The organism is Pseudomonas sp. GW704-F2 (assembly GCF_059423025.1).
Window position 1 is genome coordinate 1 of the sequence record NZ_JBWKXO010000005.1, and the last position, 115,343, is coordinate 115,343.

A 115,343-nucleotide genomic window follows, 5' to 3' on the forward strand; every position below is an offset into this window, starting at 1 on the left:
GCGGTATCGGTTTTGGGGGCGGGGTGGGGAATTACCTCGATTTCTTTATTCTGATTATTGCGCGCTCGTGTTTGCGCCGCTTTTCAATGGCCACCCTTACCTTCCCGCGCATATGGCGAAGTTCTACGCATTTGGCACGCAGTTCCCGGTGACGTTTGCTGCGAAGCAGCAGCAGGCCGAGTACCGGCCAAAAGAAGCATTCCGCGTAAATGAATGGGTTCGGTGAAAAATGAAAACCTGGCACAGCGACCAACAGGCAGGCGATGAAAAAGCCATACATGCCCCAGACCCACTTAGGTCGCCCGTAGGCGATCATGAAATTGCAGTGGGTGATAAACCAGGCCAAGAGCACGCATGCACTTTCAGCAGCAGCGTTCGATAACGATGGTAAATAATAGTTTTCCACCAGCACAACAACAGAAGAACTGCCGAAGATGCCCGCTAAAATTACGCCGATAAACACGGGAAAGTAGCGCAAAAGAAAAGGGCGCACCGGTATGAGAGGTTTCCGTCCGAGAAGTCTCACTCTGATATATCCTCATACAGCCCAACCGCGACGATCCGGATGTTCCCGAACAGTAAGTTGTCGGGAATGAGGCAACGCTCCCAATTAATCAAAGCAAAATCACCTTTTTTGTAGCCTGTCAGCAATTTTCTGTATCCGTTTTCGCCTAAAACGAAGTTCAACAAGCTTCCCACGCATCTCACGATGACGCTTGCTGTTGAGAATCAGCAGACCAAGCAATGGCCAAAACAAACTTTCGGCATAGATGAACAGATGAGGGGAATAACGAATGGCCGGAAGAGCGGTAACCAGGCAGGCTCCAAAATAGACAACCATGACCCACACCCAGTCTCGTCGTCCACGGACAATCATAATGTTGCTAAGACTCAAGGCGCATGCCAGAACGACACATGCCCACCACGCTACTTGTGCCGAAATAGCTAAAGAAATGGCTTTGAGATAGTAATTTTGCACTACCACCACTACGGAAGATCCAGCAAAAATGCTTGAAAAAATCCCCCCGAGAAACACGGGTAAATAACGCTTGAGAAAAGGGCGAAGGGGCAGCAGCAATATCACTCGGTCATCTCCTCATAAATTCCGACCGCGACAGTGCGAATATTCCCAGACATCGAACTGCTAGCAACCCCTAAGGCAGCACCTAGAGCGTCTTGAATCTGCAAAACAGTGCCCTGTTTTACTTCTGCGGGCGTAAAACGCTTTGGCATTTTTCCAGCGAGTTGCTTCAACCTGATCATTTTCCGGGTCATTTCCGGGTGCCGAATACTCAACAACTCCTGGGTCAACTTTGCTCGCTCTTGACGACTCAGTCCTTTCAACACCTGCGGCAAAGTTTTTCCGGTAGATTTTCTTGTCGCATTAACCAGTCGTATAGTTGCCAGTGCCGAGACACTAGCGCCCAGTAGCGAAACAGCGTCCAAACCAATCGTCACAGCCTGATACCATGGCTCGCTATCCAGAGCATCGTTAAGAGCCGGGTCAATAATTTCGTTGCGAGTCCTCTGGCCGCCAACTAAGCACTGAATTGAACTGGCTGTTGCTGATGTAAAGCTTATCGCAGCTACCACCCCAGTAACCCCAAAGCTGAACGGACTGAGCGCCGATCCACTCAGTACCACGATCCAACTGATTACCGCAGAAGTACACGCCAAAGCTGTATTCACCGCCTCAAACGCCACCTGCGACTCTCGCGGCTCATTCGCCAGTTGCCGAGCGAACTCCACCCGCCCGACATAGCTGGGCGCCTCGCGCAAAATCACATTCTTCGGTGCGATACTGCAAATCGGCTGAAATTCACGCAGCACAACCATCCGTAGCTGCGCGTCGATGTACACCACGCCGGCACCGACGATGGCCGGATCAGCATCAATCGCCGCAAATAACTTGCGCAGATCAATACTGCTTTCCAGCCGCTGCCGCGTCATGTAATTGGGACTGAGGAAACTGTCTCTGAATACGCTGGAAGTCATCCCTTTACTCCTGAGGTTCACAAGAGCGCAGAGGGTAAAGACTGCCTATCCCCGAAAAATGTCAGAAGCTTCGCTTTATCCGGACAGGCACTTCCTGATCGTGATGCCGCCCCTTGTAAGCCATATCCCGAATAAGAAAAAGTACGCCCCGCGCCACTACCGGCGCACACCAAAACAGGGAGTGACAATGGCAACTGATATGTTTTTGAAGCTGGGGGACATCAAGGGCGAGTCCAAAGACCAGGCCCATCGCGACGAAATCGAGATCAGCCGATGGGGCTGGGGCATGTCCCAGACCGGTTCGATGCATACCGGCAGCGGCGGCGGTGCCGGCAAGGTCAATATTGAAAACCTGTCTGTCTCCAAGGTCATGGACAAGTCTTCACCCAACCTGATGATGGCCTGCTCCACCGGCAAGCATTACCCGGAGGCACGGTTGGTGGTGCGCAAGGCCGGTGGCAGCAATGCCGTGGAGTATCTGGTGATCACGCTGAAGGAAGTGATGGTCACGTCCTACCAAACCGACGCGGTGACCAGCAGCGATGTGCTGACTGAGGTGATAGCCCTGAACTTCGCCACGGTCGAAGTCAGCTACCAGCCGCAGAAATCCGACGGCGGCAAGGACGGCGGCGCCGTCAAATACGGCTGGAACATTCGCCAGAACATCAAAATCTGAAACCATGTGCCGAGGCTACAGCCCCGCCTTGGCCGCCTCCCGCAACCGCCGCACTTCAACCAACTTCTTGACCATCGACCGATAGCCCTTGCTGTTGATCAGCAACAACCCCAGCAATGGCCAGAACAGGCTTTCACTGTAGATAAACCAGTGCGGCCGATAGAGCAGTGTCGGCAGCACGACCAACAGGCACACCGCAAAAAACGCCACCATCGCCCACACGGCCCAGGCTCGGCCGCGCACCACCAGGAAGTTGCTGTTGGCCACGAACAGTGCGGCGGCTATCACCACGAACCAGGACACAGTGGCATTGGTTGCCATGGGCACGTCGGAAAAATAGGTGCTGGCCGCCAGGGAAATCGCCGCCGAACCGCCGAGGCAACCAGCGAGAATCACGCCGATGAATGCGGGAAAATGCTCCAGCAAAAACGGTTTAAGCGAAGGAACACCACTCATCACTCGGCCTCTTCGTACAAGCCAATCGCGAAGGTCTTGGCCTGTTTGTAGTTATCCGAACGCTTCAAGCCCCAGACGCTCAGCCCCGCACTGAAGGCATCGCCCAATTGGACATAGGTGGCGTGCTTGAGCTGGGTCGGCGTAAAGCGTTTGGGCAACTCGCCGCTCAGTTGCAGCAGCTTGCGCATCTTGTTCGACATTTGCGGGTCGGCCACTTTCAGCAGCTCTTTGGTGAGTTTCTCCCGCTCCTGCCCGTTCAGGCCTTTGAGCACCTGACGCAGGCTTTTACCCGTGGCCGCACGAGTGACGTTGACCAGCTTGACTGTCGTCAGCGCCGAGGCGCCCACGCCGACCAAGGCGGCACCGTCGAGGACTTTGGTCGCCGTCTGGTACCACTCTTCGTTATCCAGGTAATCATTCATCGACGGGTTGACGATTTCGTTGCGCGTGCGGAACCCACCGACCAGGCACGACACGGTGCTCGCCGAGGCGGCGGTATAGCCGATGGCCGTCACGACCGTGCTGGCCCCAGCGGTGAACGGGATAGCGATGGTGCCGCTCAACACCACCAGCCAGCCAATGACCGCGCCGCCGCAGGACAACGTGGTGTTGAAGGCTTCACTCACCAGTCGCGACTCGCGCGGGTTGTTCAGCACTTGGTCGGCGAACTGCGCCGGGGCGATGTATTTCTGCGCCTCGCGCACAATGATGCGCTTGGGTCGAATGCTGCAGATCGGCTTGAACTCGCGCAGGGTCACGACGTTGAAGTCGGCGTCGATATACACCACGCCCGCGCCGACGATGCCGGGGTCGGCGTCGATGATGGCAAACAGCCGAGGCAGGTCGACTTCACTCTCGATGCGCTGGCGCGCCATGAACTGCGAGCGGTTGGAGTCCATGCCGATGTTGAGCAGGGGGTTGCTCATGGGGGTGTTCTTCCTTGAAAAGTTGGGGACTGGACTGACGCCATCGGGGGCAAGCCCCCTCCCACATTTGAAGTGTGAATACATTCAAAATGTGGGAGGGCCGGTGCGACGATTCGGCTTGCTCCCGATAGCGATTTAATGGCCGCCACCTTAACAAACAGACTCCCCACCGGCTAGAAAGCAAAACGCCAGCACGAGGCTGGCGTTTGGCATATTCAGGCAACGATCAACGCGGTACCACCGGCTTGCGGGCTGGCTTGCCACCCTTGCCCTTGGCCGCATCCGCGCGTTCCTTGGCGGCCTGCTTGTTGCGCGCCATGGCCGCGGCCTTGGCTTGCTCGCGCTTGTCCCACGGGTTGCTGCCGTCGCTGCCACGGGGCGGCAGGCCGGTGTGCTGGGTGAGAATCCTGGTGGTGGTTTCCTTGGCGACCTTGTGGCTGCCGGCCGGCGTCGAGTTCTTGCGACGCGCGCTCTGGTAGCTGTCGGTGGCCGGCTGGTGCAACGGGATCAGTTGATCCTTGCCCGGCCCGATCAGGTCGGCGCGGCCCATGCGGGTCAGTGCTTCGCGCAGCATCGGCCAGCCTTTCGGGTCGTGGTAACGCAGGAACGCCTTGTGCAGACGGCGCTGTTCTTCGCTCTTGACGATGGTCACCGCGTCGCTCTTGTAGGTGACCTTGCGCAGCGGGTTCTTGCCCGAGTGGTACATCGCGGTGGCGGTGGCCATCGGCGACGGGTAGAACGCCTGCACCTGGTCGGCGCGGAAACCGTTGCCCTTGAGCCACAGGGCCAGGTTCATCATGTCTTCATCGGTGGTGCCGGGGTGGGCGGCGATGAAGTACGGGATCAGGTACTGCTCCTTGCCCGCTTCCTTGGTGTACTTCTCGAACATGCGCTTGAACTTGTCATAGCTGCCGATGCCCGGTTTCATCATCTGGTTGAGCGGACCTTCCTCGGTGTGTTCCGGGGCGATCTTCAGGTAACCACCGACGTGGTGGGTGACCAGTTCCTTCACATACTCCGGCGACTCAACGGCCAGGTCGTAGCGCAGGCCGGAGGCGATCAGGATCTTCTTCACACCCGGCAACGCACGGGCGCTGCGATACAACTGGATCAGCGACGAGTGGTCGGTGTTCAGGTTCGGGCAGATGCCAGGGAACACGCACGACGGCTTGCGGCACGCGGATTCGATTTCCGGGCTCTTGCAGGCGATGCGGTACATGTTCGCGGTCGGGCCGCCGAGGTCGGAAATCACGCCGGTGAAACCCGGAACCTTGTCGCGGATTTCTTCGATCTCGCGAATGATCGACTCTTCGGAACGGTTCTGGATGATCCGGCCTTCGTGCTCGGTGATCGAGCAGAAGGTACAGCCGCCGAAGCAGCCACGCATGATGTTCACCGAGAAACGGATCATGTCGTAGGCCGGGATTTTTTCCTTGCCATACGCCGGGTGCGGGACACGTGCGTAAGGCATGCCAAACACGTAGTCCATTTCTTCGGTGGTCATCGGAATGGGCGGCGGGTTGAACCACACATCCACTTCGCCGTGTTTCTGCACCAGGGCCCGGGCGTTGCCTGGGTTGGTTTCCAGGTGCAACACGCGGTTGGCGTGGGCATAAAGCACCGCATCACCACGGACTTTTTCCACCGATGGCAGGCGGATCACGGTCTTCTCACGGGTCATGCGCGGGCTGGCCAGGATCTGCACGACCTTGGCTTCCTGCGGATCTTCAACCAGCCCCTTTTCCTGCTCGATGGCGCAGGCCTGGGTGTCCTGGGTATTCACGTATGGGTTGATGATCTTGTCGACCTTGCCCGGACGGTCGATACGGGTGGAGTCCACCTCATACCAGCCTTCGGGCGTATCACGGCGAATGAACGCGGTGCCGCGCACATCGGTGATGTCTTCGATCTTGTGGCCCCACGACAGGCGCTGGGCCACTTCGACGATGGCCCGCTCGGCGTTGCCGTACAGCAGGATGTCGGCGGTGGCGTCGATCAGGATCGAATTGCGCACCCGGTCCTGCCAGTAGTCGTAGTGGGCGATGCGGCGCAGGGACGCTTCGATGCCACCGAGCACGATCGGCACGTTCTTGTAGGCTTCCTTGCACCGCTGGCTGTACACCAGGCTCGCGCGGTCCGGGCGTTTGCCGGCCATGCCGCCAGGGGTGTAGGCGTCGTCGGAGCGGATTTTCTTGTCAGCGGTGTAGCGGTTGATCATCGAGTCCATGTTGCCGGCCGCGACGCCGAAGAACAGGTTCGGCTCGCCGAGCTTCATGAAGTCGTCTTTGGACTGCCAGTTCGGCTGGGCAATGATCCCGACGCGGAAGCCCTGGGACTCCAGCAGCCGGCCGATGATCGCCATGCCGAACGACGGATGGTCAACGTAGGCATCACCGGTGACGATGATGATGTCGCAGGAATCCCAGCCAAGCTGATCCATCTCCTCCCTGCTCATCGGCAGGAATGGCGCAGGACCGAAACATTCGGCCCAGTACTTGGGATAGTCAAATAACGGCTTGGCTGTTTGCATGACGGTGACCGGTGTTGAGATGAAAAATCGCGGGCGCGGAATATAGCACAAATTTTGACCAATTCCGACGATAACAGTAGGAATTGAACAGAAGGATTATTCGTCGTCGTCGAAGTTGTAACTGCCCGGCGCAAGGTTCTCGAAACGCGTGTATTTGCCGATGAACGCCAGGCGGATAAAGCCGATCGGGCCGTTCCGCTGCTTGCCGATGATGATTTCGGCAATGCCTTTGTGCTCGGTCTCCGGGTGATACACCTCGTCACGGTAGACGAACATGATCACGTCGGCATCCTGCTCGATCGCTCCGGATTCACGCAAGTCGGAGTTCACCGGGCGCTTGTTGGGACGTTGTTCCAGGGAACGGTTGAGCTGCGACAGCGCCACCACCGGGCAGTTGAATTCCTTGGCCAGGGCTTTCAAGGACCGGGAGATCTCGGAAATCTCGTTGGTCCGGTTGTCGCCGCTGGAACCCGGGATCTGCATCAGTTGCAGGTAGTCGATCATGATCAGGGCGATATCGCCGTGTTCACGCACCAGGCGGCGGGTACGCGCGCGCATCTCCGACGGGCTGATGCCCGCGGTGTCATCGATGAACAGCTTGCGGTCGTTGAGCAGGTTGACCGCCGAGGTCAGGCGCGGCCAATCGTCGTCTTCCAGGCGACCGGCACGCACTTTGGTCTGGTCGATACGGCCCAGGGACGAGAGCATCCGCATGATCAGCGATTCGCCTGGCATCTCCAGGGAGTACACCAGCACGGTCTTGTCACTGCGCAGCACGGCGTTTTCCACCAGGTTCATCGCAAAGGTGGTTTTACCCATGGATGGACGGCCGGCGACGATGATCAGGTCGGACGGCTGCAGGCCGCTGGTCTTCTCGTCGAGGTCGGTGTAACCGGTGGAGATGCCGGTGATGGCGTTGTCGGTGTTGAACAGCGTATCGATGCGGTCGATGGCCTTGGTCAGCAGGTCGTTGACGCTGACCGGGCCGCCGGTTTTCGGCCGGGCTTCGGCGATCTGGAAGATCTGGCGCTCGGCCTCGTCAAGGATCTCGGCGGCGCTGCGACCTTCGGGGTTGAAGGCGCTGTCGGCGATTTCGGTGCTGATGCCGATCAACTGGCGCAGGGTGGCGCGCTCGCGAACGATCTGGGCATACGCCTTGATGTTGGCGACGGACGGCGTGTTTTTGGCCAACTCACCGAGGTAGCCCAGGCCGCCGACTTGGGAGGTCTGGCCTTCCTTGTCCAGCTGCTCGGCCAGGGTCACCACGTCGATCGGTGAGTTCTGGTCGGCCAGCTTGGCGATGGCACGGAAGATCAGGCGGTGGTCATGACGATAGAAATCACCGTCCGAGACTTGATCCAGCACGCGTTCCCAGGCGTTGTTGTCCAGCATCAAACCACCGAGCACGGCCTGTTCGGCCTCGATGGAATGCGGCGGCACCTTCAGGGCAGCGGTTTGCAGATCGTATTGCTCAGGAGCTGAAATATCGTTCATGGCCACTTGGAATTAGGGGATGTGTAAAAAACAAAAGGCACGACCTGTAAACAGGATCGTGCCCGATGTTAACCGCCTGGCACGCGAGGTGCCAGTCAGTTAGGTGCGACTTAAGCTGCTACCACGACAACGCGTACAGTGGCTTCAACTTCAGCGTGCAGGTGCACGGCTACGTCGAATTCACCTACGTTGCGGATGGTGCCGTTCGGCAGACGAACTTCGCTTTTCGCAACTTCAACGCCAGAGGCGGTCAGTGCGTCAGCGATGTCGTGGGTGCCGATCGAACCGAACAGCTTGCCTTCGTCACCGGCGGTGGCAGTGATAGTCACTTCCAGCTCAGCCAGTTGGGCAGCGCGAGTTTCGGCCGAAGCTTTTTTGTCTGCTGCTGCTTTTTCCAGCTCAGCACGACGCTCTTCAAACGCAGCCAGGTTGGCAGCGGTTGCAGCGGTGGCTTTGCCGTATGGCAGCAGGTAGTTACGACCGTAGCCGGCCTTAACGTTCACTTTGTCGCCCAGGTTGCCCAGGTTGGCGACTTTTTCCAGAAGGATCAGTTGCATGTGAAAATCCTCTAACTTTTAACCTTCACCGTTCGCGTTATCGGCGTCTTTCGGCGCCAGACGACCGCGAAAATCAATCAGGCCGTCGACAATGGCCAAAACCACGAGTAACGGATAGATCAGCTGCATGAACAGCATCAGCGTGACGTACAACCCCACCAGCCAGAACCTGGCCAGGCGCTTCTGCGCCACCAGCCCGTGAATCAGGGCCAGCCCGGAGAACACCAGCGGTACGCTGCAAAACAGCAATAACAAGGCCGCCTCTGGACCGAAGTTCGGTCCGACCACCATGCATGCCAGCAGCAACATCGCCGGGCCCGCGGGGATTCTGATACGGCGAAACTCGCGACCAAAACCACCCGGGTTGTACAACAACGCCTGCCAGTAACGCCCAAGCATCAGGCTCAGCACACTGACAATCTGCAACACCACCGCCATCAGGCCGATCAGGGCCGGTGCTATCAGCGCCGCAAGGCGCGCTCGCTCGTCTACCGACAATTGCTGGTAGAGCTCCCCGAGAGCCAGCGGCAGGACCTTGACGATCTCTTGCGCCAGCGCCTCGATTTGCGGGTGGAAAGCCGCGCCGAGCAACACTGAAAACACCAACCCCAATGCCACGCTGACCAGCAGCGTGCGGACCCAGGACTCACTTGCGCGTAAAACCAACGCAAGGCTCGACGACCCCAGCAGCACCATAAGCACTTTGGGTTCGCCCAATTGCAGCCACCAGATCAAGGCGGCCAGCAACCCCAGGGCCAGGACGCCAACGGCATCCTGCAAACCGCGCCGCAGAAGCACAAGGCATCCCGCGGCAGCACCCAACCAATACAACAACGGCAATGCTGCACATCCAGCCACTACCAGAGTGGCCTGCACGCGACCGCGCATGATGAACTCAGCTAAGGCGCGCATGCATTCAATCCCTTACTACTTGTCGACTGCCCGGTCTCAGCGGCCGTGGCTGTCGGTGTAGGCCAGCAGGGCCAGGAAGCGGGCGCGCTTGATAGCGGTGGCCAGCTGACGCTGATAACGTGCTTTGGTACCGGTGATACGGCTTGGAACGATTTTGCCGGTCTCGGATACGTAGGCTTTCAGAGTGTTGAGATCTTTGTAATCGATCTCTTTCACGTCTTCAGCGGTGAAGCGGCAGAATTTACGACGACGGAAGAAACGTGCCATTTGATAGGCTCCTTAAAAGGTCCGTGGATTACTCGTCAGCGTTATCGCTGTTGTCGCTGTCATCACTATCAGCGCTTTCAGCGCCTTCGTGCTCAGGACGGTCGCGACGCTCACGGCGCTCACTGCGGTTTTCTTCAGCCTTGAGCATCTCGGATTGGCCGGTAACGGCTTCTTCGCGACGGATGACCAGGTTACGGATCACAGCATCGTTGTAGCGGAAGTTGTCTTCCAGCTCGGCCAGGGCCTTGCCAGTGCATTCAACGTTCAGCATCACGTAGTGAGCCTTGTGAACATTGTTGATTGCGTAGGCCAGTTGACGACGGCCCCAATCTTCCAGACGGTGGATTTTGCCGCCGTCTTCTTCGATCAGCTTGGTGTAACGCTCTACCATGCCGCCGACTTGCTCGCTTTGATCCGGGTGGACCAAAAAGATGATTTCGTAATGACGCATGAATGCTCCTTACGGGTTGTAGCCTGCCGCTCAAAAACGGTCAGACAAGGAGTGAATGACACTTATGGATCTTGCCGCAGGGAGGCACATCGGTGCCTGCCAGGAAGGCAAGGGGCGCAATTGTAGAGAAGGGGGAGGAAGGGCGCAAGGTGATTGGTGATTATTTGAACAATCTTCCAGGCACCACAAAACAAAAGTGGGAGAGGGCTTGCTCCCGATTGCGGTGAGGCAGTCACATTATAGGTAACTGATCTACCGCAATCGGGAGCAAGCCCCCTCCCACATTTTGCATCTATGCCAGGCCCGACATTACTTCTTGGTCTTGGCCTTCGCACCGCGCTGGCGCTGGGCTTCGAACAGGCACACGCCGGTAGCGACCGACACGTTGAGACTGCTGACGCTGCCAGCCATCGGCAGATGAACCAGATAATCGCAATGCTCGCGAGTCAGGCGACGCATACCCTTGCCTTCGGCGCCCATGATCAGGATGGTCGGGCCGGTGAGGTCCTGGTCATAAATGCTGACCTCGGCCTCCCCCGCCGTGCCCACGACCCACAGGCCGCGCTGCTGGAGTTTCTCCAGGGTGCGCGCGAGGTTGGTCACGGCCACCAACGGAATCACTTCCGCCGCGCCGCATGCGACTTTACGCACAACCGGCGTCAACGTGGCCGACTTGTCCTTGGGCACGATCACCGCCAGCGCACCGGCAGCATCCGCAGAACGCAGGCAGGCGCCGAGGTTATGCGGGTCGGTCACGCCGTCCAGCACCAGCAACAGCGGTGCGCCTTCGGTTCGGTCGAGCAGTTCGTCGAGCATGGCCTCGCCCCACACCTGGCTCGGGCTGACATCCGCGACGACGCCCTGGTGGACGCCTTCAACCCACACGTCCATTTCGCGACGCTCGGCCTGGCCGATCGCCACGCGGTTTTCGTTGGCCAGCTCGACCAGCGCCTGCACGCGCGGCTCGCTGCGACCTTCCGCCAGCCAAACCTGTTTGACGCGCTTAGGGTGATGACGCAGCAGTGCTTCTACGGCGTGGACGCCGTAGATTTTTTCCAGACTCATGACTTGGCCTTAGGTTTACGCGACCCGCCGCTTTTCGCGGGGGCCGAACCCGCTTTTGGCGGGCCTTTACGGTGTTTACTGGGCTTGCTCGACGGCTTTTCCGCCGTGTGGGGCTTTCCCCCAGACGCCGCTTTACCACCGCTTTTGGCTTCGTTGAGCAACTGCTGCTTCAACTCACGGCTTCTGCGCAGTTCGGCGTTTTTCGCCGCTGCGTCGCTTGGGCGGTAGGCCTCGGGAACCTTGTCCTTGGCCGCCGGACGACGACCGGCCTTGGCCGGCGCAGGCTCGGCAACCGCGGCCTTCGCAGGAGCGCCCTTGCCTTGGGTGGCCGGCGCGGCGGTTTCGCTGCCACGTTTTTTACGGCCGATCGGCGCGGCGATGGTTTTTTCGGCCATCTCGAAGTCGATCTTGCGTTCGTCCAGGTCGACGCGCATGACGCGCACTTCGACCGTGTCGCCCAGGCGGAAACTGCGACCGGTACGCTCGCCCGCCAGGCGGTGATGCACAGGATCGAAGTGATAGTAGTCACCCGGCAAGGCGGTGACATGCACCAGGCCCTCGACGTAGATATCGGTCAGTTCGACAAACAGACCAAAGCCGGTCACGGCCGTGATCACGCCAGGGAACGACTCGCCCACGCGGTCCTTCATGAACTCGCACTTGAGCCAGTTCACGACGTCGCGGGTGGCTTCGTCGGCACGGCGCTCGCTCATGGAGCACTGCTCGCCGAGCTGTTCCAGGGCCGCTTCGTCGTAAGGATAGATCCGCGCCTTCGGAATGGTCATGGCACCGGCGCGCTTGACGTGCGGGGTGTCCTGCTTGGAGTGGATCACGCTGCGGATCGCGCGGTGCGTGAGCAAATCCGGGTAACGACGGATCGGCGAGGTGAAGTGGGTGTACGCCTCGTAATTCAGGCCGAAGTGGCCCTGATTGTCGGCGCTGTACACCGCCTGGCTCAGCGAACGCAGCATCACGGTCTGGATCAGGTGGAAATCCGGACGGTCCTTGATGCTGGCCAGCAGTGCCTGGTAATCCTTCGGCGACGGGCCGTCCTTGCCTTTATGCAGGGACAGGCCGAGCTCGCCGAGGAAGGCGCGCAGTTTTTCCAGACGCTCCGGCGGCGGGCCGTCGTGTACCCGGTACAACGCAGGAATTTCGTGCTTCTTCAGGAATTCAGCGGTGGCCACGTTGGCCGCCAGCATGCATTCCTCGATCAGCTTGTGCGCGTCGTTGCGGGTGGTCGGGGTGATCTCGGCGATCTTGCGCTCGGAACCGAAGATGATCCGGGTTTCCTGGGTTTCAAAATCGATCGCGCCACGCACATGACGTGCGCCCAGCAGTACCTTGTACAGCGCATACAGCTGCTTGAGATGCGGCACCACACCGGCGTATTCGGTACGCAGGGCCTTGGCTTCGCTGGTCTTCGGCGTTTCCAGGATGGTGCTGACCTTGTTGTAGGTCAGGCGCGCCTGAGAGTGGATCACCGCTTCGTAGAATTGGTAGTCGGTCATTTCGCCGGTTTTCGAGAGGGTCATCTCGCACACCATGGCCAAACGGTCGACTTTCGGGTTCAGCGAGCACAGGCCGTTGGACAGCTGCTCAGGCAGCATCGGGATCACGCGCTCAGGGAAATACACGGAGTTGCCGCGCACCTGGGCTTCGTTATCCAGCGCCGAACCGATCTTCACGTAGCTGGAGACGTCGGCAATCGCCACGTACAACTTCCAGCCGCCGGAGAACAGGCGCAACTTGCCAGGCTTGGCTTCGCAATACACCGCATCGTCGAAGTCGCGGGCGTCTTCGCCGTCGATGGTGACGAACGGCAGATGGCGCAGGTCGATGCGCTTTTCCTTGTCCTTCTCTTCGACTTCCGGCTTGAGCTTGGCGGCTTCCTTGAGCACGGCTTCGGGCCAGACGTGAGGAATATCGTAGGTGCGCAGCGCGACGTCGATTTCCATGCCCGGCGCCATGTAGTTGCCGACCACTTCGATGATATCGCCCTGAGGCTGGAAGCGCGGGGTCGGCCAGTGGGTGATTTTCACCTCCACGAACTGACCGACCTTGGCCGCGCCATTGCGGCCCGGGGTCACCAGCACTTCCTGCTGGACCTTCGGGTTGTCCGGAATGACGAAGCCGATGCCGCCTTCTTCGAAGTAACGCCCGACGATGGACTCATGGGCACGGGACACCACTTCGACGATCACGCCTTCACGGCGGCCGCGACGGTCCAGGCCCGACACGCGCGCCAGCGCACGGTCGCCATCGAACACCAGGCGCATTTGCGCCGGGCTCATGAACAGGTCGTCGCTGCCGTCATCCGGGATCAGGAAGCCAAAGCCGTCACGGTGGCCGGCAATGCGACCCAGGATCAGGTCGAGCTTGTCCACGGGCGCATAGGTGCCACGGCGGGTGTAGATCAACTGAGCATCGCGCTCCATGGCACGCAGACGGCGGCGCAGGGCTTCGAGCTGGTCTTCGGTGGTCAGACCGAATTCTTCAACCAACTGCTCGCGGCTAGCAGGCGAACCACGATCGGCGAGATGCGCCAGGATCAGTTCGCGGCTAGGAATAGGGTTTTCATATTTTTCCGCTTCACGAGCGGCCTCGGGATCGAGGGACTGCCAATCGGCCATTAGAGAGTTTTCACCTTGTCTATATGCGGGTTAGTTTGGCATACGCGTATTGAAACGGGAAATTTCAGGCGTCAACAAGCGTTTTAAAGCACTTTGTGACCCCCAACACGCACCTTGTACGACCATTGGCGAAATTTTCCAGGCTTTTTTCATGGCAGGGGTTTACAGTTCAAAAGCCACTCCGTATAGTGCGCGCCATCGACGACGGCAACGTTGAAGATACTGCCCAGATGGTGAAATTGGTAGACACGCCAGCTTCAGGTGCTGGTGACCGCAAGGTCGTGGAAGTTCGAGTCTTCTTCTGGGCACCAATTCAAAACTCGAGGTCAGCCTTGAGTTATCCAGAAACCCGCGAAAGCGGGTTTTTGCGTTACAGTCCTTTGATTCTTAACGAAAAACTGATTTATATTTTCGAATCAGGGGTTTACAGATCAAAAAGCGCTCCGTATAGTTCGCTCCATCAACAGCGGCAACGTTGCTTGATAATGCCCAGGTGGTGAAATTGGTAGACACGCCAGCTTCAGGTGCTGGTGATCGCAAGGTCGTGGAAGTTCGAGTCTTCTCCTGGGCACCAAATTCAGATCAAACCCGCGAAAGCGGGTTTTTTCGTTTCCGGGGTGTGAAAACCGCTCCATGGATTTCTCCTTCATCCGCACTTGAGAAGCTTTATCGTTTATCCTTGCAACGATTTGTTGCACTCAAGCGAGGAAACTTCCGGATGATGATCCGTGGCACCCATCTCAAGACATCCCTTCTGCGTGGCCTTAGCCTCACTCTGCTCGGCCTGACCCTGCTCTCGCCCACCGCCTATTGCGCCGACAAGGTTGCCCTGACCCTGTACAACGGCCAACACAAAGAAGTCGGCGATGAACTCGCCAAAGCCTTCGAAGCCAAGACCGGCATTCACGTCAACGTGCGCAAAGGCAGCAGCAACCAGCTGGCCAGCCAGGTCGTCGAAGAAGGCGCGCGCTCCCCGGCCGATGTGATCTACACCGAAGAATCGCCGCCGTTGAACAAACTCGGCGAGCAAGGCCTGCTGGCGAAAATCGACGCCGGCACCCTCGAGGTATTGCCCAAGGATTACATCGGCAGCCAGGGTGACTGGATGGGCGTGACCGCGCGCACCCGCGTCGTGGCCTTCAACCCGAAACTGATTGCCGAGAAAGACCTGCCCAAGTCGGTACTGGATTTCGCCCGCCCCGAATGGCAAGGCAAGGTCGGCTTCGTGCCCACCAGCGGCGCGTTCCAGGAGCAAGCCGTGGCGATCATCAAGCTGCACGGTCGCGAAGCCGCCGAAGAATGGCTGACCGGCCTGCGCGCCTTCGGCAAGGTGTACAGCAACAATATGGTCGCCCTCAAAGCCGTGGAAAACGGCGAAATCGCCAGCGTGCTGGTGAACAACTACTACTGGTTTGCCCTGAAGAAGGAAAAAACCAACCTGGACTCGCAACTGCACTACTTCACCAATGGCGATGCCGGCGGCCTGATCACCGTGTCTTCCGCTGCCGCACTAAAATCCAGCAAGCACCCGCAAGAAGCCCAGCAACTGCTGGCGTTCATGGTCAGCGAAGAAGGCCAGCGCGTGATCACCAACACCTCGGCCGAATACCCGCTGCGCAAGGGCATGGAGTCCAGTCGCGGCCTGAAGCCGTTCAGCGAGCTGCAACCGCCGAAAGTCACCCCCGCCGACCTGGGTAACGCGCAAGAAGCCCTGGACCTGGAACGTGACGTTGGCCTGAACTGATGAACCCATCGCTCCGCGCTCCCGCCCTGCACGGGGGCTACAGCCCGCGACGCAAGCGCCCGTCGATCTGGCTGTTGCTGCCTGTGCTGTTCCTGGTGGGCTTGAGCCTGCTGCCGCTGGCGTATGTTGGGCTCAAGGCCTGGCAAGCCGGCTGGGCGGAGGCCGTGCATCTGCTGTGGCGCCCGTATGTGTTCGGGCTGCTGCGCAACACCCTGGCGCTGATGGTCGGGGTGACGCTGGCGTGCGGCGTGATCGGCCTATCCCTCGCCTGGCTGCTGGAGCGCAGCAACCTGCCGGGGCGCCGTCTCTGGGGCGTGATCCTGTGCCTGCCGTTTGCGGTGCCGGCGTTTGTCAGCGGCTTCACCTGGGTGTCGCTGAGCGCTAACTTCGAAGGGCTCGGCGGGGCGATCCTGGTGATGACCCTGTCGAAATACCCGCTGGTGTTTCTGCCGGTGGCGGCGACCCTGCGCAATCTCGACCCCTCCCTCGAAGAGTCCGCGCGCACCCTGGGGCTGAATCGCTGGGGCGTGTTCCGGCGCATCACCCTGCCCTTGCTGTGGCCGTCGCTGTTGGCCGGGGCATTGTTGATCGCGCTGCATATGCTGGTGGAATTCGGCGCGCTGTCGATCATCGGCCTGCAGACCTTTACTACGGCGATCTATCAGCAATTCGAACTGGAATTCAGCAACGCCAATGCAGCGATGCTGTCGGCGGTGTTGCTGGCAATGTGCTTGACGCTGCTGTGGCTGGAACTGCGCGTGCGCGGCAAGGGTCGACATGTGCGGATCGGCCAGGGCGCGGCGCGGCATGCGGAACAGGTCCGACTGGGCAAGTGGGCGCCATTGGGGCAGCTGTATTGCCTGGCGCTGGCGATCATCGGCAGCGGCATTCCGCTGGGGATGCTCGGCTATTGGCTGGCGGTGGGCTCGTCGGCCGCGTTCCCGGTGGCCGAGATTGGTGAGGCGCTGCTGTCCTCCCTGGCGCTGTCGCTGGGCGGCGCGGCACTGTGCCTGGCACTCGCGGTGCCGGTGGGGTTGCTGGTGGTGCGCTACAAAGGCCCGCTGGCGCTCTGGGCCGAGCGCCTGCCGTACTTGCTGCACGCCCTGCCCGGCCTGGTGATTGCGCTGACGCTGGTGTACTTCGCCTTGCACTACGTGCCGGCGCTGTACCAGACGTCGGCACTGCTGCTGATTGCCTATGCGCTGCTGTTTCTGCCGCTGGCCCAGGCGCCGATCCGGACAGCCTTGAACAAGGCGGCACCGCAGTTGGAAGAGGCTGCACGCACGTTGGGTGCGTCGTCGTTCAGTGCCTTTTGCCGAGTGACCCTGCCGATTATTTTCCCGGCTTTGGGGGCGGCATTCGCGCTGGTGTTTCTCGATGCAATGAAGGAATTGACCGCGACATTGCTGCTCAGCCCAACCGGGCTGAATACCCTGGCGACGGCGGTGTGGGCGCATACCTCGAATATCGAATTCGCGGCGGCGGCGCCGTATGCGGCGTTGTTGATTCTGGTGTCGGGGTTGCCGGTTTATTTGCTCACGACGCGGATGTATCTGAGTCGCTGAAACCGCTATCGGGGGCAAGCCCCCTCCCACAGTTGACTGGGTTCCAGCTTTGGAATGCAGTCGAATGTGGGAGGGAGCTTGCTCCCGATAGCGACGGCACAGACCACACTAAGCCCGGAACTGCCCCAGGCTCGCCTTCAACTGCGCCGCCAAGCCATCCAGCACCTTGCCGCTGGCCGTGGTTTCCACCACAGCCTGTGCGGCACGCTCGGCCTGGGCATGGATCACCTCGACCCGCCCACGCACCGCATGCGCGCCCTGGGCCTGATGCTCGGCCGCACGAGTGGCCAGGCCAATCGCCGCATGCACCTGCTCCACCGAGGCCTGCACCGTCTGCTGCAAGCGCACACTGTCGCGCAGCACCAGCAAGCCTTCGTTGGCCTGGCGCCCGGCCTTGCCAATGGTTTCGACGGCCTCGCGCGCGCCCTGCTGCAACGCCACGATATGTGCCTGGATATCGCCGGTGGAGCTTTGGGTTTTACTCGCCAGCGCACGCACCTCGTCCGCCACCACCGCAAAGCCACGCCCGGTCTCACCGGCACGCGCCGCTTCGATGGCCGCGTTGAGCGCCAGCAGGTTGGTCTGCTCGGCGATGCCATGGATCACCGTCAATACCACTTCGATCTGCTCGCTTTGCGCGGCGAGGCGCTCGATGACCTTGGAACCGGCCTGCACCTGGCCCGCCAGCGCTTCGATCAAGCTGCCGACTTCAGCCGAAGTGCGTGAGTTTTCATCCGTGGCCTGGCGAATATCCACCACCTGCTGCAGAGCGGCTTGCATCGCATGGCTTTCGGCCTGCGCCTCATCCGCCATCTGCGACAGCGCGCGCAGGCTCTCGGCCACTTCGTCGCGCTGCAAACCGGCAGCCGCATCGGCGCCGGCATTGCGCAAGGTCATCGCGCCGATTTCCACACCGGTACGCTGCGCTACATCGCCGGCCTCGCGCACGATGGGCTGCAACTTATCCACAAAGCGATTGACCGCCGACGCCATGTCGCCGATCTCATCTTTGCTGTTGATCTGCACACGCTTGGTCAGGTCGCCCTCGCCCGCCGCCAGATCATCCATGGCCGCGATCAACAGTTTCAGGCGATTGACCACCCGCCGCCCGAGCACCACCGCGATCAACAGCAGCACACCGAAGCCGACCGCCGCGAGCCCCATACCGATGCGCCAGCGCAAGGTGCCCGCCGCGTCCTGCACGGCATTGGTGGTGTTGGCGGTCATCTGGGTGGCGGTCGCCTGCGCCGACTGCAACCTCGCGCCCATGGCGGCCGCGCTATCGGCCGCCGCACCTTTGAGGCTATCGCCCACCAACTGATCGCCGCTGGCGATCAGTGTCGCAAAGCGCTTATCCAGCGCCTGCAGGTTGGCTTCCACCGACGCGGTCGAGACCCCCATGCGAACCTTGCCGATCTCGACACCGTTGGGGCTGATGGACGCTTCGACGTAGTACACGGAAGAGTCCGCCTTGGCGGCGTCCAGCACTTTATCCAGGGCGCGGTCGCCCTTGCCCTTTTCCAGCAGCGCCTGGTTGATCGGGTTTTCCCGGTTCAGATAGCGGGTCAGATGCTCACCGGCGGCGTCGTCGTAGACCACGAACAACACGTTGGGATTGCGCTGGGCCCGCCGGGCGAACTCCGACAGCGTCGGCACATCGTTGTCCCACATGGCGCGAGGCGCCACGGAGGCCAGCAGTTGCGCCATGTCGTTAGCGGAGTCTTGCAAGTCTTTTTCCAGGGTCGCACGCAGTTGCTTCTGCTCTTCCTGCAGGCGCGCGGAAAGCCCAGCGGTCAGACGCTGACGGGTACTGCTGGACAAGCTGTCCAGGCTGGATGTGACTTCTTTGCCGGCCTGGGCCAATTCGCCGGACAGTTTCTGACTGTCGACCCCCAGGCGATTGCCCAAATCAGCTTCCAGCGCCGTGACTGTGCTCCGAGTAAGAGCGACCGCCACCAGCACTTGCACCAAAAGAGCGATACCTAGGGTAACGAACACCGGCCGCAACAGACGACTTTGTAACAATGAGAGAACGGCAGACATCGGGAATCCCTCCACCACGGGTGCCATTAATTTGATAGCACCGCGAAAGAAGGAAATACAGCAAGGGTCGTGCCGTTTGGCGAACTTAAACGAAAAAGGGCTCCCTGAGGAGCCCTTTGCGTTTTACATCAACAGCTTATTAAGCGAACGGGTGACGCAGAACGATGGTCTCGTTGCGGTCCGGGCCCGTCGAAATAATGTCGATCGGTGCGCCGATCAGCTCTTCAACGCGCTTGATGTAAGCACGAGCGTTGGCGGGCAGCTCTTCCAGGGCCTTGGCACCCACGGTCGATTCGATCCAGCCCGGTACTTCTTCGTACACCGGCTGCAGACCTACGTAGCTGTCAGCGTCAGTCGGGGCAACGACCTTACCTTCTGCATCTTTATAACCGACACAGATGTTGATGGTTTCCAGACCGTCGAGTACGTCCAGCTTGGTCAGGCAGATACCCGAGATGCTGTTCACATCGATAGCGCGACGCAGGATAACGGCATCGAACCAGCCACAACGACGAGCACGGCCAGTAGTCGCGCCAAACTCGTGACCTTGTTTAGCCAGGTGCGCGCCCACTTCGTCGAACAGTTCAGTCGGGAATGGACCCGAACCGACCCGCGTGGTGTAAGCCTTGGTGATGCCCAGGATGTAGTCCAGGAACATCGGGCCAACACCCGAACCGGTAGCGACGCCGCCAGCGGTGGTGTTAGAGCTGGTCACGTAGGGGTAGGTACCGTGGTCGATGTCCAGCAACGAACCTTGGGCGCCCTCGAACATGATGTCTTTGCCAGCGCGACGCAGGTCGTGCAGCTCGGCCGTCACGTCCAGCATCAGCGGCTTGAGCAGCTCAGCGTATTCCTTGCATTCGGCCAGGGTCTTGTCGAATTCGATGGCTGGCTCTTTGTAGTAACCCACCAGCATGAAGTTGTGGTAATCCACCAACTCACGCAGTTTGTCTTCAAAGCGCGGCATGTTGAGCAGGTCGCCAACACGCAGGCCACGACGCGCAACCTTGTCTTCATAGGCTGGGCCGATACCGCGACCGGTAGTACCGATCTTCAGCTCGCCACGGGCCTTTTCACGGGCCTGGTCCAGCGCGACGTGGAAGGACAGGATCAGCGGGCAGGCCGGACTGATACGCAGGCGCTCGCGCACCGGTACGCCTTTCTCTTCCAGCTTGGTGATTTCCCGCATCAGGGCGTCGGGTGCAACCACCACGCCGTTGCCGATCAGGCACTGCACGCCTTCGCGCAGGACGCCCGACGGGATCAGGTGCAAGACGGTTTTTTCGCCATCGATGACCAGGGTGTGGCCAGCGTTGTGGCCACCTTGGTAGCGCACTACGGCGGCAGCATGTTCGGTCAGCAGATCAACGATCTTGCCTTTGCCCTCATCACCCCATTGGGTGCCCAGGACTACGACATTCTTACCCATAACACTTGTCCTCATTCGCGCAAACTTGGTGCCGGCGATGGCCGGCAGGAAAACTCAAGAAGCCAGTGGCGATACTTGCCAAAGCCCGTTCTGCAGAATCAATTGCCGGTCGCAGTCCGCTTCACGGGCGGCAGCCAATGGCTGCCCAGGCAACGCCTGGACGACACGCTGACCCTCACCGCGCAACTGACAAACCTGCTGCCAGAGTGCTGCGTCCGTACTGTCGGGCATCCAGATGCCACCAGACGGCAGCTCGACCTCAGCACGCCCCAGGGTCACCAGGGTTTTCAAATCGGTGGAAAAGCCGGTGGCCGGACGCGCACGACCGAAGTCGGCGCCGATATCGTCATAACGACCGCCTTGGGCGATGGCCTGGCCAACACCCGGCACAAACACAGCGAACACCACACCGGTGTGGTAGTGGTAACCGCGCAACTCACCCAGGTCGAAATACAGCGGCAGTTGCGGGAACCGCGCCGACAACTGCGCGGCAATCGCCAGCACGTCATCCAGTGCCGCCAATACCGGCGCCGGCGCATTGGCCAGGCGCTCACGGGCAGCGTCCAGGACTTCGCGGCCGCCGCACAGGTTCACCAGCGCACGCAGCATGTCAGCCAGCTCGGCCGGCACGCCTTCGGTCAAGGCGACGACTTCATCGATTGCCTTGCGCTGCAGGGCATCGAACAGCTGTTGTTCCACTTCACCGGACAAACCGGCCGCACGCGCCAGGCCACGGTAGATACCGACGTGACCCAGATCCATGTGGACATCCGGCACGTCAGCCAGTTGCAGCATGGCCAGCATCAGGCTGATGACTTCCACGTCGCTGCTCGGGCTGGCATCGCCATACAACTCGGCGCCCAACTGGATCGGGCTGCGCGACGACGACAACGCCCGCGGCTTTGCATGCAGCACGCTGCCGGCATAGCACAGGCGGCTCGGGCCTTCGCGACGCAGGGTGTGTGCATCAATGCGCGCCACTTGCGGCGTGATGTCGGCACGGAACCCCATTTGCCGGCCCGATTGCGGGTCAATGACCTTGAACGTGCGCAGATCGAGGTCCTGGCCCGCGCCGGTCAGCAGGGATTCCAGGTACTCGATATGCGGGGTCACGACAAACTCGTAACCCCAGCTCTGGAACAGATCCAACACCTGGCGACGCGCTACTTCAATGCGCGCAGCTTCTGGTGGCAGTACTTCTTCGATGCCATCTGGCAGCAGCCAGCGGTCTACCGTTGCCATTACGCCATTCCCCTATGATCCGGGCGGCCAGCCCTCGGCCGAGCCTTGAGTGAAGCAGAAAATGCCTGCCCCCGGCATAAACCACGCGCAAGAGCGACGTGACGAACGGCCTGCAAACGGCCTCGTCGGGCACTTTCCTCGAAAAATCTGTCGCGCCTGCCGAATCAAACATGCAGACGCAAAAAAGCCGGGAATTTCCCGGCTGCCGCATCATACACCCGTTTTCTCAAAGGATCACCCCGCCAGGCGTTTTAGCCGCCCGACGGGAGTGAACAATGAGTTACTTGGACTTTTCCAGGTAGCGGAAGAAGTCGCTGCTCGGGTCCAGCACCATGACGTCGGTTTTGTTCGCAAAGCTTTCACGGTAGGCACGCAGGCTACGGTAGAACGCGTAGAACTCCTGGTCCTGGCCGTAGGCTTTGGCGTAGATCGACGCGGCTTGCGCATCACCGTCACCACGCGCCTCTTCAGACTCGCGATAGGCCTCGGCCAGCAGTACGCGACGCTGACGGTCGGCATCCGCACGGATACCCTCGGCCAGTTCGTTACCTTTGGCGCGGTGCTCACGCGCTTCACGCTCACGCTCGGTGCTCATGCGCTCGAACACGCTGCGGTTCACTTCCTTCGGCAGATCGATGGCCTTGACCCGGACATCGACAACTTCGATCCCCAGCTCTTTTTCCGCCATCGTATTCAGCGAACGGGTGATATCCGCCATCAGCGCATCACGTTCACCGGACACCACCTCGTGCAGGGTGCGTTTACCGAACTGGTCACGCAGGCCCGATTCCAGACGACGCGACAAACGCTCGTCGGCAATCTGCTTGAGGCCGGAGGTCGCGGTGTAGAAGCGCTCGGCATCCTTGACGCGCCACTTGGCGTAGGCGTCAACCATCACGGCTTTCTTTTCCAGGGTCAGGAAACGCTGTGTCGGTGCATCCAGGGTCATCAGGCGCGCGTCGAACTTGCGCACCTGGTTGACGTAGGGGACTTTCACATGCAGGCCCGGCTGGACGTCTGCCTGGACCACGCGACCGAATTGCAGCAGCACCGCACGCTCGGTCTGAGCGACGATGTAGAAGCAGTTCCAGGCAGCGATGACCACGACGACGCCCACAATCAGGGCGGTCAGCGATTTATTGCTCATCAACGACTCTCCCTGGTACGTGTTTGCTGTTGCAGCAAGTCAGCGGCCGCCCGGGCGCTCGCTTCGTTGGCAGCGGCATTCGAACCGGTGGCCGGTGCGCTGGCGCCACTACGTCCACCCTCGATCATCTTGTCCAACGGCAGGTACAGCAGGTTGTTCTGCCCACCCTTGCCGCCGGTCACGAGAACCTTGCTGGTATTGCTGAAGACTTCCTGCATGGTGTCTAGGTACAGACGCTCACGCGTGACTTCCGGTGCCTTGCGGTACTCGGCGACCAGCTTGGTAAAGCGATCCGCCTCACCCTTGGCGCGGGAGACCACTTCATCGCGGTAACCGTTGGCATCTTCAAGGATGCGCTGGGCCTGACCACGGGCTTCCGGCACGACGCCGTTGGCGTAGGTTTCAGCCTGGTTGCGCGAACGCTGCTCGTCTTCACGGGCGCGGATCACGTCATCGAAGGCTTCCTGCACTTCACGCGGTGCCGCTGCGCTCTGTATGTTGACCTGGGTGACGGTGATACCAGTGCGATAGGTGTCGAGGAACCGTTGCAGGCGCTCCTTGATCTCGCTGGCCATCAATTCACGACCCTCGGTGAGCACCTGATCCATCGCGGTGGAACCCACCACGTGGCGCAGGGCGCTCTCAGTCGCCTGTTGCAGACTGATCTCAGGTTGATCGACGTTCAGCACGAAGTCCTGCAGGTTGCTGATCTTGTACTGCACGGTCAGCGGCACTTCGACGATGTTCTCGTCTTCGGTCAGCATCTGGCCCTGCTTGGTGTAGGCACGCTCACGCGTGACGTTCTCCATGTACTTCTTGTCGATCGGCGGGAAGTAGATGTTCAGGCCCGGGCCGACAGTCTCGTAGTACTTGCCGAAGCGCAGCACCACGGCTTGCTCCTGCTCGTCCACCACGTAGACCGCGCTGTACAGCCACACGGCCGCGAGCACGACAAGCCCAAGGCCCAGCAGGCCATAGCCGCCGCCCTTGCTTGTGCGACCGCCATCGTCACCACCGCGTTTTTTTCCACCACCGAACAACCCATTCAGGCTTTCCTGCAGCTTTCGGAAGGCCTCGTCGAGATCCGGCGGCCCCTTGCGGTCGCCATTATTGCGGCGCTTACCACCCCAAGGATCCTGATTATTCGAGTTGCCACCCGGCTCATTCCAAGCCATAGCGCTCTCCATCTGATAAAGCAAAGACGCACCCACGGCGCGCCGACCAATGCTACAGAATGCCTGCTACTGCGGCACAACCGCTTTCTCAGGCTTTTATTGCAAAGTGTGTTGCTCGATGAACTCTGTCGGTACAACGCCTTCGCGACTGACCAGCCGATTCAGCTCCGAGCGCGGCAATCGAACGGCCAGCAAGCTGACGCCATCTTCATCGTGTTCTTCTTTCTGTACCGCGCCCAGCTCGAAAAACTGTGCACGCAGTCGAGCAAAACGCTGAGGCAAGCGCAAGGTGCCGACGAACAAATCGTTGCCGAGCAACTCGGCAATCGCTTGCTCGAGCAAGTCCAGGCCCCGGCCATCACGCGCCGACAGCCAGACCCGCTGGGGCTTGCCGTCCTCGTCGCGCTGAATTTGTGGCTCAACGCCTTCAAGCAAATCGAGTTTGTTATAGACCTCGAGGATGGGCAAGTCCTGGGCACCAATCTCGCCCAGCACCACCATCACCTGTTCAATCTGCAACATGCGATCCGGCTCGGCCGCATCAATCACGTGCAACAGCAGGTCGGAGTTGCTCGACTCTTCGAGCGTAGACCGAAACGCCTCGACCAGCTTGTGCGGCAAGTGCCGAATGAAGCCCACGGTGTCGGCCAGCACGATCGGCCCCAGGTCGGCCAGTTCCAGGCGACGCAGGGTCGGGTCGAGGGTCGCGAACAGTTGGTCGGCCGCGTACACGTCCGACTTGGTCAAGTTGTTGAACAGCGTGGACTTGCCGGCGTTGGTGTAACCCACCAGGGAAACGGTCGGGATATCCGCACGGCTGCGGCCACGTCGCGATTGTTCGCGCTGGCTGCGGACTTTTTCCAGCCGGCCCTTGATCTGACGCAGGCGAACCCGCAACAGTCGCCGGTCGGTTTCCAGCTGGGTCTCGCCCGGGCCACGCATGCCGATACCGCCACCCTGACGCTCAAGGTGAGTCCAGCCGCGCACCAGCCGGGTGCTCATGTGGTCAAGCTGGGCCAGTTCAACCTGGAGCTTGCCCTCATGGGTACGCGCGCGTTGGGCGAAAATATCGAGAATCAGGCCGGTACGGTCGATCACGCGACACTCGAAAACACGTTCGAGGTTACGCTCCTGACTGGGCGTGAGGATGTGATTGAAGATCACCAGATCGGCCTGTTCGGCATGGACCAGGTCGCGCAGTTCCTCGACCTTGCCGCTGCCAATCAGGTATTTGGCGGTTGGCCGATGACGCGGCACGTTAAAAAACGCAACGGTCTCGGCGCCGGCCGAATTAGCCAACTCCTGAAACTCCTGCGGATCTTCGCGCGCCTCAGGGTCCTGTCCATCCAAGTGAACGAGGATCACTCGCTCACCACCACCGTGGCGCTCAAAGAACAAAGGAGACTCCTATCAGGCGTTACCTGGCTCAGCGTCACCCTGTTCGCCATCAGTCGCGCTAGGCAGACGGATTGGACGGACGGGAACGACTGTCGAGATAGCGTGCTTGTAAACCATTTGGCTGACGGTGTTTTTCAGCAGGATAACGAACTGGTCGAACGATTCGATCGTACCTTGCAGCTTGATACCGTTGACCAGGTAGATGGAAACCCCCACTTTCTCTTTACGTAAAGTATTCAAGTAAGGGTCTTGTAGCGAATGCCCTTTTGACATGTGCCGCACTCCTTTAAGGATCAATAATAAAAAATCGGAAAATAAATAGCTTATGGCCGTCACACCCCCAAGGATAGACGGCAATTGCAAGGACTCAGCTCAATATGGAGACCGTTCCCAAGTATTTCAAGGCGCGTGACAGATTGTCGCTGTCCAGGCTGTCCAGCCAGTGCAAATCGCTCCAGCTGCGCAGCCAGGTGAACTGGCGCTTCGCCAATTGGCGCGTGGCAATGATGCCGCGCTCCTGCATTTCGGCTGACGTCAGCTTGCCATCCAGATGATCCCAGACTTGGCGATAGCCTACAGCACGTATCGAAGGCAACCCCGGATGCAGGTCACCTCTTGAACGCAGTGCTACGACCTCCTCCACGAACCCCTGTTCCAACATAATTGTGAATCTTTGTGCAATTCGTTCATGCAGCACCTGGCGATTTGCCGGAGCAATCGCCAGATTCGCCACAGTATAGGGCAATTGTGAGCGCCCCGATGCGCCTGCGTCAGCACTTTGCGCAGATTGTCGCTGCCGATGCTCGGTCATGGTCTGACCACTTACCCGCCAGACTTCCAGAGCTCGACTGAGGCGCTGCGGATCGTTGGGGTGGATGCGCGCGGCGGACACCGGATCGACCGCCGCCAGTTGCTCGTGCAAGGCTTGCCAGCCAAGGCGCGCCGCTTCCTCTTCGAGCTCGGCGCGCACCTGGGCGTCGGCCGGCGGCATATCCGCCAGGCCTTCCTGCAAAGCCTTGTAGTAGAGCATCGTGCCGCCCACCAGCAGCGGGATGTTGCCGCGCGCAGTGATATCGGCCATGGCCGCCAGGGCATCGCTGCGAAAATCCGCCGCCGAATAGCTCATCGCGGGGTCGATGATGTCGATCAAGCGGTGCGGATATTGCGCCAGCAACTCCTTCGAAGGCTTGGCCGTGCCGATGTCCATGCCGCGATAAACCAGGGCCGAGTCGACGCTGATCAGCTCGCAGGGCAGCACTTTGCTCAGCTCGATAGCCAGGTCGGTCTTGCCGGCGGCCGTGGGGCCCATCAGGAAGATCGCGGGGGGCAAGGCACTCATCAGCGGCCGCGCAAGAACAGTTTGTCCAGATCGTCCAGGCCCATTTGGGTCCAGGTCGGTCGGCCATGGTTGCATTGTCCGCTGCGCTCGGTGTTTTCCATGTCGCGCAGCAGGCCGTTCATTTCCGGCAAGGCCAGGCGGCGATTGGCGCGGATCGCGCCGTGGCAGGCCATGGTGCCGAGCAGCTCGTTGATGTGCGCCTGGATACGATCACTGGTGCCGTACTCCATCAGGTCCGCCAAGACGTCGGCCACCAACCGGTTGGCCTCGGCTTGCTTGAGCAGCGCGGGAATCTGGCGGATCGCCAGCGTTTCCGGGCCCAGGCGTTGCAGTTCAAAACCGAGTTTCTGGAACACGCTGGCGTGCTCTTCGGCACAATCGGCTTCGCGCTGGCTGACCGCCAGGGATTCCGGCACCAACAGCGGCTGGCCGCTCAGGCCTTCGCTGGCCATGGCGATTTTCAGGCGCTCGTACATGATCCGTTCGTGGGCCGCGTGCATGTCCACCAGCACCAGGCCATGGGCGTTTTCCGCAAGGATGTAGATGCCCTTGAGCTGCGCCAATGCATAGCCCAGTGGCGGAATATCCCCGCCACCTTCGGGCAACGCGACCGCGCTCGGCTCGGCGCCCGGCAGCGGCGCAAAGAATTCACGATAGGCCGCCTGGGCCTCGGCCGCCGGCACCGCCGATTGCGGACGCGGGGTGTATTGATACTGATAGCCCGCCCCCGACCCCGAACCCGGCGCCGTGTAGCTCGGCTGGGGTTGCGGCGACTGCAGCAGGTTGCCCGCCAGGCTCATTTCGCCCTGCGGACCGAACTCGCCGGCTTGCGGGCCGCTCGGACGAACCACCGCCGTCACGATCGGCGCGGACAGCTGGTCATCCGGGCGCACATCGCCCAGCGCGCGGTGCAAGGTGCCGTAGAGGAAGTCATGCACCATGCGCCCGTCACGGAAGCGCACTTCATGCTTGGTCGGGTGTACGTTGACGTCGACCACCGATGGGTCGACCTCGAAAAACAGCACAAACGTCGGGTGCCGCCCATTGAACAGCACGTCGCGATACGCCTGGCGCACCGCGTGGGCCACCAGCTTGTCGCGCACCGCCCGGCCGTTCACAAAGAAATACTGCAAGTCCGCCTGGCTGCGGGAGAACGTCGGCAACCCCACCCAACCCCACAGGCGCAGGCCATTACGTTCGATTTCAATCGGCAGCGCCTGCTCCAGGAACCCCGCGCCGCACACCGCCGCCACCCGCCGAGCGCGCGCGGCGTCATCGTTGGCTTCGTGCAGGCTGAGGATGGTCTTGCCGTTGTGGCGCAGGTGGAATGCCACGTCGAAGCGCGCCAGGGCCAGGCGCTTGATGACTTCCTGCAGGTGATCGAATTCGGTTTTTTCGGCCTTGAGGAATTTGCGCCGCGCCGGGGTGTTGAAGAACAGGTCACGCACTTCCACCGAAGTGCCCACCGGATGCGCAGCCGGCTGGACCCGAGGCGCCATGTCGCGGCCTTCGGTTTCCACTTGCCAGGCCTGGTCGGCGCTGCGCGTGCGGGAGGTCAGCGTCAGGCGCGCCACGGAACTGATCGAGGCCAGGGCCTCACCGCGAAAGCCCAGGCTCATCACCCGCTCCAGGTCTTCCAGGTTGCGAATCTTGCTGGTGGCGTGCCGCGCCAGGGCCAGCGGCAGGTCATCGGAGGAGATGCCGCTGCCGTCGTCACGCACCCGCAGCAGCTTGACGCCGCCTTGCTCCACATCGACATCGATGCGCTTGGCGCCGGAGTCGATGCTGTTTTCCAGCAACTCCTTGATCACCGACGCCGGCCGCTCGACCACCTCGCCCGCCGCAATCTGGTTGGCAAGGCGCGGGCTGAGCAGTTCGATGCGCGAGCCGCTGTTGAGGATCGATTCGCTCATTACTGTGCCGCCAATTCAGTGCCGGGGATGGTCAACACCTGGCCGACTTTCAGCTCATCGGTTTTCAGGTGGTTGGCGCTGCGCAACGTCGCAGACGACACTTGGAAGCGCACCGCCAACATGGCGAGGGTATCGCCAGGCTGTACACGATGGTCACGTGGGCCCTGGGCGATTTTCCCGGAGTCGCGCAGCCAGGCGACATACGAGCCCGGTGGCGGGTTCTGCTGGAAGAACTGGCGCACGCCGGAGCTGATGGAACGTGCCAATGCCTGCTGATGGCTGGCGCTGGCCAGTTTCGAGGCTTCGTTGGCGTTGGAAATGAACCCGGTTTCCACCAGGATCGACGGGATGTCCGGCGATTTCAACACCATGAACCCGGCCTGCTCCACGCGCTGTTTGTGCAGCGATGTCACGCGACCGATGTTGCTCAGGACTTTCTGCCCGACGTTCAAGCTGGAGGTCAGCGAGGCGGTCATCGACAGGTCGAGCAGTACACCGGCGAGCATCTTGTCCTTGTCGTCGAGGGACACGTTGCCGGCCCCGCCAATCAAGTCGGAACGGTTTTCACTGTCAGCCAGCCAGCGGGCCGTCTCGGACGTGGCGCCGCGATCCGACAGGGCAAACACCGAGGCGCCGAAGGCGGCAGCCGACGGCGCGGCGTCGGCATGGATCGAGACGAACAGGTCGGCACCCTTCTTGCGCGCAATTTCGGTGCGACCGCGCAGCGGGATGAAGTAGTCGCCGGTACGGGTCAGCTCGGCGCGATAACCTTTCATGCCGTTGACCTGGCGCTGCAATTCACGGGCGATGGCCAACACCACGTCTTTTTCATGCTGGCCACGCGAGCCGGAAGCGCCCGGGTCTTCACCACCGTGACCGGCGTCGATCACCACGATGATGTCGCGTTTACCCGCTGGCGCTGGCGGCGGCGGTGGCAACTTGACCTGCGGTTGCGACGGGTTGACCGGCACGGCCGGTACGGTCGCCACGCTCGGCGTCGGCGCGGGCGGCGGTGCGGCATCGGCGGCGTTGTCGAACAGGTCGACCACCAGGCGGTTGCCGTATTGGGCGTTGGGCGCCAGGGAGAAACTTTTCGGGGTCACGGCCTTTTTCAGGTCGATGACCACGCGCAGATCGCTCGGCGTGCGCTGGGCCGAACGCATGCTGGTAATCGGCGTGTTGGCAGTGGAGATTTTCAGCGGCGCGGCCAGGGTCGCACCGTTGATGTCGATCACCAGGCGATCAGGCGCCGTCAGGGTAAAGACGCTGTGCTGGACCGGGCCAGACAGGTCGAACACCAGTCGCGTGTTATCCGGCGCTCGCCACAGGCGAACACTCTTCACCTGTGAAGCAGCCAGAGCATTGACAGTCATTGCCGCAAGCAACACCCCTACGACAGCAACCAACGCGCGAAAGCGCATACCTAACCCCACCAATTATTTGAATTCCAATGCCAGAGCAGCGCACCACGACTCACCGCGCGCACCCTGGGGCAACAACTTCAGCCGACGTCCGTGCTCATGCGGCGTAATGGTAATGGTCAGGTCCGGCTTTGGCAAAAAGCCTGTGCCTTTATCTGGCCACTCGATCAGGCACAGCGCGTCATCCTCGAAATAATCCCGAATCCCCATGTACTCCAGCTCTTCGGGGTCCACCAGACGATAGAGATCAAAGTGGAAGGCCCTTGTCGCCCCGATCTCATAAGGCTCGACCAGCGTAAAGGTCGGACTTTTCACCGCCCCAGCATGGCCCAACCCGCGAATGATGCCCCGCGACAGCGTGGTCTTGCCCGCCCCCAGGTCGCCCTCGAGAAAGATCAGCCCCGCGCCGCCTGTCACCTGGGCAATCCGATGACCGAAGGCGACCATTGCCGCTTCATCCGCCAGGAAAAGGTTTACTTCAGGCACGGCGACTGTTCCTCGAGCAATTGACGAATGGCGGGTATCAGATCACTGGCCGCCAGGCCGCGGCCAAAGGTGCCCTGCCGGGCTCCCGCCGTGGCGTGCAGCCACACGGCCAGGCAGCCGGCTTCATAAGCGGGCATGCCCTGTGCCAGTAACGCGCCCACCAGGCCGGCCAATACGTCGCCGAGCCCCGCGGTCGCCATGGCCGGATGGCCTTGGTCACATCGCGCGACGCGACCGTCCGGGCTGGCGATCAGACTGCCCGCCCCCTTGAGAATAGCCACTGCCTTGAATTTCTGGCTCAACGCGCGCGCCACCTTAAGACGATCCGCCTGAACCTCGGCTGTCGAAATACCCATCAAGCGCGCCGCTTCGCCCGGATGCGGGGTGATCACGCAGTTGGCGGGAAGACTGACGCTGCCGGTCGCCAACTGGTTCAAGGCATCGGCGTCCCAGACTTGCGGCTGCTTGGCGTTGGCGGCGACGGACAGCAGGCTCTTGCCCCAGGCGGCATGGCCCAGGCCCGGGCCAATGACGATAACCGAGATCTTTTCGAGCAAACCCATCAATTGGTTGGCCGAACTCACGCCGACGCTCATGACTTCCGGCAGGCGCGCCAGCGCGGCGGGCACGTGTTCAAGGCGAGTCGCCAGGGACACCATGCCCGCCCCGCTGCGCAGCGCACTTTCGGCACTGAGCAACGCAGCGCCGCCAAAGCCTCGGTCGCCGCCGATGACCAGCAGGTGACCGAAGCGGCCTTTATGGGCGTCCGGGGAACGCGCAGCCAGTTGCGGCAAATTGCCGGGCAACAGGGGCTGAACGTCGGTTATTGCGTGTTTTGTCTGCGGCATGCGTCTTCAAGCTCCGATGTCTGGCAGAATTATACTCATCTAACCTGTGGTTTCCCGTGTCTCATGCCTGCTATTACTTCCGATCTGCCCGCGCTAGCCCAATCGATCAAAGACTGGGGCCGCGAGCTGGGCTTTCAACAAGTCGGCATCAGCGGCCTGGACCTGGCCGAGCATGAACAGCACCTGCAACGCTGGCTCGACGCGGGCTACCACGGCGAGATGGAATACATGGGCGCCCACGGCAGCAAACGCTCGCACCCCGATGAATTGGTGCCGGGCACCTTGCGCGTAGTCTCACTGCGCATGGATTACCTGCCCGGCGACACGCACATGGCGCAACGGCTGGCCCAACCGGAAAAAGCCTACATCTCCCGTTACGCCCTGGGCCGCGACTACCACAAACTGATCCGCAAGCGCGTGCAGCAACTGGCCGAACGCATCCAGGCACAAATCGGCCCCTTCGGCTTTCGCGCCTTTGTCGACAGCGCGCCAGTGCTGGAGAAAGCCATCGCCGAGAAAGCCGGGCTGGGCTGGATCGGCAAAAACACCCTGGTCCTCAATCGCAAGGCCGGCAGCTACTTCTTCCTCAGCGAGCTGTTTGTCGACTTGCCGCTGCCGGTCGATCCGCCCCACGCCACCGAGCACTGCGGCCGCTGTACCGCCTGTCTGGATATCTGCCCGACCAACGCGTTCGTCGGGCCCTACGTGCTGGACGCGCGGCGCTGCATTTCCTATCTGACCATCGAACTCAAGAGCGCGATCCCCGAAGACTTGCGCCCGCTGATCGGCAACCGGGTTTTCGGTTGCGATGACTGTCAGATCGTTTGCCCATGGAATCGTTTCGCCCGCACCACCGCAGAAAGCGATTTCAAGCCACGGCACAACCTGGATAACGCACAACTGGCCGAACTGTTCATGTGGGACGAGGAAAAATTCCTCAGCAGCACCGAAGGCTCGCCCCTACGCCGTGCGGGTTACGAGCGCTGGCTGCGCAACCTGGCGGTAGGCTTGGGCAATGCGCCACCGAGCATTCCGGTGCTGGAAGCCTTGAAGGCGCGCCGGGACTACCCGTCGGAGCTGGTACGCGAACATGTGGAATGGGCGCTGAAGCAGCATGCCGAGCGTCAGTGAACGTCGTCGTTGTAGATGAACTTGGGCATTTCCCAGTGAAAACGGATCGCCAGCAGGCGCAGGAGAAAGCCGCTGAACAGGGTGAGCATAATCGCCTGCTCGCCCGGCAATTGCAGGTAAAGGCACAGCAAGTAGAACCAAGCGGCGAGGAATGACACGCTGGCGTACAGCTCACGGCGAAAGATCAGCGGGATGTCGTTGCAGAAAATATCCCGCAGGATCCCGCCGAACACCCCGGTGATCACGCCACTGACCGACGCCACCAACATACCGTGGCCCATTTCTAGGGCGGTCATGCAGCCGATCAGGGTAAAGGCGACCAACCCCACGGCATCCAGCGCCAGAAACAGCGAGCGCAGGCGGCGCATCAGCGGCGCGATAAAGATCGTCACCAGTGCGGCGACGGAAGTCAGCACCAGGTATTCCGGGTGCTTGACCCAGGTCAGCGGGTAATGCCCGAGCAGCACATCGCGCACCGAACCGCCACCCAACGCCGTCACGCAGGCGATCAGCACCACGCCAAACCAATCCATGCCGCGTCGACCGGCAGACAAGGCGCCAGTCATAGCTTCGGCGGTGATGGCGACGAGGTAGAGCATCAGCAGCATGATGGCGATCCTTACAAAGAGGCGCGCAGTCTAATCATTTGCTGACGGCACCAAAAGAGGGCGCTTGGCGAAAGACCGAGGCGCCCCCAGCATCAAGCCTTGATGAAGTGCTTGCGGTAGTGCTGCAACTCGGCGATCGACTCACGAATGTCATCCAGCGCCAAATGAGTGCTGCCTTTATGGAAGCTGTCTTTGACTTCCGGCGCCCAGCGCGCGGCCAGTTCCTTGAGCGTGGACACATCCAGGTTGCGGTAGTGGAAGTAGCTTTCCAGCGCCTTCATGTGGTTATAAAGAAAGCGGCGGTCCTGGCAGATGCTGTTACCGCAGATCGGCGACTTGCCCTTGGGCACCCACTTTTCCAGGAAGGCGATGGTTTCGGCTTCGGCTTCGGCCATGCTGACACGGCTGTCGCGCACGCGCTGGGTCAGGCCGGAGTTGCCGTGGGTGCGGGTGTTCCACTCGTCCATGGTGGCGAGGACGGCGTCGCTGTGGTGGATGGCGATCACCGGACCTTCGGCCAAGGTGTTGAGGTTGCTGTCGGTGACAATGGTCGCCATCTCGATGATGACGTCGGTGTCGGGGTTCAGACCGGTCATTTCCAGATCGATCCAAATCAGATTCTGTGGGTTTTGCATGGCTTGATTCTCTTGGCACCTTGGCGTAGCTGCGCAGTTTAGCAGGCGGGGCCGTGCTAGACTCGCGACCGTTTCACCCAACCTTTGCATTATCGACACGGAACACCAATGGCCAAACGCCAGCTCAACCGTCGCCAAAACTGGCGCATCGAAAAGATTCAGGGCGAACGCGCCGCACGCGCCGCCAAACGTGAATCCTCCGCCGTGGAAGCGCTCGAGGGCGGCGACCTGGGCCCCGAACAAACGGGCCTGGTGATCGCGCACTTTGGTGTGCAGGTCGAGGTCGAGGCGCTCGAAGGCGAACTCGCCGGCCAGGTCTTCCGCTGCCACCTGCGCGCCAACCTGCCGGCGCTGGTGACCGGCGACCGAGTGGTGTGGCGTGCCGGCAACCAAGGCATCGGCGTGATCGTCGCGCAACTGCCCCGCACCACCGAACTGCGCCGTCCCGACAGCCGCGGCCAGTTGAAGCCGGTGGCGGCCAACGTCGACATGATCGTCATCGTCTTCGCACCGCTGCCCGAGCCCCATGCCAACCTGATCGACCGTTACCTGGTCGCCGCCGAGCATGCCGGCATTCGCCCGCTGTTGTTGCTGAACAAGTTCGACCTGATCGACGAACAGAACGCCCCGGCGCTCAACGCGTTGCTGGCGGTCTACCGCACCCTGGGTTACCCGGTGCTGGAAGTGTCGGCTCATCACGGCAATGGCATGGAACAGCTGCAACACCAGTTGGACGGGCGCATCAGCGTGTTCGTCGGCCAGTCTGGCGTGGGCAAGTCCTCGCTGGTCAACAGCCTGCTGCCGGAAGTCGACACCCGTGTCGGCCCGCTGTCGGAGCTGTCCGGCCAGGGCACCCACACCACCACCACCGCGCGGTTGTTCCACTTCCCCGGCGGCGGTGAGCTGATCGACTCCCCAGGCATTCGTGAATTCGGCCTCGGCCATGTCAGCCGCAGCGACGTGGAAGCCGGTTTCATCGAGTTCAACGACCTGATCGGCACCTGCCGCTTCCGCGACTGCAAACACGACCGCGAACCCGGTTGTGCCCTGCTCAAGGCGTTGGAAGATGGCCGCGTGCAGCAGCAACGGATGAACAGCTATCGGTCGATTATTGCGAGTTTGCCCGAGAGCAGTTACTAAACAGCACATACGACAAGGCCGCGTTTATCGCGGCCTTGTCGTATACAGCTTACGATCCCGTACCCGGCACCGTAGGGTCTTTCATCCCGCCACCCTCGAACAGGTTCAGCTTCTGCCGCAACTCATGCGCCGGCAACGGCTCCTGCCCCGGCGGGATCGCGTTCGGGTCGGCCGGTGCTGCGCCCTGCGTGCCCGTATCTGGGGGCTGTGGCGGTGGCGGCTGATCACCTTCAATCGCGCGCTGGGCCTTTTTGGTCAGCACGACGATATCGATCCGACGGTTGATCGGGTTGAATGGGTCCTTCGAATCAAACAGCTGCGACGAAGCGAAACCCACCACCCGCGCCACCTGCGAGTCCGGGTAGCTGCCAGCCACCAGCGCACGTCGGGCGGCGTTGGCGCGGTTGGCCGAAAGCTCCCAGTTGCCGAAGTCGCCCTGCCCCGAATACGGCTTGGCATCGGTGTGGCCGCTGATGCTGATCTTGTTCGGCACCGCCTTGATGGTGTCGGCCATGGCCAGCAGGATGTCTTCAAAGTACGGCTTCAACCGCGCACTGCCAGAGTCGAACATCGGCCGGTTGGCGGCGTCGGTGATCTGGATGCGCAAGCCATCCGGCGTGATTTCGAAGGAAATCTGATCCTTGAATTTCAGCAACTGCGGGTTTTCTTCGACCTTGGTCTGCAATTCCTTCAGCAACAATTCGAGGCGTTCCTGCTCGACCTGTTCGGCCAGGCTCTCGACGGTGTCGCGCTCGATCGGAATTTTTTCCTGCGGCGCCTCGGTCTTGACCTCAGGGTTGATGGTGCGCTCCGGCGCCAACTGCGGCGAACCGCCCAGGTCGATCACGAAGGGTGTGCCGCTTTCCGAGAAGCCGATCGGGTCTTTGAAGTAACCGGCGATGGCGATCTTCTGCTCGGGGGTCGCGGTGGACATCAGCCACAGCACCAGGAAGAACGCCATCATCGCCGTTGCAAAGTCGGCGAAGGCGATTTTCCAGGCGCCACCATGGTGCCCCGCAGCGAAGCGCTTGACGCGCTTGATGATTATCGGCTGGTTGTTTTCCATGGCTTAGCGACCGCGAACCGCTTGTTCCAACTCGGCAAAGCTCGGGCGATGTTTCGGGTACAGCACCTTGCGACCGAATTCCACCGCCAGCGAAGGCGGCATGCCGGAGGCCGAAGCCACCAGGCTGGCCTTGATCGCTTCATACAGATTGACTTCTTCCTTGGCATCGTGGGCCAGGGAGGTGGCGAGCGGACCGAAGAAACCGTAGGCCGCGAGAATACCGAAGAACGTACCCACCAGCGCCGCACCTACGTGCATGCCGATGGCCGCCTGGTCGCCCTCGCCGAGGGAGGCCATGGTCACCACGATACCGAGTACCGCCGCAACGATACCGAAGCCGGGCATGCCGTCGGCAATACCGGTGACGGCGTGGGACGGGTGCTCCAGCTCTTCCTTGAGGCTGAACAGTTCCATGTCGAACAGGCCTTCCAGCTCGTGGGGAGCCATGTTGCCGGAGGACATGATGCGCAGGTAATCGCAGATGTAGGCGGTCATGCGCTCGTCTTTGAGCACTGCCGGGTACTTGGCGAAAATCGGGCTCGCTGCAGCGTCTTCGATGTCCGCTTCGATGGCCATCATGCCTTCACGGCGACTCTTGTTGAGGATCTCATAAACCAGGCCCAGCACTTCCATGTAGAAGGTGTGGGAGAAGCGCGAGCTGAACATGCCCAGCGACTTCTTGATCACGTGCATGGTCATGTAGCCGGGGTTGGCCTGCAAGAATGCGCCGAATGCCGCGCCGCCAATAATCATCACTTCGAAGGGCTGGATCAACGCTGCAATCTTGCCGTGAGACAGGACATAGCCACCGAGCACACTTGCAAAGACGACGATGATGCCGATTATTTTAGCCATAGGGGTTTTGTACTTGCGCCGTCGGGTTCATGGACATATTTGGGGTAACTGAAAAACTCTTGTTCTACTTATCGGCAAAACTGCGCCAGACTATAGGCCGTCAAGGCGAAAAGCCAGTTCGGCCCGTTCAGGGCGTGTTGAAGTAAGTGATGATCGCGCCCCAATCATGGCCAATGAAAAGACAGCCCCATCTGTAAGACCCATCTCTCTCGCCGCTTGGATCAAGTGCCTGGACGAAGTCCGGTTGCCCGTTCCCCAGGCCAGCCACGAGCGCGTGTGCAAAGCCATCCGCGATAGCCGCAGTTCTTTGCGAGATATTGCCGAGCTGATGCAGAACAGCCCGTCGCTGGTACTCAGCGTAATGCGCGAGGCCAACAGCCACACCCATGGCAGCATGGCGGAACCGGCAGAAAACCTTGAGGTGGCGCTTAACCGTCTCGGCCTCAAACGCGCCGAGGACCTGCTGGAACGGCTGCCGTCGGTGCCGATGAATGAAATCCCCGTCGCCTTTCGCCAACTGGTGCTGGTCAGCCGCCACGCGTCGCAGCAAGCCAGCGGCTTGTTCGCCAGCCGCCTGGCGCGGTTGTGGCAAGACATTCATTGGGGCAGCCTGCTGTTCCTGGCGCCGTTGTGGCCGATGGCTGTGGCCTACCCCAAGCTCCTGGACGAATGGGAACTGCGGGTAATCCACAAAGGCCAATCGGCGCGTCAGGTCGAACAAGAATTGTTCGGCGTGCGCCTGCTCGACCTGTGCCTTGGCCTGACCGAAACCTGGCACCTGCCGATCTGGGTATCCCAGGGCTATCACCTGCTGCTGACCGAGCAACGCTTGCTGGTCAAGGCATTGCGCATCGCCCGGGAAGACGACCCACTGCGCCAGCAACAACTGCTGGATGCCGAACCCAGTTTGCGGCGCTGGCTGAACCAGCCGGCCAATACGGTGTTGCTGGCCAACGGCCTGGCGATGTCGGCCCAGGAATCCTGGACCTGCCCGCATACCGAGCGCTGGCAATACCTCACCGCGCTGTACCTGCAACAGCCGTTGAGCGAGGTGCAGCAACAGGTTCACCAGCAAGCGGTGATCAGCGCTCGCGCAACCCTGATGCCCGACCTCTGGCACCCGGCGCTGTCGCTGATCTGGCCGTGGAATGTACAGAAAATCCATCGCGGCCTGCTGCCCGCACCGCCGCCAACCGCCGAGGCCCTGGCCGTCTGGCGCAGCCGTTGCACCGAACTGCTGGTGGAGCCAAGCCGCTTCGCCAACGCCATGCACCTGACCACCTGCGCCAAGGATGCCCTGGAGGCCAGCGGCATGCAGCGCGTCTTGCTGTTCATGGCCGATCGCGCCCTGAGCACCCTGCGCGTCCACCAGGCCGCCGGCCTGCCGAAGGACGCCGCCAACTTGAGCCTGGACGTGGTCAACAGCACGCTGCTGCAACGCATGCTGGAAAAATCCGCCCAGGTGCGCCTCACGCCCGACAATCACGCGCAATTTGCCGCCCTGTTGCCGCCGATCCTGCGTCGCCTGTTCAACGGTGAACACCTGCTGTTGCGCTCACTGAGCTGCAACGGCCGGGTGGTCATGCTGATGATCGCCGACCAGGGCGGCGGGCCGTTCTCGGAAACCACCGTGCAGGCCTTTGGCAAAACCGCTCAATGCATCGAGAAAGCCCTGCACAGCTTTACCAACCGCACCGGCTGATGCTTGCGCTACAATCGCCCTCTTTTATCGCCAACATTTGTGCCCAGGAGACCTCACATGCCTGACTTCTCTGGCTTGCCGCTGGTGATCGAACCCAGCGACCTGCTTGGCCGCCTTGATGCCGACCAACTGATTCTGGTGGACCTCACCAGCGCCGCCCGCTACGCCGAAGGGCATATCCCCGGCGCGCATTTCGTTGACCCCAAGCGCACCCAACTGGGCCAGCCGCCAGCCCCCGGCCTGCTGCCGAACAAGGCAGACCTGGAAAAACTGTTCGGCGAGCTGGGCCACACCCCGGACGCGACCTACGTGGTCTACGACGACGAAGGCGGTGGCTGGGCCGGACGTTTCATCTGGCTGCTCGACGTGATCGGCCACACGAAATACCACTACCTCGACGGCGGCCTGCTGGCGTGGCTGGCAGACCCGCTCCCGCTGTCCACCGAGGTGCCGGCCCCGGCTGGCGGGCCTGTCAGCCTCACGCTGCATGACGGCCCCACCGCGACCCGCGAATACCTGCAAAGCCGTCTCGGCGCCGCCGACCTGGGCATCTGGGACGCACGCGGCCCGCTGGAATATTCCGGCGAAAAGGTCCTGGCAGCCAAGGGCGGTCACATCCCCGGTGCCGTGAACTTCGAATGGACTGCCGGCATGGACAAGGCGCGCAACCTGCGCATCCGCCGCGACATGCCGCAGATCCTCGAAAACCTCGGGCTGACCCGCGACAAAGAAATCATCACCCACTGCCAGACTCACCACCGCTCTGGCTTCACCTACCTGGTGGCCAAGGCGCTCGGTTATCCGCGAGTCAAAGGTTATGCCGGTTCCTGGGGCGAATGGGGCAACCACCCCGACACCCCCGTCGAGATTTAAGGTTTAAGGACAGTTAATGAAAAAGCAGTTGTTCATCCTCAGCCAGTACTTGCTGCCGCACCACTTGCTGTCGCGCCTGGCCGGCTGCATTGCCGAGTGCCGCGTGCGCTGGTTCAAGAACGCGTTCACCGCCTGGTTCGCCAAGCGCTATCAAGTGGACATGTCCCAGGCCCTGGTTGAAGACCTGAGCGCCTACGAACACTTCAACGCGTTCTTCACCCGCGCCCTGAAAGACGGCGCGCGCCCACTCGATCAAACCCCGGGCGCCGTGCTGAGCCCGGCCGATGGCGCAGTCAGCCAGCTCGGCCCGATCGAGCATGGTCGCGTGTTCCAGGCCAAGGGCCACAGCTTCAGCGTGCTGGAATTGCTGGGCGGCGATGCGGCCATGGCTGCGCCGTTCATGGGCGGCGATTTCGCCACCATTTACCTGTCGCCGAAAGACTACCACCGGGTGCATATGCCACTGGCGGGCACCTTGCGCGAGATGGTCTACGTGCCAGGGCGGATTTTCTCGGTCAACCAGACCACCGCCGAAAACGTGCCGGAGCTGTTTGCGCGTAACGAGCGGGTTGTCTGCCTGTTCGACACCGAACGCGGCCCGATGGCCGTGGTGTTGGTGGGCGCGATGATTGTGGCGTCGATCGAAACCGTGTGGGCCGGCCTGGTCACGCCGCCCAAGCGCGAGCTGAAAACCTTCCGCTACGACGAAGCCGCGCGTGCGCCGATTCACCTGGAGAAAGGCGCAGAGCTGGGTCGCTTCAAGCTGGGTTCGACCGCAATCGTGCTGTTCGGGCCGGATCAGGTGCAGTGGGCAGAAACACTGGTGGCGGGTTCGCCGGTGCAGATGGGCCAGGGCATCGCGTTACCGAAAGCCTGATCCGAAACCTGCAAAGATCCAATGTGGGAGGGGGCTTGCCCCCGATAGCGGTGGCTCAGTCACTTATTTGTAGCTGAACCACTGCCATCGGGGGCAAGCCCCCTCCCACATTTTTAAGCGCATTGTTTCAGTTAGAGCTGCCCGTCGCGGTCGCGAAAGCCCAACAGATACAGCACTCCGTCCAACCCAAGGGTCGAAATCGCCTGCTTGGCCGATTGCTTGACCAGCGGCTTGGCGCGGAACGCCACGCCCAACCCGGCAATCGCCAGCATCGGCAAGTCGTTCGCACCGTCGCCGACCGCAATGGTCTGCTCCAGACGCAAACCTTCCTTGTGAGCCAATTCCCGCAGCAAGTCGGCCTTGCGCTGCGCGTCGACGATCGGCTCCACGGCCACGCCGGTCACCTTGCCATCCACCACTTCCAGCTCGTTGGCGAACACATAGTCGATGCCCAGCTTGGCCTGCAATTGCTTGGCGAAGTAGCTGAAGCCGCCGGACAGGATCGCAGTCTTGTAGCCCAGGCGCTTGAGTTCGGCGAACAGGGTTTCGGCGCCTTCGGTCAGGCGCAGGGAGGCGCCGATCGAATCCAGCACGCTGACATCCAGGCCCTTGAGCAACGCCAGGCGCTCCTTGAAGCTGGCGCGGAAATCCAGCTCGCCGGCCATGGCGCGCTCGGTGATCGCGGAGACTTGCTCACCCACACCGGCAGCCTTGGCCAGTTCGTCGATGACTTCGGCTTCGATCAGCGTGGAGTCCATGTCGAACACCGCCAGGCGGCGGTTGCGGCGGAACAGCGAATCTTCCTGGAAGGCGATATCGACATTCAGCTCTTGGGCCACGCTCAGGAAGTCGGCACGCAAGGCTTGGGGATCGGCCGGTTCGCCGCGCACGGAAAACTCGATGCAGCCCTTGCCCTGGTCATCTGGCGTGTCCAATGGCATGCGGCCCGACAGACGGTCGATATGGTCGATATTCAAGCCATATTGCGCGGTGATCGAGCTGACGCGCTGCAACTGCTCGGCCGTCACCTTGCGGGTCAGCAAGGTCACGATATGGCGTTTTTTGCCCTGGCCGGACACCCAATGCCGGTAATCCTCTTCGGACACCGGGGTGAAACGCACCTGCTGATCCAGCTTGTACGCGGTAAACAGGATGTCCTTGAGGACAGACGACGCCTGCTCGGTGCTGGGGATTTCCACCAGAATCCCGAAGGACAGGGTGTCGTGGATCACCGCCTGGCCGATGTCGAGAATGTTCACACCACCCTGGGCCAGAACACCGGTAATGGCGGCGGTCAGACCTGGCCGGTCTTCCCCCGTGATGTTAATCAGGACAATTTCGCGCAAAGCGCACCCCCAGGCTGGAAAAAAACCGCATTCTACCCACTTTCAGTGACCATCGGGCACAGCCAGCGCTTTGCCGGTCTTGGGCCTGTCGCTATACTGCGCGTCAACTTCACGGACTAAAGAGCCGAGCTCAAGTGAACCGGCCCACGCCAGTAAAAACCGACAACTTCTTTCTGCTGATCTTCCGGGCACTGCGCCACCGCCGTGTACCGATCGCATTACGCATCGCCAGCCATAACGTGATCCTGGTCGCCCTGGCCCTGGTGATCTACGCCTGCGTGATGGGTTTGCAGTTCAAACAGGCCATGCACGAACAAGCCGATGCCCTGGGCGAGAGCTTGACCACCCAGACCGCCACCTCGGCGACCGAGCTGCTGGTGTCCAACGACATCCTCAGCCTCAACGTGCTGCTCAACAACCTGACCAAGAACCCGCTGGTGGCCCACGCCGCCATCTACAGCGTGGACAACCGGATCATGGCCGAAGCCGGGCAACGCCCGAAAAACGGCCTGCTGGGTGAAGCCGAAGGCCTGTACCAGAGCAATATCACGTTTCAGGATGTGAAAGCCGGCCAATTGCGCATCAGCCTGGACATGCAGCAATTCCAGCAGCCGATGACCATCAGCCTGCAAAGCATGGGCATCCTCAGCGCGATCCTGCTGGCGCTGGCCCTGGCCTTGAGCCTGCGTCTGGGGCGGCATATCTCCACGCCGTTGATGCAACTGCGCATCTGGCTGCGGGATATCGACGAGCACACCCCGGCCACCGATCGTCAGGACGAGATCGGCGACCTTGCGCGCCAGCTTCACGCCAGCTTCGCCCCGGAACCTGTGGTACACGAGGTTGAACCCGAGCCCGAGTTCGACGACAGCGATTACGACGAACCTGCCTTTGAAGTGCGCAACCTGCGCGACCCGGGTTTTGACGAAAGCGCGCCGGTCGCGGGCCTGAAGCCTGCGCCACGCCATGTAATCAAGGCCGAAGAAGACGAGCTGGACGACGAAGACCCGTTCGCCGACCTGCGCGACACCTCGGCCAGCAGCCCGGCTATCGCGCCGAAGCCCGTGCCGACAAAGAACGCCGAACCCCAACACAGTGCGGTCCTGGCCGTGCAACTGGGCGCCCAGGACCAACTGCGCCGCCTGCCCCGCGCCCGCCTGACGGAATTGCTGGAACGCTACCGCGACTGCCTCGACCAGGCCGCCTCGCTCTACCAGAGCGAGCTGCACACCCTGAACGATGGCAGCACATTGATGTTGTTCCACAGCGAAGACAGCGGCGAAGACTACCTGACCAACGCCATCTGCTGCGGCGAACTGCTGCGCGCCCTGGGCCATGAGCTGCAGATCGAAGTGGCCGACAGCGGCATCACGCTGCAACTGCAACTGGGCCTGACCGTTGGCAACGACCTGTTCGGCATGACCCAGATCGACCTGCTGCTGACCGAAATCGCCCAGGACGCCCTGGCCTTGTCCCAACACAGCCGCAACCTGCTGCTGGTGGAGCGCAAGATCAGCGAAGACACGCTGATCCGCCAACGCGCGCGCATCCGTCCGATTGCCAGCCCCGAGGGCGCCAGTTGCGTAGAGCGCTTGATGGAGCCGTATCCATCGATGCTGGAGCGGCAATTGGCGCGAATGCACGAGTCCCGCGTCAAGCCCTAGGGACACCATTGAACCAATGTGGGAGGGGGCTTGCCCCCGATGACGGCGTGTCAGTCAAAACGGCGGCAACTGACACATCGCTATCGGGGGCAAGCCCCCTCCCACATTTGGACGCCACAAGCCTCAAGTAAAACGCGCACAAACAAAAAGGCCCGCTGAATAAGCGGGCCTTTTGGGTTGGAGCCATTCAGATCAGAACCTGAACACTTCCATATCGGTGCGGATCGGCGTAGCCATCGGCATTTTCGGTTTCCCCGGAGCCGCCGGTTTGGCCTGTACCGGCGCTTGCTTGCGCGGCGCCTCGGCAACTGGTGGCTGGTTGGCCAATGGCTTGAGGGCCACCGACAACTGCTGCGCCAGATGCTGCAACAGCACGCCCTGGGCCTGGACCTGGGACGCCGTGGTGCCGGCATGCTCTTCCTGCAGATGCACGATGCGGCTATCACGCACCTGGCCGCGGCGGTCGATCAAGCGCCATTGCGCATCGAGGATCGCCGGTTGCGAGGTGCCGGAGTCGAGTCGGGTAATGGTCAGCAACACCTGCACATCCGGGGAAAAACCGGCGGGCGCAGGCGCCAGGACCACACGCTGACTGTCCAACTGACCCGCCACCTGGCGCAACATCAGTTGATTGATGTCGGACGACAAACTGCCCGCCCAACGACCATCGGTGGAACCTTGCAGGCTGCCGTCGTTCTGACGTTGCAGCAATGTTTCGCGTTGCAGGTAGTCAGCGACGACGACCGGGCCCAGCAAGACGGCCATGCCGGCGGATTGAGCTGGCTGAGCGGGACTTCCGCTGTCCAGCTGGTACAGCGACACCGGCTGGTGCGTGCTGCAACCCGCCAACCCCAGAAGGCCAGCGAGCATAAAAATAAAAGGAAGGCGTGGAGCAGTCATCATCCCATCCAGGCGGCTGCCACAAGGCAAACCACAATGTAATACTAAAAATAACCTAAACACGCTCGGCCACGCCGGCGCTGGAAAGGCCATATCATCCGTGAATATGCGCCATGACTCCAGCGCGAAAGCGTCGATCTACGCGTTAAATCGTAGATCAAGAGCTCTAATCCGCGCTAAACCGGCGTTTCCACCAGTAAAGCATCCACGCGCTGGAAGCCACGAGGCAGTTTATTACCGCGTCGGCCACGCTCGCCCTTGTAGTGCTCAAGGTCGTCAGGGCGCAGCGACAACGTGCGCTTGCCGGCCTGGAGCACCAGGGTAGAACCTTCCGGGATCACTGCGATGTCTGTCACGTACTCTTCGCGACTGGCCACCCGCTCGCCGGGAATACCAATGATCTTGTTGCCTTTGCCTTTGCCCAACTGCGGCAAGTCGCTGATCTTGAACACCAGCAAACGCCCTTCTGTGGTCACCGACGCCAGCCAATTACCCTCGCGATCGTCCACCGGCCGCGGCAGGATCACCTTGGCGTTATTCGGCAGGCTCAACAGTGCTTTACCGGCTTTGTTCTTGGCCTGCAGGTCTTCACCCTTGACCACAAAGCCGTAACCCGCGTCGGAGGCGATCACATACAGCGAGTCGTCGTCCGGCAGCAGCACGCATTCGAAACTCGCCCCCGGTGGCGGCGTCAGGCGCCCGGTCAACGGCTCGCCCTGCCCGCGCGCAGACGGCAAGGTGTGGGCCGGCACCGAGTAACTGCGCCCGGTGGAGTCGATAAACACCGCAAACTGGTTGGACCGCCCGGCGGCGGCGGTCTTGAAGCCGTCGCCAGCCTTGTACGACAAGCCGGTCGCATCGATATCATGCCCCTTGGCGGAACGGACCCAACCCTTTTCCGACAGAACGACAGTAATTTTCTCGTTTGGCAGCAGCTCGGTTTCTGTCAGCGCTTTCGCTTCGGCGCGCTCAACGATCGGCGAACGGCGGTCGTCGCCATAGGTCTCGGCGTCTTTGATCAGCTCGCTGCGCACCAGCTTCTTGAGCTTGGTTTCGCTGCCCAGCAGGGCTTGCAGCTTGGCTTGCTCCTTGAGCAACGCGTCCTGTTCGTCGCGCAGCTTCATTTCTTCCAGTCGCGCCAACTGACGCAAGCGGGTGTCGAGGATGTAGTCGGCCTGGATCTCGCTCAGCTCGAAACGCGCGATCAGCTCGGCTTTCGGGTGCTCGGCGGTACGGATGATGTGGATCACTTCATCCAGGTTGAGGTAGGCAATCAGCAAGCCGTCCAACAGGTGCAGGCGGCGCTCGACCTTGTCCAGGCGGAACTGCAGGCGACGACGCACGGTCTGGACCCGGAACTCCAGCCACTCCACCAGCAGATTGCGCAGGTTCTTCAGCTGCGGCTTGCCGTCCAGGCCGATGATGTTGATGTTGACCCGGTAGCTGGACTCCAAGTCCGTGCTGGCGAACAGATGCTGCATCAGCACTTCATGGTCGACCCGGCTGTTGGTCGGAATAATCACGATGCGGCACGGGTTTTCGTGGTCGGACTCGTCGCGCAGGTCAGCGACCTGCGGCAATTTCGACGGTTTGGCCTGCATCAGCGCGGCGATCTGTTCCAGCACCTTGGCGCCGGACACCTGATGCGGCAACGCGGTGACGATGATGTCGCCGTCTTCGACGTGGTACACGGCGCGCATACGCACCGAGCCCTTGCCGGTTTCGTACATTTTCAGCAGGTCGGCACGCGGCGTGATGATTTCCGCTTCGGTCGGGTAATCCGGGCCCTGGATGTGCTCGCAGAGCTGCTCGACCGTGGCTTTGGGTTCATCGAGCAAGCGCACGCAGGCCGTGGCGACTTCCCGCAGGTTGTGCGGCGGTACGTCGGTGGCCATGCCGACGGCGATGCCGGTGGTGCCATTGAGCAGGATGTTCGGCAAACGTGCCGGCAACACCAGGGGCTCGTCGAGGGTGCCGTCGAAGTTCGGGCCCCAGTTCGCGGTGCCCTGGCCCAGTTCGCTGAGCAGCACTTCCGAATAACGCGACAGGCGCGCCTCGGTGTAACGCATGGCCGCGAAAGACTTGGGATCATCCGGCGCACCCCAGTTCCCCTGGCCATCCACCAGCGTGTAGCGGTAGCTGAACGGCTGGGCCATCAGCACCATGGCTTCATAGCAGGCCGAGTCGCCGTGGGGGTGGAACTTACCGAGCACGTCACCGACGGTACGCGCCGACTTCTTGTGCTTGGAATCAGCGTCCAGGCCCAACTCACTCATGGCGTAGATGATGCGCCGTTGTACGGGCTTCAGGCCGTCGCCGATATGCGGCAAGGCACGGTCCATGATCACGTACATGGAGTAGTTGAGGTAGGCATTTTCGGTGAAGTCAGCCAGCGACCGGCGTTCTACGCCGTCTAAGCTGTCTGCGAGGATGTCACTCATGCGGGCCTCATCATTGTTTGGTAAGGCGCAGCGGAAATGCCGCGGCGCCGGGTCAATTCAAAACAGGGGTGGCTCATGGCTGGGCGCTCCAGCCACCGGCGGGGGCGGCGAAACGATAGACCACCGGGCGTTTTTCGCCATCGGCGCGGGCGCCGAAATTACTATCGATGCCCAACCAGGCACCGTCTGCATCCAGCACCAGGGCTTCGGCCAGGCCATAAGGCTGGGCGTAGCGCCGTTCGGGCGTCAGGGTCTCGTCGGCGAACGACCAGCACAGCTCGACCTTGGCCGTGACCGCATCGCGCCGACAAATCTGGAACGCATTGCGCTCCAGGGTAAACAACTTACCGTTGAACAGCGCCAGGTCGGAAAAGTCCTTGGACACCGCCTTGGCGTTGGGGAACTGCGCCGGCTGCACTTCCTCGCCGGCCTCGCTCAACAGCACGCACGCGCCCGCGCAATCCCACACGCTTTGCTGGCGCTTGATGGAAATCAGCCCGCGCCGCTCACGCTCCGCCGCCAGCCAGATCTGATTGCCCTCGGGGTTCACCGCGAGGCCTTCGAACAACGCATTGAAATGCAGCAACATGCCGCTGGCGCGGGCTTCACGCACCATGCCGGGGGCGATCTTCAACCACTCGGGCGCACCGCTCGCCGGCACTTTCAGCACCGCCGCATGGGCTTCGCTGACCACGTAGCGGTTACCCGCGGCATCGCAACTGATGCCTTCAAAATCCAGGTCGCCGCCGCGAATCAGCGACGCCGCCTTGGTGCGCGAACGCAGCCCCCAGGGCAGGCCGGAGTCAGGCACGGGCGGCACGTCGAGCTTGACCGTTTCGGCCTGCCAGGTCGGCGCGCTGATATCCAGGCGGTAGATCTGGTCGTCGTCGCGGTCGGAAACCGTCCACAACGCGTTGCCACACAAAGCCAGGCCCGACAGGTTACCGCCGCGCATGCCGTCCACCGGATGTTCGGACACCAGCTTGAGCTCAGCCACGGGCGCGGCGACCGCCTGGGTGGCCGCCAACCCGCTCAACATCAGGATCGCCAGGGCGAAACCTGTACGCATCAGCCCAGGACCTCGGCGAGGTTGCCCTTGGACTCCAGCCAGGACTTGCGGTCCGGCGCGCGTTTCTTCGCCAGCAGCATGTCCATCATTTCCGAGGTGGCGGCGAAATCGTCCAGGGTCAACTGCACCAGGCGCCGCGTGTTCGGGTCCATGGTGGTTTCGCGCAGTTGCGGCGGGTTCATCTCACCCAGGCCTTTGAATCGCGTGACCTGCGGCTTGCCGCGTTTCTTCTCGGCGATCAGGCGGTCGAGGATGCCATCGCGCTCGCCTTCGTCGAGGGCGTAGAAAATCTCCTTGCCCAGGTCGATACGGTACAGCGGTGGCATCGCGACGTAGACGTGACCGGCGTCCACCAACGGGCGGAAGTGCTGCACGAACAGCGCGCACAGCAAGGTGGCGATGTGCAGACCGTCGGAGTCGGCGTCGGCGAGGATGCAGATCTTGCCGTAGCGCAACTGGCTCATGTCCGCCGCGCCGGGGTCGACGCCGATGGCCACGGCGATGTTGTGCACTTCCTGGCTGGCCAGGACTTCGCTGCCGTCGACTTCCCAGGTGTTGAGGATCTTGCCGCGCAACGGCAGGATCGCCTGGAATTCCTTGTCCCGCGCTTGCTTGGCGGAACCGCCGGCGGAGTCACCTTCCACCAGGAACAGCTCGGAGCGCATCGGGTCCTGCCCGGCGCAATCGGCCAGCTTGCCCGGCAGTGCCGGGCCCGCCGTGATGCGTTTGCGCTCGACCTTCTTGCTGGCCTTGAGACGACGGCCGGCATTGTTGATCGCCAGTTCCGCCAGGGCCAGGCCCAACTCAGGGTGCTCGTTGAGCCACAGGCTGAACGCATCCTTGACCACACCGGAGACAAACGCCGCCGCCTCGCGGGACGACAAACGCTCTTTGGTCTGGCCGGAGAATTGCGGCTCCTGCATTTTCATCGACAGCACGAACGCGATGCGCTCCCACACGTCTTCCGGCGCCAGCTTCACGCCGCGCGGCAGCAGGCTGCGGTATTCGCAGAACTCGCGCATGGCGTCGAGCAGGCCCTGGCGCAAGCCGTTGACGTGGGTGCCGCCCTGGGCGGTGGGAATCAGGTTGACGTAGCTTTCCTGCACGCTGTCGCCGCCTTCGGGCAGCCACAGCAGCGCCCAGTCGACGGCTTCTTTGTTCCCGGCCAGGCTGCCGCAGAACGGCTCGTTGGGCAGGCGTTCGAAATCGCTGACGGCGTCTTCCAGGTAGGAGCGCAGGCCGTCTTCGTAGTGCCACTCGACCTTTTCGCCGCTGCCTTTGTCTTCAAAGGTGACCAGCAGGCCCGGGCACAACACGGCCTTGGCCTTGAGCACATGCTTGAGGCGGCTGACGGAGAATTTCGGCGAATCGAAGTATTTCGGGTCCGGGGCGAAGTACACGCTGGTGCCGGTGTTGCGCTTGCCAACGGTGCCGATCACCTGCAGGTCGGTGGCTTTGTAGCCATCGGCGAAGGTCATCTCGTATTCGTTGCCGTCGCGCTTGACCCGCACCCGCACCAACGTCGACAGGGCGTTGACCACGGAAATACCGACACCGTGCAAGCCGCCGGAGAACTGGTAGTTCTTGTTGGAGAACTTGCCGCCGGCGTGCAGCTTGGTGAGGATCAACTCGACGCCCGACACCCCCTCTTCCGGGTGAATGTCCACCGGCATGCCGCGACCGTCGTCGGACACTTCCAGGGAGTGGTCAGCGTGGAGAATGACATGCACCGACTTGGCGTGCCCGGCCAAGGCTTCGTCGACGCTGTTGTCGATGACTTCCTGGGCAAGGTGGTTCGGCCGACTGGTGTCGGTGTACATGCCGGGGCGTTTGCGCACCGGGTCGAGGCCCGAGAGGACTTCGATGGCGTCGGCGTTATAAGAGCTAGCGCTGGGAGTGGCCATGGGGTCTCGTCGTGAGTCGTTCGATTAAAAAGTGACCTGCGGTTTCCAAGGCAATTACAGTGCCGAGAAATCGAAGGATTGATACTGATCCGCGCCAATGCCGGCAAAGCTCAACAACGCCGGCAACTGCCGGGCAAACCCCTGGTAACCGTGGTCGCCACCGGCCTGGATGCGCAAGGCACAGGCCCGGTAATACTGCTGGGCGAGGCGATAATCCAGGGTTTCGTCCCCGGTCTGCAACCACACCTGATAACGCGCGGCATCCTGGGGCGCCGGGACTTCCAGCTCGGCCAGCGCCGTGACGTGATCGTGGGTCAGTTCCCAGGTTTCATCGGTATAGAGATTCTTCTGGGTGCCCAGGTAACCGTCGAACATCCGATGGGGGCTGACCGCCGGGTTGACCAGCAGCGCCTTGAGGCCATGGCGCTCGGCAAGACAGGTTGCATAGTAGCCGCCGAGCGAGCTGCCGACCAGCAGCGGCCGCCCCAGTTCTGCGATGGCCGCCTCCAATTGAGGAATCGCCTGGCGAGGGTGATGATGCAGGGCCGGCACGCGCAGTTGTTCGGCCAAGCCGAGGGTGTCCATCACGCGGATCAACTGGCTGGCCTTGTTCGACGCAGGCGCGCTGTTGAAACCGTGGATATACAGGATCGAAGCGGACATGCCGGGCTCTCCGTGCTTGCGCCAAAAAAGGCGCAGTTTACAGGGATCGGAGTGGTGAGTCCCCTGTCTTCCCCTCCCACCTTCAGTAGCCGTTGCTGGCGTAATCCACGGTAAAGGCAAAGCCTTTGACCCGCTCCACCCCGGTCTCCAACCGCCCGTCGGCATGCAGACGCAGCCAGCGATAGCCCGGCGCCTCGGTGCTGACGTTGAAGTCCTCGCTGCCCGGCGTGAACTGGATGCAGGTGGACGGCGACGCCAGCAGGCGCACGCCGTTGCGCTCGCGGTCGATCTCCTGGTGTACATGCCCCCAGAGCAAGGCCCGGACCTGAGGGAAACGGTCCAGCACGGCAAACAGTGCCTCGGGGTTGCGCAGGCCGATGGGTTCCATCCACGCACAGCCGACGGGCACCGGATGATGGTGGAAACACACCAGATGATGGCGGTGCGGCGCTTCGCTCAAGGCTTGGGCCAGCAGTTGCAGCTGGCTGTCCTGCAGATAACCCGGCACCGAACCGGGTACGGCGGAGTCGAGCAGGGTAATGCGCCAATTGCCGACGTCGACCACCGGCTCCAGCAGGTCGCTGTGCAGGGCGGCGTGGGCCATGATCTGCGGCTCATCGTGGTTGCCGGGAATCCAGCGCGCCGGCACGCCAAAGGGCGCGGTCATCTCCCGGAAGTGCTGATAGGACGCCAGCGTACCGTCCTGGGACAAGTCCCCCGTGGCCAGCAGCAAGTCGATCCGGGGCTGCTGCTCGCGCACCAGGCCGATCACCCGTTGCAAGCTCTCACGGGTGTTCATGCCCACCAGCGTGGCGTCGGCCTCGGCAAACAGATGGCTGTCGGACAGTTGCACCAGCAATGCCGGTGCATCGGGGGTCACGGTGGGTACGCGGGGCAAGGTGCTCTCCCAAGGCAATCACAGGAATGGACGTATGGCGCGATTATGCTGGGGCAGGACACAAAGAGGAAACCCAGGGAAGCAGATGCAGTTCACATCTACCGCACGACTTCGAACTCGTGGCCCAGGGCCAGGCAGTGACTCAACCATTCACCGAGGAACACATTGAGCTGTGCTTTCTCATCGGGCTGGTGCATGAACACATTGGGGTAAGGATAGATGCTGCGAAAGCGTCGCGCATGTTCGGCGCTGATGACTTCGGCCATTCGCGCATCGTGGTACACCTGCACTTCCAGTTGCGGCACCGGCAGCCATGGCAGGCTGTGCTCCTGGCGCACGCGCAGGGTGGTGGTGTACGGGCAATTGACGATGACTTCCAGGGTCAGCACGCCGAGCATCTGGTCGCCATGGGTCACGGCGATGCGCCGTGCCTCGGGCGTGTGGCGCATGTCCGGCAGCAGGCGCATCAGCCGCGCATAGTTGGCCTCGCAGGCGGCTTGCAGCCCGATCAGGTCAACCCGGTATCGTTCCCGTGCCTTTACTGCCATAACCCCCTCACTTCCGCGCGATTGAGCGCTAGCCATTGCAAGGCAATAATGCTGGGCGCATTGGATATCCGACCATCACGCACCGCTTGCAAGGCATCTTCGAAAGCCCAGGTGCTGACGCGGATATCTTCTGCCTCTTCTTCCAGTCCATGAACGCCACCGGCGCCCGAACTGTCGCAACGGCCCAGGTACAAGTGGACGAATTCGGTACTGCCGCCGGGCGAAGGGAAATATTGGGTGATCGGCCACAGTGCGGAGAATGTCAGTCCAGCTTCCTCCTCGGCTTCGCGGTGTGCAACCTCCTCCGGTTGTTCGTCCTTGTCGATCAGGCCGGCGACCATTTCCACCAGCCACGGGTTGGCGGCGCGGCCCATGGCGCCGACGCGAAACTGCTCGATCAGCACCACTTCATCGCGCTGCGGGTCGTAGGGCAGCACGCACACGGCGTCATGCCGCACGAAGACCTCGCGGTTGATCACTCGGCTCATGCCGCCGTCGAATTTTTCGTGGCGCAGTTGCACGCGATCGAGCTTGTAGAAACCCTGATAGGCATTGTCGCGCTGAACAATCTCGATCGTGCTCGGCGTCGATTTCGCGATGTCCGTCATATCCTTCCTCGTTATGCCCGTGCAATTGGCGCCATCCTAACGCGCTCCTGCCCGTTGGCGCAGCCCCTTTACGGTTGCCGGGATAGACGGCGGGCGTCAAACTCACTCTAATGAGCTTAGTGGCGAACTGACTGCCATGCCGGTAGTCGAAGCTCCACGAATTTCGCTCTTATCGACGGACGAAGACCCTACATGTCACTTTTAAAAATCGCCTCCGTGGCGTGTATCGCCTTGACGCTCGGCGCCTGCCAGAGCCTGTTCCAACCGAACTACAGCACCCCGCTGGAAGCCACCCGCGACGCCAGCGAGCAAAGCAAGCCGGACTGCGCCAACGCCGATTGCCCGCTGGTGAATATCGACACCGTGCATTTTGCCAAGGAGCCCAAGCTCGACGCACTGATCGAACAACGCCTGCTGGAAATGACCCGCACCCGGTCGAGCGACCCGTTGCCGTCGAGCCTGGCGACGTACCGCGAGCAGTTCCTGAGCACCGCCGCGCCACGCAACAGCATGTACTTGCAGGCCAAGGTACGCGAACAGCATGACGGCTTGGTGATCATCGAGCTGTCCAGCTACCTGGACCAGGGCGCCACCCACGGCGAACCGGGCCGCGCCTTCATCAACTATTCGCGCCCGCAGCAAAAAGCCCTGTCGCTGAGCGACATGCTGCTGCCCGGCAAGGAAGAAGCGTTCTGGAAGGCCGCCCAGGTGGCGCACAACAGCTGGCTGATCAGCACCCGCCTGAGCCTGGAGCCGGAGTTCGTCAAGCGCTACCCGTTCCAGAAAACCCCGAACGTGGCGCTGACCTCCGGCAGCGTGACCCTCAAGTACCCCACCACCACGATCGCGCCGTATGCCCTGGGCCACATCGAGTTGCAGATTCCTTACTCGCGCCTGGAAGGCATCATCAAGCCTGAGCTGGTGCCCGCGCGCCGCTGAAGGCGCGCCCGAGGATGAACTGCAACAGCCCTGCCAGCGCCAGTGCCGGCAGGGTCGCGCCGATATCCGGATACAGGTTGGCCAGCAAGTGATAGGTGCCGATGCCGCCCAGCCAGGCCAGCAGCGCCGTCCAGCGTAGCGTGGCAAGCGCGCCCTGGCCGCGGCGGCGCAGGATGAAATGATCGACCAGCACCACGCCAAACAGCGGCGCGAATACCGAACCGATCAACAGCAGAAAGTTCTGGTACTGCGCCAACGGAGCAAAGCAGGCGATCAACGTGCAGAGCACACCGATGGCCAAGGCCAGGTGCTCGACCTTCAGGCGCAACAGAATCCCGCTGGAGACGGCCGCCGAGTGAATATCGGCAAACGCGTTTTCCGACTCATCCAACAGGATCAGCAACAACGGAATCCCCAGCCCCGCGCCGGCCAGCGCCAGCAACAGCGCGTTGACTTCACCGCTCGGCGCAAACGCCAGGGTGTAGGCCACGCCCAGGCTCATCAACCAGAAATTACCGATAAAAAAGCCCAGCGCCGTGCCGCCGAACACGCTTTTCGCACGTTTGCCGAAGCGCGAATAATCGGCGATCAGCGGCAACCACGACAGCGGCATGGCAATGGCGATGTCAAACCCCACCGCGAAGGGCATCGAACCGTCACCGGCCTGGGCCCATAGCGTGGCGAGATCGGCTTTGGCGAACAGGTTCCAGGTCAGCCACAGGCAGGCCGCGAGCAGCAGCCAGATGCCCCATTTACGCAGGATCTGGCGCACGAACGTCAGCGGGCCGCTGACCGCCAGCAAGGTCGCCAGGCCACCGAAAAACAGGGTCCACAGCATCGGGCTGGCCAACAGGCTGGCGTCGCTGAAGGCCCGCGCGCCCAACAGGCTGGCGGCATCGCGCATGACGATGATTTCAAACGCGCCCCAACCGATCAGTTGCAGCAGGTTCAACAATGCCGGCAGGCTCGCGCCTTTGGCGCCGAGGCTGAGCTTGAGCGCGGCCATGGCGGACAGCCCGGTGTCGCTGCCGATCACGCCGACAGCGGCGAGCAGCAGCACGCCGACCAGGGTGCCGAGGAAAATCGCCAGCAACCCACCGGCCAGGCCCAGGCCGGGCGCGAGCAGCGCGCCGGTTTGCAGGACCATCAGGCCGATGCCGAGGGAGAACCACAGGGAGAAGAGGTCGCGGGCGCCGAAGACGCGTTTGTTCGTCGGCACTGCGATGTCAGGGGAATAGGTGCTGGGTTGAATGCTCAAGGATGGAATCTCTGAGGGGCATTTGTTGTTTGAAAGATTGTTATCGGGGGCAAGCCCCCTCCCACACTTGAATGTGTTCACAATTCAAAATGTGGGAGGGGGCTGGCCCCCGATAAGGCCCTTGAAAGCGCCTACAACCTCGGGTCAGACCTTCTTGTAGAGCTGGCTGCCTTCCTGCTTGAACCGCTCCGCCTGCTCGGCCAAGCCCTTGGCCACCTCCACATCCACCGCATCGATGCGCTGGTTGGCCGCGTACTCACGCACTTCCTGGGTGATTTTCATCGAGCAGAACTTCGGTCCGCACATCGAGCAGAAATGCGCGACCTTGGCCGAGTCCTTCGGCAGCGTTTCGTCGTGATACGAACGCGCGGTGTCCGGGTCGAGGCCGAGGTTGAACTGGTCTTCCCAACGGAACTCGAAGCGTGCCTTGCTCAGTGCGTTATCGCGGATCTGCGCGCCCGGATGACCTTTCGCGAGATCGGCTGCATGGGCGGCGATCTTGTAAGTGATGATCCCGGTCTTCACGTCATCCTTGTTCGGCAGGCCCAGGTGTTCCTTGGGTGTGACGTAGCAGAGCATGGCGCAACCGAACCAACCGATCATCGCCGCACCGATGCCGGAGGTGATGTGGTCGTAGCCCGGCGCGATGTCGGTGGTCAGCGGGCCGAGGGTGTAGAACGGCGCCTCGTCGCAGCATTCGAGCTGCTTGTCCATGTTCTCCTTGATCAGCTGCATCGGCACGTGGCCGGGGCCTTCGATCATGGTTTGCACGTCGTGCTTCCAGGCGATCTTGGTCAGCTCGCCGAGGGTTTCCAGCTCGCCGAATTGCGCGGCGTCGTTGGCGTCGGCGATCGAACCCGGGCGCAAACCGTCGCCTAAGGAGAAGCTGACGTCATAGGCCTTCATGATTTCGCAGATTTCGTCGAAATGCGTGTAGGTGAAGTTCTCTTTGTGGTGCGCCAGGCACCACTTGGCCATGATCGAGCCGCCGCGGGAGACGATGCCGGTAACGCGCTTGGCGGTCAGCGGCACGTAGCGCAGCAGCACGCCGGCGTGGATGGTGAAGTAGTCGACGCCCTGCTCGGCCTGTTCGATCAGGGTGTCGCGGAACAGCTCCCAGGTCAGGTCTTCAGCGGCGCCGCCGACTTTCTCCAGGGCCTGGTAGATCGGCACCGTACCGATCGGCACCGGCGAGTTGCGGATGATCCACTCGCGGGTTTCGTGGATGTGTTTGCCGGTGGACAGGTCCATCACCGTGTCCGAGCCCCAGCGAATGCCCCAGGTCAGTTTCGCCACTTCTTCTTCGATGGACGAACCCAGGGCGCTGTTGCCGATGTTGCCGTTGATCTTCACCAGGAAGTTACGGCCGATGATCATCGGTTCCAGTTCGGTGTGGTTGATGTTGGCCGGGATGATCGCGCGGCCGCGGGCGATTTCTTCGCGCACGAATTCCGGGGTGATGATCTTCGGCACGCTGGCGCCGAAGCTGTAGCCGGCGTGTTGCTGGTCGAGCAGGCCGCTGGCGCGGGCTTCTTCGAGCTTCATGTTTTCGCGGATGGCGACGTATTCCATCTCGGCGGTGATGATGCCTTTGCGCGCATAGTGCATCTGCGTGACGTTGGCACCGGCCTTGGCGCGGCGCGGGTTCTTCACATGGGCGAAGCGCAGCGCAGTCAGTTCGGCATCGGTCAGGCGTTGCTGGCCGAAGTGCGAGCTCAGGCCCGACAGGCGTTCGGTGTCGCCACGCGACTCGATCCACGGCGAGCGCACATCGCCCAGGCCCTTGCGCACATCGATGATGACGTTGGGGTCGGTGTAGGGGCCGGAGGTGTCGTAGACCACCACGGGGGCGTTGATCTCACCGCCGAAATCGGTGGGGGTGACGTCGAGGCTGATTTCACGCATCGGCACGCGGATGTCCGGACGAGTGCCTTGCACGTAGATTTTCTGCGAGCGGGTAAACGGTTGCACGGAGCCGGAGTCGACCTTGGCCGATTCACTCAAATGCACGGTATTTTTTGGTGTTGTACTCATCACGGGCTCTCCAACTATCCAGGCGGTGGATTTTTGTCGGAGCGAACCTGTGGCGGATGGACGCACTGGAAGCAGTGCTGTGCTGGGTACTCGAGGGTTGTTCGAAGGTCGAACAACATCCCGGACAAAGCACAAGAGGACTCGCCGGGTGACGAGAAATCTTGTTCCCTACGCAGGCGTTAACCTGATCAGGTTCAACGGGATCCGGTATTTACCGATCTCAGCCTTCCAACAAGGCACCCCGACAAGAACCCGGCCAGTCTAGACAGGGTGAGGGCAAATTGCCAATAACGGAGCATTCAGCGTGATGAATGGCGCAATTGCAGGATTGTTGCGCCGTGTAACCACCACTACACTCGGTGACTGCCCCGACGCTTGACGCCAGGAATGGCCAACCGTAGCCTTGGGCGTTAAATTATCATCGTAATATTAAACCTAGGGATCAATTCATGCTGCGCAAACTCTCACTGGCTCTCGCCGTGTCTTGTGCGACCAACGGAATGGTCTGGGCAGCTGAAGCGCCCTTGTCCGCCCGAACCGACCTGGTCAGCGTCTACCAGGAAGCGGTGGACAACAACGCCGACCTGGCCGCCGCCCGCGCCCAGTACGGTGCGCAGAAAGAAGTGGTGCCCCAGGCCCGCGCCGGCTTGCTGCCCAACCTGTCGGCCGGTGCCGATATCAACAATTCGCGCACCCAGATCGACACCCCGGCCGCCACCGCCAACCGCGACGCGCATTCCTGGCGTGCGACCTTGAGCCAGCCGCTGTTCCGCGCCGACCGCTGGTTCCAGCTGCAAGCCGCCGAAGCCGTCAACGAACAGGCTGCGCTGCAACTTTCAGCCACCGAACAGAACCTGATCCTGCAAAGCGCCGAGAACTACTTCGCCGTGCTGCGCGCCCAGGACAACCTGGCCTCCACCAAGGCCGAAGAAAACGCCTTCAAGCGCCAACTGGACCAGTCCAACGAACGCTTCGACGTGGGCCTGTCGGACAAGACCGATGTGCTGCAATCCCAGGCCAGCTACGACACCGCGCGGGCCAACCGGATCGTCGCGCAACGCCAGGTGGACGACGCGTTCGAAGCACTGATCGCGCTGACCAACCGTCAATACAATTCGATCCAGGGCATTGTGCATACACTGCCGGTGCTGCCGCCGCTGCCGAACGACGCCAAGGCCTGGGTCGAAACCGCCGGCCGCCAGAACCTGAACCTGCTCGCCAGCAACTACGCCGTCACCGCCGCCGAGGAAACCCTCAAGCAGCGCAAGGCCGGGCATGCGCCGACCCTGGACGCCGTGGCGCAGTATGAAAAGGGCGATAACGACGCGCTCGGCTTCAGTAACCCGAATGCCTTCGGCACGCCTTATGGCGGCGATGTCTCGCAACGCACTATTGGCCTGCGCCTGAATATCCCGCTGTACAGCGGTGGCCTGACCAGCTCGCAAGTGCGCGAATCGTACTCGCGCCTGGGCCAGACCGAGCAGCAACGCGAAAGCCTGCGCCGCCAGGTGGTGGAAAACACACGCAACCTGCATCGCGCGGTCAACACCGACGTGGAGCAGGTGCAGGCACGCCGCCAGTCGATCATCTCCAACCAGAGCGCGGTGGAAGCCACGGAAATCGGTTATCAGGTGGGTACGCGCAATATCGTCGACGTGCTCGACGCCCAGCGCCAGCTCTATGCGTCGGTGCGCAACTACAACAACAGCCGCTACGACTACATCCTCGACAACCTGCGCTTGAAGCAGGCAGCCGGCACGTTGAACCCTGGGGACCTGCAAGACCTGACGCGCTATCTCAAGGCCGACTACAACCCGGACCGCGACTTCCTGCCGCCGGACCTGGCCAAGGCCGCCGCCGAGCAGCTCAAGACCCGCCCGGGTTATTGATCGCACCACAGAACCAATGTGGGAAGGGGCTTGCTCCCTCCCACATTTGGATCGGCATTGCGTCAGTGAGTTATCAGGCGATCAAGGCCATCCAACAATCGCTTCAAAGCGCCCTGGTTGGCCTGCATCACCTTAAGCCCCGCCTGCGCCATCCGCTGGGCATCCTGCGGTAGCTCGAACAGCTGCCGCACGGCCTCGGCCAAACCTTCGGCATCATCCACCTCACGCAACGCCCCGGCGTCGCGCAGCATTGCGCTGATTTCGAGGAAGTTGAACCGGTGCGGCCCCATGATCACGGGCTTGCCCAACGCCGCCGGTTCCAGCGGGTTGTGCCCGCCGGTCGCGACCAGGCTGCCACCCACCAACGCGCTGTCGGCCAAGGCATACAAAAACAGCAACTCGCCCATGGTGTCGCCGAGCAACACGGCGGTGTGCGCGGTGACCGGCTCGCCGCTGGAGCGACGCACTGTGGCGAACCCTTGTCGCTGGCACAGCTCAAACATCGGGCCGAAGCGTTCCTGATGGCGCGGCACCAGAATCAGCAGCGCATTGGGATAGCTGGCGAGCAGTTGACGATGGGCCGCCAGCACCACCTCATCTTCGCCCTCGTGGGTACTCGCCGCGATCCACACCGGACGCTCGCCGGCGCCCCACTGTTCGCGCAACGCGGCCGCGCGCGCCAGCAGTTGCGGGTCGATGGTCAGGTCGAACTTGATCGAGCCGGTCACTTGCACCGTGTCCGCACGCGCACCCAGGCTGCGGAAACGCTCGGCCTCAGTCTCGGTCTGCACGGCGATCAGACTCATTTCTGCCAGCATCGGCGCCGTCAGTTTGGCAAAACGTGCGTAGCCCTTGGCCGAACGCGCCGACAAGCGTGCATTGGCCAGCGCCACCGGAATCCCGCGCTGGGCGCAGGCGTGGATGTGGTTGGGCCACAGTTCGGTCTCCATGATCACGGCCAGTTTGGGCTGGACACGGTCGAGAAAACGCTTGGCCGCGCAGGGCAAGTCATAGGGCAAGTAGCAATGCTGGACGCGCGGTTCATCGGCGAACAATGCCTGGATACGCTCGGAGCCGGTGGGTGTCATGCAGGTGACCGTCATCGGCAACTGCGGATAACGCTCCAGCAGGCCACGGATCATCGGCGCGGCGGCGATGCTTTCGCCCACCGACACCGCATGCACCCAGATCCCGCCCGGTTGCATCCGCGGCAAGCCGTAGGAAAAGCGCTCGCCCACGCGCTTGGCGTAGGCCGGCGCCTTGCGCGCACGCAGCCATAGACGTAAAGCCACCAACGGCAGCGCCAGGTAAAACAGACAGCTGTAGAGAGTTCTATTCATGGCGGCGGAGTTTATCGGCTTTTTCAATCGATCGCCTGCAAGCACTCGGCAAAACGTTCGGCGAGAAAGCGCGCGGCAGGGCCCAGGGGTTCATCGCGGCGCCACACCAGCTCGACCACAAGCGCCGGCGGGGTCCATTCGCTGTCGAGTTCGACCATTTGGTTCTGGTACGCGGGGTATTGCACCACATGCCGGGGCAACCAGGCCCAACCCAGGCCACGGATAAGCCATTCGGCCAGCACGTAGAAGCTGTCGGCGCGCCACACCTGCGGGCTGGCGGCCTCGCTGCCGGGGTAGACGCTGGTCTGGGTCGACATCAGCAACTGGCGATACTGCGCCAACCCCTGGCAGTCCACGGTTTGCTGCGCCGCCAGCGGATGGCGGCGCCCGCACACCGTGACCATTTCCACACTGCCGACGACCCGCCGCTCCAGCGCTTCGGGGATTTGATCGTGATAGAACAACATGCCCAGGTCGGCTCTGCGCTCCACCAGTTTGCGTGCGACATCGCCCTGGGCCGCGCTGGAAAGCTGCACCTCAAGGTTGGGAAACTGGCCGGCCAGGGCGTCGAGACTGTCGAGGACCGGCTGGTACAGCATCGCTTCATCCTGGGCCAGGCGCAGGCAGGCTTCTTCGCCGCGCACCAACGACAATGCGCGGCCATTGAGGCGTTCGCACTGGCGCAGCACTTCCCGAGCCTCTTCGAGCAGCACCGTGCCGGCTTCGGTCAAGCGCGGCTGGCGGCCGCTGCTTCGTTCGAACAGGCTGACGCCCAGGTCCGCTTCCAGCAAGGCGATCCCGTTGCTGACCGCCGACTGAGCCTTGCGCTGCTGGCGCGCCACCGCCGAAAAAGAACGCTGCTCGGCGACGCTGACGAACAGGCGCATCTGTTCCAGGTTCCACTGCACATTCATGGCACAACCCATCTTTAATTCGGATAGGTAATGACTTTACCCCATCTGACGAGCCTCTAGAATGCCGACCTTATCCAGCGCGCTACACACCGAGGACCGCACCATGACCCCTGCCTACTACTACCTGGCCATCGCCATCTGCTCGGAAGTCATCGCCACCGTTTCCATGAAAGCCATCAAAGGCTGGAGCACACCGATCCCACTGCTGCTGGTGATCGTCGGCTACGGCGTGGCGTTCTGGATGCTGACCCTGGTGGTGCGTACAGTGCCGGTCGGCGTGGCGTATGCCGTGTGGGCAGGGATGGGCATCGTGATGGTCAGCGTCGCGGCGCTGTTCATCTATGGGCAGAAGCTCGATCTGCCGGCAATGCTGGGGATGGGCTTGATTGTGTTGGGCGTGGTGGTGATTCAACTGTTCTCGAAAACGGCGGGGCACTGACCTCACGCGTCAATATTGATCCCGCGCAAAGATCCATTCGTTGAGTCTGTATACTTGGCACCTTGATTTGAACACTGAGGTTGCCCATGCCATCCGTTATTTCCACCGACGTTCTGATCGTCGGCGCCGGAGTTGCCGGCCTCTGGCTGAATGCGCGCCTGCGCCGCCAGGGGTTTTCCACGGTGGTGGTGGAAAACGCCACCCTGGGAGGCGGGCAAAGCGTGAAGTCCCAAGGCATCATTCACGGCGGTGCGAAATACGCGCTGCACGGTGCGCTCACCGGCGCCTCCGAAGCGATTGCCGATATGCCGCGGCGCTGGCGTGAGGCCCTGGCCGGTCACGGCGAACTGGACCTGACCGGCGTGCGCCTGCTCTCCGAAGCCCATTACCTGTGGTCCCCTGGCACGCTCGCCGGCAACCTCACCAGCTTCTTCGCCAGCAAGGCCGTGCGCGGCCGCGTCGATCAGGTCAAGGGCGACGCCCTGCCGCCAGCCCTGCAGGACCGCCGCTTCAAGGGCAAGGTCTATCGCCTGTCGGAATTGGTGGTCGACGTGCCGAGCCTGATCGGACGCCTGGCGCAGTTGGCCGGCGATGGTTTGCTCGCCGGACAACGCATCGAACCGCTGTGGGAAAACGACGCACTGGTCGGTCTGAAAGTCGACGGCCGCGAGATCCGCGCCCAGCGCATCGTCTTGAGCGCCGGCGGCGGCACTGCCGATCTGCTCGCCGCCCTGGGCCTGAGCGAGCCGGCCATGCAAAAGCGTGCGCTGCACATGATCATCGCCAAAGGCCCAGGCCTGAAACCGCTGTACGCCCACTGCCTGGGCGGCGGCACCAAACCGCGCCTCACCGTGACCACGCACCCGGCCGCCGATGGCAACTGGGTGTGGTACATGGGCGGCGACATCGCCGAGGCCGACGGCGTAGCACGCACGCCACAGGAACAGATCGCCACCGCGCAGCACGAGTTGGCGCTTCTGCTGCCGTGGATCGACATGAGCCACACCGAATGGGCCACCCTGCGCGTCGAACGTGCCGAGCCGCTGCAATCGGGCCTGACTCGCCCCGACAACGCCTTCCTCGCCGAACAGGGCCGCCTGCTCGTGGGCTGGCCGACCAAGCTGGCCCTGGCGCCGGACTTCGCCGACCGGGTGCTCCACGCCCTCGAACGCGATGGCATCCAACCCGGCCCCTCCACCCCGCTGCCCGAGCTGCCCAAACCCGCCATCGGCCAACCGGCCTGGGAGCAACTGTTGCCATGAGCCTGCCCACCCTGCACGACCTGCACCGCCCGCTGGGCAGTACCGGCCTGCTGGTGTCGCCGCTGGGCCTGGGCACCGTCAAGCTCGGTCGCGACCAAGGGGTGAAATACCCCAGCGGCTTCCAGATTCCCGATGACGACGAAGCACGCCTGCTGCTGCGCCAGGCCCGTCAGTTGGGCATCAACCTGATCGATACCGCGCCGGCCTATGGCCGCAGCGAAGAACGCCTGGGGCCGCTGTTGCGGGGCCAGCGCAACGAGTGGGTGATTGTCAGCAAGGTCGGCGAAGAATTCGACAACGGCGTGTCCCGTCACGACTTCAGCGCGGCCCATACCCGGATGTCGATCGAACGCAGCCTGAAACGACTGGAAACCGACTTTATCGACCTGGTGCTGGTGCATTCCGACGGCAACGACCTGCACATTCTCAACGACTGCGAGGTGTACCAGACCCTCGCGGACTTGAAACGAGAGGGCAAAATCCGCGGTTTCGGCTTCTCCGGCAAAACCGTCGAAGGCGGCGTGAAGGCTCTGGAACAGGGCGATTGCGCAATGGTCACCTACAATCTGAACGAACAGGCCGAGAAAGCCGTCATTGATTATGCAGCCGCCCATGGCAAAGGCATCCTGGTGAAAAAAGCCCTCGCCAGCGGCCACGTCTGCCTGGAACCGGGAATGGACCCCATACGTGCCAGTTTCATGTTGTTGTTTGCGCAAACGGGTGTCGCCAGTGCTATTGTCGGGACCATTAATCCGCTGCACCTGGCTCACAACGTGGCGACCGCTGCCCAGGTCATTCGTCAACTCTGATGCCGCCGACGCGGCCGCCCCGACGTAAGAAGGAGCCGACATGTCGCGAACGCTCATAAGAAAAAACCCCAGCAACTTCAAGACTCTGCCACTGCATGTCGAAGCCACCCCCGAAGGCCTGAGCTACCAGAGCGTCGGCATGCCGCTCAACTTTGCCCAGACCCTGCAACGGCGCAAGCCGGTAGAAGTGACAGACCCGGAGCGTTTCGCCCTCGAGCTGGCCAACCTCGGCGTGTCGGTGCGTTTGACCCTGCATTGGCAAAACAAGGATTACTGGGTGCTGGTGCGCCAACGCCGCCAGGACCGTGGCGACGTGGTACTCAAGCTGATTTCCGGCTATGTCCCCGCCCATGAGCTGAACCTGCCGCTGCACACCGCCATCCAGGAAATCGCCGAAGAGTGCCTGCTGGAGACGCCCGAAGGCTGGCTCAGCGGGCGCTTCAACGACACCTGGCTGCCGGCGCCCTACTCTGCCGCGCTGCACTACCGCGAAGCCTTGCCGTTTCGCTTGAGCCCCTTGTCCGGCGCGGCCCGCCCGGTGCGCTGCGCGACCACGCAACTGATCGAGCGCCCACGGGCCTACGTCCACTTGCCTACGGCCTCGCTGCAATTGATTTATGACTTGCGCCTGGAGGTGCCCAAGGAAGCCAAATCCTTGAGCCTGTTCCATGTGGATGAGCGACTCGAAGGCGATCAACTGGTCGCGCGCCTGGACCGCCAGCGCCCGGACCTGTACCTGATGCCCTTGAAGGACGGGCAGCCGCTCGCCGAACTGTATACCGTCAAGAAAGATCAGCTGTACCCGGCGAGCACGCGGGGTTTGTACCTCGCGGAGAGCTTCGCCCAGCAGGACGGCTGGGTGGTGCGCGACGAGCGGATTCGTTGGAAGGATTGGCTCAGGCAGCAAGGCCTGGCCGTCCCGGAGAAAGAGTCGAAGCTCAAGCGCCTGACCGGCAAGGCGCGGCAGATGTTGCGCAAGATCGTGCCAAAGAAGGCCAGACCGTAGGCGCGAGCAGGCCCGCGCCTACGGCCGCGGGCCTTATTCGTGATTGCGGATTTTTTCCACGATCGCGGTCGTCGAGCTGTTCTCAACCAACCCCAGCACTTTGACCTTGCCGCCGTAGGCGCTGACGATGTCGGCGCCGACCACCTGGTCGACGGAATAGTCGCCGCCCTTGACCAGCACATCGGGCTTGACCTGGGCCAGCAGGTTTTCCGGGGTGGCTTCGGGGAAGCTGATCACCCAGTCCACCGCACCCAGGCCGGCCAGGACCGCCATGCGTCGGTCGACACTGTTGATCGGGCGGCCCGGACCTTTCAGGCGGCTGACCGACGCATCGTCATTGACCGCGACGATCAGGCGATCGCCTTGGGCGCGCGCCTGTTCCAGGTAGGTCACATGACCGGCATGCAGGATGTCGAAACAGCCATTGGTGAACACAATGCTTTCGTTGTGGGCGCGCGCGTCGTCAATCGCCAGCAGCAATTGCTCGAGACTCAACACCCCACGCTCGGAGCCTTCGGAACGCTGGATCGCACGGCGCAGTTCGGGCGCGCTGATCGCGGCGGTGCCGAGCTTGCCGACCACGATGCCCGCCGCCAGGTTGGCCAGGGCCACGGCGTGGGGCAATTCCTCGCCGGCCGCGATGGAGGCGGCCAGGGTGGAAATCACGGTGTCGCCGGCGCCGGTGACGTCGAACACTTCACGCGCACGCGCCGGCAGGTGCATCGCCGCATAGCCCGGGCGCAGCAAGGTCATGCCGTGCTCGCCACGGGTCACCAGCAAGGCGCCCAGGTCCAGTTCGGCCATCAGCGTCGCGCCCTTGCTCACCAGTTCGTGCTCATCGGCGCAACCGCCGACGATGGCTTCGAACTCGCTGAGGTTCGGCGTGATCAGGCTGGCGCCGCGATAAATCGAGAAGTCCTTGCCCTTGGGATCGGCCAGCACCGGAATATTGCGGGCCTTGGCGGCCTGGATCAGCATCTGGTGGTTCTTCAGCGCGCCTTTGCCGTAGTCGGACAACACCAGCACCTTGATGCCTTCGAGCAACTCATCGACCTGCGCGCTGAGGGCCAGGGCATCGGTGGCGAAGGGTTCTTCGAAATCGATGCGCAGCAATTGCTGGTGACGGCTCATGACCCGCAGCTTGACGATGGTCGGCTGATGGGCGATGCGCTGGAACAGCGCGCGCACGCCGGCACCGCGCAGGCTGTTGGCCAGGCTGTCGGCGGCTTCGTCGTCGCCGGTCACACCCACCAGGGAGGCAGGGGCGCCGAGGGCGGCAATATTGAGGGCAACGTTGGCAGCGCCACCTGGACGGTCTTCGATTTGCTCGACCTTGACTACCGGTACCGGCGCCTCAGGGGAAATCCGTGAGGTTCCGCCATGCCAGTAACGGTCGAGCATGACATCGCCGACCACCAAGACAGGGGCTTGATCGAATCGCGGCATGGACAACTTCATGGAGCAACCCACATACAAAATGAACAGGGGCGCGATATTAGCACAGGGTTACAGAAGGCTTGTGGGGGTGTGACAGAAGATGTTGCAGGAACGTTGGTGAGGCGGATTGCCCGCCCCACCAAGGGTATCAGGTGATATCCGCCGACACCGGGGCATCCAGGCCCATGGCATGCAGGCGGGCGTAGTAGCCGTTCTGTGCAAGCAATTGACCGTGGGTGCCGCGCTCGACAATACGCCCGTCGTCCATCACCAGGATCAGGTCGGCCTTCTCGATGGTGGACAGGCGGTGCGCGATCACCAGGGTCGTGCGGCCTTGCATGACCTTGTCCAGCGCCGCCTGAATGTGGCGCTCGGACTCGGTGTCGAGGGCCGAGGTGGCCTCGTCGAGAATCAGCAGCGGCGCATTCTTGAGCAGGGCGCGGGCAATTGCCAGGCGCTGGCGTTGACCGCCGGACAGCAGCACGCCGTTTTCGCCGACCTGGGTGTCGAAGCCTTTAGGCAACTGGTCGATGAAGTCTTTGGCGTTGGCATCCATCGCGGCGGCTTCGACGTCGGCCCGTGGTGCGCCGGCCAGGTCGCCGTAGGCGATGTTGTTGGTCACCGTGTCGCTGAACAGGGTCACGTGCTGGGTCACCTGGGCGATGTGCTTGCGCAGGTTGAGCAGTTTGTAGTCTTCGATCTCGACGCCATCGAGCAGGATTTCACCGCTTGCATGGTGGTAGAAACGCGGGATCAGGCTGGCCAGGGTCGACTTGCCGCTGCCCGAGCGCCCCACCAGGGCGATCATCTGCCCAGGCTCGGCGGTAAAGCTGATGTCCTTGAGTACAGGACGTTCGGTGCCGGGATAGGTGAAGTTGAGGTGACGCACTTCCAGATGGCCGCTGACCTTGTCGCGCTCGATCGTGCCGTTGTCGACTTCAGCCTCTTCGTCCAGCTGTTCGAAAATGCTTTCGGCGCCCGCCACACCCTTCTGGATGGTCGAACTGACTTCCGACAACTGACGGATCGGCTTGGGCAGCAGACCGGCCAAAGTGATGTAGGCCACCATGTCGCCGGCCGATGCGTCGCCGCGCAGGTAAAGCACCAGGAACATCAGCACGGCCATGGCGGTGTAGATCACCAGTTGCAGCGCCGGGGTGTAGATCGCCCCGGTGCGGGTCATGCGCAGTTGCTTGTTGGTGTTGCTCTGGCTGGCCTTGAGGAAGCGTTTTTCCTCGTAGACCTCGCCGCCGAAGCTGCGCACGACGCGGTACCCCTGGATGGTTTCAGACGCCACATGGGTCACGTCGCCCATGGCCACCTGGATCTTCTTGCTCTGTTTGCGGAATTTCTTGCTGGCCGTGCTGACCATCACCGCAATCAACGGCAGGATGGCGATCATCACCAGCGTCAGGCGCCAGTTCATGAACAGCAGCGAAGCGAACAGGAAGATCACGGTCATGCCTTCGCGAATCACCACCTTGATCGCATCGGTCGCCGCCCCCGTGACCATGGTCACGTTGAAGGTGATGCGGGAAATCAGGTGCCCGGAGTTGTGATTGTCGAAGTAGCGGTTGGGCAGTGTCAGCAGGTTGTTGAACAGCTGCACCCGCAGGTCGTGGACCAGGCCCAGGGAAACCTTGGCCAGCAGGTAGTTACCGAGGAACGAACCCAGGCCCTGCCAGGCGGCGATCAGGATGATCAGCAGCGGCACGGCCTGCAGCAGCTGCAGGTCGCGCAGGAACGGCACGCTGGGGAACAACACGGCTTGCGGGTTCGAAAGGCCATCGACAAAGTACTTGAGGATGTACCCCAGCATCGGCTGGGTCGACGCGAAAATCAGAAATCCGACAATACTCAGCGCGAACAAACCCGCATAGGGCCTGACGTAACTGAGCAGGCGGAAGTATATTTTCAAGCTCGAAGGGCTTGCGCTCGGACTGGAGTCGGTCATATCACGCGGCGTTTTAAAAAAGGAGGCTGACTTTAGCACAGCTTCTCTGTTGTACTTGCACCCCACATGACCCGCGGGCCGGCGAAATCCAACCGGCGACATTATATAGCCACTACTCTAAGATGGTCGGCTTTCTATTTCTGAAATGGCTTTTTACCGTATGCAGTGCAAGCGTCTTACCTATGGCTCAAATCGCGTCTTCGACTTCCTGGTCCTATGGATTTTGCCCATTGGCTTGTTGCTTCTGCTGAGTTCGCTGTTCTTCGTCACCAATCGCAACGTGCTGCACAGGTTCTACTACGTCCTGTTCAGCGCGCCAACCTTGTTGCTATTGTGCCTGCGCCCCAGGGAATTCATGGAATTGCTGCGTGAGCCGCTGGCCATCGCATTCCTGGTCTTCTCCGCCTGGGCCCTGACCAGCCTGTTCTGGAGCCCGGAGTTTCATCCCGACACCGACCTGTTCAAGCGACCGCTGCACACGTTCATGTTGTTTGGCGGCTGCGGGCTGTTGCTGCATTACCGCAACGACCTGTTCAAGCCCGTGTTCTTCAGTGCGGCAGTGATCGCACTGGTGGCGACCCTGTGTAACCTGGTGGCCTTCGCCAAGGGGTTTGAGCCGGGCCTTGAAATACGCATGATCGGCGGCCGCGGCGCCCTCGACAACCCGCTGCTCAGTTCCCACGTGTTCGGTTTTTTCAGCGTCTACTGGTTGTATGTCTGCATGACCAGCCAGCGCTTTCAGGTGCTGTGGTTCAGCGTACCGGCCCTGGCCATCATGACCGCCGCGGTCCTGGCCACCGGTTCCCGCACACCGTTGGTGGCCCTGACCCTGGCCATCCTGTGGATGAGTTTTGTCAGCCGCAACCGCCGCTCGGCCATGATGATCGCGGGCTTGGTCCTGAGCGCCGCGGCGCTCTTGCTGTTCTACCCTGAACTGATCACCAACCGCGGCAGCTCGTTCCGCTTCGAACTGTGGAGCATGACGCTGCAGCGCATCGCCGAACACCCGTGGATAGGCCACAGCTACGATTCCGAGCTGTACCTGACCCTGGCTCAGGCCAACGGCTTCCAACTGCGCGAACCCCACAGTTTTGCCCTGGGCGTGCTGTATTACGTCGGCATCATCGGCTTTATCCCGTGGGCCTTCATGCTCGGCTGGGGCTTGTATAAAAGCCTCAAAGAACGGGCGCAACCGCTGTTCATCCTCGCCTCCTCCCTGCTGGCCTACGGCATCGGCGCCGGCCTGACCGAGGGCGGCGGCATCCTGTCGCGGCCCAAGGAACACTGGTTCCTGCTGTGGATTCCTTTGGCGATCATCGCCGGCCTGAGCATCGCCCAGCGCCGCCACAGCCTGCTGCGCATGCCGGTGCAAACCCTCAAGGCCGAGGCCTTCGATCAACTGTGCCACAACGCCCATGTGATTGAAGCCGACGGCCTGGGGCCGAAAGTCCTGCGCCTGGAAGACGGCAGTTTCCTCAAGGTCTTCCGCGCACGCCGCTGGTACACCTCGGGCAGCTTCAACCCTTATTCCGAGCGGTTTGCCAACAACGCCGAACAATTGCGCAGCCTGGGCATTCCCACCCCGCAGATCCTCGGCGTGTACAGCCTGCGCGACGCCAGCAGTGCCGTCACCTACTCGCCACTGCCCGGCCTGACCCTGCGCCAGGCCCTGCAAAGCCTGGACAGCAGCCTGCGCGAATCGCTGATCGAGCGCTTCGGTCGATTCATGGCCCAATTGCATGAGCGTGGTGTGTACTTCCGCTCGCTGCACCTGGGCAACGTGCTGCTGATGGATGACGGCGAGTTCGCGCTGATCGATATCGCCGACCTGCGCATCTTCCCGTCGGCCCTGCGCAATGCCTTGCGCCAACGCAACCTGCGCCATATGCAACGTTACCCGCAGGACCGCAACTGGCTGTTCGAAGCGCACTTCGAGCAACTGGCCAAGGGTTACGCCAGCATCGCCAGCCCAAAAGCCACGGCAAAAATCCGCGAGCAGGTCCAGGGCCTGGCTAGCCCGGCCGCCTGATAAAAAAGGCGACTATCACTGCTGATAGTCGCCTTTTTCACTGCCACCGCCGCCTCAGCTTCTGAGGGGCGCCAGGTACAACCGCACCAGCCCGCGCAGGGTCTTGCGCCCCCAGAACTTCAACGGGATCTGCTTGAGGATCTCCCGCGCCAGCGGCCGGTCACGGTCGGCGGTCTTGAGGAACATCGAGTTGAGGAAGTTGTAGCGCACCGCGTCATACGACGGGTGTTCGCTGAACAATCCATAAGTCTTGAGGATGTTCTGAATCATGTAGCGATGGTTCTTGTACGTGTTGGTGGCGTGCTGGCGATAGCGCGCCATGACCATGTTCAACACGTCGATGGTGTAGCCGGCGTGGGTGATCTTCAATTCGATCAGCAAGTCTTCCAGCGGAATCAGCGGATCGAAGCCCCCCACCTGCTCCAGCGCTTCGCGGCGGATCAACAGGGTCGGTGCTGGCGGGAACGGCTTGCGGTCCAGGAACAGGTCATCGAAGTCCAGGCTGCGAAACGGCAGGTCCCGGTGCTGCTTCTTGTCGGGATAGGGCTGGCCATCGCCATCGATCAACTCGATGTTGCCCGCGCAGATGCCGACCTTGGGCTTGCCTTCCATGTAGGCGACCTGGGCCGCAATGCGCTCGGGCAACATGATGTCGTCGGAACCGAACGGCGCGATCAGCGTGCCTTTGGCCCGGGCGATCGCGCCGTTGAGCGTATTGGTCAGCCCCTGGTTCTGCTGGACCTGGAAATCAAAGCCGTGCTCGGCCTGCAAGCGCCGGATGCGCTCGACGCTGTCGTCCTTGGAGCCATCGTCGACCACCAACAGTTCGATGTTCGCGTAGGTCTGCCCCAGCACGCTGAGGATGCTCTGCTCGATGTACGGGCCATGGTTGTAGGACGCGATGATCACCGAGACCAGGGGTTGTGGCTGATTCATGCTCTACCTACTTCACGCAAACCGGTTTCAATCAGGGTCAGGTACTTGTGCTTGAACTCGTCCAGGGTGTGGTTGGCTACCAGGTAACGAAACACCTCCTCGCCCTTGGCACGCAATTGCTCATCGCTCAGTGCCAGGTAGGTATCCAGCGCCGCGGCCAGTTGCTCGACGTTGCCCGGATCGTGAGACAGCCCGCCCGCGCCCTGCACCAGCGGCAGCATCGCCGGGCCGTTGGAGGCGATCACCGGCAAATGCCCGCTCATGCCTTCCAGTAGCGCCAGGCCCAGGCCTTCGAACAGCGACGGCATGGTCCAGATATCGAAACCGCGCACGTACTTCATGCCGTCTTCACGGAAACCCAACAGGTGCGCGCGACCGGTCAGGCCGAGGCGCTCGATGTCGGCACGCAGGTCGGCTTCGGCGCGGCCGGAACCGATGATCCCCACCTGTGCCTGCGGGTATTTGTCCTTGAGCGTGGCGAACGCCTGCAGCAGATGCGTGTGGCCCTTGATCGGCACCAGGCGGCCCAGGGCGCCGATCATCCGCGCGTCCAGCGGCAGGCCCAGGGCCTTGCGCGCTTCATCGCGCGGCAACTGCAAGGCTTCTGCCTGCGGGATGTCGATGGCGTTGGTGACATAGGTGGTGTTTTCACGGGTGAACCCGCAATTGAGTGCCACCAGGTACTCCTGCACCGCCTCCGACACGCCGACGAAGCGCCACGCCGGGCTCACCCAGCGCTGGGTCTGACGCCGGCGGTAGCCACGGGCGTACTCGCCGAAACCATGGGAGATGCCGATGCACAGCGGGATCTTCAACCAGCGGTTGAGGGACAGCATCATGTTCACCGACTTGAAGCGGTTGCAGATGACCACATCGAACTTCTGCTCGCGGCAATACTTGTAGATCTGCCACATGGCGCCAAAGCGGATGCCCTTGAGGGACTTCTCCGGCAGTTCGAAATAGTGGGAGTGCTCGGCCACGCTCAGCGGCTGGCCCGGTAACGGGCGGCCACTGAGATACCCCGATGTCACCTCGAAGCGTTCAACCGGCAACGATTTGACGATCTGCTCACCCAGGTCGGCGAAGTCATTGGTCTTGACGTTGTAGTCCGGCTGTAACTGCAAAACCTTGAAACGAGGCTTCATAACTCTCCATGCAGCGATCTGGCTGCGGGCGCGCAGCCCGGCAAAAAATGGTGCGGCAAACGGATGCGGTCTGCCGTAAATAAGATCTCAGTCCTGTTTCAGGACCCACAGCAATTCATGCCGACGCACAGCCTTGCGGAAGAATTCGTTCTCTCCGTATGGCGATGGGCTACGCCCGGCCAGCACCTGTTGCAACCAGCGACGCACACGGCGCTTGAACGGCGCGCGCGGTTGCAGGTCGTGCATCATGCCCAGGGCCATGGCCTTGTCCTGCTGCTGGCTCAAGGCGAGCGTGAAACTGCAGGGGACCAGTTCGTCCGCGGTGTCGAAACGCGGCGGCAGGGCCACGCCGGCGCCCGAGTCGCCCATGGGCCAGCGGTCGTTATCATGCAAGTGATTGGCGTAGCCGAGCAATGTGTCGGGCTGCCACGCCAGGCCCTCCAGGGCTTCCAGTATCGCCGCGTGAGCGCAGATATGGTCGGCGTGCGGGTCGAGCAACGGCGTCGGCAGCACGATCACCTGCGGTCGCGCCTTGAGCAGCAGCGCGCGCAGGTCGGCGATCAGGGTGTGCCAGGTCGGCGCGCCGTCCACGTCGCCGGGCAGCGCAAAGGCATTGAACTGACGAAACAGCCGCGTATCGCTCAATTGCGCCTCGCGGGAGGCTTGAGCCTGGTCCGGCGCGGCCTGCATGGCCGCCAACTGCATGCAGAAGTAGCCCAATTGCACGCACTGTGCTTCGGGAACGCCGGCCCAGCGCGGCACGGCAATGCTGTCCCAGGCCCGCAGGCGCCCTTTGAGTTGCGCCGCTTGCGCCTTGGGCAGGCCCATCTGTTGATAATGCTCGGCTTCGATTTCACCGGCGGTCAACGTGACGATCCAACTTTCGGCCGCCTGGCTGTACAGGCTGAAGGCCGCCAACTCGGCGTCGTCGGCATGGGGCGCAATCACCATCACACGTTGCTGGCGATAATCCGGCTGACGGAAACGCCACAGCGTCGGCTGGCCGTTGATCCGGCAAAAACGCCCGCGCACCCGCAGTTTGCCAGCGGCCAATGCGTCGGCGGCGCCGGTCAGGTTGAGGTAACGGCGCCCGCCGACGCCACGCTCGAACACTTGCCGGTCCGGCGTTTGCAGGCCCAGCAGTTCCACCGCCGGGTCGATGAAACGCCCGAGCCACGAGCTGTGCAGCTCGATGCCGACGATCAGGGTGTCGTCCGCCGCCAGCGGCGCGTCCAGCAACAGCCGCCCCGCGTCCAGGCGCAGGCCTGGCACTTCACTGCCGTGAGGGAATGCGTAGGCATAATCCTCGCTGGGCGAATAGAACAGATGATCGGCAAACCAGGCTTCATGGGCCGCCCACAGCACCACCGCCAGAATCAACGGCAGCCACCAGGCCACGAGCACACCGGCCGCGATCAGCACCAGCAAGCCAATCAGCAGCGCGATGCGCTTGGTGCGCCGATGACGCTTGAGCAGTTGCTGCTTGCGGCTCATAGGCTGAACACCGGCACCGGGTTGCACCAGCGCTCCTTGTATTCACGGTCGGCGCGCCCAAAGGAAAAGCGCAGCGGTTTATCCACGGCCCGCGCCTGTTCCCAGGCGCTTTGCGTATTGAGGAAACTCAACACGCTGCCGGGGCTGAACTCACGGGTCTGAGGGTCGACACCGCCGTTGACGTATTCGATGCTGACCCACTCGGGCGCCTCGACGCGATACACCAGTTGCACGGCAATCGGCGCATCGTTGAGAAACAGTACCGAGCCCACCAGGAATTCCTTGAGCAAGCCCAGCACCTGCGCCAGATGCTCGGCGCCGGTGGCCGGGAAGCCCCAGCGGCGCTGGAACAGGTCGCAGTAGATCGCCGCCAGCTCGCTGCTGGAAAACTCACTCACCGCCCGCACCACGCCGCCGGCTTCTTCGAGCAACCGCAATTCGCGGCGCTGGTTGTAGCGAAACTTCTTCGACAGGTCTTCCGGGGTGCGCGCCATGGCCAACTGCTCGGCCTGGGGCTTGAGGGTGCTGACGCGCCCCTCGTTCAACGCCGACAGGTAGCGCCCACGGTGGCGCACCGGCAACTGCGCGTCGGCGGCGATCGGCAGGATGATTTCGGCATTGCCCAGATCGAACACGCCTTTCTTGCCGCGCCGCTTGAGCACGTCCTTGGACAGGGCCAGGTCGCGCCCCCAAGTGGCAATCGCGCCCTTGAGTTCGCCGTCCTGCTCCCAGCCCAGGTAGCGCACCGGAATCTGCGCCAGGTCCGCCAACCGCTCGACGATCAGCGGATGCGTCGCCACGCTGCCGCCAAACCGCTGCCAGGCCTGGGCGTAGACCTCGGCCTCGACAGGTACCCAGCCGCGTTCACGCCAACCCTGGAAGCGATTCAGCATTTAAACCACAGCGTCATAAGGGTCCACGCCGTCCTTGACCACCAGGATGTCTTCCATGATCAGGTACTGCAGGTCGGAACCGAAGAACATGTTCAGCGCATCGGTCGGCGAGCAGATCATCGCTTCGCCACGACGGTTGAGCGAAGTGTTCAGGGACACGCCGTTGCCGGTCAGCACTTCGAGCTCTTTCATCATGTCGTAGTAGCGCGGGTTGTATTCGCGCTTGAGCACCTGGGCGCGGGACGTGCCGTCCTCATGGACCACTTCCGGCACGCGGGTTTTCCACTCTTCCGACACTTCAAAGGTGAAGGTCATGAACGGCGCCGGGTGATCGACCTTGATCATCAGCGGGGCCACGGTGTCGAGCATCGACGGGCAGAAAGGCCTCCAGCGCTCGCGGAACTTGATCTGATGGTTGATGCGGTCCGCCACGCCGGTAGCGCTCGGGCAGCCAATGATCGAACGACCGCCCAAGGCACGCGGGCCAAACTCCATGCGCCCCTGGAACCAGGCCACCGGGTTGCCGTCGACCATGATCTTGGCGATGCGTTTAGGCATGCTGTCGATCTTGCGCCAGTCCGGCTTGCTCGGGTGCTTGGCGCAAGCGGCGATAACGTCTTCGTTGCTGTAGGACGGGCCGAGGTAGACGTGTTCCATCTTCTCCACCGGCACACCACGGGCGTTGGACACGTAAGCGGCGGCGCCCACGGCGGTGCCGGCATCGCCGGACGCCGGTTGCACGAACAGCTCTTTCACGTCGTCGCGGGCAATGATCTTCTGGTTCAGCTTGACGTTCAGCGCACAGCCGCCGGCGAAGGCCAGCTTGCCGGTTTCCTTGAGGATGTCGCCCAGGTAGTAGTCGATCATCTGCAGGGACAGCTTCTCGAACAGCGCCTGCATGCTGGCCGCGTAGTGGATGTACGGCTCGTCGGCGATGTCGCCTTCGCGCTTGGGCCCCAGCCACTCGATCAGTTTGGGCGAGAAGTAGAAACCCTTGCCCTTCTCTTTATAACGACGCAGGCCGATGACGTTGGCGTAGTCGGTGTTGATCACCAGCTCGCCGTTTTCAAAGGAGGCCAGGCGCGAGAAATCGTACTTGCTGGCATCGCCATAAGGCGCCATGCCCATGACCTTGAACTCGCCGTCGAGCATCTCGAAACCGAGGAACTCGGTGACCGCGCCGTACAGGCCGCCGAGGGAGTCCGGATCGTAGAATTCCTTGATCTTGTGGATCTTGCCGTTTTCGCCGTAGCCGAAGAACGTGGTGGCGTACTCACCCTTGCCGTCGATCCCCAGGATCGCGGTTTTCTCCTTGAAGCCGGAGCAGTGGTAGGCACTGGAGGCGTGGGCCAAGTGGTGTTCAACCGGCTCGATCTTGATTTTCTTCGGATCGAAGCCCAGCTGTTCCAGGCACCAGACGATCTTGTTGCGGTAGCGCTTGTAGCGCCGGTTGCCCATCAGGATCGCATCGAGAGCGCGGTCCGGGGCGTACCAGTAACGCTTGGCATAGTGCCAGCGCGCTTCGCCGAACAGGCTGATCGGGGCGAACGGGATCGCGACCACATCAACGTCGGAAGGCTTGATGCCGGCTTGTTCCAGGCAGAATTTCGCCGATTCGTAGGGCATGCGGTGCTTTGCATGCTTGTCGCGCACGAAGCGTTCTTCTTCGGCGGCCGCGATCAGCTTGCCGTCGATATACAGGGCTGCGGAAGGATCATGGCTAAGGGCGCCGGACAGGCCAAGAATCGTCAATGCCACAGGGGTCTAGCCTCTTTTAGTCTGCATGCAGGCGCGTTACGCCTGAAAAAAGTGTGCCTCTCGCCTGGGCGAGAAACAGCTAAAGGGCGGGATTATAGCTCAAAAGCAGGAGGAAGCTGTTAGCGGCGAGCGTCGAGGAGGTTCAGCGGAAGATCTCGATGCTGCCGTCCTTGTTCTGACGGTAGATCGTGTAGGGCAGGACCAGGGTGTCCAGCACGCCAGAGCCGATGAACTCGATGGCGATGATCGGGAAAGCATTGTTCTCGTGGTCCGACAGGGCTCGGTCATTCAGGCTTTTTTCAGGGGCGGGCTCAGCATTGAGCGTACAAAACCCGTAGATCACCCCACTGTAGATGCGCGGGATATTTTCGCAGTAGCTGCGCGACTCCTTGAGGTTCTGGCTGGCGACAGCGTCCGGGCGAAAGACGGTGTTGATGGTCCCGCAACCGGAGATTGCCAGGAGAGCAGCAAGCAACACAGAGTACATACGGATCATGAACGACACCGTTCAGCATAGAGGGTCGACCACACTAACATCGCCAGCGAAGATAGCCTACACCGACACACCGATACGTTCTGTGAGAAAGTTCCGAGAAGACAATACAGGCTTAGTTGCTTCGCGCGGCGAACACACCAGGGCAAAGAGCACTGACGGGCAAATCAATACGTTTGGTTAACGTTCAAACCACCCCCTCTTTTAAACAAAACCTGCAACTATCAACATGATGAACGGCATAAAATCCATTACCCAAAAACCGCAATAACAACGAGACGACATGAATGCTGCGCATACCCATGCAGCAGCATTCTTTTCGACCTTACATGCCCACGGGCGCCTTAATAGTGCAGCGACCGCGGAGGCTCCGCACCATCAAAGTCAATTTGATGCCCCGCTCCAACGTTGATGCTTCCTAACCCTGGCTCACCATTACCCGGTTGCCCCCTGCCCGTACCTGGCTGATAGAAACCACCGTTACCGTCGGATTGAATCTCATGATCAATCGGCTGATTTTGCGCATCCAAATACTCAGCATCTTCCCCGGCCGCCTGATCCAGCGGATTGTTTTGCCCCTTCTCATTAAAGTTATTACTTTCGTACCTCTGATAATCAGCAGCCACGTTTGAGTTAGCATTGATAGACGACATAAAAACCTCCTACAAATAATTGAACAACCTCATCGGCTGTAGAACAAATTTATAGAACGATAAAAGAATGCTCAACCCGCAACATGCGCCACACATGTATCCGTTTAAAACAAGAAGTACAATACAACCAAACAAATACCTTGCCCCAATAAATTGCTCTAGGACAAGTCTGATATAAACCAGCACACTTCGCGCTATCCGCCGAATCCGTTTCAACTTCTAACTTACTTAAAGCCCGCAACCCGTATCAAGACAGCCTCGCAACCGGGCATTGTATAAAATGATACATAATTGCCAGATTCGAGCAGTTCGTGCAGGCCAACTGGCTGCTGGGGGACAGGCCCCTGCAAGCCCGCCCCCACACTCGACCGCGTCCTACCTGAAAACCCCGCTCGACCGTCAGCCGGCGCCGCCGACTTCCTTCGGCAAACGCTGATCAATGACCTGATACAGCGCACTGCCTTGCGGCCAATTACGCATGAAGCGTGCGCGGTCCTTGACAAACGCCGCGGCGAAGCTGGCGTCGGAGCGGTGCTGGCGCATCGCATCCAGGTCGATCAAGGCCCAGCGGCCTTCGTGCCAGAACAGGTTATGGCCCTTGAAATCGCCATGGCTGATGCGCTCGCGTATCAGCTCGGCGAACAGGTGGTCCAGCGCCAGCAGTTCGTTTTCAGGCGCGTCGCCCTGCTCCACATACGGTGCGAAACGCTCGATGATGTCCGGCCCCGGCAGGTATTCAGTGACCAGGTAAGCGCGGCTGCGCAGCCAGAAAAAGCGCTTTTCCAGCACGGCAAGCGGCTTGGGTGTGGCAATGCCGAGGAACGCCAGGCGATTGCCTTCGCGCCAGGAATGCCAGGCGCGGCTCGGGCGCCAGAAACGCTTGAGCCAATGGGCTAAGCCCTTGATGTTGTAGCGTTTGATCACCAGCGGCCGGCCGGCCACTTCGACCTTGGCCACGCTGGCCGCACCGCCGGTCTTGTACAAATGCCCCTGGTCGAGCAAGGCATCGGCCTGCTCCAGCACCGGCAGCATCGCGCGCTCCTCCTCGCGACGAATCGCCCGCAAGCCAAACGCGCCGCGCACCACGCTGAACAGCGTGCATTCGCGGCCGACCTTGTCGAGGAAGTCCTTCAGGCGCCAGGCGCTGACCTTGCGCACCTGCTTCTCCAGGGCTTCGAGCGGTAACGCATGCTCGCCGTTGCTCAGCAGGTAATACACCAGCAACTCTTCGGTAAACGGCGCGAGATTTTTCGGCAACTGGGCGAAAAACACCCCGAGGTTTTCCAGCACCCGGTTGCGCGACAGCGGCTGGCCCGCCTGTTCCACGCAGATCCCGGCACCATCGATCAGGTACAGCTTGCCGCCCTGGCGCAGCAGGTTATCCAGGTGCAGGTCTTCCTGCCACAGGCCCTTGGCATGCATGCGGGCGATCGCGTCCAGCGCTTCGGCGAGCACAGCGGTCTGCTCATCGGCCAACGGCGGCAGGCCTTCGACCGCTTGCCAGGCATCGGCCAGGCTTTCGGCGCCGTCGATAAACTCAAACAGCAGCCAACCGCCCTCGCCTTCCTGCAAACCGTCGGCCAGCAGCAGCGGCGTGGTCAGGCCTTGCTCGGCCAGCAGGCGCACGCCGTTGAGCTCACGCTGAAAATGCCGCGCCGCCTTGCTGCCCACCAACAACTTGGCCAACACCGCACGACCGCGCCAGACACCGGCGCCCACATAGCGCTGGCCCGGCAACACGCGCAACAGGCTGAGCAATTGCAATTGACCAGGGCCTGCGGCGTCCGCCAGTTCGATGGTCAGCGGCAGGTTTGGGCTGCGGCCGGCCTGTTTCAGCGCGGATAAACGCATCAACGGTGCTCCTTGTGGCTGCGGCGAGCGGTCAGGCGCTGCTGCCAGGTGGCGACCAGCGGGCTGTCTTCAGGTTGTTCCAGATACGCCGCCAGCAGGTGACGCGTTTGCGCATCCGACCACTGCGGCGCACGGCGCAACAGCGGCTCCAGGTCCTTGACCCGGTCACGCCAGCCAAACAGCAGCGGGCGGGTTTTCTCCAGGTCGATCAACTGCGCGGCATAACCGTCGCCGGTGGCCTGCAGGAAAATATGCTTGGGGTAAAAACACCCGTGGACCTGTCCCACGCCGTGCAGACGGCGCGCCAATTGGCCGCAGGCCAACAGGATCGCACGGTGCTGGGGGTCGCTCAGTTGCGGCCACTGTTCAAGCAATGAGTCCAGGTCATTCCAGCCGTCCAGGGCACGGGTCAACAGCATCGCGCGGTGCTCGCCAGCGACTTTGCGCTCACCGTAGAACGCCGCCTGCAAGGCCGGGATACCCAGCGCGCGATAACGGCTGATGTTACGAAACTCGCGGGAAAAACTCGGTTCGCCAAACGGTCGGTGCAAGCTGCGCGTGAGGTAGTTGCTCTGGCGCTTGAGGTAGTAACCGTGGCCGTCGAGCTCCAGGCGGAACACGCTGCTCCAGCCGCCACGGCTGGTGTTCGGCTCGTCCACCGCGTCCAGTTGCTTGGCCCACAGGGCATCGAAACTGGCCAGACCGTTGCGCTCCAGCAGAGCGCGGTCTTCGGCCGCCAGGAAATCACTCATTCGCGTCCCTCGAAAAACTTCACCACATGGCGAATTCGCTGTTTGTCCGACGCACTCAGGTGCGCGCGCTGGCGGTATTGCAAGTAGAAGCGCAGGCGCTGGGTGGCCGACAGGTGATACTTGGCCACCTTGTCCAGGCAGGCCAGGTCTTTGGTGATGCGGTATTTGAGCCAGAACCCGCGCCAGAAATCGCCGTTGGGGCAATCGATCAGGTACAGGGTGTGCTGGTCGTCGATCAGCAGGTTGCGCCACTTCAAGTCGTTATGGGTGAAGTGATGATCGTGCATGGTACGCGTGTATTCGGCGAGCTGGCGGCTGACCGCATCGACCCATTTGGGGTCTTTGAGGCGCACGTCGTTGCGCTCGGCCAGCACCGACAAGTCTTCGGTCTTGGGCAACTCACGGGTGATCAGCGCGCCGCGGGCGTAGGCCAGGCCATTGCGCTCCAGGCCCCAGGCGACCACGTCGGCGGTGGGAATGCCCCACTTGGCGAAACGCTTGAGGTTCTGCCACTCGGACTTCACCCGCGGCTTGCCCAGGTAGCGGCGCAGGCCCTTGCCGGCACCGACGTAGCGCTTGACGTAATAATTGACCCCGCCGCGCGCCACCCGGATCACTTCCGACAGCGGGTCGCGGGTCAGCCGCTCGCCTTGCAGGGCGAACACCGCTTCAAGGCTTCCAAAATCATCCGCGAGGCCGGCGTATGCGGGTTCCAGGTTCCAACCCGCCATCAGAGCGCATCCCCGTAACGTTGTTTGCGCGCGTAGAGCTTGGCCGCCTTGTGCTCCAGCCACTGCAGCAGTGCGGCCTCTTCGGCGAGAATCTGGCGCAACGGCTGTTGGAAGTAGCCCTTGAGAAAACGCAGCTTGTCGCGCCGGGTCAGGCCGATATCCAGCGCCGAAAAATACAGCGCCGCCAGGTCCTTGTTGCGCCAGCGCAGCGGGATCTTCGAGCGGACCTGCGCGCGGTGCAGATCGATCACCGACAACTTGAAATCATCGGCCACCAGCGGCTTGTCCGTGTGCAGCAGGAAATGGCAGATATAGCAGTCGCGATGGTTGACCCCGGCGCGGTGCATCATGCCGGTCATGCGCGCCACTTCGGCGATCAGCGCATGCTTGATGATTGGCGATGGCGGTTGCTTGAGCCAGTCCATGCTCAGGTCTTCGAGGCTGACGGTGGGCGCCAGCTCTTCGGTGACGATAAACGAATGCTGGTCGGCCGGGTTGCTGCCCTTTTCGCCATAAGCCACGGCGGTCATGGTCGGCACGCCGACTTGCTGCAAGCGCTGGATCGCCCGCCATTCCTGGCCGGCGCCCAATACCGGCAACTTCGCGGTGATCAGGTTCTTGAGGATTTCGGCCCAGCCGATACCACGGTGAATCTTCACGAAATAACCGCGGCCCTCGACCTCTGTACGCAAGGTACGACGGGCATCGAGTTCGCGGTACACCAGGCCGTCCAGCTTCTCGACTTCGGCGAACACATCGCGTCCGGCCCAAAGGGTCTTGAACGGTTCGGCAAGCATCAACTTCATCGGTTCGGCTCCGCCAGGATCAGGTCCGCAGCGTACTGCGGCATGCTATAGAGGTCGGCCGTCTCGGCGAAGGCCAGACCATTGCGACTCATGGTCGCGCGCGCTTGTGGATCGTCGAGCATATCGACCAGGTATTGATTGAGTTGCGCCTGTTCGAACGGCTCGTCCAACACCCGGCCATTGCCGGCCTTGTCGATGTAGAAGGCATAACCGCAGACCTTGCTCACCAGCACCGGCAGGCCGGCGACAACCGCCTCGATCAGCACCATGCCGGCCGCTTCGTTGTAGGCCGGGTGGATCAACAGGTCGGCCCCCAGCAGAAAGCGCGGAATATCGCTGCGCCCCTTGAAGAAATGCACTTGCTCGCCCAGGCCCAGTGCGGCGCTCTGTAATTGGAATACTTTGGGGTCGTCCTGGCCGATTACAAACAGCCGGGTACGTTTCTTCAGCGCCGACGGCAATGCGGCCACAGCCTTGAGGCTGCGGTCGACGCCCTTGGTCTTGAAGCCGGAACCGATCTGCACCAACAGCAAATCGTCCTCGGCCAGGCCGAACTCATCGCGAAACTCTGCACGGATCTGAGCGGCATTCGGCGGCGCGCGCCGGTCACGGGCGATGCCCGGCGGCAGCAAATGAAAGCGCTGCGCCTGGGTGCCGTAGTAACGCGTGAACAATTCCTGCTGATGGGCCGAGAGCACCATGATCTGAGTCTTGGCGCTCTGTTCGAAAACGGCGCGCTCGTACTCGGCAAAGTGTTTGTAGCGGCCGAACCAGCGGTACATCGGGTTGCGCAGGGTTTGCGCCTTGTCTTCAAACACGCCATCGGCGGCGAAGTACAGGTCCAGCCCGGGCATTTTATTGAACCCGACCACGCGGTCCACCGGGCGCTTGGCCAGGTCGGCCTGAATCCAGGCGTAGAGTTTTTCGTTGCGACGATGGTTGAACAGCGCCTTGACCGGCGCCACCAGCACTTCGAAACCGGGCGGTACATCGCCTTCCCAGATCAGGGTGTAGACACGGATCTGATGACCGCGCTGCTGGCACTCCAGGGCGATACGCATGAAGTCGCGCTGCAAGCCACCGAACGGGAAATACTTGTACAGAACAAACGCCAGTTGCATCAGTGCATCTCCTCGGCCAGTAACAACGTGCTCAGCCGGCTCGCCACACGCTCAGGGTTCAGCCGCGTGAAGCACAGGGGCGATTCGCGCTTGATGTCGAACCGACGCAGATCGTCGGCCGTGGGTTGATAGGTACACTGTTTCAGCAGGCAGGGCGCACACGGGAAGTCGCTGGCCAGGTGAATCTGGCTCTTGCCGTAGGCGCCGGTCAGGCCGGGGTTGGTGGGGCCGAACAGCGAAATGGTCGGCACGTCCAGGGCTGCGGCCAGGTGCCCGAGGCCGGTGTCCACCGCAACGCAGGCGCGGGCGCCGGCGAGCACGCGGGCGACCCCGGCCAGGTTCAGTTTGGGCAGCACCTCGGCGTTGTCCAGGCCCTGGGCCAGGCGTTCGGCGCGGGCCTTTTCGGCGGCATTGCCCCATGGCAACTTCACGTCCACGCCCAGGCGGCCCATGCGCTCGGCCAGCTCGCGCCAGTAGGCTTCGGGCCAGTGCTTGGTGTCCCAGGTGGTGCCGTGCAGCAACAACACAAACGGCTTTTTCGGCGGCAGGCCGAGCAGCTTGTCGACGCTCAGGCCGTAGTCGCCCAGCGCCTTGGGCAAGTCATAACCGAGGGCCACGGCGAACAGCTGGCGCAGGCGCTCCACCGCGTGCTGCCCACGGGCCACGGCCAGGCGCCGCGAATAAAAGCGCGCCGCGATCGGTTCACGCGCCGAGTTTTTGTCAAACCCGGCCACCGGGGCGCGCACGTAGCGGGTCAGCCAGGCGCTTTTGAGCAGGCCCTGGGCGTCGATCACTAGGTCGTATTTGGTTGACTGGATACGCTGCTTGAAGCGCCGCCATTCGCCACTTTTGAAGGTTTGCCAGAGGTTCTTGCGCCAGCGGCGAATCGCCACCGGGATCACCTTGTCCACCGCCGGGTGCCAGGTGGGGATCTCGGCAAAGCCTTCTTCCACCACCCAGTCGAATCGAATGCCCGGGATCGCCCGCGCCGCATCGGTCAGTGCCGGCAACGCATGGATCACGTCGCCCAGGGATGAGGTCTTGATTACCAGTACCCGCAACTCAGTGAACCTCGACCACAGAGCCCTGCAACCGCTGCAAGGCTTCGTTGACCGGTTGCGGCAACAACTGGCGCAGGCAGTTGTAGTGGCCGAAACGGCAGGTGCGGTCAAAACACGGGCTGCATTCCAGGCCCAGGCGCACCACTTCGACCTTGTCGGCCAACGGCGGGGTAAACCCTGGGGAGGTCGAGCCGTACACCGCGACCAGCGGGCGGTTCAGCGCCGCCGCGACGTGCATCAGCCCGGAGTCGTTGGACACCACCGCATCCGCGCAGGACAGCAAGTCGATGGCCTCGGCCAGCGAGGTGTCGCCACTGAGGTTCACCGCTTCTTCGCGCAGGCCGGGGATCAGGCGCTGGCGGATGTCTTCACCCACCGCATGGTCGTTCTTCGAGCCGAACAGCCACACCTGCCAGCCTTCGCGGATCTTCGTCTCCGCGACTTTGGCGTAATGCTCCGACGGCCAGCGCTTGGACTCGCCAAACTCGGCACCGGGGCACAGCGCGAGCACCGGACGGTCGAGGGCCAGGTCGAACTTGGCCAGGGCCGCGTCGCGGGTGATCGGGTCGATCTGCAGGCTCGGGCGCGGATACGGCGTCGGCAACTCGGCACCCGGCGCGTAGGCCAGGGCCATGAAGCGTTCGATCATCAGCGGGTAGCGCGCCTTGTCGAGCTTGCGCACGTCGTTGAGCAGACCGTAGCGAAACTCGCCGCGCCAGCCGGTGCGCTTGGGAATGCCGGCGAAAAACGGCACCAGCGCCGACTTCATCGAGTTGGGCAGCAAGATCGCCTGGTCGTACTGCCCGGCCAGGGATTTGCCGATGCGACGGCGGGTCGCCAGTTCGAGGGCGCCATGGCCGAGCGGGAAGCTCAAGGCCTGGCGCACTTGCGGCATGCGCTCAAGGATCGGCCGGCTCCACTCAGGGGCGAGCACGTCGATTTGGCAGTCGGGATGACGTTGTTTGAGGCACTGGAACAGTGTCTGCGCCATCACCATGTCACCGACCCAGCTGGGCCCAACAATCAGAATATTCATGTAGTTTCCACAAACGATGCGGGGAGGCTTACGCCTCCCCGCCTCGATGATTACTGTAGATCGCACTTTGTGTGGCAGCGGGCTCGCTCGCGATAGCATCACCGCGGTCCGCTAGACAGACCGCAGCGCCTGCATCACGAGCAAGCCTGCTCCCACATGAAGCCGGTTTCCACATTAGATTGGCGTCGCTCATTTAATCGAGTGTCAGCTTAACCCCAGCGCCTGCCAGATTCGCATCACCTGGCGCCGTTCGTCGGCGAACTGATCCCCGGCCACCGTACCGGCTTCGTTCTGCAAAGCCTGGCGGTGCGCCGCGGAACGGTAGGCCTTATATACCTCGCGCAGTAAATGGGCATCGGCGGCGGGCATCAGCCCGACCTGCTCCAGACCCTCCAGAATGCGGATATTGTCGGTGTAGCGCAGCAACGATGGATGTTGCGCAGACCATGCCAAAGCGGCGTATTGCACCATAAATTCAATATCGACGATACCTCCGGCGTCCTGCTTGAGGTCGAACGCCACCGTCGGTTCGAAGGCATTCGCGCCGGTACCGGCCGCCGTGGCCCGGGTCCCGAGATTATCGCGCATCTTGGCGCGCATCTCGCTGACCTCCTGGCGCAGCTTCGTCAAGTCGCGTTCACGGCCCAACACCTTGGCCCGCACCTGCTCGAAGGCGCGGCCCACGTCCTGGCTGCCCACCAACACCCGCGCGCGGATCAGCGCCTGATGTTCCCAGGTCCAGGCTTCGTTTTCCTGATAGCGCGCGAAGGCGCCGAGGGAACTCACCAGCAAACCGGATGCGCCCGACGGCCGCAGGCGCATGTCCACTTCATACAATTGCCCCGAGTTGGTCTGCGTGGTCAGCAAGTGAATGATCCGCTGGCCCAGGCGCGTGAAGAACTGCGCGCCGTCGATCGGCTTGGCGCCATCGGTTTCGGCCTGCGGGTCGCCGTCATGGATAAACACCAGGTCCAAGTCCGAACCATGCCCCAATTCGATGCCGCCGACTTTCCCATAACCGACAATGATGAACCCAGGATCGCACACGCTGCCATCCAACCGCTGCGGCGCGCCGTGGCGGGCGACGGTCTGGCGCCAGGCCAGGGCCAGCACTTGTTCGAGGATGGCTTCGGCGAGCCAGGTCAGGTAGTCGCTGACTTTCATCAGCGGCAGGCTGCCGGCGATTTCCGAGGCAGCCACCCGCAAGCGGTGAGCCAGCTTGAAGTGCCGCAGCGCTTCCATTTGCTGCTCAAGGTCGTCTTCGGGGATACGCGTGAGCCGTTCGCGCAGTTCGGCGGCGAGTTCCGGCGCCAACGGCGGCTTGAACAAGCGGCCTTCGTTGAGCAATTCGTCGAGCAACAGTGGGAAGCGGGTGATCTGTTCGGCGATCCACGGGCTGGCGGCGCACAAGGTCAACAGGCGCCGCAGGGCGTCGGGGTTTTCCGTGAGCAACACCAGGTAGGCGGACCGCCGGGCGACGGCTTCCACCAGCGGCAAGACGCGCTCCAGCACCAGGTCCGGGTTGGCGTGCTCGACGGCCTGCGCCAGCAGACGCGGGATAAACGCATCCAGACGCTCGCGACCGAGGCGCTGCATAGCGCGCAATTGCGGGCTGCCGCGCAGGCCGGCCAAGGCTTTGAGCGCTTTGGGCGCGTCAGTGAAGCCACCTTCGGCCAGTTGGCGGCAGGCCGCGTCTTCGTCCTGGGACTCTTCCCACAGTGGCAACCATTCCCCACCGACGACCAATTCGCTTTCTTCGCCGTCTTCTTCATCCGGATCGGCGATCACCTGGCGGAAGTGCCAGTCCACCCGCCCACGCCAGTACATCAGGCGCTCATGGAACGCGGCCCAATCGGCGAAGCCAAGCATAAAGGCAATGCGCGCCTGGTCTTCGGGGCTGTCCGGCAGCATCTGGGTCTGGCGGTCGGCAATCGCCTGGATCGCATGCTCGGTGTAACGCAGGAATTCGTAGCCATCGCGCAACTCGGCGATCACCGCCGGCGGCAGGTAGCCCTGGCCTTCCAGGGTGCCCAGCACCTTGAGCAACGGCCGTTGCTGCAGGCTGAGGTCGCGCCCGCCATGGATCAGTTGGAACGCCTGGGCGATAAATTCTACTTCGCGGATGCCGCCCGAACCGAGCTTGATGTTGTCGGCCATGCCCTTGCGCCGCACTTCCTGCTGGATCAACTGCTTCATGGTGCGCAGCGCTTCGATGGCGGAGAAGTCCAAATAACGGCGGTAGACGAACGGTCGCAGCATGTCGAGCAGTTGCGCACCGGCCACCTGATCGCCGGCTACCACGCGCGCCTTGATCATGGCGTAGCGCTCCCAGTCGCGGCCCTGGTCCTGGTAATACTGTTCCAACGCATTGAAGCTGAGCACCAGCGCGCCCGCCGAACCGTAAGGCCGCAGGCGCATGTCGACACGGAAGACAAAACCGTCGACGGTCATCGGGTCGAGGGCCTTGATCAGTTTTTGCCCCAGGCGAATGAAGAACTCCTGGTTATCCAGGGCGCGCTTCACCCCCACCGTCTCGCCGCCTTCGGGGTAGGCGAAGATCAAGTCGATGTCGGATGACAGGTTCAGCTCCACCGCGCCGAGCTTGCCCATGCCGAGGATCACCATCTGCTGCGGCTCACCGCTGCGGCGCCCGGTCGGCGTGCCGAACTGCGCGCAATGGCGCTGGTACAGCCACTGGTAGGCCTGGTCGATGCTGGCGTCGGCCATGTCGGAGAGGTCGCGACAGGTTTGCACCAGATCCGCCTGGCGGGTCAGGTCGCGCCAGATGATGCGGACTTGCTGGCGGGTACGCTGGCGGCGCAGCACGCGGCCCAACTCATCTTCTGTTTCAGCCTGTTGCACGACACCGGCAATCTGCCCGCACAGCTCGCCCGGCGCAAAGCCACGGTCCAACTCGCCCCAGGCGACCAGTTCGAGCAACATCAACGGGTCACGAACACTCTGTTCAATCACGAAATCACTGGCCGCGCACACCCGCGCGAAATCGGCCCAGCGTTGCGGCGTCCATTCAGAAAGGCCATGATCGTCGTCCAGCGCGGCCACTGCGTCACGGAATGACTGTTCGGCCCGAATGGCGAACGGCAAGAGAACGGCCGGCAGCTCGGCCAGCGTTGGAAGGCTCATGGTCTATCCTTGAACGGCGCGTAAAGGGCTTGTTGCGGTGAACGCAGGAGGCAGGCGCGATGAATGACTGTCGAACAAAAGTTAGAAATAGCTGAAAATTCATAAATTTTGGCAGGTAACATTAAATTTCTACCTTTTCTTCTTCGCAAAAGATCAACAATAACGATTATGCTCACCTAACGGACCGAGCAATCCGCTCAGTCTTGTGTAGTTTTACTACTCGTATATACATTCGAAAGGCTGAAATGGCCGACGATTTGTAGTAAAACTACAGGACGCCGGAGCAACCTCCGGCCACCCAAGAATTTATGTCGTCTGCCCACAAGGCCAGTCGCAAACTTCAGGCAACCGATTCTGGTAGCCTTTCCGCCCTGGAGCAAGCCATGCAAGACCTCGATCCCGTCGAAACCCAGGAATGGCTGGACGCCCTGGAATCGGTTCTCGACAAAGAAGGCGAAGACCGTGCTCACTATCTGATGACCCGTATGGGCGAACTCGCGACCCGCAGCGGCTCGCAACTGCCCTACGCCATCACCACGCCATATCGCAATACCATCCCTGTTACCCACGAAGCACGCATGCCTGGCGACCTGTTCATGGAACGCCGCATTCGCTCGCTGGTACGTTGGAACGCCATGGCGATGGTAATGCGTACGAACTTGAAAGATTCTGACCTGGGCGGTCACATCTCCAGCTTCGCTTCCAGCGCAACGCTCTATGACATCGGCTTCAACTACTTCTTCCAGGCCCCGACCGACGAACACGGCGGCGACCTGATCTACTTCCAGGGCCACACCTCGCCAGGCGTCTACGCCCGTGCGTTCATGGAAGGTCGCATCAGCGAAGAACAGATGAACAACTTCCGCCAGGAAGTCGACGGTCAGGGCCTGTCGTCCTACCCGCACCCTTGGCTGATGCCTGATTTCTGGCAGTTCCCGACCGTTTCCATGGGTCTGGGCCCGATCCAGGCGATCTACCAGGCGCGCTTCATGAAGTACATGGAAGCCCGTGGTTTCATCCCCGAAGGCAAGCAGAAAGTCTGGTGCTTCCTGGGCGACGGCGAGTGCGACGAGCCGGAATCCCTGGGTGCCATCTCCCTGGCCGGCCGCGAGAAGCTGGACAACCTGATCTTCGTCATCAACTGCAACCTGCAGCGCCTCGACGGCCCGGTTCGCGGCAACGGCAAGATCATCCAGGAACTCGAAGGCGTGTTCCGCGGTGCTCAGTGGAACGTGACCAAAGTCATCTGGGGTCGTTTCTGGGACCCACTGCTGGCCAAGGACGTCGACGGTATCCTGCAACGTCGCATGGACGAAGTCATCGACGGCGAGTACCAGAACTACAAGGCCAAAGACGGCGCGTTCGTGCGTGAACACTTCTTCAACACGCCTGAACTCAAGGCGATGGTTGCCGACCTGTCCGACGACGAGATCTGGAAACTCAACCGTGGCGGCCACGACCCGTACAAGGTCTACGCGGCGTACCACGAAGCGGTCAACCACAAAGAACAACCGACCGTCATCCTGGCCAAGACCATCAAGGGTTATGGCACCGGTGCCGGCGAAGCGAAGAACACTGCGCACAACACCAAGAAAGTCGACGTCGGCAGCCTGAAGTTGTTCCGCGACCGCTTCGACATCCCGGTCAAGGACGAAGAGCTGGAAAACCTGCCGTTCTTCAAGCCAGAGCCGAACAGCGCCGAAGCCCGCTACCTGAGCGAGCGTCGTGCCGCACTGGGCGGTTTCGTGCCACAACGCCGTGCCAAGAGCGTCAACATCCCAACACCGGCGCTGGATACCCTCAAGGCCATCCTCGACGGCTCGGGCGACCGTGAAATCTCCACCACCATGGCCTTCGTGCGAATCCTCGCGCAGTTGGTCAAGGACAAGGAAGTCGGTTCGCGCATCGTGCCGATCATCCCGGACGAAGCCCGTACCTTCGGTATGGAAGGCATGTTCCGTCAGTTGGGCATCTACTCCTCCGTCGGCCAGCTCTACGAGCCAGTCGATAAAGACCAGGTGATGTTCTACAAGGAAGACAAGAAGGGCCAGATCCTCGAAGAAGGCATCAACGAAGCGGGCGCCATGAGTTCCTTCATCGCGGCCGGTACGTCGTACTCCTGCCACAACCAGCCGATGCTGCCGTTCTACATCTTCTACTCGATGTTCGGCTTCCAGCGTATCGGCGACCTGGCCTGGGCAGCAGGCGACAGCCGTACCCGTGGCTTCCTGATCGGCGGCACCGCCGGCCGCACCACGCTGAACGGCGAAGGCCTGCAACACGAAGACGGTCACAGCCACATCCTGGCGGCCACCATTCCGAACTGCCGCACCTTTGATCCAACCTACGGCTATGAGCTGGCGGTGATCATCCAGGACGGCATGAAGAAGATGACCCAGGAGCAGCAGGACGTTTTCTACTACATCACCGTGATGAACGAGTCCTACCAGCAACCTGCCATGCCGGCCGGTGTCGAGGAAGGCATCATCAAGGGCATGTACCTGCTCGAAGAAGACACCAAGGAAGCAGCGCATCACGTGCAACTGATGGGCTCCGGCACCATCCTGCGCGAAGTGCGTGAAGCGGCGAAGATCCTGCGTGACGAATTCAACGTCGGCGCCGACGTGTGGAGCGTGACCAGCTTCAACGAACTGCGTCGCGACGGCCTGGCCGTAGAACGCAACAACCGCCTGCACCCAGGTCAGAAGCCTGAAGTGAGCTACGTCGAAGAATGCCTGACTGGCCGTAAAGGTCCGGTGATCGCATCCACCGACTACATGAAACTGTTTGCTGAACAAATTCGCCAGTGGGTCCCGTCCAAGGAATTCAAAGTCCTGGGCACCGACGGTTTCGGCCGCAGTGACAGCCGCAAGAAGCTGCGTCACTTCTTCGAAGTCGACCGTCACTTCGTGGTGTTGGCAGCCCTGGAAGCCTTGGCTGACCGCGGTGAGATCGAACCCAAGGTGGTGGCTGACGCCATCGTCAAGTTCGGGATCAACCCGGAAAAACGCAACCCACTGGACTGCTGAGGAGACTTTTTGTGAGCGAACTCATTCGCGTACCTGACATCGGCAGCGGTGAAGGTGAAGTAATCGAGCTGTTTGTGAAGGTCGGCGACACCGTCGAAGCCGACCAGAGCATCCTGACCCTGGAATCGGACAAGGCGAGCATGGAAATCCCTGCTCCCAAGGCCGGCGTGGTCAAGAGCCTGAAAGTGAAGCTGGGCGATCGCCTGAAAGAAGGCGACGAACTGCTGGAGCTGGAAATCGAGGGCGCCGCCGCTGCGGCCCCTGCTCCAGCTGCCGCGGCAGCACCGGCGCCAGCGCCGGCTGAAAAACCTGCTGCTGCCGAGGCCCCTGCGGCCCCGGCTGCCGCACCGGCCGCAGCCACCATCCAGGACATTCATGTCCCGGACATCGGCTCGTCGGGCAAGGCCAAGATCATCGAACTGCTGGTCAAGGTCGGCGACACCGTCGAAGCCGACCAGTCGCTGATCACCCTGGAGTCCGACAAGGCCTCCATGGAAATCCCTTCGCCGGCTGCCGGCGTGGTGGAAAGCATCGCGGTCAAGCTGGAAGACGAAGTCGGCACTGGCGACTTCATCCTCAAGCTGAAAGTCCAAGGCGCTGCGTCGGCTGCTGCCCCGGCACCGGCCGCTGCGCCGGCTGCCAAGGCTGAAGCCGCACCGGCCGCCGCGGCTCCAGCTCCAGCCCCTGCCGCAAACGCCGAGTCCGCACCGGCCCCGGCGGCGGCACCGGCACGAAGCGGTGCCAAGGTTCACGCCGGCCCTGCCGTGCGCCAACTGGCCCGCGAGTTCGGCGTCGAGCTGAACGCCGTCACGGCCACCGGCCCGCACGGTCGAGTGCTCAAGGAAGACGTGCAGGTTTACGTCAAATCCATGATGCAGAAAGCCAAGGAAGCCCCGGCTGCCGGCAATGCTACCGGTGGTGCGGGCATTCCGCCGATCCCGGTCGTGGACTTCAGCCGCTTCGGCGAAACCGAAGAAGTGCAGATGACCCGCCTGATGCAAATCGGCGCGTCGAGCCTGCACCGCAGCTGGCTGAACATCCCGCACGTGACCCAGTTCGACCAGGCCGACATCACCGACCTGGAAGCTTTCCGCGTTGCGCAGAAAGCCGTGGCCGAGAAGGCCGGCGTGAAACTGACCGTGCTGCCACTGTTGCTCAAGGCCTGCGCGCACCTGCTCAAGGAGCTGCCGGACTTCAACAGTTCGCTGGCTCCAAGCGGCAAGGCGATCATTCGCAAGAAGTACGTTCACATCGGCTTTGCCGTCGACACCCCGGATGGCCTGCTGGTACCGGTCATCAAGAACGTCGACCAGAAGAGCCTGCTGCAACTGGCTGCCGAAGCCGCTGCGCTGGCTGCCAAGGCCCGCGACAAGAAGCTCACCGCGGACGACATGCAGGGCGCATGCTTCACCATCTCCAGCCTCGGCCACATTGGCGGCACTGGCTTCACGCCAATCGTCAATGCGCCGGAAGTGGCGATCCTGGGCGTTTCCAAGGCGACCATCCAGCCGGTCTGGGACGGTAAAGCCTTCCAGCCGAAGCTGATGCTGCCACTGTCGCTGTCCTACGATCACCGCGTGATCAACGGCGCCGCGGCGGCACGCTTCACCCAGCGCCTGAGCCAACTGCTGAACGACATCCGCACCATCTTGCTGTAAGCCGCGACGGGCCTCCCTTGCACGAGGGAGGCCCGATTGCATCGATTTCCGAGCGCCACGCTCGTACCTCAACCCCGCCACTTGGCGGGGCTTTTTTTGCGCGTTTCTTGGACAGTAAAAACAGGGTTGTACACCACCTATCACCCCGATTGCAGAAATCGACCGCGCAGCCGATATAACCCTTATAGCACTTAGCCTTCATCCTCTCTTGTCAGCCTGGGCTGCATGATGCAACCTTGCTGCAGGCAACAGTAAAGAGGGCGTGAGCCCGGCGCCGAGTGCGTTTTTTCAAGTGAGCTTCCCCATGAAAAGCCAACCCGATGTCGCCCGGACGGCGGCCGAGGTAGTGACGCAATTACCGGTGCCTTCGCGCCTCGGTATGCTGCGTTTCGAGCGGCTGAATGAGGCAAGCTGGGCCCTGCTTTACCTCGACCCCAATTGCGAGCGCCAATTCGGCCTGCCGGCGGTTGAACTGTGCGCTTTGATCGGCTCGCCCTACGCCAGCCTGATGGAGCCGCAGGCGCGCTATCAACTGCACGATGCCATCCAGCAGCAACTGGCCGAAAGCCCTCATTACCTGGTGCGCTACACCCTGCACACCAACGACGGCCCTCTAAGCTTGCTGGAACTGGGCGAAGCCTACAAACAACACAATCGCCACCTGCTGCGGGGCTACCTGATGGTGGTCGACGGCCTGTTCAGCGAGATCCCGTCGACGGCGCCGACAGCAGACCTGGAAAACCAGAACAGCCGCCTGCAGATCGCCCTGGAACTCAACCAGCGCGCGCAACAGGAACAGTTGCTGCACCTGGAACGGGTACGCGCGCAGCAAGAGCTGATCCTGCTGCTCGCACGCCAGCGCTACACCACGAATAATTCGCTGCAGGAAGCCGCCGAGCTGATCACCCGCAGCGCCTGCGATATCTACCAGATCGATTGCGCCAGCATCTGGAACCTCGAAGGCCAGCGCCTGGTACCGATCTCGGCGTACCAGCGCGCCGATCAGCGCCACCACTTGCCCGAACCGATTGATGCCAGTGGCTTTCCAGACTACCTCGAAGCCCTGCAGACCAGCCGGGCGATCGATGCTACCAACGTCATGCGCGACCCACGCACCCGCGAAATGGCCGAATCGCTGCAGGCCAACGACGTGCATGCGATGCTCGACGCGAGTATCCGTGTCGATGGCCAGGTCGTTGGCGTGTTGTGCCTGGAACAAAACGGCTGCACGCGCGCCTGGCAGTCCGACGAGATCGCCTTTGCCGGCGAGCTGGCGGATCAGTTCGCGCAAGTGATCAACAATCACAACCGTCGTACCGCCACCAGCGCCCTGCACCTGTTTCAGCGCGCGGTGGAACAAAGCGCCAACGCCTTCCTGCTGGTCAATTGCGATGGCGTGGTGGAGTACGTCAACCCCAGTTTTACCGCGATCACCCAGTACAGTACCGAAGAGGTCCACGGCCATCGCCTGGCGCAATTGCCCGCGCTGGAAAACCTCAGCGAATTGCTGTTCGACGCACCGTCGAGCCTGGCCAAGAGCAACAGCTGGCAGGGCGAGTTCAAGAGCCGACGCAAGAACCTGGAACCCTATTGGGGCCAGCTGTCGATCTCCAAGGTCTATGGCGACAATCGCGAGCTGACCCACTATATCGGCATCTACGAAGACATCACCCAGACCAAGCTGGCCCAGCAGCGCATCGAGCGCCTGGCCTATACCGACAACCTGACCAACCTGGGCAACCGTCCGGCGTTTATCCGCAACCTCGACGAACGCTTTGCCCGCGACAGCGACAGCCCGATCTGCCTGTTGCTGGTGGACATCGACAACTTCAAGCGGATCAACGACAGCCTCGGCCACCAGACCGGCGACAAGCTGCTGATCAGCCTGGCCCGGCGCCTGCGCAACAGCCTCAGCGCCGGCGGCAGCCTGGCGCGCTTTGCCAGTAACGAATTTGCGGTATTGCTCGACGACACCGACCTGGAGAGCGGCCAGCTCGTTGCCAGCCAACTGCTGGCGACCCTCGACAAGCCGATGTTCGTCGACAACCAATTGATCAGCGTCACCGGCTCCGTGGGCCTGGCCTGCGCGCCGCTGCATGGCCGCGACCCGCAAACCCTGATGCGCAACGCCGGCTTGGCCCTGCACAAGGCCAAAGCCAACGGCAAACACCAGGTACAAGTGTTTACCGAAGCGTTGAACGCCGAGGCCAGCTACAAACTGTTCGTGGAAAACAACCTGCGCCGCGCCCTGACCCAGAACGAGCTGGACGTGTTCTACCAGCCCAAGCTGTGCCTGCGCAGTGGCCGCTTGCTGGGCATGGAGGCGCTGCTGCGCTGGAACCACCCGGAAAAGGGCATGATCCGCCCCGACCAGTTCATCAGCGTGGCCGAAGAAACCGGCCTGATCATCCCCATCGGCAAATGGATCGCCCGCCAGGCCTGCCGCATGAGCAAGCAACTGAGCGCCGCCGGCCTGGGCAACCTGCAGGTGGCGATCAACCTGTCGCCCAAACAGTTCTCCGACCCGGACCTGGTAGCCTCGATTGCCTCGATCCTCAAGGAAGAAGAACTGCCGGCCAACCTGCTCGAACTTGAGTTGACCGAAGGCCTGCTGCTGGAGGCCACCGAGGACACCCGTCTGCAACTGGACCAGTTGAAAAGCCTGGGCCTGACCCTGGCCATGGACGACTTCGGCACCGGTTACTCGTCGCTGAGCTACTTGAAAAAATTCCCGATCGACATCATCAAGATCGATCGCAGCTTTATCCACGAAATCCCGGACAACCAGGACGACATGGAAATCACCTCCGCCGTGATCGCCATGGCCCACAACCTCAAGCTCAAGGTCGTGGCCGAAGGCATCGAGACCGCCGAGCAGTTGGCGTTCCTGCGTCGGCACCGTTGCGACGTCGGCCAGGGCTATCTGTTCGACCGGCCCATCCCCGGTTCAGAGCTGCTCGAGAAGCTTAAACGCTACCCTCGCGGGCCAATCGCCTGACAGCGCTGTAACACTCGGGCACACTGGCTGTCTGATTCTTTACTGTTAACTCAACCTGACGAGAGGACTGCTCATGGTCTTGCGCTCGGAAATTCTGGTGAACAAAAACGTGCTTCCTACTGCAGAACAAGCTTTGCCTGGCCGCGAAACCCCGATGACGCTGCCGGAGACGCACTTCGTCAACGGCAACCCGCTGCTCGGCCCGTTCCTCGACGACGTCGGCTTCGCGATCTTCGGCCTGGGCTGCTTCTGGGGCGCAGAACGCAAATTCTGGCAGCGCGATGGCGTGGTCAGCACCGTGGTCGGTTATGCCGGCGGCTACACGCCGAACCCGACCTACGAAGAAGTCTGCTCGGGCCTGACCGGCCATAGCGAAGTGGTGCTGGTGGTGTATGACCAGGCCAAGGTGAAATACGAAGACTTGCTGAAGATGTTCTGGGAACTGCACAACCCGACCCAGGGCATGCGCCAGGGCAACGACATCGGCAGCCAGTACCGTTCAGTGATCTATGCCACCACGCCGGAGCAATTGGCGGCGGCGCAGGCCAGTGCGCAGGCGTATCAGCAAGAGCTGACCAAGGCTGGCCTGGGCCCCATCACCACGGAAATCGACGAAGCCCCGACGGTGTACTTTGCCGAGGCGTATCACCAGCAGTACCTGGCGAAGAATCCGCAGGGCTATTGCGGGATTGGCGGTACGGGCGTGACCTGCCCGATCTAAAAAAATGTGGGAGGGGCGGTGCGACGGTTCGACTTGCCCCCGATAGCAATGTATCAGGTACAGATGTATGGACTGACACACCGTTATCGGGGGCAAGCCCCCTCCCACATTGGTGTTGCGCCAGACTCGGTTACTCAGCAATCAGCCAATCCATCTGCCACCCGCCCTGGGTCTGGCCCAGTTGCTTGGACAGCCACGGCAGCAGCTCACGCAATTCCTCCTCCAAGCCCCACGGCGGGTTGGCAATCGCCAGGCCCGAGCCGGTCAGGGTGTTGGGCGTGTCCAACGGATGCACCAGCAATTCGACGCGCAGCAGCTTCGGCGCACCGGTGCCGGCCAGGTCCTGGTAGAAACGGCGCAACATGCGCTGGTCCTTCACCGGGTACCAGATCGCTGCGACCGTCTGGCGCATGCGGCCGACCGCCTCTTTGAGCGACGCCGCGCAGCGCTGCATTTCGTCGAGCTGTTCAAACGGCGGGTCAATCAGCATCAGCGCACGCTTTTCCGGCACCGGCAGCAACGCGCGTGGCACATGCCAGCCTTCGCCCAGGTGAACCTTGACGCGACGATCGCCCTTCATGTTGTCCTTGAGCAGCACGCCGTCTTCCGGGTGCTTTTCATTGAGCAGCACGCGGTCCTGGGGGCGGGTCAGGCGGCGTGCCAGTTCCGGCGAACCGGGGTAGTAGCGCAACTGGCCATCCTGGTTCATCTCGTGCAGCACGCGCATGTAGTCGGCGGTCAATGGCGGCAGATCGCTCTTGCCCCACAGACGGGCGATGCCTTCCAGGTATTCACCGGTGCGGTTGGCCTGATCGCCCTGCAGGTCGTACAGACCGATCCCGGCATGGGTATCGAGGTAGGCGAACGGCTGCTCCTTGCGCGACATCAAGGCGATGAGGCGGGTCAAGGTCAGGTGTTTGAAGACATCGGCGTGGTTGCCGGCGTGAAAGGCGTGACGATAATTCATGGTTGCTCCTGCGCAGGGGGCGAAGTTTACCTGCTACACGGGCAAAGGTGCAGGGCCGCATGCCGGGCGGTGCTTATGCCGCAAAGACAGGCGTCCTTGTGAAAACAATCTAATCCTTACAGCATGTGCGGGCTTGCCCGCGACACAAGCGACGCGGTATTACCTGCACTCCGCGATGATGCCATCGCAGCCAAGCCAGCTCCCACCCTGCCCGGGGGCGCCCTTAAAAACCAAGGAGGTCAACAATAACCATGAAAGACGCCACCATCGCCCTGCACCACGGCTTCAAGTCCGACCCGACCACCAAAGCCGTCGCGGTGCCGATCTACCAGAACGTCGCCTTCGAATTCGATAACGCCCAGCACGGTGCCGACCTGTTCAACCTGGACGTACCCGGCAATATCTACACGCGGATCATGAACCCGACCAACGATGTGCTGGAGCAACGCATGGCCGCGCTCGAAGGCGGTATCGCCGCGCTGGCCGTGTCCGCCGGCAGCGCAGCGATCCACTATGCGATCCAGACCCTGACCCGCGCCGGTGACAACATCGTCACCACGCCGCAGCTCTATGGCGGCACCTACACCCTGTTCGCCCACCTGCTGCCGAGCTTTGGCGTCGATGTGCGCTTCGCCCGCGACGATTCCGCCGCCGCCATCGCCGAACTGATCGACGACAACACCAAACTGGTCTACTGCGAGAGCATCGGCAACCCGGCGGGCAACATCATCGACCTGCAAGCCCTCGCCGACGTGGCCCACGCCCGTGGCGTACCGCTGATGGTGGACAACACCGTGGCCACGCCGATCCTGTGCAAACCGATCCAGTTCGGTGCCGATATCGTGGTGCATTCGGTGACCAAATACGTCGGCGGCCATGGCAACTCCCTGGGCGGTGTGATTGTCGACAGCGGCACGTTCCCGTGGGCGAAATACGCGGAAAAATTCCCCGGCCTCAACCAGCCCGAACCGGCTTACCACGGCGTGGTCTACACCGAAAAATTCGGCCCCGCCGCCTTCATCGCCCGCGCCCGCACCGTACCGCTGCGCAACACCGGCGCAGCGCTGGCGCCGATGAACGCCTTCCTGCTGCTGCAAGGCCTGGAAACCCTGGCCCTGCGCATGGAACGCCACACCGAGAATGCCTTGAAGGTCGCGCAGTTCCTGCAAGATCACGCCGAAGTCGAATGGGTCAGCTACGCCGGGCTGCCCGATCATCCGCACCACGCACTCGCGCAGAAATACATGCAGGGCAAACCGTCGGCGATCCTGTCGTTTGGTCTGAAGGGCGGTTACGAAGCCGGTGTACGCTTCTACGACGCCCTGCAAATCTTCAAACGCCTGGTGAACATCGGCGACGCCAAATCCCTGGCCTGCCACCCGGCGTCCACCACCCATCGCCAGATGAACGAGCAGGAACAGGCCAAGGCCGGCGTGAAGCCGGAGATGATTCGCCTGTCGGTGGGGATCGAGGCGATTGAAGATTTGATCGAGGATCTGCAACAGGCGCTGGCTGCAACGCACGCCTGAGGCCAGATAAGCGACCCGCGCGCCATGGCTAACATCTGCATGGCGCGTGAAGCAGGCGACCTTGTGCCGCAAGGTCGTCGGCGTAAAGGCAGTGAAAATTCACGCCTCTGTCGGAAACCTGGCTCAACTCAGTAGCCCTTTTCCCAAAAGCAAAAAACCACCGAAAAATCCCCCGCCAAAACCACGACACCGCTCGAACCGCTCTTTAAATTGCGCAGCCATGCTCATTCAAAAAGGACTGTTTCCATGGCAAGCAATGACCGCCCTTCGAACCGATCACCATGGTTGGGGAGTCGCTAATGCCTCAGCCCTATGCCTTCATCAATGACCGCCAACAAACCTCGGTGGAGCTCAAGGCAAGTTTGCGCTTGAACCCATATGCCGAAGCCAAGTTCGAGACCCTCAATACCCACATTCGCAATGTTGTCGTACTGCCAGGGCAGTTAGTGATCATCGGTGACGAAACCACTGCGATCTGCACCCCGCAAGAGTCACACTTGATGCGAGCCGCCTGGGATATTCGGCATAGCGTGATGGCCGAAGGCGGGGATGCTTTTGCACTGCACAACTATGACTTGCTGAAAAAGTTGCTGGGCTACGCTTCGCTGGGGATAGGCACGGCGGGTGATGCCTGGAGTCGACACTTGCAAAACATTGCAAAGACCCTCGAAGAAATTGATGCACTGCACAAACAATTCCTGCGCCGGGGTGGCGGTGCTGCGCGAGATGAGTTCCTCGCTCGACGCCAAACCCTGTTTGCCAAACTGGACGCGCAAATGCGTAGTTTTGCGCGTTATGGCACAGGGCTACGCAATGAAGGTTCGATCAAAAAAATGCTGGGAATCTCGACCAAGAGCTATTTGCACAGCGGAGAGATAAAGAGGTACAGCGAAACGATTTCGCGAGTTTCGAAGACAGCAAAACTGCTGAAAAAGGGCACGCCGCTGGGCATTGCGTTGAGTACGACTGCAACGGCGTTGGAGATCAAGGAGGCGTGTTCTACCGGGAGGGAAGAACAATGCAGAAGAGCAAAATATGTGGAACTTGGGAAACTGACGTTAGGTGTGTCAGGCGGCGTGGTGGGCGGCGCTGCCGGATCACTCCTATGCTTTGCCATATTGGCCCCCACCACTGGTCCGGTATCCTTAGCTTGCATGCTATTCGCCGGAGGAGCCGGAGGTGCGGCCGGTGGGTACTTAGGTGGGGAAAGCGGCGAGAAGGTAGGAGAGCTTTTGTATGAGTATTGATGACTTCTTGAACCTCCCTGCTACTTCCTTGATTGCCATCAGCTCTGCATCCGCAGTCATCACCACCACCATCATCGGGCTCTTCTTGTGTTACCGAAAACTTGAACCCATGGAAGCGCTCTTGAACAAGTGCCGCCTAGTCGCCTTCCACAGCAGCTACTGGGGAAACTCACCGCGCGAAAGGATGATGAGGCTTTGCGCAGTGTATGTGGCCGTCGCACTACCCAGGCTAAATGCAAGACGGGGAGTCATTGACCTCCCGCAGGTACAAGCCTTTCCGCGCAGCACAAAGCTCATGCTTCATGGCACGGCGCTTATTGGCGCAGCCGGATTGATAGGTCTGATCGTCATTTACTTTGACTGACCAGTTGAGGAAAAAAACGGCCCGCTATCCAAAAGATAGCGAGCCGTTTTCTTCAACACATCGGGCGCATAACGCCCGAGGCTTTATTTGTTGAGGTTGTAGTCTTTCTCGGCAGCATCAAAGCGCTCAACCATACCCGCAGTCGGCGCGCCCAGCTTGCTGACGATGTAGATCGCCAGGCTGGCGAAGATGAAGCCTGGGATGATTTCGTACAGACCCAGCAATTCGAAATGCTTCCACACGATCACGGTGATCGCGCCGACCAGAATGCCAGCCAGTGCGCCGTTGCGGGTCATCTGCTTCCAGATCACCGAGATCAGTACCACAGGGCCGAACGCGGCGCCGAAACCGGCCCAGGCGTAGCTCACCAGGCCCAACACGCGGTTATTCGGGTTGGCGGCCATAGCGATGGCGATCAACGCCACCAGCAGCACCATGACACGACCGACCCACACCAGCTCAACCTGGGAAGCGTTCTTGCGCAGGAAGGTCTTGTAGAAGTCCTCGGTCAGGGCGCTGGAGCACACCAGCAATTGGCAGCTCAAGGTGCTCATGACCGCCGCCAGAATCGCCGACAGCAGAACGCCAGCAATCCATGGGTTGAACAGCAGCTTGGCCAGCTCGATAAACACGCGCTCGTGGTTCTCGGTCACGGGGCCGGCCACTTCCGGGTGCGCCGAGAAGTAGGCGATGCCGAAGAAGCCCACGGCCACGGTGCCGCCCAGGCACAGGATCATCCAGGTCATGGAGATGCGACGCGCCTTGGCGATCGACTTCACCGAATCCGCCGCCATGAAGCGCGCGAGGATGTGCGGCTGGCCGAAGTAACCCAGGCCCCAGCCCATCAGCGAGATGATGCCGATGAAGCTGGTGTTTTTCAGCATGTTGAAGTTGTCGGGGTTCTTCGCTTCGATCGCCAGGAACGTGGTATCGATACCGCCGGTGGCCAGCAGCACGATGATCGGCGTCAGGATCAGCGCGAAGATCATCAGGGTGGCTTGTACGGTGTCGGTCCAGCTCACTGCCAGGAAACCACCGACAAAGGTGTAGGCAATCGTCGCCGCCGCGCCGGCCCACAGCGCAGTCTCGTAGGACATGCCGAAGGTGCTTTCGAACAGGCGGGCACCGGCCACGATGCCGGAAGCGCAATAGATGGTGAAGAACACCAGGATCACTACTGCGGAGATGATCCGCAGCAGGCCGCTTTTATCTTCGAAACGGCTGGAAAAGTAATCCGGCAGCGTCAGGGCGTCACCGTTGTGCTCGGTCTGCACGCGCAGGCGACCGGCCACGAACAGCCAGTTGAGGTACGCACCGACGATCAGGCCGACGGCGATCCAGCTTTCCGACAGGCCGGACATGTAGATCGCGCCCGGCAGGCCCATCAACAACCAGCCGCTCATGTCGGAAGCACCGGCTGACAAGGCAGTCACCACGCTACCGAGGCTGCGACCGCCCAGGATGTAATCGGAAAGGTTGTTGGTGGAGCGATAGGCCATGAAGCCGATCAGCACCATTGCTGCGATGTAGATCACGAACGTGATCAGGGTTGGATTACTAACGCTCATAGAAGTGACGCCCTGGCTTTGTTTTTATGTAGCGGCGGTCTGTCAGACGGCCACCCACTGATCCAGTGAGTAAACGTAGCTGCATCGCGCGCATTTATGACTGACGTTTCCCCAGGAAAGCCGTCAGCCGATGAACCACACCATGCGGGTGGTTGCACCTTGGCTGCGAATGCTATTCAACAAAGCAAATAAGGTGCAACCAGTTTCTCGCGAATAAGTTGCACCTTGATGTATTTTACAGAAAACACCGCGTTTTTGCTCCTTTTCGGAGCAAGAACAGCCGAACTCAGAAGCAAATGCACCAACTAGAAGCAGAATCGGTCGAGGCCGGGATTTTTTCCGATTGAACCTCGAAAATTTCATGCATAAAAAGGGTTGCACCCGGTTGCACCTCTTCCAGACCGAAGCTAATCTTGCCGCCAACTGATGCCACTCGGTAGTGGCACCCATGAGGATAAGAAAATGGCTACAACCACCCTTGGGGTCAAACTCGACGACCCGACCCGCGAGCGCCTGAAGGCGGCCGCGACCTCCATTGATCGCACGCCGCACTGGCTGATCAAGCAGGCGATTTTCAATTACCTGGAGAAACTCGAGGGTGGTGCAACCCTGACCGAGCTCAATGGCTTGAGCAGCAAGGAGGCCGATGACGCCGGCGAGGTCCAGGCCGACCACGCCCATCAGTGCTTCCTCGAGTTCGCCGAGAGCATCCTGCCGCAATCCGTACTGCGCGCCTCGATCACCGCCGCTTACCGCCGCCCGGAGCCGGAAGTGGTGCCGATGCTGATCGAACAGGCTCGCCTGCCGGCCCAGATGGCCGAAGCCACGAATAAGCTGGCCGCGTCGATTGCAGAAAAACTGCGCAATCAGAAGAGCGCCGGCGGCCGTGCCGGCATCGTCCAGGGTTTGCTGCAGGAATTCTCCCTGTCATCCCAGGAAGGCGTGGCACTGATGTGCCTGGCCGAAGCGCTGCTGCGCATCCCCGACAAAGGCACCCGCGACGCACTGATCCGCGACAAGATCAGCACCGGCAACTGGCAACCGCACCTGGGCAACAGCCCGTCGCTGTTCGTCAACGCGGCTACCTGGGGCCTGTTGCTGACCGGCAAACTGGTCGCCACCCACAACGAAGCGGGCCTGACCTCATCCCTGAGCCGCATCATCGGCAAGAGCGGCGAGCCGATGATCCGCAAGGGCGTCGACATGGCCATGCGCCTGATGGGCGAGCAGTTCGTCACCGGCGAAACCATCGCCGAAGCCCTGGCCAATGCGAGCAAGTTCGAAGCCAAGGGTTTCCGCTATTCCTACGACATGCTCGGTGAAGCCGCACTCACCGAACACGATGCGCAGAAGTACCTCGCCTCTTACGAACAAGCCATTCATTCCATCGGCAAAGCCTCGAACGGCCGTGGGATTTATGAAGGCCCGGGCATTTCCATCAAGCTGTCGGCCCTGCACCCACGTTACAGCCGTGCCCAGTACGAACGGGTGATGGACGAGCTGTACCCGCGCTTGCTGTCCCTGACCCTGCTGGCCAAGCAATACGACATCGGCCTGAACATCGATGCCGAAGAAGCCGACCGCCTGGAACTGTCCCTGGATCTGCTCGAACGCCTGTGCTTCGAGCCGCAACTGAGCGGCTGGAACGGCATCGGTTTCGTGATCCAGGCCTACCAGAAGCGCTGCCCGTATGTGATCGACTACGTCATCGACCTGGCGCGCCGCAGCCGCCACCGCCTGATGATCCGCCTGGTAAAAGGCGCGTACTGGGACAGCGAAATCAAGCGCGCCCAGGTCGAAGGCCTGGAAGGCTACCCGGTCTATACCCGCAAGGTGTACACCGACGTGTCCTACATCGCCTGCGCACGCAAACTGCTGTCGGTGCCGGAAGTCATCTACCCGCAGTTCGCCACGCATAACGCCCACACCCTGTCGGCTATCTACCATATCGCCGGTCAGAACTATTACCCCGGCCAGTACGAGTTCCAATGCCTGCACGGCATGGGCGAACCGCTCTACGAACAGGTCGTCGGCAAAGTGGCCGAGGGCAAGCTGAACCGTCCGTGCCGCGTGTACGCCCCGGTCGGCACCCACGAAACCCTGCTGGCCTACCTGGTACGTCGCCTGTTGGAAAACGGCGCCAACACCTCGTTCGTCAACCGTATCGCCGACCAGTCCATCTCGATCCAGGAGCTGGTGGCCGATCCAGTAGCCAGCATCGAGCAAATGGCGACGCTGGAAGGCGGCTTCGGCCTGCCGCACCCGCGTATTCCATTGCCACGCGATCTGTACGGCAGCGACCGCGCCAACTCGGCCGGTATCGACCTGGCCAACGAACACCGTTTGGCGTCGCTGTCCTGCGCCCTGCTGGCCACCGCGCACAACCACTGGAAAGCCGCGCCGATGTTGGGTTGCGCCGCCAGTAATGAAGCTGCGACGCCGGTGCTGAACCCGTCCGACCTGCGTGATGTGGTCGGCCACGTACAGGAAGCCACCGTCGATGACGTCGACAACGCGATCCAGTGCGCCATCAACGCCGGCCCGATCTGGCAGGCGACTCCGCCCGCCGAGCGCGCCGCGATCCTTGAACGCGCCGCCGACCTGATGGAAGGCGAGATCCAGCCGCTGATGGGCCTGCTGGCCCGCGAAGCCGGCAAGACCTTCGCCAATGCCATCGCCGAAGTGCGCGAAGCCGTGGACTTCCTGCGTTACTACGCGGTGCAGGCGCGTCACGATTTCACCAACGACGCCCACCGCCCATTGGGCCCGGTGGTCTGCATCAGCCCGTGGAACTTCCCGCTGGCGATTTTCAGTGGGCAAGTCGCCGCCGCACTGGCCGCCGGTAACCCGGTATTGGCCAAACCTGCCGAGCAAACCCCGCTGGTAGCCGCACAAGCGGTACGTATCCTGCTCGAAGCCGGTATTCCGGAAGGCGTGCTGCAACTGCTGCCGGGCCAGGGCGAAACCGTTGGTGCGCGCCTGGTCGGCGATGATCGCGTCAAAGGCGTGATGTTCACCGGTTCCACCGAAGTCGCGCGCCTGCTGCAACGCAATGTCGCCGGACGCCTGGATGCCCAGGGCCGACCGATCCCGCTGATCGCCGAAACCGGTGGCCAGAACGCGATGATCGTCGACTCCTCGGCCCTGACCGAACAAGTGGTCATCGACGTGGTGTCGTCGGCCTTCGACAGCGCCGGCCAGCGTTGCTCGGCCCTGCGTGTGCTGTGCCTGCAGGAAGATTCTGCAGACCGCGTCATCGAAATGCTCAAGGGCGCCATGGCTGAATGCCGTTTGGGCAACCCGGAGCGCCTGTCGGTGGATATCGGCCCGGTGATCGACGCCGAAGCCAAGGCCGGCATCGAGAAACACATCCAGGCCATGCGCGACAAAGGCCGTGCGGTGTACCAAGTGGCGATCGCCGACGGCGAAGAGATCAAGCGCGGCACCTTCGTGATGCCCACCCTGATCGAACTGGAAAGCTTCGACGAGCTGCAACGGGAGATCTTCGGCCCGGTGCTGCACGTGGTGCGCTACAAGCGCAAGGAGATCGACCAGTTGATCGGCCAGATCAACGCTTCCGGCTACGGCCTGACCCTGGGCGTACACACGCGCATCGACGAGACCATCGCCAAGGTGATCGACAACGTTCATGCCGGCAACGTCTACGTCAACCGCAACATTGTCGGGGCGGTGGTCGGCGTGCAGCCGTTTGGCGGCGAAGGTTTGTCGGGCACCGGCCCGAAAGCCGGTGGTCCGCTGTACCTGTACCGCCTGCTGTCGACGCGTCCTACCGATGCGATCGAGCAGTCCTTCGTTCGCGGCGATGCATTGTCCGCACCGGACGTGCGCCTGCGCGACGCCATGAGCCAACCGCTGACCGCTTTGAAAGCCTGGGCCGACAGCCACACGCTCAGCGACCTGAGCGCGCTGTGCAGCCGGTTCGCCACGCAATCGCAAAGCGGTATCACCCGCCTGTTGGCCGGCCCGACCGGCGAGCGCAACAGCTACGCCATCCTGCCCCGCGAGCACGTACTGTGCCTGGCAGAAGTAGAAGGTGACCTGCTGACCCAACTGGCGGCGGTATTGGCCGTCGGCGGTTCGGCGGTATGGCCGGAAACCGAGCTGACCAAAGCCTTGTTCCCACGCCTGCCGAAAGAGATTCAGGCGAAGATCAAGCGCGTGGCCGACTGGACCAAGGACGATGTGCTGTTCGACGCAGTCCTGCACCACGGCGATTCCGATCAACTGCGCGCGGTTTGCCAGCAAGTGGCCCAGCGTGGCGGGGCGATCGTCGGGGTACATGGTTTGTCCCAAGGCGAGACAGCAATTGCCCTGGAGCGTCTGGTGATCGAGCGTGCGCTGAGCGTCAACACCGCAGCGGCGGGCGGTAACGCCAGCCTGATGACCATCGGCTAACTGCCGGAACGCGGTAAACATGTGGGAGGGGGCTTGCCCCCGATGGCGGTGGATCAGTAACAGCTGAACTGACTGACACACTGCAATCGGGGGCAAGCCCCCTCCCACATTTTGGCTGTATTTCAACTCCTCGTCCGCGTTCTGCCCCTCCATCACCCAGATCAATCTTGCTATCCAGCCTCTATTCGCGCACTTAGACTCAGGCTCCTTCCCACGCAGGTAAGCCGCCATGTCCGAGATGCTCCTCAGTTCCCGCAATCTGGCTTTCGAGCTGTACGAAGTCCTCGATGCCGAGGGCCTGACCCAGCGCGAGCGGTTTGCCGAACATAATCGCGAAACCTTCGACGCGGCCATCAGTACCGCCCGCACCATCGCCGAAAAGTACTTCGCACCGCATAACCGCAAAAACGACGAAAACGAACCGCGCTACGAGGACGGCAAGGCCATCCTGATCCCGGAAGTCAAACCGGCCGTGGACGCCTTCCTGGAAGCCGGCTTCCTCAATGCCGCGCGCAGTTTCGAAGCCGGCGGCATGCAGTTGCCGACATTGCTGTCCCAGGCCTGCTTCGCGCACTTCCAGGCGGCCAACGCGGCGTCAACGTCCTACCCGTTCCTGACCATGGGCGCCGCCAACCTGATCGAAAGTTTCGGCACCGAGGAGCAGAAGCAACGCTTCCTGCAGCCGATGATCGAGGGGCGCTTCTTCGGCACCATGGCCCTGACCGAGCCGCATGCCGGCTCGTCGCTGTCGGACATTCGTACCCGCGCAGAGCCTGCGGCGGACGGCAGCTATCGGCTCAAGGGCAACAAGATCTTTATCTCCGGCGGCGACCACCCGCTGTCGGAAAACATCGTGCATATGGTGCTGGCCAAACTGCCGGACGCGCCGGCCGGGGTGAAGGGCATTTCGCTGTTTATCGTGCCCAAATTCCTGGTCAACGACGATGGCAGCCTGGGTGCGCGCAACGATGTGTTGCTGGCCGGGCTGTTTCACAAGATGGGTTGGCGCGGCACCACGTCCACGGCGCTGAATTTCGGCGATAACGGGCATTGTGTCGGCTATCTGGTGGGCAAGCCGCACCAGGGCCTAAGCTGCATGTTCCAGATGATGAACGAAGCGCGCATCGGCGTCGGCATGGGCGCGGTGATGCTCGGTTACGCCGGCTACCTGTATTCCCTGGAATACGCCCGCGAACGCCCGCAAGGCCGCCTGCCGGACAGCAAAGACCCGAGTACCGCGCCGGTGTCGATCATCCAGCACGCCGATATCAAACGCATGTTGCTGACCCAGAAAGCCTACGTCGAAGGCGCCTTTGACCTCGGCCTGTTTGCCGCGCGCCTGTTCGACGACACCACCACCCTGGCAACCGACGTCGAACGCAAGCGCGCTCACGAACTGCTCGACCTGCTGACGCCGATCGTCAAATCCTGGCCCTCGGAGTTCTGCCTCAAGGCCAACGAGCTGGCGATCCAGATCCTCGGCGGCCACGGCTACACCCGCGAATACCCGGTGGAACAGTATTACCGCGACAACCGCCTCAACCCGATCCATGAAGGCACCCACGGTATCCAGTCCCTCGACCTGCTGGGGCGCAAGCTCGCGCAGAACGGCGGCGCGGGCCTGAAGCAACTGATTCGGTTGATCGCCGAAACAGGCGCACGGGCGCAGCAATATCCATCGCTGAAGGCCATGAGAGAACCGCTGGAACAGTTGGTGGCGCGCCTGCAAAGCGTGACGATCGGCCTGCTGACGGATCTCGCCCAAGGCAAGGTCAACAGCAGCCTGGCGAATTCGGCGCTGTACCTGAAGGTATTCGGGCACACGGTGATTGGCTGGCGCTGGCTGGAGCAGGCGATTCGCGCCGAAGAAGGCCTGGCCAAGGGCAATGCGGCGGACACCGCGTTCTATAAAGGCAAGCTCCAGGCGGCCCGCTACTTCCTGACCTGGGAAGTACCGGGCTGCCATCATGAACTGGCAATACTGGAGGCCCGCGACGATACGTGCCTCGGCATGCAGGATGAGTGGTTCTAAGGCTGTCCGATAGCCTTGGAAATCACCTCGACCGTGGCGCTGACTTGCTCTTGGTAACGGTCGAGTTCCTGCTGGTGACGCTGTTGCATTTCGATCTGCTCGGCGCACAGGTTCAGCGCGGCCAGTACCAATAGCTTGTCACCGATCAGGGTCGGGTACTTTTTCTTGGTGGTGGCCAGGGAGGCCTTGAGCAGGGTCACGGCGTGCATCAGGGTTTGATCTTCCCCGGCCGGAGCCTTGATCGAGTAATCCTCTCCGAGAATCGAAACGACCTTTATCCCTTCGTTCATGCGCTGACAGGCCCTGCGCTCACACGCTCAACCAACGCCTGGATACGCGCAGCGGTGGCGCCGTTCTTTTCTTCCTGTTCCATCAGGTTCAATTGCAGGCTGTCATTCTCATCCTTGGCGCGGGCCAATTGCGCCTTGAGGGATTCATTGGTGTCCAACAGGTCTTGATTCTGCTGTACCAGGTCGCTGACCAGTTGTTCCAGTTGGCTGAGGGATGCTTCTAACATTTTGATTTCCTGGGCTTTTTAAAAGGGCGGTGACGATAAAGAAAATTCACCTCGGATGCCAGGGTTATCCCCGGCGCGCAGCCCGATTGTTAAGGGCCGGGCCGCACTTTCGAGCCTTAGTGACTGCGTTTCCCCCATCTGGTTCCTGAATCGGCCCGGCCCCTCGTCCGATGCGATAAAAACACACGCCACTATAGACTTTAGTCGTACTGCCGATAGGTAATACTCACCCTGTCTCATAGCCGCATGGATCGCGCTTCTCCCCAGGACTCCCGCATGTCTCTTCGTAATATGAATATCGCGCCGCGCGCGTTCCTAGGCTTCGCGATGATTGGCGCACTCATGTTGTTTCTCGGTGTGTTCGCCCTGAACCAAATGAGCAAAATCCGCGCGGCGGCAGAAGACATCACGCTGTCCAGCGTCCCGAGTATTCGCGCCCTCGATGAGTTCACCCAGCTGACATTGCGCCTGCGGGTGCTGTCATACCGCTTGCTGACCAACCGCAGGCCGGACGCGCAGCAAAAAACCCTGGAAACCATCGAACAGCGCAACCAGCAGATTCGGACCGCCCAGGGCATCTACGAAAAACTCATCGACAGCAGCGAAGAACGCGCGGCCTACGACGAATACGTGCGCCTGCTAGCCCAGTACCATCAGATCGAAGAGCGCATGAAGAGCATGTCGCGGGCCAATCAGGTCGACGAGCTGCGCGAGTTGCTCAACAGCGAGTTGCTGAGCAACGCCGAGCAGATCAACGCCGTGCTGGCGCGCCTGGCGGACATCAATAACAAGATGGCCCTGGCCACCAATCAGCAGGCCAAAGACCAATACAACCTGGCCTTCGACCTGGTGGTTGGGCTGCTGGTCATCGCCACGACGCTGACCCTGTTGTTCGCCTGGCTGCTGACCCGCAGCATCACCCTGCCGATCGCCCAGGCCCTGGACGCGGCTGAAGAAATCGCCGAAGGCAACCTGACACGCCCGATCAAGGTCGATGGCGACGACGAAGCCGGCCGTCTGCTGGCCGCCATGGCCAAGATGCAGGACAAGCTGCGTGACACCCTGCAACGCATCGCCGGCTCGGCCACTCAGTTGGCTTCTGCCGCCGAAGAGCTCAACGCCGTGACCGACGAAAGCGCCCGTGGCCTGACCCAACAAAACAACGAAATCGAACAGGCCGCCACCGCGGTCAACGAGATGACCAGCGCCGTCGAGGAAGTCGCGCGCAATGCGGTGAGCACCTCCGAGGCCTCGCGCAACGCCACCACCTCCGCCGGTGACGGCCGCGACCTGGTGCAGGAAACCGTCAGCGCCATCGAGCGCATGAGCGGCGACGTGCAAGCCACCGCGACGCTGATCGGCGACCTGGCCAATGAGTCGCGCGACATCGGCAAGGTGCTCGACGTGATTCGCGGCCTCGCCGACCAGACCAACCTGCTGGCCCTGAACGCGGCGATTGAAGCGGCGCGTGCCGGGGAAGCCGGCCGTGGCTTTGCCGTAGTGGCCGACGAAGTGCGTGCGCTGGCGCATCGCACCCAGCAGTCGACCAGCGAGATCGAACGGATGATCGGCAGTATCCAGGCCGGCACCGAGCATGCCGTGGATTCGATGCGCAACAGCACCGAGCGCGCGGAATCGACGCTGAACATCGCCAAAGGCGCGGGGATGTCGCTGGATACGATCAACACGGCGATTGTCGAGATCAATGAACGCAACCTGGTGATCGCCAGCGCGGCGGAGGAACAAGCGCAGGTGGCACGGGAAGTGGACCGCAACCTGGTGAACATTCGTGATCTGTCGGTGCAATCGGCAACCGGCGCCGGCCAGACCAGTGCCGCGAGCAGCGAGTTGTCGCGCCTGGCGGTGGACTTGAACGGGATGGTCGGGCGGTTTCGCCTCTAAGAATGTGGGAGGGGGCTTGCCCCCGATTTCGGTGTATCAGAATCAGATGTGCTGGCTGACACTCAGCTATCGGGGGCAAGCCCCCTCCCACATTTAGATCGGCGCCCGTCGCTAAAACCTTTTTGACAGCGCGGCAATTCAACAGGTTAGAATCGCTGGCACGCAGACTGCATGGTCAGAATGCGTCCGTCTTATTTTGCCCATGGAGTACTGCCTTTGAATGCGACCACCATCAACAGCCTGTTCTTGATCGGCGCGTTGCTGGTGAGTGCGAGCATTCTGGTGAGCTCTCTTTCGTCCCGCCTGGGCATTCCGATCCTGGTGATCATCCTGGCCGTGGGCATGGTCGCCGGCGTCGACGGCGGCGGCATCATCTTCGATAACTACCCGACCGCCTACCTGGTGGGTAACCTCGCCCTGGCCGTGATCCTGCTCGACGGCGGCTTGCGCACCCGGGTGGCGAGTTTTCGCGTGGCACTCTGGCCGGCGTTGTCGCTGGCCACGGTGGGGGTGTTGATTACCACCGGCCTCACTGGCATGGCCGCGGCCTGGCTGTTTGACCTCAACATCATTCAAGGCTTGCTGATCGGTGCGATTGTCGGCTCCACCGACGCCGCCGCGGTGTTCTCGCTGCTCGGCGGCAAGGGGCTCAACGAACGGGTCTCCGCCAGCCTGGAAATCGAATCCGGCAGCAACGACCCGATGGCGGTGTTCCTCACCGTCACCCTGATCGACATGCTCGCCAGCGGCCAGACCGGCCTGCACTGGAACCTGCTGTTGCACCTGGTGCGCGAGTTCGGCATCGGCGGCCTCATCGGCCTCGGTGGCGGCTGGCTGATGCTGCAGATGGTCAACCGCATCAACCTGGCCAACGGCCTGTACCCGATCCTGGTGATCGCCGGCGGCCTGTTCGTCTTCGCCCTGACCAACGCCCTGCACGGCAGCGGCTTCCTCGCCGTGTACCTGTGCGGCCTGGTGATCGGCAACCGCCCGGTGCGCAGCCGTCATGGCATTTTGCATATGCTCGACGGCATGGCCTGGCTCGCCCAGATCGGCATGTTCCTGGTACTCGGCCTGCTGGTCACGCCCCACGACCTGCTGCCGATTGCGCTGCCCGCCCTGGGCCTGGCGCTGTGGATGATCCTGTTTGCGCGGCCGCTGTCGGTGATGGTCGGCCTGCTGCCGTTCAAGGCGTTCCACGGCCGCGAAAAAGCCTTTATCGCCTGGGTCGGCCTGCGCGGCGCGGTGCCGATCATTCTTGCGGTGTTCCCGCTGATGGCCGGCCTGCCCCATGCACAGCTTTACTTCAACCTGGCGTTCTTTATCGTGCTGGTCTCGCTGCTGGTGCAAGGCACCAGCCTGCCGTGGGTGGCCAAGCTGCTGAAAGTGACCGTGCCACCGGAGCCGGCACCGATTTCCCGCGCAGCCCTGGAAGTTCACGTCACCAGTGAGTGGGAGCTGTTCGTCTACCGCCTGGGCGCGGAAAAATGGTGCATCGGCGCAGCCCTGCGCGAGCTGAAAATGCCCGAAGGCACGCGTATCGCGGCGCTGTTCCGTGGCCAGCAACTGCTCCATCCGTCGGGTAGTACGGTGCTGGAAGCCGACGATCTGCTCTGCGTGATCGGTCACGAACACAACCTGCCGGCCCTGGGCAAACTGTTCAGCCAGGCGCCGCAACGCGGTTTGGATTTGCGCTTCTTCGGCGACTTCGTCCTCGAAGGCGACGCCCAGCTGGGCGCGGTCTCGGCGCTGTACGGCCTGCAGCTCGAAGGCATCGACCCGGACATGCCTTTGAGCCACTTCATCACCCAGAAAGTCGGCGGCGCGCCGGTGGTCGGCGACCAGGTGGAGTGGAACAACACGATCTGGACCGTCGCAGTCATGGACGGGAACAAGATTGGCAAAGTCGGCGTCAGATTCCCCGAAGGAAGTCGCCCGGGCCCCGGACTCTTCCTCTAAACTGCGGGGCAATACTGCCCCGATTCTTCACCTTGCTCGACCGGTCTCTATGCCAACCCTGCGCACTTTTCTCGCCACTGCCCTGCTGGGCCTGACCCTTTGTGTCGGCAGCGTATACGCCGCCGACCCGCCCAGCGCCGACGCTATCCAGCAAACCCTGGACAAGCTGCCCGACCGCAAGCTGCCCGACGCCGACATGAAGGCGCTGCAGGCGATCCTGCAGCAGACGCTGACCCACCTGGGCAACAAGCAGGATTACGAGCAGCGCCTGGCCGATCTCAAGCGCCAGCTGCAAGACGCCCCGCGCCAGACCAGCGAAAACCAGCGCGAACTGACCCGGCTCAAGGCCACCAAAGTCGTCCCTGTGGCCCAGCGCTACGCCACGTTGCCGGTGCCGCAACTGGAACAACTGCTGGTGCAGCGCACCACCCAGCAAGGCGACCTGCAAAAAGACCTGGCCGACGCCAACAGCCTGACCATCGCCGCCCAGACCCGCCCCGAACGCGCGCAGACCGAAATCAGCAGCAGCCAGACGCGCATCCAGCAGATCAACGCGACCCTCAAGGCCGGCAAGGACAATGGCAAAACCCTCAGCGCAGACCAGCGCAACCAGTTGAACGCCGAACTGGCGTCGCTGAATGCACTGATCCCACTGCGCCGCCAGGAACTGGCCGGCAACAGCCAACTGCAAGACCTGGGCAACAGCCAGCATGACCTGGTGGTGGAAAAAACCGCGCGCCTGGAACAAGAGATCCAGGACCTGCAAACCCTGATCAACCAGAAACGCCTGGCCCAGTCCCAGCAGACGGTGACCCAACAGTCCATCGAAGCGCAGAAAGCCGGCAGCAGCAGCCTGTTGGCCACGGAAAGCGCGGCCAACCTGAAGCTGTCCGACTACCTGCTCAAAAGCACCGACCGCCTCAACGACCTGACCCAGAAGAACCTGCAGACCAAGCAGCAACTGGACACCGTGACCCAGAGCGACTCGGCGCTGGACGAACAGATCAACGTGCTCAAGGGCAGCCTGCTGCTGTCGAAGATTCTGTACAAACAGAAACAGGCCTTGCCGCGCCTCACGGTCGACCGCAACCTCGCCGACGACATCGCCAACATTCGCCTGTACCAGTTCGAGGTCAACCAGCAGCGCGAACTGATCAGCTCGCCCAGCACCTATGTGGATAACCTGCTGGCCAACCAGCCGCCGGATGAGGTCACCCCTCAATTGCGGCGCACTCTGCTGGAACTGGCGATCACCCGCAGCGACCTGCTCGAGCGCCTGAGCCGCGAGCTGAGCGCGCTGCTCAATGAATCGATCACCCTGCAACTGAACCAGAAACAACTGCTGAGCACCGCCACCACCCTGCGTGCGACCCTCGATGAGCAGATGTTCTGGATTCCCAGCAACAAGCCGCTGGACACCGAGTGGCTGGAAACCGTCCCGGACCATCTGAGCAAGCAAGTCACCTCCCTGCCCTGGGCCTCCAGCGTCAGCGAACTGTACGACGGCCTGACCCAGCGCCCGCTGCTGTTCCTGCCGTTGCTGCTGTTGATCGGCGCACTGTTGTGGCGGCGCAATGCCTTGTACGCGCGGCTGAAAAAGGTTCACATGGACATCGGCCACTTCAAGCGTGACAGCCAATGGCACACGCCCCAGGCGATCCTGGTGAATATCCTGCTGGCCATGCCCGTGGCCTTGGGCCTGGCGTTATGCGGTTATGCGTTGCAGATCGACGCCCGCGGGCAAAACGCCAACCTGGGTGCCGCGCTGTTGCAGATCGCTCAGGCGTGGTTGGTGTTCTACACCGCCTACCGAATCCTCGCGCCAGGCGGCGTCGCCGAATTGCACTTCCGCTGGGAACGACCGCAGGTCGCATTCCTGCAAGGTTGGGTACGCAAGCTCGGGCTGGTGGTGCTGGCGCTGGTGGCCGTGGTGGCCATTGCCGAGCACCAGCCGGCAGCCCTGGCCGACGACGTGCTGGGTATCGGCGTGGTGCTGACCTGCTATGCGCTGATGGCCTGGCTGCTGGGTCGCCTGCTGTTGCACAGCACAACCCACGAGAAAGCCTCACTGTTCCGCAAAACCGCGGGCCTGTTGTTTACCGCGCTGCCCATCGCACTGTTTATCGCCGTGTGTTTCGGCTATTACTACACCGCGCTGAAGCTCAGCGACCGGTTGATCAACACCCTGTACCTGTTGATGTTCTGGCTGGTGATCGAAGCCACGTTCGCCCGCGGCCTGGGCGTCGCCGCCCGGCGCCTGGCCTATTCGCGGGCATTGGCAAAACGCCAGGCCGCCAAGGAAGCCGGCGAAGGCGAAGCGGTGATCGAAGAGCCGACCCTGGACATCGAACAGGTCAACGAACAATCCATGCGCCTGATCCGCCTGGCCCTGCTCGGCGGCTTCATCGCGGCGCTGTACTGGGTGTGGTCGGACCTGATCTCGGTGTTCTCCTATCTCGACAACGTCACCCTCTACGAATACACCAGCGGCACCGGGGCCAATATCAGCATGGTGCCGATCAGCATCGGCGACATGCTCGGCGCGCTGATCATCATCGGCATCACCTTCGCCCTGGCGCGCAACCTGCCCGGCTTGCTGGAAGTGCTGGTGC

91 protein-coding genes, 2 tRNA genes, 1 pseudogene and 1 riboswitch (1 of these 95 running past the window's edge) are annotated in these 115,343 nt (G+C 61.8%); of the genes and pseudogenes, 31 read left to right on the plus strand and 63 right to left on the minus strand.

Features of this window, described 5'->3' with window-relative positions; translation table 11 throughout:
* Positions 1–31: 31 nt before the first annotated feature.
* From AC07W0_RS05695 to ssp4 (AC07W0_RS05705), 3 genes are all read right to left on the minus strand, one after another.
* Positions 32–526, minus strand: a complete 495-nt coding sequence (locus AC07W0_RS05695) for a hypothetical protein (RefSeq protein ID WP_046490665.1) — start codon at positions 524–526, stop codon at positions 32–34.
* 99 nt (positions 527–625) lie between these two features.
* Positions 626–1,084, minus strand: coding sequence for a hypothetical protein (locus AC07W0_RS05700; protein ID WP_079442726.1), 459 nt, complete (start codon positions 1,082–1,084; stop codon positions 626–628).
* Complete coding sequence (ssp4, locus tag AC07W0_RS05705; protein WP_017849739.1) at positions 1,081–1,995, minus strand: Ssp4 family T6SS effector; 915 nt, start codon at positions 1,993–1,995, stop codon at positions 1,081–1,083. Before ssp4 (AC07W0_RS05705) ends, AC07W0_RS05700 begins: the two co-directional genes overlap by 4 nt.
* 187 nt (positions 1,996–2,182) lie before the next feature.
* On the opposite strand from ssp4 (AC07W0_RS05705), the gene AC07W0_RS05710 reads away from it, so the two are divergent.
* On the plus strand, positions 2,183–2,671 hold the full coding sequence (locus tag AC07W0_RS05710) for an Hcp family type VI secretion system effector (RefSeq protein WP_102617170.1): 489 nt from the start codon (positions 2,183–2,185) through the stop codon (positions 2,669–2,671).
* A gap of 15 nt (positions 2,672–2,686) precedes the next feature.
* On the opposite strand, the gene AC07W0_RS05715 is transcribed toward AC07W0_RS05710, so the two are convergent.
* The 10 genes from AC07W0_RS05715 to rnr all read right to left on the minus strand — a co-directional run bounded on the left by AC07W0_RS05715 (position 2,687) and on the right by rnr (position 13,962).
* Positions 2,687–3,127 (minus strand): hypothetical protein, encoded by a 441-nt coding sequence (locus AC07W0_RS05715; protein WP_017849741.1) that lies wholly within the window; start codon positions 3,125–3,127, stop codon positions 2,687–2,689.
* Positions 3,127–4,053: an Ssp4 family T6SS effector gene (gene ssp4, locus AC07W0_RS05720; RefSeq protein WP_046384895.1), complete on the minus strand. Its 927-nt coding sequence runs from the start codon at positions 4,051–4,053 to the stop codon at positions 3,127–3,129. Before ssp4 (AC07W0_RS05720) ends, AC07W0_RS05715 begins: the two co-directional genes overlap by 1 nt.
* A gap of 226 nt (positions 4,054–4,279) precedes the next feature.
* Positions 4,280–6,583 (minus strand): YgiQ family radical SAM protein, encoded by a 2,304-nt coding sequence (locus AC07W0_RS05725; RefSeq protein ID WP_102617171.1) that lies wholly within the window; start codon positions 6,581–6,583, stop codon positions 4,280–4,282.
* Positions 6,584–6,679: 96 nt separating this feature from the next.
* Positions 6,680–8,077: a replicative DNA helicase gene (dnaB, locus tag AC07W0_RS05730; protein ID WP_017849744.1), complete on the minus strand. Its 1,398-nt coding sequence runs from the start codon at positions 8,075–8,077 to the stop codon at positions 6,680–6,682.
* 110 nt (positions 8,078–8,187) lie between these two features.
* Positions 8,188–8,634: a 50S ribosomal protein L9 gene (rplI, locus tag AC07W0_RS05735; RefSeq protein WP_010563337.1), complete on the minus strand. Its 447-nt coding sequence runs from the start codon at positions 8,632–8,634 to the stop codon at positions 8,188–8,190.
* 18 nt (positions 8,635–8,652) lie between these two features.
* Positions 8,653–9,546: a YybS family protein gene (locus AC07W0_RS05740; RefSeq protein WP_026140381.1), complete on the minus strand. Its 894-nt coding sequence runs from the start codon at positions 9,544–9,546 to the stop codon at positions 8,653–8,655.
* Between the two features lie 36 nt (positions 9,547–9,582).
* Positions 9,583–9,813: a 30S ribosomal protein S18 gene (rpsR, locus tag AC07W0_RS05745; protein WP_002551829.1), complete on the minus strand. Its 231-nt coding sequence runs from the start codon at positions 9,811–9,813 to the stop codon at positions 9,583–9,585.
* A 28-nt stretch (positions 9,814–9,841) separates the two neighbouring features.
* Complete coding sequence (gene rpsF, locus AC07W0_RS05750; protein ID WP_003217491.1) at positions 9,842–10,264, minus strand: 30S ribosomal protein S6; 423 nt, start codon at positions 10,262–10,264, stop codon at positions 9,842–9,844.
* Positions 10,265–10,573: 309 nt separating this feature from the next.
* Positions 10,574–11,329, minus strand: a complete 756-nt coding sequence (rlmB, locus tag AC07W0_RS05755; RefSeq protein WP_046384896.1) for a 23S rRNA (guanosine(2251)-2'-O)-methyltransferase RlmB — start codon at positions 11,327–11,329, stop codon at positions 10,574–10,576.
* Positions 11,326–13,962 (minus strand): ribonuclease R, encoded by a 2,637-nt coding sequence (gene rnr / locus AC07W0_RS05760; protein WP_017849747.1) that lies wholly within the window; start codon positions 13,960–13,962, stop codon positions 11,326–11,328. Before rnr ends, rlmB begins: the two co-directional genes overlap by 4 nt.
* A gap of 224 nt (positions 13,963–14,186) precedes the next feature.
* On the opposite strand from rnr, the gene AC07W0_RS05765 reads away from it, so the two are divergent.
* The 4 genes from AC07W0_RS05765 to AC07W0_RS05780 all read left to right on the plus strand — a co-directional run bounded on the left by AC07W0_RS05765 (position 14,187) and on the right by AC07W0_RS05780 (position 17,271).
* Positions 14,187–14,273, plus strand: a tRNA-Leu gene (locus AC07W0_RS05765).
* Positions 14,274–14,449: 176 nt separating this feature from the next.
* Positions 14,450–14,536: transfer RNA gene (locus AC07W0_RS05770), tRNA-Leu, on the plus strand.
* A 144-nt stretch (positions 14,537–14,680) separates the two neighbouring features.
* The gene (locus AC07W0_RS05775; protein ID WP_102617172.1) at positions 14,681–15,706 is read left to right on the plus strand and encodes an extracellular solute-binding protein; all 1,026 of its coding nucleotides are present in this window, start codon (positions 14,681–14,683) and stop codon (positions 15,704–15,706) included.
* Positions 15,706–17,271: an ABC transporter permease gene (locus AC07W0_RS05780; protein ID WP_102617173.1), complete on the plus strand. Its 1,566-nt coding sequence runs from the start codon at positions 15,706–15,708 to the stop codon at positions 17,269–17,271. Before AC07W0_RS05775 ends, AC07W0_RS05780 begins: the two co-directional genes overlap by 1 nt.
* Before the next feature lie 108 nt (positions 17,272–17,379).
* Here AC07W0_RS05780 and AC07W0_RS05785 read toward each other — a convergent pair whose 3' ends face one another.
* The 12 genes from AC07W0_RS05785 to AC07W0_RS05840 form a co-directional block, all read right to left on the minus strand.
* Positions 17,380–19,314 (minus strand): methyl-accepting chemotaxis protein, encoded by a 1,935-nt coding sequence (locus AC07W0_RS05785; protein WP_026140382.1) that lies wholly within the window; start codon positions 19,312–19,314, stop codon positions 17,380–17,382.
* A 139-nt stretch (positions 19,315–19,453) separates the two neighbouring features.
* A complete protein-coding gene (locus tag AC07W0_RS05790) occupies positions 19,454–20,743 on the minus strand; it encodes an adenylosuccinate synthase (RefSeq protein ID WP_102617174.1) in 1,290 nt (429 codons plus the stop codon).
* A 54-nt stretch (positions 20,744–20,797) separates the two neighbouring features.
* Positions 20,798–21,985: an ATP phosphoribosyltransferase regulatory subunit gene (locus AC07W0_RS05795; RefSeq protein ID WP_017849752.1), complete on the minus strand. Its 1,188-nt coding sequence runs from the start codon at positions 21,983–21,985 to the stop codon at positions 20,798–20,800.
* A gap of 280 nt (positions 21,986–22,265) precedes the next feature.
* The gene (gene hflC / locus AC07W0_RS05800) at positions 22,266–23,132 is read right to left on the minus strand and encodes a protease modulator HflC (protein ID WP_017849753.1); all 867 of its coding nucleotides are present in this window, start codon (positions 23,130–23,132) and stop codon (positions 22,266–22,268) included.
* Complete coding sequence (gene hflK, locus AC07W0_RS05805; RefSeq protein WP_017849754.1) at positions 23,132–24,307, minus strand: FtsH protease activity modulator HflK; 1,176 nt, start codon at positions 24,305–24,307, stop codon at positions 23,132–23,134. Before hflK ends, hflC begins: the two co-directional genes overlap by 1 nt.
* A gap of 96 nt (positions 24,308–24,403) precedes the next feature.
* Complete coding sequence (gene hflX, locus AC07W0_RS05810; protein ID WP_046384903.1) at positions 24,404–25,705, minus strand: ribosome rescue GTPase HflX; 1,302 nt, start codon at positions 25,703–25,705, stop codon at positions 24,404–24,406.
* Between the two features lie 12 nt (positions 25,706–25,717).
* Complete coding sequence (gene hfq / locus AC07W0_RS05815) at positions 25,718–25,978, minus strand: RNA chaperone Hfq (protein ID WP_017849756.1); 261 nt, start codon at positions 25,976–25,978, stop codon at positions 25,718–25,720.
* Between the two features lie 94 nt (positions 25,979–26,072).
* Positions 26,073–27,044, minus strand: a complete 972-nt coding sequence (gene miaA / locus AC07W0_RS05820; protein ID WP_017849757.1) for a tRNA (adenosine(37)-N6)-dimethylallyltransferase MiaA — start codon at positions 27,042–27,044, stop codon at positions 26,073–26,075.
* On the minus strand, positions 27,044–28,957 hold the full coding sequence (gene mutL / locus AC07W0_RS05825) for a DNA mismatch repair endonuclease MutL (protein ID WP_102617175.1): 1,914 nt from the start codon (positions 28,955–28,957) through the stop codon (positions 27,044–27,046). Before mutL ends, miaA begins: the two co-directional genes overlap by 1 nt.
* Positions 28,957–30,378, minus strand: a complete 1,422-nt coding sequence (locus AC07W0_RS05830) for an N-acetylmuramoyl-L-alanine amidase (protein ID WP_017849759.1) — start codon at positions 30,376–30,378, stop codon at positions 28,957–28,959. The genes mutL and AC07W0_RS05830 overlap by 1 nt, the downstream gene beginning before the upstream one ends.
* A gap of 15 nt (positions 30,379–30,393) precedes the next feature.
* A complete protein-coding gene (gene tsaE / locus AC07W0_RS05835) occupies positions 30,394–30,864 on the minus strand; it encodes a tRNA (adenosine(37)-N6)-threonylcarbamoyltransferase complex ATPase subunit type 1 TsaE (protein WP_017849760.1) in 471 nt (156 codons plus the stop codon).
* Positions 30,852–31,712 carry an NAD(P)H-hydrate dehydratase gene (locus tag AC07W0_RS05840; RefSeq protein WP_102617176.1) on the minus strand — a complete coding sequence of 287 codons (861 nt, stop codon included), beginning with the start codon at positions 31,710–31,712 and terminating at the stop codon, positions 30,852–30,854. The genes tsaE and AC07W0_RS05840 overlap by 13 nt, the downstream gene beginning before the upstream one ends.
* 63 nt (positions 31,713–31,775) lie before the next feature.
* Between AC07W0_RS05840 and queG the strand changes: the two genes are divergently transcribed.
* The gene (queG, locus tag AC07W0_RS05845) at positions 31,776–32,843 is read left to right on the plus strand and encodes a tRNA epoxyqueuosine(34) reductase QueG (protein ID WP_102617177.1); all 1,068 of its coding nucleotides are present in this window, start codon (positions 31,776–31,778) and stop codon (positions 32,841–32,843) included.
* Here queG and AC07W0_RS05850 read toward each other — a convergent pair.
* Positions 32,837–33,454, minus strand: coding sequence for a trimeric intracellular cation channel family protein (locus tag AC07W0_RS05850; RefSeq protein ID WP_169850564.1), 618 nt, complete (start codon positions 33,452–33,454; stop codon positions 32,837–32,839). The genes queG and AC07W0_RS05850 overlap by 7 nt on opposite strands.
* An 89-nt stretch (positions 33,455–33,543) precedes the next feature.
* Positions 33,544–34,086, minus strand: coding sequence for an oligoribonuclease (gene orn, locus AC07W0_RS05855; protein WP_017849764.1), 543 nt, complete (start codon positions 34,084–34,086; stop codon positions 33,544–33,546).
* A 108-nt stretch (positions 34,087–34,194) separates the two neighbouring features.
* Between orn and rsgA the strand changes: the two genes are divergently transcribed.
* Positions 34,195–35,226, plus strand: a complete 1,032-nt coding sequence (rsgA, locus tag AC07W0_RS05860) for a small ribosomal subunit biogenesis GTPase RsgA (protein ID WP_017849765.1) — start codon at positions 34,195–34,197, stop codon at positions 35,224–35,226.
* Positions 35,227–35,275: 49 nt separating this feature from the next.
* On the opposite strand, the gene motB is transcribed toward rsgA, so the two are convergent.
* The gene (gene motB, locus AC07W0_RS05865; RefSeq protein WP_102617178.1) at positions 35,276–36,292 is read right to left on the minus strand and encodes a flagellar motor protein MotB; all 1,017 of its coding nucleotides are present in this window, start codon (positions 36,290–36,292) and stop codon (positions 35,276–35,278) included.
* Positions 36,293–36,295: 3 nt separating this feature from the next.
* Positions 36,296–37,147 (minus strand): flagellar motor stator protein MotA, encoded by an 852-nt coding sequence (gene motA, locus AC07W0_RS05870; RefSeq protein WP_017849767.1) that lies wholly within the window; start codon positions 37,145–37,147, stop codon positions 36,296–36,298.
* A 166-nt stretch (positions 37,148–37,313) separates the two neighbouring features.
* Between motA and AC07W0_RS05875 the strand changes: the two genes are divergently transcribed.
* Genes AC07W0_RS05875 through asd form a run of 3 tightly spaced genes read left to right on the plus strand, consistent with a single transcriptional unit; the run spans position 37,314 to position 40,599 of the window.
* Entirely contained in the window at positions 37,314–38,849 is a 1,536-nt protein-coding gene (locus AC07W0_RS05875; RefSeq protein WP_102617179.1) for an HDOD domain-containing protein, read from the plus strand.
* Between the two features lie 57 nt (positions 38,850–38,906).
* Positions 38,907–39,722 (plus strand): thiosulfate sulfurtransferase, encoded by an 816-nt coding sequence (gene rhdA / locus AC07W0_RS05880; protein ID WP_017849769.1) that lies wholly within the window; start codon positions 38,907–38,909, stop codon positions 39,720–39,722.
* A 16-nt stretch (positions 39,723–39,738) separates the two neighbouring features.
* Positions 39,739–40,599: an archaetidylserine decarboxylase gene (gene asd / locus AC07W0_RS05885; protein ID WP_017849770.1), complete on the plus strand. Its 861-nt coding sequence runs from the start codon at positions 39,739–39,741 to the stop codon at positions 40,597–40,599.
* Positions 40,600–40,730: 131 nt separating this feature from the next.
* Here asd and serB read toward each other — a convergent pair whose 3' ends face one another.
* Positions 40,731–41,945, minus strand: a complete 1,215-nt coding sequence (gene serB / locus AC07W0_RS05890) for a phosphoserine phosphatase SerB (RefSeq protein WP_017849771.1) — start codon at positions 41,943–41,945, stop codon at positions 40,731–40,733.
* Between the two features lie 134 nt (positions 41,946–42,079).
* Here serB and AC07W0_RS05895 point away from each other — a divergent pair, with 134 nt between their 5' ends.
* Positions 42,080–43,609, plus strand: a complete 1,530-nt coding sequence (locus AC07W0_RS05895) for an AhpA/YtjB family protein (protein WP_102617180.1) — start codon at positions 42,080–42,082, stop codon at positions 43,607–43,609.
* Between the two features lie 192 nt (positions 43,610–43,801).
* Here AC07W0_RS05895 and AC07W0_RS05900 read toward each other — a convergent pair whose 3' ends face one another.
* From AC07W0_RS05900 to AC07W0_RS05935, 8 genes are all read right to left on the minus strand, one after another.
* Complete coding sequence (locus AC07W0_RS05900) at positions 43,802–44,512, minus strand: PqiC family protein (RefSeq protein ID WP_026140384.1); 711 nt, start codon at positions 44,510–44,512, stop codon at positions 43,802–43,804.
* A gap of 173 nt (positions 44,513–44,685) precedes the next feature.
* Positions 44,686–46,950: a DNA topoisomerase IV subunit A gene (gene parC, locus AC07W0_RS05905; protein ID WP_017849774.1), complete on the minus strand. Its 2,265-nt coding sequence runs from the start codon at positions 46,948–46,950 to the stop codon at positions 44,686–44,688.
* A gap of 73 nt (positions 46,951–47,023) precedes the next feature.
* Entirely contained in the window at positions 47,024–48,019 is a 996-nt protein-coding gene (locus AC07W0_RS05910; RefSeq protein WP_102617181.1) for an esterase-like activity of phytase family protein, read from the minus strand.
* Complete coding sequence (gene parE / locus AC07W0_RS05915) at positions 48,019–49,923, minus strand: DNA topoisomerase IV subunit B (RefSeq protein WP_046384916.1); 1,905 nt, start codon at positions 49,921–49,923, stop codon at positions 48,019–48,021. The genes AC07W0_RS05910 and parE overlap by 1 nt, the downstream gene beginning before the upstream one ends.
* A gap of 54 nt (positions 49,924–49,977) precedes the next feature.
* Positions 49,978–50,586, minus strand: coding sequence for a YqiA/YcfP family alpha/beta fold hydrolase (locus AC07W0_RS05920; protein ID WP_046490732.1), 609 nt, complete (start codon positions 50,584–50,586; stop codon positions 49,978–49,980).
* Between the two features lie 82 nt (positions 50,587–50,668).
* A complete protein-coding gene (cpdA, locus tag AC07W0_RS05925; protein ID WP_102617182.1) occupies positions 50,669–51,484 on the minus strand; it encodes a 3',5'-cyclic-AMP phosphodiesterase in 816 nt (271 codons plus the stop codon).
* A gap of 98 nt (positions 51,485–51,582) precedes the next feature.
* Positions 51,583–52,032 carry a DUF1249 domain-containing protein gene (locus AC07W0_RS05930; RefSeq protein WP_003209507.1) on the minus strand — a complete coding sequence of 150 codons (450 nt, stop codon included), beginning with the start codon at positions 52,030–52,032 and terminating at the stop codon, positions 51,583–51,585.
* Complete coding sequence (locus tag AC07W0_RS05935; protein WP_017849779.1) at positions 52,023–52,640, minus strand: NUDIX domain-containing protein; 618 nt, start codon at positions 52,638–52,640, stop codon at positions 52,023–52,025. The genes AC07W0_RS05930 and AC07W0_RS05935 overlap by 10 nt, the downstream gene beginning before the upstream one ends.
* 192 nt (positions 52,641–52,832) lie before the next feature.
* Between AC07W0_RS05935 and AC07W0_RS05940 the strand changes: the two genes are divergently transcribed.
* Positions 52,833–53,579 (plus strand): RsiV family protein, encoded by a 747-nt coding sequence (locus AC07W0_RS05940; RefSeq protein ID WP_017849780.1) that lies wholly within the window; start codon positions 52,833–52,835, stop codon positions 53,577–53,579.
* On the opposite strand, the gene cytX is transcribed toward AC07W0_RS05940, so the two are convergent.
* On the minus strand, positions 53,548–54,837 hold the full coding sequence (cytX, locus tag AC07W0_RS05945) for a putative hydroxymethylpyrimidine transporter CytX (RefSeq protein ID WP_102617183.1): 1,290 nt from the start codon (positions 54,835–54,837) through the stop codon (positions 53,548–53,550). The two genes, AC07W0_RS05940 and cytX, sit on opposite strands and share 32 nt — an antisense overlap.
* Positions 54,838–54,981: 144 nt before the next feature.
* Complete coding sequence (gene thiC / locus AC07W0_RS05950; protein WP_017849782.1) at positions 54,982–56,871, minus strand: phosphomethylpyrimidine synthase ThiC; 1,890 nt, start codon at positions 56,869–56,871, stop codon at positions 54,982–54,984.
* A 148-nt stretch (positions 56,872–57,019) separates the two neighbouring features.
* Positions 57,020–57,125: riboswitch (TPP riboswitch) on the minus strand.
* A gap of 195 nt (positions 57,126–57,320) precedes the next feature.
* Between thiC and AC07W0_RS05955 the strand changes: the two genes are divergently transcribed.
* Positions 57,321–58,760, plus strand: coding sequence for a TolC family outer membrane protein (locus AC07W0_RS05955; protein ID WP_102617184.1), 1,440 nt, complete (start codon positions 57,321–57,323; stop codon positions 58,758–58,760).
* Positions 58,761–58,822: 62 nt separating this feature from the next.
* Here the strand turns inward: AC07W0_RS05955 and waaA are convergent, their stop codons facing one another.
* Together waaA and AC07W0_RS05965 are read right to left on the minus strand one after the other, a co-directional pair.
* Entirely contained in the window at positions 58,823–60,100 is a 1,278-nt protein-coding gene (gene waaA / locus AC07W0_RS05960) for a lipid IV(A) 3-deoxy-D-manno-octulosonic acid transferase (protein ID WP_017849784.1), read from the minus strand.
* A 23-nt stretch (positions 60,101–60,123) separates the two neighbouring features.
* Positions 60,124–61,014 carry a LysR family transcriptional regulator gene (locus AC07W0_RS05965; RefSeq protein WP_017849785.1) on the minus strand — a complete coding sequence of 297 codons (891 nt, stop codon included), beginning with the start codon at positions 61,012–61,014 and terminating at the stop codon, positions 60,124–60,126.
* Between the two features lie 103 nt (positions 61,015–61,117).
* Here AC07W0_RS05965 and AC07W0_RS05970 point away from each other — a divergent pair, with 103 nt between their 5' ends.
* The 4 genes from AC07W0_RS05970 (at position 61,118) to AC07W0_RS05985 (ending at position 64,530) form a co-directional block, all read left to right on the plus strand.
* Positions 61,118–61,453: a DMT family transporter gene (locus tag AC07W0_RS05970; RefSeq protein ID WP_026140385.1), complete on the plus strand. Its 336-nt coding sequence runs from the start codon at positions 61,118–61,120 to the stop codon at positions 61,451–61,453.
* A gap of 86 nt (positions 61,454–61,539) precedes the next feature.
* Positions 61,540–62,715 carry an NAD(P)/FAD-dependent oxidoreductase gene (locus AC07W0_RS05975; RefSeq protein ID WP_102617185.1) on the plus strand — a complete coding sequence of 392 codons (1,176 nt, stop codon included), beginning with the start codon at positions 61,540–61,542 and terminating at the stop codon, positions 62,713–62,715.
* The gene (locus tag AC07W0_RS05980) at positions 62,712–63,524 is read left to right on the plus strand and encodes an aldo/keto reductase (protein WP_017849788.1); all 813 of its coding nucleotides are present in this window, start codon (positions 62,712–62,714) and stop codon (positions 63,522–63,524) included. The genes AC07W0_RS05975 and AC07W0_RS05980 overlap by 4 nt, the downstream gene beginning before the upstream one ends.
* Before the next feature lie 40 nt (positions 63,525–63,564).
* Positions 63,565–64,530, plus strand: a complete 966-nt coding sequence (locus AC07W0_RS05985; protein ID WP_017849789.1) for a hypothetical protein — start codon at positions 63,565–63,567, stop codon at positions 64,528–64,530.
* A gap of 33 nt (positions 64,531–64,563) precedes the next feature.
* Here AC07W0_RS05985 and hldE read toward each other — a convergent pair whose 3' ends face one another.
* A complete protein-coding gene (gene hldE, locus AC07W0_RS05990) occupies positions 64,564–65,988 on the minus strand; it encodes a bifunctional D-glycero-beta-D-manno-heptose-7-phosphate kinase/D-glycero-beta-D-manno-heptose 1-phosphate adenylyltransferase HldE (protein WP_026140386.1) in 1,425 nt (474 codons plus the stop codon).
* Between the two features lie 127 nt (positions 65,989–66,115).
* Complete coding sequence (msbA, locus tag AC07W0_RS05995) at positions 66,116–67,921, minus strand: lipid A export permease/ATP-binding protein MsbA (RefSeq protein ID WP_026140387.1); 1,806 nt, start codon at positions 67,919–67,921, stop codon at positions 66,116–66,118.
* A gap of 160 nt (positions 67,922–68,081) precedes the next feature.
* Here msbA and AC07W0_RS06000 point away from each other — a divergent pair, with 160 nt between their 5' ends.
* A complete protein-coding gene (locus tag AC07W0_RS06000; RefSeq protein WP_102617186.1) occupies positions 68,082–69,950 on the plus strand; it encodes a bifunctional O-antigen ligase/aminoglycoside phosphotransferase family protein in 1,869 nt (622 codons plus the stop codon).
* Positions 69,951–70,004: 54 nt separating this feature from the next.
* Here AC07W0_RS06000 and AC07W0_RS06005 read toward each other — a convergent pair whose 3' ends face one another.
* The 15 genes from AC07W0_RS06005 to glnE form a co-directional block, all read right to left on the minus strand.
* Positions 70,005–70,886 carry a glycosyltransferase gene (locus tag AC07W0_RS06005; RefSeq protein WP_017849793.1) on the minus strand — a complete coding sequence of 294 codons (882 nt, stop codon included), beginning with the start codon at positions 70,884–70,886 and terminating at the stop codon, positions 70,005–70,007.
* On the minus strand, positions 70,883–72,031 hold the full coding sequence (locus AC07W0_RS06010; RefSeq protein WP_017849794.1) for a glycosyltransferase family 4 protein: 1,149 nt from the start codon (positions 72,029–72,031) through the stop codon (positions 70,883–70,885). The genes AC07W0_RS06005 and AC07W0_RS06010 overlap by 4 nt, the downstream gene beginning before the upstream one ends.
* Before the next feature lie 87 nt (positions 72,032–72,118).
* Positions 72,119–73,525, minus strand: a complete 1,407-nt coding sequence (locus AC07W0_RS06015; protein ID WP_102617187.1) for a PIG-L deacetylase family protein — start codon at positions 73,523–73,525, stop codon at positions 72,119–72,121.
* Complete coding sequence (locus AC07W0_RS06020) at positions 73,522–74,418, minus strand: antimicrobial resistance protein Mig-14 (protein WP_046490751.1); 897 nt, start codon at positions 74,416–74,418, stop codon at positions 73,522–73,524. The genes AC07W0_RS06015 and AC07W0_RS06020 overlap by 4 nt, the downstream gene beginning before the upstream one ends.
* Positions 74,419–76,176, minus strand: coding sequence for a carbamoyltransferase family protein (locus tag AC07W0_RS06025; RefSeq protein WP_017849797.1), 1,758 nt, complete (start codon positions 76,174–76,176; stop codon positions 74,419–74,421).
* Positions 76,177–76,318: 142 nt separating this feature from the next.
* Positions 76,319–76,672: a YceK/YidQ family lipoprotein gene (locus AC07W0_RS06030; RefSeq protein WP_017849798.1), complete on the minus strand. Its 354-nt coding sequence runs from the start codon at positions 76,670–76,672 to the stop codon at positions 76,319–76,321.
* Between the two features lie 341 nt (positions 76,673–77,013).
* A complete protein-coding gene (locus AC07W0_RS06035) occupies positions 77,014–77,322 on the minus strand; it encodes a hypothetical protein (RefSeq protein ID WP_102617188.1) in 309 nt (102 codons plus the stop codon).
* A gap of 399 nt (positions 77,323–77,721) precedes the next feature.
* A complete protein-coding gene (locus AC07W0_RS06040) occupies positions 77,722–79,173 on the minus strand; it encodes a lipopolysaccharide kinase InaA family protein (protein ID WP_102617189.1) in 1,452 nt (483 codons plus the stop codon).
* Positions 79,173–79,925, minus strand: coding sequence for a lipopolysaccharide kinase InaA family protein (locus AC07W0_RS06045; RefSeq protein ID WP_046384932.1), 753 nt, complete (start codon positions 79,923–79,925; stop codon positions 79,173–79,175). The genes AC07W0_RS06040 and AC07W0_RS06045 overlap by 1 nt, the downstream gene beginning before the upstream one ends.
* Positions 79,922–80,656 carry a lipopolysaccharide kinase InaA family protein gene (locus AC07W0_RS06050; RefSeq protein WP_017849802.1) on the minus strand — a complete coding sequence of 245 codons (735 nt, stop codon included), beginning with the start codon at positions 80,654–80,656 and terminating at the stop codon, positions 79,922–79,924. Before AC07W0_RS06050 ends, AC07W0_RS06045 begins: the two co-directional genes overlap by 4 nt.
* Complete coding sequence (rfaP, locus tag AC07W0_RS06055; RefSeq protein WP_102617190.1) at positions 80,656–81,462, minus strand: lipopolysaccharide core heptose(I) kinase RfaP; 807 nt, start codon at positions 81,460–81,462, stop codon at positions 80,656–80,658. The genes AC07W0_RS06050 and rfaP overlap by 1 nt, the downstream gene beginning before the upstream one ends.
* Complete coding sequence (locus tag AC07W0_RS06060; protein ID WP_102617191.1) at positions 81,459–82,583, minus strand: glycosyltransferase family 4 protein; 1,125 nt, start codon at positions 82,581–82,583, stop codon at positions 81,459–81,461. The genes rfaP and AC07W0_RS06060 overlap by 4 nt, the downstream gene beginning before the upstream one ends.
* Entirely contained in the window at positions 82,583–83,644 is a 1,062-nt protein-coding gene (waaC, locus tag AC07W0_RS06065) for a lipopolysaccharide heptosyltransferase I (RefSeq protein ID WP_046384936.1), read from the minus strand. The genes AC07W0_RS06060 and waaC overlap by 1 nt, the downstream gene beginning before the upstream one ends.
* 1 nt (position 83,645) lies before the next feature.
* Positions 83,646–84,680: a lipopolysaccharide heptosyltransferase II gene (gene waaF / locus AC07W0_RS06070; protein WP_046490763.1), complete on the minus strand. Its 1,035-nt coding sequence runs from the start codon at positions 84,678–84,680 to the stop codon at positions 83,646–83,648.
* 204 nt (positions 84,681–84,884) lie between these two features.
* On the minus strand, positions 84,885–87,824 hold the full coding sequence (gene glnE / locus AC07W0_RS06075; protein WP_102617192.1) for a bifunctional [glutamate--ammonia ligase]-adenylyl-L-tyrosine phosphorylase/[glutamate--ammonia-ligase] adenylyltransferase: 2,940 nt from the start codon (positions 87,822–87,824) through the stop codon (positions 84,885–84,887).
* A 383-nt stretch (positions 87,825–88,207) separates the two neighbouring features.
* Here glnE and aceE point away from each other — a divergent pair, with 383 nt between their 5' ends.
* The 4 genes from aceE (at position 88,208) to msrA (ending at position 96,230) form a co-directional block, all read left to right on the plus strand.
* Positions 88,208–90,853 (plus strand): pyruvate dehydrogenase (acetyl-transferring), homodimeric type, encoded by a 2,646-nt coding sequence (aceE, locus tag AC07W0_RS06080; RefSeq protein WP_017849808.1) that lies wholly within the window; start codon positions 88,208–88,210, stop codon positions 90,851–90,853.
* Positions 90,854–90,864: 11 nt separating this feature from the next.
* Positions 90,865–92,511, plus strand: coding sequence for a dihydrolipoyllysine-residue acetyltransferase (gene aceF / locus AC07W0_RS06085; protein ID WP_102617193.1), 1,647 nt, complete (start codon positions 90,865–90,867; stop codon positions 92,509–92,511).
* Positions 92,512–92,815: 304 nt separating this feature from the next.
* The gene (locus tag AC07W0_RS06090; protein WP_046490774.1) at positions 92,816–95,509 is read left to right on the plus strand and encodes a putative bifunctional diguanylate cyclase/phosphodiesterase; all 2,694 of its coding nucleotides are present in this window, start codon (positions 92,816–92,818) and stop codon (positions 95,507–95,509) included.
* Between the two features lie 73 nt (positions 95,510–95,582).
* Complete coding sequence (msrA, locus tag AC07W0_RS06095; protein WP_017849811.1) at positions 95,583–96,230, plus strand: peptide-methionine (S)-S-oxide reductase MsrA; 648 nt, start codon at positions 95,583–95,585, stop codon at positions 96,228–96,230.
* A 130-nt stretch (positions 96,231–96,360) separates the two neighbouring features.
* Here msrA and AC07W0_RS06100 read toward each other — a convergent pair whose 3' ends face one another.
* Positions 96,361–97,197: a 23S rRNA (adenine(2030)-N(6))-methyltransferase RlmJ gene (locus AC07W0_RS06100; RefSeq protein WP_102617194.1), complete on the minus strand. Its 837-nt coding sequence runs from the start codon at positions 97,195–97,197 to the stop codon at positions 96,361–96,363.
* A gap of 251 nt (positions 97,198–97,448) precedes the next feature.
* On the opposite strand from AC07W0_RS06100, the gene AC07W0_RS06105 reads away from it, so the two are divergent.
* The 3 genes from AC07W0_RS06105 to AC07W0_RS06115 all read left to right on the plus strand — a co-directional run bounded on the left by AC07W0_RS06105 (position 97,449) and on the right by AC07W0_RS06115 (position 100,337).
* Positions 97,449–98,726, plus strand: coding sequence for an O-acetylhomoserine aminocarboxypropyltransferase/cysteine synthase family protein (locus AC07W0_RS06105; RefSeq protein WP_017849813.1), 1,278 nt, complete (start codon positions 97,449–97,451; stop codon positions 98,724–98,726).
* Positions 98,727–99,025: 299 nt separating this feature from the next.
* Positions 99,026–99,973: a hypothetical protein gene (locus AC07W0_RS06110; RefSeq protein ID WP_102617195.1), complete on the plus strand. Its 948-nt coding sequence runs from the start codon at positions 99,026–99,028 to the stop codon at positions 99,971–99,973.
* The gene (locus tag AC07W0_RS06115) at positions 99,963–100,337 is read left to right on the plus strand and encodes a hypothetical protein (RefSeq protein ID WP_017849815.1); all 375 of its coding nucleotides are present in this window, start codon (positions 99,963–99,965) and stop codon (positions 100,335–100,337) included. The genes AC07W0_RS06110 and AC07W0_RS06115 overlap by 11 nt, the downstream gene beginning before the upstream one ends.
* 83 nt (positions 100,338–100,420) lie before the next feature.
* Here AC07W0_RS06115 and putP read toward each other — a convergent pair whose 3' ends face one another.
* Positions 100,421–101,905 carry a sodium/proline symporter PutP gene (gene putP, locus AC07W0_RS06120; protein ID WP_017849816.1) on the minus strand — a complete coding sequence of 495 codons (1,485 nt, stop codon included), beginning with the start codon at positions 101,903–101,905 and terminating at the stop codon, positions 100,421–100,423.
* A gap of 462 nt (positions 101,906–102,367) precedes the next feature.
* Between putP and putA the strand changes: the two genes are divergently transcribed.
* Both putA and AC07W0_RS06130 read left to right on the plus strand, forming a co-directional pair.
* Positions 102,368–106,321 carry a trifunctional transcriptional regulator/proline dehydrogenase/L-glutamate gamma-semialdehyde dehydrogenase gene (gene putA, locus AC07W0_RS06125; protein ID WP_017849817.1) on the plus strand — a complete coding sequence of 1,318 codons (3,954 nt, stop codon included), beginning with the start codon at positions 102,368–102,370 and terminating at the stop codon, positions 106,319–106,321.
* Between the two features lie 229 nt (positions 106,322–106,550).
* Entirely contained in the window at positions 106,551–108,353 is a 1,803-nt protein-coding gene (locus tag AC07W0_RS06130; RefSeq protein ID WP_102617196.1) for an acyl-CoA dehydrogenase, read from the plus strand.
* Here the strand turns inward: AC07W0_RS06130 and AC07W0_RS06135 are convergent.
* Together AC07W0_RS06135 and AC07W0_RS06140 are read right to left on the minus strand one after the other, a co-directional pair.
* Positions 108,350–108,643 carry a cell division protein ZapA gene (locus AC07W0_RS06135; protein WP_017849820.1) on the minus strand — a complete coding sequence of 98 codons (294 nt, stop codon included), beginning with the start codon at positions 108,641–108,643 and terminating at the stop codon, positions 108,350–108,352. The genes AC07W0_RS06130 and AC07W0_RS06135 overlap by 4 nt on opposite strands.
* The gene (locus AC07W0_RS06140; protein WP_046490781.1) at positions 108,640–108,870 is read right to left on the minus strand and encodes a hypothetical protein; all 231 of its coding nucleotides are present in this window, start codon (positions 108,868–108,870) and stop codon (positions 108,640–108,642) included. The genes AC07W0_RS06135 and AC07W0_RS06140 overlap by 4 nt, the downstream gene beginning before the upstream one ends.
* A gap of 291 nt (positions 108,871–109,161) precedes the next feature.
* Between AC07W0_RS06140 and AC07W0_RS06145 the strand changes: the two are divergent.
* From AC07W0_RS06145 to mscK, 4 genes and pseudogenes are all read left to right on the plus strand, one after another.
* Positions 109,162–109,917: pseudogene (locus tag AC07W0_RS06145) on the plus strand (MCP four helix bundle domain-containing protein); the annotation flags it as partial.
* Complete coding sequence (locus tag AC07W0_RS06150) at positions 109,909–110,772, plus strand: methyl-accepting chemotaxis protein (protein WP_370737571.1); 864 nt, start codon at positions 109,909–109,911, stop codon at positions 110,770–110,772. The pseudogene AC07W0_RS06145 and the gene AC07W0_RS06150, both read left to right, overlap by 9 nt.
* 216 nt (positions 110,773–110,988) lie before the next feature.
* Entirely contained in the window at positions 110,989–112,731 is a 1,743-nt protein-coding gene (locus AC07W0_RS06155) for a potassium/proton antiporter (protein ID WP_017849823.1), read from the plus strand.
* Positions 112,732–112,780: 49 nt separating this feature from the next.
* Positions 112,781–115,343 carry the 5' portion of a mechanosensitive channel MscK gene (mscK, locus tag AC07W0_RS06160; RefSeq protein WP_102617197.1) on the plus strand. The gene runs 821 nt beyond the window's last position, so only the first 2,563 of its 3,384 coding nucleotides appear in the window; the start codon lies at positions 112,781–112,783; the stop codon falls past the right edge of the window.

What these genes read in the sequence shown, in the direction of transcription:
- ssp4 (WP_017849739.1), bottom strand. Translation starts at nt 1,995, where the DNA reads ATGACTTCCAGCGTATTCAGAGACAGTTTCCTCAGTCCCAATTACATG.
- AC07W0_RS05710 (WP_102617170.1), top strand. Translation starts at nt 2,183, where the DNA reads ATGGCAACTGATATGTTTTTGAAGCTGGGGGACATCAAGGGCGAGTCC.
- AC07W0_RS05715 (WP_017849741.1), bottom strand. Translation starts at nt 3,127, where the DNA reads ATGAGTGGTGTTCCTTCGCTTAAACCGTTTTTGCTGGAGCATTTTCCC.
- ssp4 (WP_046384895.1), bottom strand. Translation starts at nt 4,053, where the DNA reads ATGAGCAACCCCCTGCTCAACATCGGCATGGACTCCAACCGCTCGCAG.
- AC07W0_RS05725 (WP_102617171.1), bottom strand. Translation starts at nt 6,583, where the DNA reads ATGCAAACAGCCAAGCCGTTATTTGACTATCCCAAGTACTGGGCCGAA.
- dnaB (WP_017849744.1), bottom strand. Translation starts at nt 8,077, where the DNA reads ATGAACGATATTTCAGCTCCTGAGCAATACGATCTGCAAACCGCTGCC.
- rplI (WP_010563337.1), bottom strand. Translation starts at nt 8,634, where the DNA reads ATGCAACTGATCCTTCTGGAAAAAGTCGCCAACCTGGGCAACCTGGGC.
- AC07W0_RS05740 (WP_026140381.1), bottom strand. Translation starts at nt 9,546, where the DNA reads ATGCGCGCCTTAGCTGAGTTCATCATGCGCGGTCGCGTGCAGGCCACT.
- rpsR (WP_002551829.1), bottom strand. Translation starts at nt 9,813, where the DNA reads ATGGCACGTTTCTTCCGTCGTCGTAAATTCTGCCGCTTCACCGCTGAA.
- rpsF (WP_003217491.1), bottom strand. Translation starts at nt 10,264, where the DNA reads ATGCGTCATTACGAAATCATCTTTTTGGTCCACCCGGATCAAAGCGAG.
- rlmB (WP_046384896.1), bottom strand. Translation starts at nt 11,329, where the DNA reads ATGAGTCTGGAAAAAATCTACGGCGTCCACGCCGTAGAAGCACTGCTG.
- rnr (WP_017849747.1), bottom strand. Translation starts at nt 13,962, where the DNA reads ATGGCCGATTGGCAGTCCCTCGATCCCGAGGCCGCTCGTGAAGCGGAA.
- AC07W0_RS05775 (WP_102617172.1), top strand. Translation starts at nt 14,681, where the DNA reads ATGATGATCCGTGGCACCCATCTCAAGACATCCCTTCTGCGTGGCCTT.
- AC07W0_RS05780 (WP_102617173.1), top strand. Translation starts at nt 15,706, where the DNA reads ATGAACCCATCGCTCCGCGCTCCCGCCCTGCACGGGGGCTACAGCCCG.
- AC07W0_RS05785 (WP_026140382.1), bottom strand. Translation starts at nt 19,314, where the DNA reads ATGTCTGCCGTTCTCTCATTGTTACAAAGTCGTCTGTTGCGGCCGGTG.
- AC07W0_RS05790 (WP_102617174.1), bottom strand. Translation starts at nt 20,743, where the DNA reads ATGGGTAAGAATGTCGTAGTCCTGGGCACCCAATGGGGTGATGAGGGC.
- AC07W0_RS05795 (WP_017849752.1), bottom strand. Translation starts at nt 21,985, where the DNA reads ATGGCAACGGTAGACCGCTGGCTGCTGCCAGATGGCATCGAAGAAGTA.
- hflC (WP_017849753.1), bottom strand. Translation starts at nt 23,132, where the DNA reads ATGAGCAATAAATCGCTGACCGCCCTGATTGTGGGCGTCGTCGTGGTC.
- hflK (WP_017849754.1), bottom strand. Translation starts at nt 24,307, where the DNA reads ATGGCTTGGAATGAGCCGGGTGGCAACTCGAATAATCAGGATCCTTGG.
- hfq (WP_017849756.1), bottom strand. Translation starts at nt 25,978, where the DNA reads ATGTCAAAAGGGCATTCGCTACAAGACCCTTACTTGAATACTTTACGT.
- miaA (WP_017849757.1), bottom strand. Translation starts at nt 27,044, where the DNA reads ATGAGTGCCTTGCCCCCCGCGATCTTCCTGATGGGCCCCACGGCCGCC.
- mutL (WP_102617175.1), bottom strand. Translation starts at nt 28,957, where the DNA reads ATGAGCGAATCGATCCTCAACAGCGGCTCGCGCATCGAACTGCTCAGC.
- AC07W0_RS05830 (WP_017849759.1), bottom strand. Translation starts at nt 30,378, where the DNA reads ATGCGCTTTCGCGCGTTGGTTGCTGTCGTAGGGGTGTTGCTTGCGGCA.
- AC07W0_RS05840 (WP_102617176.1), bottom strand. Translation starts at nt 31,712, where the DNA reads ATGCCGCAGACAAAACACGCAATAACCGACGTTCAGCCCCTGTTGCCC.
- queG (WP_102617177.1), top strand. Translation starts at nt 31,776, where the DNA reads ATGCCTGCTATTACTTCCGATCTGCCCGCGCTAGCCCAATCGATCAAA.
- orn (WP_017849764.1), bottom strand. Translation starts at nt 34,086, where the DNA reads ATGCAAAACCCACAGAATCTGATTTGGATCGATCTGGAAATGACCGGT.
- rsgA (WP_017849765.1), top strand. Translation starts at nt 34,195, where the DNA reads ATGGCCAAACGCCAGCTCAACCGTCGCCAAAACTGGCGCATCGAAAAG.
- motB (WP_102617178.1), bottom strand. Translation starts at nt 36,292, where the DNA reads ATGGAAAACAACCAGCCGATAATCATCAAGCGCGTCAAGCGCTTCGCT.
- motA (WP_017849767.1), bottom strand. Translation starts at nt 37,147, where the DNA reads ATGGCTAAAATAATCGGCATCATCGTCGTCTTTGCAAGTGTGCTCGGT.
- AC07W0_RS05875 (WP_102617179.1), top strand. Translation starts at nt 37,314, where the DNA reads ATGGCCAATGAAAAGACAGCCCCATCTGTAAGACCCATCTCTCTCGCC.
- rhdA (WP_017849769.1), top strand. Translation starts at nt 38,907, where the DNA reads ATGCCTGACTTCTCTGGCTTGCCGCTGGTGATCGAACCCAGCGACCTG.
- asd (WP_017849770.1), top strand. Translation starts at nt 39,739, where the DNA reads ATGAAAAAGCAGTTGTTCATCCTCAGCCAGTACTTGCTGCCGCACCAC.
- AC07W0_RS05900 (WP_026140384.1), bottom strand. Translation starts at nt 44,512, where the DNA reads ATGATGACTGCTCCACGCCTTCCTTTTATTTTTATGCTCGCTGGCCTT.
- parC (WP_017849774.1), bottom strand. Translation starts at nt 46,950, where the DNA reads ATGAGTGACATCCTCGCAGACAGCTTAGACGGCGTAGAACGCCGGTCG.
- AC07W0_RS05910 (WP_102617181.1), bottom strand. Translation starts at nt 48,019, where the DNA reads ATGCGTACAGGTTTCGCCCTGGCGATCCTGATGTTGAGCGGGTTGGCG.
- parE (WP_046384916.1), bottom strand. Translation starts at nt 49,923, where the DNA reads ATGGCCACTCCCAGCGCTAGCTCTTATAACGCCGACGCCATCGAAGTC.
- AC07W0_RS05920 (WP_046490732.1), bottom strand. Translation starts at nt 50,586, where the DNA reads ATGTCCGCTTCGATCCTGTATATCCACGGTTTCAACAGCGCGCCTGCG.
- AC07W0_RS05930 (WP_003209507.1), bottom strand. Translation starts at nt 52,032, where the DNA reads ATGGCAGTAAAGGCACGGGAACGATACCGGGTTGACCTGATCGGGCTG.
- AC07W0_RS05935 (WP_017849779.1), bottom strand. Translation starts at nt 52,640, where the DNA reads ATGACGGACATCGCGAAATCGACGCCGAGCACGATCGAGATTGTTCAG.
- AC07W0_RS05940 (WP_017849780.1), top strand. Translation starts at nt 52,833, where the DNA reads ATGTCACTTTTAAAAATCGCCTCCGTGGCGTGTATCGCCTTGACGCTC.
- thiC (WP_017849782.1), bottom strand. Translation starts at nt 56,871, where the DNA reads ATGAGTACAACACCAAAAAATACCGTGCATTTGAGTGAATCGGCCAAG.
- AC07W0_RS05955 (WP_102617184.1), top strand. Translation starts at nt 57,321, where the DNA reads ATGCTGCGCAAACTCTCACTGGCTCTCGCCGTGTCTTGTGCGACCAAC.
- waaA (WP_017849784.1), bottom strand. Translation starts at nt 60,100, where the DNA reads ATGAATAGAACTCTCTACAGCTGTCTGTTTTACCTGGCGCTGCCGTTG.
- AC07W0_RS05965 (WP_017849785.1), bottom strand. Translation starts at nt 61,014, where the DNA reads ATGAATGTGCAGTGGAACCTGGAACAGATGCGCCTGTTCGTCAGCGTC.
- AC07W0_RS05970 (WP_026140385.1), top strand. Translation starts at nt 61,118, where the DNA reads ATGACCCCTGCCTACTACTACCTGGCCATCGCCATCTGCTCGGAAGTC.
- AC07W0_RS05975 (WP_102617185.1), top strand. Translation starts at nt 61,540, where the DNA reads ATGCCATCCGTTATTTCCACCGACGTTCTGATCGTCGGCGCCGGAGTT.
- AC07W0_RS05980 (WP_017849788.1), top strand. Translation starts at nt 62,712, where the DNA reads ATGAGCCTGCCCACCCTGCACGACCTGCACCGCCCGCTGGGCAGTACC.
- AC07W0_RS05985 (WP_017849789.1), top strand. Translation starts at nt 63,565, where the DNA reads ATGTCGCGAACGCTCATAAGAAAAAACCCCAGCAACTTCAAGACTCTG.
- hldE (WP_026140386.1), bottom strand. Translation starts at nt 65,988, where the DNA reads ATGAAGTTGTCCATGCCGCGATTCGATCAAGCCCCTGTCTTGGTGGTC.
- msbA (WP_026140387.1), bottom strand. Translation starts at nt 67,921, where the DNA reads ATGACCGACTCCAGTCCGAGCGCAAGCCCTTCGAGCTTGAAAATATAC.
- AC07W0_RS06000 (WP_102617186.1), top strand. Translation starts at nt 68,082, where the DNA reads ATGCAGTGCAAGCGTCTTACCTATGGCTCAAATCGCGTCTTCGACTTC.
- AC07W0_RS06005 (WP_017849793.1), bottom strand. Translation starts at nt 70,886, where the DNA reads ATGAATCAGCCACAACCCCTGGTCTCGGTGATCATCGCGTCCTACAAC.
- AC07W0_RS06010 (WP_017849794.1), bottom strand. Translation starts at nt 72,031, where the DNA reads ATGAAGCCTCGTTTCAAGGTTTTGCAGTTACAGCCGGACTACAACGTC.
- AC07W0_RS06015 (WP_102617187.1), bottom strand. Translation starts at nt 73,525, where the DNA reads ATGAGCCGCAAGCAGCAACTGCTCAAGCGTCATCGGCGCACCAAGCGC.
- AC07W0_RS06020 (WP_046490751.1), bottom strand. Translation starts at nt 74,418, where the DNA reads ATGCTGAATCGCTTCCAGGGTTGGCGTGAACGCGGCTGGGTACCTGTC.
- AC07W0_RS06030 (WP_017849798.1), bottom strand. Translation starts at nt 76,672, where the DNA reads ATGATCCGTATGTACTCTGTGTTGCTTGCTGCTCTCCTGGCAATCTCC.
- AC07W0_RS06035 (WP_102617188.1), bottom strand. Translation starts at nt 77,322, where the DNA reads ATGTCGTCTATCAATGCTAACTCAAACGTGGCTGCTGATTATCAGAGG.
- AC07W0_RS06040 (WP_102617189.1), bottom strand. Translation starts at nt 79,173, where the DNA reads ATGCGTTTATCCGCGCTGAAACAGGCCGGCCGCAGCCCAAACCTGCCG.
- AC07W0_RS06045 (WP_046384932.1), bottom strand. Translation starts at nt 79,925, where the DNA reads ATGAGTGATTTCCTGGCGGCCGAAGACCGCGCTCTGCTGGAGCGCAAC.
- AC07W0_RS06050 (WP_017849802.1), bottom strand. Translation starts at nt 80,656, where the DNA reads ATGGCGGGTTGGAACCTGGAACCCGCATACGCCGGCCTCGCGGATGAT.
- rfaP (WP_102617190.1), bottom strand. Translation starts at nt 81,462, where the DNA reads ATGAAGTTGATGCTTGCCGAACCGTTCAAGACCCTTTGGGCCGGACGC.
- AC07W0_RS06060 (WP_102617191.1), bottom strand. Translation starts at nt 82,583, where the DNA reads ATGCAACTGGCGTTTGTTCTGTACAAGTATTTCCCGTTCGGTGGCTTG.
- waaF (WP_046490763.1), bottom strand. Translation starts at nt 84,680, where the DNA reads ATGAATATTCTGATTGTTGGGCCCAGCTGGGTCGGTGACATGGTGATG.
- glnE (WP_102617192.1), bottom strand. Translation starts at nt 87,824, where the DNA reads ATGAGCCTTCCAACGCTGGCCGAGCTGCCGGCCGTTCTCTTGCCGTTC.
- aceE (WP_017849808.1), top strand. Translation starts at nt 88,208, where the DNA reads ATGCAAGACCTCGATCCCGTCGAAACCCAGGAATGGCTGGACGCCCTG.
- AC07W0_RS06090 (WP_046490774.1), top strand. Translation starts at nt 92,816, where the DNA reads ATGAAAAGCCAACCCGATGTCGCCCGGACGGCGGCCGAGGTAGTGACG.
- msrA (WP_017849811.1), top strand. Translation starts at nt 95,583, where the DNA reads ATGGTCTTGCGCTCGGAAATTCTGGTGAACAAAAACGTGCTTCCTACT.
- AC07W0_RS06100 (WP_102617194.1), bottom strand. Translation starts at nt 97,197, where the DNA reads ATGAATTATCGTCACGCCTTTCACGCCGGCAACCACGCCGATGTCTTC.
- AC07W0_RS06105 (WP_017849813.1), top strand. Translation starts at nt 97,449, where the DNA reads ATGAAAGACGCCACCATCGCCCTGCACCACGGCTTCAAGTCCGACCCG.
- AC07W0_RS06110 (WP_102617195.1), top strand. Translation starts at nt 99,026, where the DNA reads ATGCCTCAGCCCTATGCCTTCATCAATGACCGCCAACAAACCTCGGTG.
- AC07W0_RS06115 (WP_017849815.1), top strand. Translation starts at nt 99,963, where the DNA reads ATGAGTATTGATGACTTCTTGAACCTCCCTGCTACTTCCTTGATTGCC.
- putP (WP_017849816.1), bottom strand. Translation starts at nt 101,905, where the DNA reads ATGAGCGTTAGTAATCCAACCCTGATCACGTTCGTGATCTACATCGCA.
- putA (WP_017849817.1), top strand. Translation starts at nt 102,368, where the DNA reads ATGGCTACAACCACCCTTGGGGTCAAACTCGACGACCCGACCCGCGAG.
- AC07W0_RS06130 (WP_102617196.1), top strand. Translation starts at nt 106,551, where the DNA reads ATGTCCGAGATGCTCCTCAGTTCCCGCAATCTGGCTTTCGAGCTGTAC.
- AC07W0_RS06135 (WP_017849820.1), bottom strand. Translation starts at nt 108,643, where the DNA reads ATGAACGAAGGGATAAAGGTCGTTTCGATTCTCGGAGAGGATTACTCG.
- AC07W0_RS06140 (WP_046490781.1), bottom strand. Translation starts at nt 108,870, where the DNA reads ATGTTAGAAGCATCCCTCAGCCAACTGGAACAACTGGTCAGCGACCTG.
- AC07W0_RS06150 (WP_370737571.1), top strand. Translation starts at nt 109,909, where the DNA reads ATGCAGGACAAGCTGCGTGACACCCTGCAACGCATCGCCGGCTCGGCC.